Source organism: Tenacibaculum sp. M341 (assembly GCF_004337695.1).
In the GTDB taxonomy this organism is placed as follows: Bacteria; Bacteroidota; Bacteroidia; order Flavobacteriales; family Flavobacteriaceae; genus Polaribacter.
The window spans coordinates 115,344-230,686 of record NZ_SJXJ01000008.1; the positions used below are offsets into that span (position 1 = coordinate 115,344).

A 115,343-nucleotide genomic window follows, 5' to 3' on the forward strand; every position below is an offset into this window, starting at 1 on the left:
TATTTGCTTTAATTGGAGGTTCATTAGGAGGAGGAATTGCTTGGGAAATGGTAACTATCAATCCAATAATAACTCAACATTTAATTCCCATCGCAACCGATTGGAAATCGACAGATTGGTTAATTGCTAATTGTCAAATTCAAGAACAATTTTTAGTAAACTCAAGTAATCCATTGCACGATGCTCGTATGCATGCAATGTTGTGTTATCGTACACCAAAATCTTTCAATAATAGATTTCAAAGAACAAAAAACGAAGAGTTACAAATATTTAATGTAGAAAGCTGGTTGTTGCATCATGGTAAAAAACTGCAAGAACGTTATCAATTGGCGTCTTACAAATTGATGAATCAATTATTAAAAACAATAGATGTTACAAGAGAAAGAGAGCAAATTGATGTTCTTGAAAAAATTGAAGCATTTATACATATTGTAGGTGTAGATTCTGATTTGTTTTTTACTGCGGAAGAAAATAGAGATACTTATAAAAAACTAGCCGCTAATAATCCACAGGTAACCTATAATGAAATAAATTCTATACACGGGCATGATGCTTTTTTGATGGAATACGAACAACTAAAAAAAATATTGAATCCTATATTTAATAAAGAAGAACAAAAAATGAAAGTATTAAAGTTTGGAGGAAAATCTCTTTCAAATAAAGGAATAGAGAGAGTTTTAGATATCATAGAAAATAAAATTAATAATAAAGAAAAGATAGCTGTAGTTGTTTCTGCCAGAGGAAATGCAACAGATGAGTTGGAAGAGATGTTAGAAAAAGCATCAAAGAACGAAGCATATCAAGAACAACTAGAAGCATTCAGATATCAGCAAACAAAAATAACTCCACTAATAGATTATTCAATAGAATTTGAACGTCTACAAAAAATATTAGAAGGAGTTCATTTATTAGGAGATTATAGTCAAAAAATAAAAGACGAGGTATTAGCACAAGGAGAACTATTGTCTGTAAAAACTATAGCAGAGCTTTTACAACAAAGAGGGATTAATGCTAAAGCAACAGATGCAAGAGGTTTATTAAAAACAGATGAAAAGTTTGGAAATGCACAACCTATAGAAGAGGTGTCTAAAGAAAATGTAGTTGCTCATTTTGATAAGCACAATGGAGATACGGTAAATGTAGTGACTGGATTTATTGCCTCTAACCTAAAAAATGAAACAACAACTTTAGGTCGAAATGGAAGTAATTACACAGCTTCATTATTGGCAAATTATTTAAATGCCGAAGAGTTACAAAATTATACCCATGTAAATGGAATATATACAGCAAATCCTGATTTAGTGGAAGATGCAAAAAAGATAGATAAATTATCTTTTTCAGAAGCAAATGAATTAGCAAGTTTTGGAGCCAATATTTTACATGCAAAAACGATAATTCCATTATTAGAGAAAAATATAAACCTTAGAATATTAAATACGTTTAATGTTGAAGATACAGGAACTTTAATAACAGAAAAAGCAACATCAAAAGGTATAAAATCTTTATCTGTGTTAGAAGATGTGGCGCTACTGAATTTTGAAGGAAGAGGTTTGTTAGGAAAAGTAGGAGTAGATGCTAGAATATTCAAAGCTTTAAGTCATCACGATATTAGTATAAGTATTATTTCTCAAGGTTCATCAGAAAGAGGAATCGGATTAATTGTAAAAAAGAATGAAGCAGAAAAAGCGGTAAATGCTTTAGAAAAAGAGTTTGAACAAGATCTTTATAACAAAGATGTAAGTCAAATTTCAATTGTAAGTGATGTTGCAGTAATTTCTATCATCGGACAAGATTTAAGTGAATTTCATCGTCCTTATAATTCGTTAATTAAAAATCAGATTACACCATTGCTTTTTAATAATACCATTACTGGTAAAAATGTAAGTTTAGTGGTTAAAAAGTCAGAGCTTCATAAAGCTTTAAATGTAATTCACGGACAAGTTTTTGGAATTGCTAAAAAAATAAATATAGCTGTTTTCGGTAAAGGATTAGTAGGAGGTACACTAATAAATCAAGTGTTAGATAATTTAAAAAATGTATTGGATAGAAGAAAAATCCATCTAAATATTTTTGCGATATCAAATTCTAAAAAAGTTTTATTAACTAAAAACGGAGTTGATAATAATTGGAATGAAAATCTAACAAATCAAAATGAAGAAGCGTTTTTAGTAGATACTGTTATCGATTTTGCTAAAAAACATCATTTAGAAAATTTAATTGCAGTAGATAACACGGCAAGTACCGATTTTGTAGAAAATTATATTCCATTAATTGAAGCAGGTTTTAACTTGGTTTCTTCAAATAAAATAGCAAATACAGTTTCACATTCTTTTTACAAAGAATTAAGGAAAACGTTAGAAAAACACAACAAAACGTATTTATATGAAACTAATGTTGGTGCAGGTTTACCGTTGATAGATACCATCAAATTATTACACGATTCAGGAGAAAATATCACACGAATAAGAGGTGTTTTTTCAGGGTCATTGAGTTATATTTTTAATAGATTTTCTTCGGAAGAAGTGTCTTTTTCAGAAGTATTAGAAGAAGCAATTAAAAAAGGATTTACAGAACCTGATCCTCGTGAAGATTTATGCGGAAATGATGTAGCCAGAAAACTGCTAATTTTAGCACGAGAGCTAGATTTAGAAAATGAGTTCGAGGATATTCAAATAGAAAATTTAATACCAGCACCTTTAAGAGAAATTTCATCAGATGAATTTTTGTCAAGTTTAGAAGAATTAAATGCGCCATTTTTAAGTGTCAAAGAAAATCAGGAAGAAGGCAATGTGTTGAGGTATATAGGAGATTTATATGGAGATCTTCAGCAAACAAAAGGTGAATTAGATGTAAAATTAGTGTCGGTACCAAAAGATTCTCCATTAGGAAGTTTACAAGGATCAGATGCCATTTTTGAAATTTATACAGAATCATATGGAGAACAACCAATTGTAATTCAGGGAGCAGGAGCGGGAGCAGAAGTGACGGCAAGAGGAGTGTTTGGAGATATATTAAGACTAGCAAAAAATCAATAGTTATGAGCAATTACAAAGAAACACAAGCAATAAGAACACAAACAGAACGCACACAGTTTTTTGAACATTCTACACCAATGTATGTAACGTCAAGTTTTGTTTTTGAAGACGCAGAAGATATGAGAGCTTCTTTTGCAGAAGAGAAAGAACGAAATTTATATAGTAGATTTTCAAACCCTAATACTACTGAGTTTGTTGAGAAAATAGTTCAAATGGAAGGAGCAGAATCTGGATATGCATTTGCAACGGGTATGTCTGCTGTTTTTTCAACATTTGCAGCACTACTAAACTCTGGAGATCATATTGTTTCTTCAAGATCAGTTTTTGGTTCTACTCATAGTTTGTTTACTAAATTTTTACCAAAGTGGAATATAACAACAAGTTATTTTAAAATAAACGAGCCTGAGAAAATAGAAAGCTTAATAACAGAAAAAACAAAAATTCTGTACGCAGAAACACCTACCAATCCGGCAGTAGATATTATTGATTTAGAATTATTAGGGCAAATAGCAAAAAAGCATAATCTACTATTAGTTATAGACAATTGTTTTGCAACACCTTATTTACAAAATCCAATAAAATTTGGGGCTGATTTAGTTATTCATTCAGCAACAAAATTAATTGACGGACAAGGTAGAGTTTTAGGAGGAGTGACAGTTGGTAAGAAAGAGTTGATTAGAGAGATTTATTTATTCTCAAGAAATACCGGTCCGGCAATGTCTCCATTCAATGCATGGGTGTTATCCAAAAGTTTAGAAACTTTGGCAGTAAGAGTTGAAAAACATTGTGAAAATGCGTTAAAGGTAGCGCAGTTTTTAGAAAGTCATGCAAAAGTTAATGTGGTTAAATATCCTTTTTTACCATCACATCCACAATACGAAATTGCAAAAAAGCAAATGTATTTAGGGGGTAATATTGTAGCTTTTGAAGTAAAAGGAGGAATTGAATCTGGACGTAGTTTTTTAAACAATATAAAAATGTGTTCATTATCAGCAAATTTAGGAGATACCAGAACCATTGTTACACATCCAGCATCAACAACACATAGTAAGTTAACTGTAGAAGATAGATTGGAAGTAGGTATAACTGATGGATTAGTAAGATGTTCTATAGGTTTAGAAAATGTAGAAGATATAATTAACGATTTAAAGCAAGCATTAGAAATTTAGGAAATAAATAAAAGCTTATTTTTGCAATATGCTTTCTAAAAAAACTAAATACGGAATCAAAGCTCTTACTTGTATAGCAAAGCAAGAAAAGGGTACTATGCTTCAAATAGCAGCAATAGCTGAAAGAGAAAATATATCTCATAAGTTTTTAGAAAGTATTTTGCTAACACTTCGAAAATCAGGAGTTTTAGGTGCAAAAAAAGGCAAAGGAGGAGGGTATTATTTAGTAAAAGCCGCAGAAGAAGTAAAAATGACAGATGTTATTAGAACTTTAGAAGGACCTATTGCAATGGTTCCGTGTGTAAGTTTAAACTTTTACGAAAAATGCGATGACTGTCCAGATGAAAATGCATGTGCTGTACATAAGCTAATGATTCAAGTAAGAGATAATACTTTAAAAGTTTTGAGAAACACAACACTAGCGGATTTAGTGTAAGTTTTTAGTAGAGTTAAGAACTAAAAATCGGTGGAAAATATCAAGTAAATAAGAACATTTATACTCAATATTTTTTACTGTAAAGACTAAACATAGTATTATAGAATTGTTAATTTTTCTTTTTTTATTTTGATATTAATAATGTGTGCGTATATTTACAAAATCTAAAACCTAGTAATCCGATAGGGTAAATGTGTTTTAAAAGATGATTGTAGAACAAATAACAGAAAATAAGACCACGTATAAATCAGATAAATATTCTGAGAAACCTATGCGTAGTATAGTGAAATCGATAAGTTGGAGGGTTCTAGGAACTATAGATACGGTTCTTATTTCTTGGCTAATAACAGGAGAGTTAACAACTGCTTTTTCGATAGGATCAATAGAACTAGTAACAAAAATGATGTTATATTTTTTTCACGAAAGAATATGGAACAATATAAAATGGGGTAAAAGATGAGTGTAGATACATTAGATTTAAAAGTAATAAACGAAGAATTAAAAGATAAGACACCACAAGAGATTGTTGCGTGGGCATTATCAGTAGCAAAAGCACCAGTAATTACCACCAATTTTAGACCTTATGAAGGAGCTATTTTAAATTTAGTAGTTTCTCAGCAAGAACAAATTAAAGTGATATGGTGTGATACGGGTTACAATACTCCACAAACTTACAAGCATGCTGAAGAGCTAATACATAAGTTACAATTAAACGTGCAATTATATGTGCCTAAACAAACAGTTGCACACAGAAATATCACATTAGGTTTACCTACTATCGACGATCCTAATCATACAATTTTTACTGAACAAGTAAAATTAGAACCATTTAAAAGAGCGATGAAAGAACATGCGCCTGATGTATGGTTTACAAATTTAAGAAAAGGACAAACTGCATTTAGAGATAGTATAGATGTAGTTTCAAAGAGTAAAGATGGAATTTTAAAAGTAAGTCCTTTTTATAATTGGTCAGATGAAGCTTTAGATGCTTATTTAGAAGAGCATAATTTGCCAAATGAATTTAAATACTTTGATCCAACCAAAGTAGAGAGTAACAGAGAGTGTGGTTTACATATTTAAATTAAGGAAATGAGTACAAATATATTACAAGTAGGAGCCTTAGAAAGTGAAGCAATATATATTATCAGAGAAGTAGTTGCCCAGTTTGAAAAGCCTGTGTTATTATTCTCGGGTGGTAAAGACAGTATTACATTGGTAAGATTAGCACAAAAAGCATTTTATCCAGCAAAAATTCCTTTTCCATTAATGCACATTGATACTGGACACAATTTTCCTGAAACTATTGAATTTAGAGATCGATTAGTAAAAGAATTAGGTGTTGAGCTAATTGTTAGAAATGTTCAAGACAATATTGATGCAGGTAAAGTAAAAGAAGAAACAGGAAAGTATGCTAGTAGAAATATGTTGCAAACTGAAACTTTACTAGATGCTATTGAAGAATTTGGTTTTGATGCTTGTATAGGTGGTGCAAGAAGAGATGAAGAGAAGGCGAGAGCTAAAGAGCGTATTTTTTCTGTGAGGGATGATTTTGGTCAGTGGGATGAGAAAAATCAACGACCAGAATTATTTGATATGCTAAACGGACGCATTGATTTAGGACAAAATGTACGTGTGTTTCCTATATCCAACTGGACAGAGTTAGATGTGTGGTCATATATTCAGAAAGAAGAAATTGAAATACCATCAATTTATTTTGCACATAAGCGGGAAACATTCATAAGAGATGGACTTATTTGGTCTGCAAATGACGAAGTAGTTTACAGAGAAGAAGATGAAGAAGTAGCAGAAAGAATGGTGCGTTTTAGAACTGTGGGAGATATGAGTTGTACAGCAGCCGTACTGTCAACAGCAACAGAGATTAATACAATAGTAGCCGAAATTAGAACTTCTACAATTTCAGAAAGAGGAGCAAGAATAGATGATAAGAGATCTGAAGCTGCTATGGAAAAACGTAAACAACAAGGATATTTTTAAAGAAAAGAAATAAGTATTAAGTACAAAGTAATAGGTAGATATGTGTCTCAATACTAGTACTCAATACTCAATATTGTAAAAACATGAACGTACTAAAAATAGCAACAGCAGGGAGTGTAGATGACGGAAAGAGTACTTTAATAGGACGAATTTTATACGATACTAAATCATTAACAGACGATAAGTTAGAGGCTATTGAGGAAAAGAGTAAGCAAAAAGGATTTGATTACTTAGATTTTTCTTTAGCTACCGACGGATTAGTAGCAGAAAGAGAGCAAGGGATTACCATAGATGTTGCTCACATATATTTTTCTACACCAACTACTAGTTTTATCATAGCAGATACTCCAGGACATATAGAGTATACAAGAAACATGGTAACGGGGGCTTCTAACTCACAAGCATCTATTGTGTTAGTTGATGCTAGAAACGGAGTCGTAGAGCAAACATATCGTCACTTTTTTATCAATAATTTATTACGTGTAAAAGATGTAGTGATTGCAGTAAATAAGATGGATTTGGTTGATTATTCAGAAGAAAAATTCAATCAAATAAAAGGAGAGATCACTTATTTAGCTGAAAAAAGTGGATATCAAAATCAAAATATAACATTTATTCCAGTGTCAGCTTTACATGGTGATAATGTAGTAAATGTATCAGATAAAATGGATTGGTATAAAGGTCAATCTTTATTAGATCATTTAGAAGCTATAGAAACGAATAAAGCTGAAGAAGCTTCAAGAACTCGTTTTCCTGTTCAAAGTGTAATACGCCCAAAAACTGAAAATTATCACGATTACAGAGGGTATGCAGGAAAAGTATATGGAGGTTCATTAGCTGTGGGAGATGAGGTAACAATTTTACCTTCTGATACGAAATCAAAAATAAAAAGTATTCAATTTTTTGATAAAGAATACGAAGTTGCACAACAAGGAAGTTCAGTAAATATCACTCTTGAAGACGATGTAAATGTTAGTAGAGGTGATATGTTAGTAAAAGCTGGAGAAGAACCTAAAGTTGTAAAACAATTAGAAGCTACCGTTTGTTGGATGGATAAAACTCCTCTGCAAGCATCGGAGAAATATTACTTGAAACATGGTGTTAACGATGCACAGGTTAAGATCATGAGTTTAGATTCATTGATACATACCGATTTTTCAGGTAAAGAACAAAACCCTTCAAAATTATCTTTAAATGAAATCGGCGACGTTTCATTAAAAATAAGTAAGCCTTTATTTGTAGATAGTTATCAAGAAAATAAGGCAAACGGGGCTTTTATTTTAATCAATCCAAAAACCAACAATACTGCAGGAGTTGGTTTTATAAAATAGCAAAGTAAAATGGCAATTATCATAACAGACGAATGTATTAATTGTGGTGCATGTGAGCCAGAATGCCCTAATACAGCAATATATGAAGGTGCAGAAGATTGGAATTATAGTGAAGGAACTTCATTAAATGGAAATGTAACGTTGCCTAATGGTAATACGTTGGAAGCAGATTCAGAGCAAGAGCCAATATCTGATGAGTATTATTTTATTGTTCCAGATAAATGTACTGAGTGTAAAGGGTTTCATGAAGAACCACAATGTGCAGCTGTTTGTCCTGTCGATTGTTGTGTGCCAGATGAGGATCATGTAGAAACTGAAGAAGAATTATTAAGTAAGCAAAAGTTCTTACATAACGAGTAAAAATTAACATCATGCAAAGTTTTAGAAGCGAAATAGAAAATCCAGTTGTAGAAAAAGATATTCTAGAATTAGAGCGTAAGATTCAATTATTTAAAGAGGGTAGGATAGATGAAGAGCGTTTTAGAAGTTTACGTTTAGCAAGAGGAGTATACGGTCAGCGTCAATTAGGGGTACAAATGATTCGTATAAAAATACCTTATGGAAAAATAACTAGTGAGCAATTGCATAGAATTAGTGACGTGTCTGATGAGTATTCTAGAGGAAGGTTGCATATAACAACTCGTCAAGATATTCAAATTCATTATGTAAGTTTAGATAGAACACCAGAATTATGGTCGCAGTTAGAAAAGGATGATATTACATTAAGAGAAGCTTGTGGTAATGCAGTACGTAATGTAACAGCATCAGAAACAGCAGGAATTGATGTGAATGAGCCTTTTGATGTTACTCCTTATGCACATGCTACCTTTGAATTTTTCTTAAGAAACCCTATTTGTCAAGAAATGGGAAGAAAATTCAAAATGTCATTTTCATCAACAGAAGAAGATACAGCAATAAGTTTTATACACGATTTAGGATTTATTGCTAAAGTAAAAAAAGTAGGCGATAAAGAAATTAGAGGTTTCAAAGTTATGTTAGGTGGAGGTTTAGGTTCGCAACCTAGGCAAGCTGATGTAATGTATGAGTTTTTAGAAGAAGATTTGATAATACCTACTATTGAAGGAGTATTGAGAGTATTTGATCGTCATGGAGAAAGAACCAAAAGAGCAAAAGCTAGAATGAAGTTTTTGTTAAAAAGTGTTGGTTTAGATGGTTTTTTAGCATTAGTAGAGGCAGAAAGAAAAGCATTGGCATATCAGTCTTATCCAATAGATACTTCCAAATTTGAAGAGGAAGTTGTATTTGAAACATTGGAAGCTCCAGTTGTTACTTTAGAAGACCAAGATACATATGAAAAGTGGAAAATTTCTAATGTGATAAAGCAAAAACAAGATGGTTTGTTTGCTGTAGGTATAAAAGTACATTTAGGAGATTTTTATACAGATAAAGCTCGTTTGTTAGCTGATTTGATAAAGAAATATGGAGCTAATGAATTACGATTTACCTTACGTCAGAATATTTTAATTCGTCATGTGCGAGAAGCTTTTTTACCTGTTTTTTATACAGAACTTAAAAAGTTAGGATTTACATCTTTAGGATACAATAGTACGGCAGATATTACTGCTTGTCCAGGTACAGATACATGTAATTTAGGAATAGCAAGTAGTACAGGAATAGCTGCTGAATTAGAGCGAGTATTTGAAAATGAATATCCACAGTACATCAATAATAAAGACATCACAATTAAAATAAGTGGATGTATGAATGCTTGCGGCCAGCATAACATGGCTCATATTGGATATCAAGGAATGTCTGTAAAATCAGGAGGATTGGTAGCTCCTGCATTACAAATTTTAATAGGAGGAGGTATTGAAGGTGATGGGAAAGGACGTTTTTCTGATAAATTAGTAAAAATACCTAGTAAAAGAGGTCCAGAATCATTAAGGATTCTTTTAAACGATTTTGAAGCTCACAAAAATGGAAACGAAGACTTTTTAGCATATTATGATAGACAAGGTAAAACATATTTTTATGATTTACTAAAGCATTTATCAGATGTAACAAATTTACAAGAGGACGATTTTATTGATTGGGGACATGATAAAAATTATGTAAAAGCTATTGGAGTAGGAGAATGTGCAGGAGTTGTAATAGATTTAGTAGCTACCTTATTATTTGAAAGTGAAGAAAAATTAGAAAATGCAGCAGAAGCATTAAAAGAAGGGCAGTGGTCAGATAGTATTTATCACTCTTATGCAGGAATGGTAAATGTGGCTAAGGCTTTATTAACTTCTGAAGGATTAAAAACTAACACTCAAGTTGGGATTATTGAAAATTTTGATAGTACCTTTATAGAGAATAATAAGTTAGAATTGTCAAGTTCTTTTTCAGATTTAGTATATCAAATTAATAAAAACAAACCATCAAAAGAATTTGCAAGTACATACTTAGAAGAAGCAAAATCATTATATAAAAAAGTAGACGCTTATAGAAAGGCAGTAGTGGTAGAAAGTTAAAAGTTACGAATTATGAGAGTACAACCTAAATTAACAATAATAGGTGCAGGACCAGGAGATGCAGAGTTAATAACGTTAAAAGCTATAAACACATTAAAAGTAGCAGATGTAATATTGTATGATGCTTTGGTAAATCCAGATTTATTGAAGTATGCAAGACCAAATGCTGAACTAATTTTTGTAGGTAAACGTAGAGGTTGTTATCATTATCAACAAGAACAGATAAATGAATTAATTGTAGCTAGAGGAAAATCACACGGTCATGTAGTAAGATTGAAGGGAGGAGATCCTTTTGTATTTGGTAGAGGAGCGGAAGAAATGGAGTATGCTGCGGAAAATGGTTTAGAAGTAGCCATGATTCCAGGAATATCATCTTCAATGGCAGTTCCAGCATCTCAAAATGTACCTTTAACCAAAAGAGGAAGTTCAGAGAGTTTTTGGGTAATAACAGGAACAACAAAGCAACATAAATTATCAGAGGATGTTGCATTAGCAGCAAAGTCAAGTGCTACAGTTGTTATTTTAATGGGAATGGGTAAATTATCAGAAATAGTTTCTCTTTTTCAAAAAGAAGGTAAAAACAGTTTGCCAGTGGCTATTATTCAAGATGGAACAACTAAAAGAGAAAAAATAGGTGTTGGAACTGTGGATACAATTGAAGGAGTTGTTGCCAAAGAACAATTGAGTAATCCTGCTATTATAGTTTTAGGAGAAGTTGTAAAGCACCGAGCAAAAATACAAGAGATACAAGAAGAAGTATTAGCAAAATCTGATAAAGTAGTATCTGAAAAGGTTGTAAAGAGCAATAAAATTGATGAGGGAAGAAATAATTTATACCCTGTTTTTTTAAAGGTAAAACAGCTAGAGGTTTTAATTGTAGGAGGAGGTTTTGTAGCAGAAGAAAAGTTAACTTTTTTATTAAAATCTAGTCCAGATGCAAAAGTAACAATGGTATCTCCTATGTTTAGAGAGGGTACTAGAATTATTGCAAACAGAGGTAATGTAACCTTAATAGAAGATACTTATGATGTTTCATATTTAGAAGGAAAGCATATGGTGATTGCTACCACTGATAAACCAGAAATTAACGTTGAGGTTTATAAAGACTGTAGAGCACAAAACATTTTAGTTAACGTAGCAGATAATCCACCATACTGTGATTTTTACATGGGAGGTATTGTAACCAAAGGAAACGTAAAGATTGCAATTTCTACTAATGGAAAATCACCCACAACAGCAAAAAGATTACGACAGTTTTTTGAGGAAGTAATTCCTGATAAAATTGACGATTTAGTCAAAAATTTAAATGACTACAGAAAAACGATAAAAGGAAATTTCGAACAAAAAGTAGAACAACTAAACGAGTTCACTAAGAGCTTAGTAGAAAAGTAAGAGTAATGATAGAAACTGATATATTAATTATAGGGGCAGGACCAACAGGATTATTTACTGTTTTTGAAGCAGGTTTATTAAAATTACGTTGTCATTTAATTGATGCATTGCCACAACCAGGAGGGCAATGTTCAGAGATATATCCTAAAAAACCAATTTATGATATTCCTGCGTATCCAGAGATTTTAGCAGGAGATTTAACTAAAAACTTAATGGAACAAATTAAACAATTTGAACCAGGATTTACTTTAGGAGAAAGAGCAGATACTATAGAGAAGCAAGATGATGGATCATTTATAGTTACCACAAATAAAGGAACAAAACATAAGGCTCCAGTAGTTGCAATTGCTGGTGGATTAGGAAGTTTTGAGCCTCGTAAACCACCTATTGCAAATATTGCAGATTATGAAGATAAAGGAGTTGAGTATATAATAAAAGAACCAGAATTATACAGAGATAAAGATGTCGTGATTGCTGGAGGAGGAGATTCTGCTTTAGATTGGTCTATCTTTTTAACAGATGTGGCAAAATCGGTAACTTTAATTCATAGAAGAAATGAATTTAGAGGTGCTTTAGATTCTGTAGAAAAAGTACAAGAATTAAAGAATTTAGGAAAAATAAATTTGATTACGCCGGCAGAAGTAAAAGGTATCTTAGGAGGAGATCATGTAACTGGTGTTGTTGTTGAGCAAAAAGGAGAAGAACCTTATACTTTAGATACAGATCACTTTATACCATTGTTTGGTTTAGCTCCTAAATTAGGTCCTATAGCAAACTGGGGACTAGAAATAGAGAAAAACGCAATTAAGGTGAATAACGCTTTAGATTATCAAACAAACGTAGAAGGAATTTATGCTATTGGAGATGTAAATACCTATCCTGGTAAGTTAAAGTTGATATTATGTGGTTTCCATGAGGCAACATTAATGTGTCAAAGTGCTTACAAGAGAATTCATCCAGATAAAAAATATGTGATGAAATATACAACTGTAGGAGGAGTACAAGGTTTTGATGGTACTAAAAAAGAAGCACCAAAAGCAGTAGTGAAAGCGATTAATTAATAGTAAGTTTAAAGTAATTAGTGGTTAATGTTAACGCAGAAATAAAAAAATGAAGTGTTGATAATTAATAACTAATCACAAAAACTAATCATTATGGATGTTACCATAAAAATAACAGATAGAGAAGGTGTAATGCATGAAGTATTAGCACCGACAGATATGAATATGAACATGATGGAGGTAGTTCGTTCTTACGAGTTAGCTCCTGAAGGGACTATTGGAGTTTGCGGAGGAATGGCAATGTGTGCGTCTTGTCAATGTTATGTAAACTCAAGTCATGAGTTGCCAGAAAAAACAGATGATGAAGATGCAATGCTAGCAGAAGCATTTTATGTAGAAGATAACAGTCGTTTAGGATGTCAGCTTCATATTACTCCAGAATTTGAAGGGTTAGAAATAACCTTAGCTCCTGAAAGTTAGTTATATTTATAAAAAAGAACGATGCAATTTAAAAATTACGATTTATCATTAAAAGATGAGGTGGCAACTTTTACCAAACAACTTTTTTATGCGTTGTTTGATGATGCTTGTCAAGAAAAATCAGGTTATTTAAAAGAGAAATTTACCAACATTTTAAAAGGTTTACAAATAACTGAAGCCGAAAAAAAATGGTATTTATATCAAGAGTCGTTTTGTAGTATAAGAGATACATTAGATTTAGATGCAAAGGCATTTGAAGAAACAGATCCAGCTTGTAAAAGTTTAGGAGAAGTATATTTAGCTTATCCTGGTTTTCATGCCATAGCAATTTACAGATTAAGTCATAGACTGTATGAACTAGGAGTGCCTATTTTACCAAGAATGATGAGTGAATATGCGCATAGTATAACAGGGGTAGACATACATCCAGGAGCAACTATTGGAGCATCGTTTTTTATTGATCATGCTACAGGAGTAGTTATTGGAGAAACGACAATTATAAAGAATAATGTGAAAATTTATCAAGGAGTCACATTAGGAGGAATACAAGTAAAAAAAGAATTAGCATCTGTTAAAAGGCATCCAACAATTGAAGATAACGTAACTATTTACGCCAATGCAACTATTTTAGGAGGAGAAGTTGTAATAGGTAAAGATACAATTATAGGAGCCAATGTATGCATTACAGAAACAGTTCCAGAAGGATCTATTGTAACATACGAATCAGAAAATAAAATTATTACCAGAAAATCTTATGCAAAGTAATTTTCTGAAAAAAGATCAAATAATGAAAGCAAAAAGTATTACTGATTTTGTAGGAAATACTCCTTTAGTAGAAGCTACAAATATTATAAATAAAGAAAATGTCCGTTTGTTTTTAAAGTTAGAAGGACATAATCCTGGAGGAAGCGTAAAAGACAGAGCTGCCTATTTTATGATTTCTGAAGCATTAAAAAAGAATAACATAAAAAAAGGCGATACATTAGTTGAAGCTACCAGTGGAAATACAGGAATAGCTTTAGCTTTAATGGCTAAAGTTTTAGGTTTAAATATGGTGTTAGTTATGCCAGAGCATGCTACTGTAGAAAGGGTAAAAACGATGAGAGCTTATGGAGCGGAAGTTATTTTAACACCTTCAGAAGTAGGAATGGAAGGAGCTATTGATCATGCATTAGAACTTAAGTATAAAAAAGGATATTTTAGATTGAATCAATTTGATAATCTAGATAATCCGAAGGCTCATTATAGTACAACAGGTCCTGAAATATGGAGAGATACAGAAGGAAAAGTAACTCATTTTGTCTCTGCCATGGGAACAACAGGTACAATTACAGGTGTATCAGATTATTTAAAAGAACAAAATAAAGATATTACCATTGTAGGTGTACAACCAAAAGAAGGTGCAAGAATTCCTGGAATAAGAAAATGGCCAGAAGAATATTTACCAGCTATTTTTAAAAGAGAAAAAATAGATAAGGTTTTAGAGGTAAATCAAGAAGAAGCAAAAGCGATGACTATAAGGTTAGCTAGGGAAGAAGGGATTTTCTCTGGAATGAGTAGTGGAGGTGCAGTTGCTTCTGCATTAAAATTAGCAGAAACTTTAGATGAAGGTATTATTGTTGCAATTATTTGCGACAGAGGAGATCGTTATTTGTCTTCAGATATTTTCGTTTAAATAAAAAGTTTATATAAAATAGGTGTACTTATAAAGATTTAAAAAAAGAAGTTTAAAAAGTACTGGAGTAAAACTTTGTTTTTAACTTTATTTTTTAAAATTGATTAGTTACATTTGTCAAAATTAGTTCATTAATTTATTGATGTTATCAAGAAAGGTGGAGGGAATAGACCCTTAGAAGCCTTGGCAACCCTTTACGAATGCTATAATATTTGTAGTATAAGTAAAGAAGGTGCTAAATTCTACTGAAATTCTAAATTATTTTAGGGTTACAGACAGATAACGAAAAGAATATTTTCTTCCTCTTTTCCTGATAACGTGTTATAAAATATCAGGAATGTCAAACATACTTAGTGAAATACAAAAAAGAATTCTAGTACTAGACGGTGCTATGGGTACTATGCTTCAGGAATACAAATTTACTGAAGAAGATTTTAGAGGAGAACGCTTCAAAGATTATGAATCGCCTTTAAAAGGAAATAATGATTTGTTATCTATAACACAACCAGAAGCAGTTAAAGAAGTTCATCGAAAATATTTTGCAGCAGGAGCAGATATTGTTGAAACCAATACATTCTCTGGAACTACAATTGCAATGGAAGATTACCAAATGCAAGATCTTGTATATGAGTTGAACTACGAATCAGCTAAAATAGCAAGAGAAGTAGCAGATGAATTCACAGAAAAAGAACCAGAAAAGCCACGTTTTGTTGCTGGATCAATAGGACCTACTAATAGAACAGCTAGTATGTCACCAGATGTAAATGACCCTGGGTATAGAGCTGTCACATTTGATGAATTACGAATAGCTTATAAGCAACAAATAGAAGCTTTGTTAGATGGTGGAGCAGATATATTATTGGTAGAAACTATCTTCGATACCCTTAATGCCAAGGCAGCTTTATTTGCTATTGAAGAAGTAAAAGCAGAAAGAGCTATAGAAATTCCTGTGATGGTTTCTGGAACAATTACAGATGCTTCAGGAAGAACATTATCGGGACAAACTGCAGAAGCCTTTTTAATCTCAATATCTCACATTCCTTTATTATCAGTTGGATTTAATTGTGCGCTTGGAGCTAATTTATTACAGCCGCATTTAGAAGCAATTGCATCAAAAACGCCGTTTGCTATTTCTGCACATCCTAATGCAGGATTACCGAATGCTTTTGGTGAGTATGATGAAACACCAGAAGAAATGGCTGCTCAAATAGAGGAATATCTAAAAAAGGATTTAATAAACATAATTGGAGGTTGCTGTGGAACAACACCAAAACATATTAAAGCTATTGCGGAAGTAGCTAGTAGGTATGCTCCAAGAAAAACTAAAGAGGAGGTTTTATAAAATGGGAGCAATTAACTTTTTAAGTGTTGAATATACCAATTAAATAAAAGATGACTGAAGAAAAAAGATATATGAGATTAAGTGGTTTAGAACCTTTAATTATAACTCCTGAAAGTAATTTTATAAATGTAGGAGAAAGAACTAATGTAGCGGGATCTAGAAAATTCCTTCGATTGATAAAAGAAGAAGAATTTGATGAAGCACTGTCTATAGCAAGACATCAAGTAGAAGGAGGTGCTCAAATTATCGATATTAATATGGATGATGGTTTGATAGATGGAAAACAAGCCATGGTTCGTTTTTTAAATTTGATAGCTTCTGAACCAGATATTTGTCGCGTTCCCATTATGATAGACAGTTCTAAATGGGATATTATAGAAGCTGGATTGCAAGTGGTACAAGGAAAATGCGTTGTAAATTCAATTAGTTTAAAAGAAGGAGAAGAGAAGTTTATTTGGGAAGCAACTCAAATTAAGCGATACGGAGCAGCTGTAATTGTTATGGCTTTTGATGAGGTTGGACAAGCTGATAACTACGAAAGGAGAATTGAAATAGCAGAAAGATCATATGATGTTTTAGTTAATAAAGTAGGTTTTCCACCGGAAGATATCATTTTTGATTTGAATATATTTCCTGTAGCTACAGGAATGGAAGAGCACAGAAGAAATGCCATTGATTTTATAGATGCTACCAAATGGGTTAGAGAAAATTTACCCCATGTAAGTGTTAGTGGTGGTGTAAGTAACGTGTCTTTTTCGTTTAGAGGAAATAATATTGTTCGTGAAGCAATGCATTCTGTTTTCTTATATCATGCAATTCAAGCAGGAATGAATATAGGAATAGTGAATCCAACAATGCTAGAAGTGTACGATGATATACCAAAAGATTTATTGGAGTATGTTGAAGATGTAATTTTAGATAGAAGAGAAGATGCTACAGAACGCTTATTAGAATTTGCTGAAACTGTAAAGGGAGTTAAAAAACAAGACAATGCAAAAGCATTAGAGTGGAGAAAACTTTCTTTACAAGAACGAATTACGCATTCTTTAGTAAAAGGGATAGATACTTTTATCATTGAAGACGCAGAGGAAGCAAGGTTAAGTGTGGCAAAACCCTTACATGTTATTGAAGGTCATTTAATGACAGGAATGAATGTAGTAGGAGATTTATTTGGTGTAGGTAAAATGTTTTTACCTCAGGTAGTAAAATCAGCCAGAGTAATGAAAAAAGCTGTGGCATATTTAAATCCTTTTATAGAAGAAGAAAAAGGAGAAGAGCAACAAGTATTAGGTAAAATTTTAATGGCAACCGTAAAAGGAGATGTGCATGATATTGGTAAAAATATAGTGTCAGTAGTTTTAGGTTGTAATAATTACCAAATAGTTGATTTAGGTGTAATGGTTCCTCCGGAAAAAATTATAGAAACAGCTAAAAAAGAAAATGTAGATGCTATAGGTTTAAGTGGTTTAATAACACCTTCTTTAGATGAAATGGTGTATTTAGCCAAAGAAATGGAACGTCAAAACTTTGATGTACCACTTTTAATTGGTGGTGCTACTACTTCCAAAGCACATACAGCTGTTAAAATTGATACACAATATAAAAATGCAGTAGTGCATGTAAATGATGCATCAAGAGCAGTAACTATAGTTGGTGATTTGTTGAATGAAGATACCAGAACTGAATATATATCAAATCTGAAGAAAGATTATGGAATATTCAGAGAAAAGTTTTTAAAGAGAGGTAAAACAAAGTCTTATATATCTATTGATGAAGCACGCAAACGAAAATATAAAATCGATTGGGAATCTGCAGAGATAACTAAACCGAATCAATTAGGAATTCATGTTATTGAAAATACTGATTTAAAACAATTGTTAGATTATATAGATTGGAGTCCTTTTTTTAGATCTTGGGATTTACATGGTAAGTTTCCGGATATTTTAACTGATGATATTGTGGGTGAGCAAGCATCTGAATTATACAAAGATGCTCAAGAGTTATTGACTAAAATAGTAAATGAAAAACTATTGAAATCAAAGGCGGTTTATGGTTTGTTTAAAGCAAATACTGTTAATGAAGATGATATTGAAGTATATGATGATGAAGGAAATATAACTGCAACTTTTGTAACACTAAGGCAACAGTTAAAGAAAAAAGAAGGAGTGTCTAATTTGGCATTATCAGATTTTATTGCACCTAAAGAAACGAGTAAAGAAGATTATATAGGTTGTTTTTGTGTGTCTACAGGTTTTGGAACAGAAGCATTGGCTTTACAGTATGAACAGGAAAATGACGATTATAATTCAATTATGATTAAAGCATTAGCCGATCGTTTAGCTGAAGCTTATGCAGAATATCTTCATAAAGAAGTAAGAACTACACATTGGGGATATGCTTCAGAGGAAAACTTAAGTAATGAAGAGTTGATTAAAGAAAATTATAAAGGAATTCGACCTGCTCCAGGGTACCCTGCCTGTCCAGATCATTTAGAGAAAAATACAATTTGGGACTTATTAGGTGTTGAAGAAAAAATAGGAGTAAGGCTTACAGAAAGTTTAGCTATGTGGCCTGCAGCTAGTGTTTCTGGATATTATTTTGGAAATCCAGAAGCGAAATATTTTGGTTTAGGTAAAATAACAGAAGACCAATTAGTAGATTATTCCAAAAGGAGGAACATAACAAAGGAAGAGGCTGAAAAATGGCTAAATCCAAATTTAGCAGACTAAAATGAAAACAAAATTTATAGAATTAAAATTGGGAAGTCATCAAATAGTTCATGGTTTTGATGCAGATAATCAAGAGATAATAGAAGAAATAAAAGTAGAAGGTTTTACTAAAAAGCTAGTAAATATAGATCGAGTAAAATCTATTAGTGAGCAATTTATATTAACGGATTATGCGCATGGAAGATGGATTTATTGGGAATATGAAGGAGACTTTGAAGAATTAAAAAAAATATTGATTTAGAACTTAACTTACACAATGAAAGTAACAGAACATATTAAGCAATCAAGTGGAAAAACTCGTTTTTCGTTTGAAATATTGCCGCCCTTAAAAGGTCAGCATATAGATTCTATTTTTAATAATATAGATCCTTTAATGGAGTTTAATCCGCCGTTTATAGATGTAACGTATCATAGAGAAGAGTATATTTATAAAGAGTTAGATAATGGTTTCTTAGAGAAAAAAATAGTTAAGAAAAGACCTGGTACAGTAGGTATTTGTGCGGCTATTCAAAATAAGTATAATGTAGATGCAATACCACATATTTTGTGTGGTGGTTTTAGTAAAGAAGATACTGAAAACTTCTTAATTGATTTAGATTTTTTAGGTATTGATAATGTAATGGCGTTAAGAGGTGATGCTGTAAAGAGTGAAATTTATTTCAGACCAGAAAAAGAAGGACATCGTTATGCTAGTGATTTGGTTAAACAAGTAAAAGGATTGAATTCGGGAGTTTATTTAGATGAAGATTTACAAAATACATCAGCTACTAATTTTTGTATCGGTGTGGCGGGGTATCCAGAGAAACATATGGAAGCTCCAAGTTTAGATTCTGATATCCATTTTTTAAAGAAAAAAATAAAAAAGGGAGCAGAATATATAGTAACACAAATGTTTTTTGATAATCAAAAGTATTTTGATTTTGTTGCGAAATGTAGAAAAGAAGGAATCACAGTTCCAATTATTCCTGGCTTAAAGCCTGTAGCAACAAAAAAACAGTTGAATTTAATTCCACACCGTTTTAAAGTAGATTTGCCAGATGATTTAATTATGAGTGTTATTAAATGTAAAGACAACAAAGAAGTCAGGCAGGTAGGAATAGAGTGGTGTATTGAACAGAGTAAAGAACTTATAAAGAATGGTGTTCCTTTTGTGCATTATTACTCAATGGGAAAATCAGATAATATTCATGCGATAGCAAGCGAAGTTTTTTAGAGTAAAGTCTAGAATCCCTTATTGTTCTTAAAACAATAAGGGATTTTTTTTGTATCGAATTAGTACGATTTTTTTTATTTTTAAATAAAATTAGTAAACTTGTACTAATGAGTGTTAAAGATAAAATACAAGCAAGTGCAATTTCTCTATTTAATGAGAAAGGTTTTTCTAGTGTAACCATGAGGCAATTAGCGGAAGCTTTACAAATGAGTCCAGGTAATTTAACCTATCATTATAAAACAAAGAAAAGCTTGATTGAGCTGATCTATAAAAAAATGCATGAAGAAGCAAGTAACTATATTGTTACAGAGGGGTATATAACTCTTCATGATTTTGAATTAATGATGGAACGATTTCATGGGTTGATGAAGCGTTATCGTTTTTTCTTTAATGAAGTAGTGCATATAATTAGGCAATTTCCTGAGGTAAAAAAAATGTATGAAGCATCTAACTTAATTCGTTTTGAGCAAGGCAGAAAGTTAATAAATTATTATGTTGAAAGTGGTAGAATGAAACCAGAGTCCTTGTTTGTAGATTATAATAAATTGGTTCATAATATTTGGATGATTAGTGCTTTTTGGTCTTCACAAGATCAAGTTATTACAACACCTACTTATCAAGTAAATCAAACAACACCAGTTGCAATGGTTATGCAGTTAATTATTCCTCATTTAACAGAAAAAGGATTAGAGGAATATCAGCAGATTAAAAAATTTGTAAAATAGTAAATTAAATATTTGAGTATGAGAACAGCAGATCAGTGGTTTTCTGAATATGGAGAAAGTCATCAAACTAAATTTAATAAAGTAATCCATTATATTTTTGTACCGCTAATTTTTTTTAGCATCATAGGATTACTCGCTTCTATTTCTTTTGAAAGTTTAAAAGCTTTTTTACCAGTATATATGAGTCCGTTTGCTCATGCAGGAAGTATTCTTATAATTGTAGGACTTGTATTTTATTTTCGTATTTCAAAACCTATTTTTTTAGGCATGATATTGGTTTCTTTATTGGCTTTATGGGGTAATTATCAAATAGAACTTTATTTTAAAACTCCACTTTGGATTGTTTCTTTAGTGATTTTTGCCGTTTCATGGATATTTCAGTTTGTTGGTCATAACCATGAAGGAAAAAAGCCTTCTTTTATCAAAGATCTTCAATTTTTATTAATAGGTCCAGCATGGATTCTGGGACATTTATACAAAAAAATAGGAATAAATTATTAAGTATGAATATTCAAGAATGGAAAGATAAAGGGAGTTTTATAGATTATAATGGACAAGCTATTTTTTACGTTGATGAAGGTGAAGGAGATGTTTTGTTGTTAATACATGGGTTTCCAACTTCTTCTTGGGATTGGTGTAAGGTATGGACTGATTTAGTAAGTAATTATAGAGTTATAGCATTGGATATGATTGGTTTTGGTTTTTCTGATAAACCCAAAGCGTATAAGTATTCAATTTTAAATCAAGCAGATATTCATGAGTTTGTATTAAAACAGTTGTCTGTAGATAATTGTGCTATTTTATCGCATGATTATGGTGATACAGTCGCACAAGAGTTATTAGCAAGATTCAATAGTGGAAAGCTTAGTTTTTCTGTAAACTCTTTATGTTTACTAAATGGAGGTTTATTTCCAGAAGTACATAAACCAAGATTCATTCAAAAACTATTGATAAGCCCTATAGGTTTTTTAATTAGTTTGTTTACATCAAAAAAGAAATTTACAGTTAGTTTTAAAGCGATTTTTGGATCAGAAACTCAACCAACATCAGAAGAGATTGATCAGTTTTGGGAATTGATGAATTACAATAAAGGAAAAAAGATTATGCATCGTTTGATTAGATACATGGAAGAGAGAAAGAAATATCGTCAACGATGGGTTGGAGCTTTAGAATCAACAAATATTCCTTTAAGACTAATTAATGGAGTAGTTGATCCTATTTCGGGAAAGCATATGGCTGATCGTTATAAAGAGTTGATTTCAAATTCAGACGTGATTTTGTTAGATGAAATAGGACATTATCCTCAAACTGAAGCTCCAGAACAGGTGTTAAAGTATTATATAGAATTTGTTAATAAAACTGAAATAGTAACTGTTTAAAATTGGATTATTTCACAGCTGTAATTTATTGAGTTTAAAAGTAAGCAGTATAAAAAAATAAAGCCTTAAAACGAAAATGTTTTAAGGCTTTTATGGTGGTGCCTCCAGGAATCGAACCAGGGACACAAGGATTTTCAGTCCTTTGCTCTACCAACTGAGCTAAGGCACCATCGCATTAGCGGATGCAAATATATAACCTTTTTTAAAATAACAATAAAAAAAAATGATTTTTTGATGAAAAGTTTTGCGTTTATGAGTCAAGTGTTTGTTTTTCTGTTTGTTAAAGTTGACTTAAATTTTTTTTAGCTTGTTATTCTGTAAGAGTTTTTTGTGTTTTTAGTAAACTAACTGAAAATCAGTTAGTATTATCAACCATATAAATTTATTATTATGACAGAAAAATTTAAAAGTCTAGGAAAACCAATCAGTAAGCAAGATCAAAAAACTATTAATGGAAGTTTTAACAATGGAAATCCTTTTGTAGAAATAGATAGAGATGGACGCGAATGTCGTTTTCCATATTATGTAAACAGTTTTGGAAGATGTGCTTACAACTACAATTTCTAAAAGATCTGCTAAATTTTAAGTAGAAATTAGGACAAACTTAAATTTGAAAAAGAATATTTTGTTTGTGCTATAAAAGAATAAAGCCTTAAAACGAGATGTTTTAAGGCTTTTATGGTGGTGCCTCCAGGAATCGAACCAGGGACACAAGGATTTTCAGTCCTTTGCTCTACCAACTGAGCTAAGGCACCATCGCGTTAGCGGATGCAAATATACAATCTTTTTTTTGATCAAAGCAAATATAAATGTGAAAAATCTATTTTAAATTTGCGCAAAATTCAAAATAAACCAATGGATTTAATAATTGATGTAGGTAATACCAGAGCTAAATGTGCTGTTTTTGAAAAGGATACTATAAAAGATGTTTTTGTTTTTAAGAAAGAAGAAATTTTTTTAGAAGTCAAAAAAATTTCAAAAAAATATCAAATTGAACAAGCCATTATATCTGCAGTAGCTACTTTAGAAGAAAGTGAAATAGCTAAATTAAAAGAGAATCTGCATTTAATAGAGTTGAATCATGAAACTAAAATTCCATTCATAAACTTGTATGAAACTCCAAAAACTCTTGGTGTGGATAGAATAGCATTAGCATCTTACGCAGCATGTACTAAAAAAGAAACAAATTTTTTATTAATTGATGCTGGTACTTGTGTTACTTACGATTTTGTAAATAAAGAAAATGAATATTTAGGAGGCGCAATTTCTCCTGGATTAAAAATGAGGTACCAATCATTAAATAATTATACTTCAAAATTACCGTTATTAAATTCTGAAGAACCAAGCCATTTTATTGGCAAAAACACAAAAGATTGCATTCATTCTGGAATTGTAAATGGTTTATGCAACGAAATTGATGGAGTTATTAATCAATACAAAAGAAAATATGAAGATTTAACAGTTGTTTTAACAGGAGGAGACACAATTTTTTTGGCTAAACAATTAAAAAATGACATATTTGCCAATCCAAATTTGGTTTTGGAAGGATTACATAAAATATTGACTTATAATAGAACGAATGATTAAGAAATTTCTTGCTGTTGTTTTTACAACGATATCAGTAGTGATATATGCGCAGAGGAACAGTTCATCACCTTATTCTTTTTTTGGGATTGGAGAAGATGTAAGTAGAACAACAGTTGAACAAGCATCAATGGGAGGAATTGGGGTTGCTTTAAAAGATTACAGTCACTTAAACTTTACAAATCCAGCAGCAAATGCAGATTTAAGAGTAGCAACTTATGCACTTGGAGGTAATCTTTTTTTGTTAAAAATAGCTACAAACGATGCTAGCGATAGTGGAAGTACAACAAGTTTACGATACATAGCTTTAGGTTTTCCTGTAGGAGATAAAGCAGGTTTTTCAGCAGGTCTTCAACCGCTTTCAAATGTTGGATATGCTTTATCAAATAGTGTTTTAGATACCGAAGGAAACATAACAGAGGTTTCTCGTTTTACAGGTACTGGTGGAACAACAAGACTTTACGGTGGTTTTGGAATCAATGTAATTGAAGGATTAGCATTAGGTTTTGAAGCAGCTTTTGTTTTTGGTACTATAGAGAACGATTTAGCTAACCAATTAGCTGATGTTTCTTTATTAACTAAGTATGAAAGAAATACTAAAGTAAGAGGTGGGCAATTTAAATTAGGAGCACAATACAAGAGAGAGTTAAAGAATGACTTACAATTAAATGTTGGGGCAACTTTACAATTACAAAACAATCTTAGTGTAACAGGTAACGAATCGTTATATACTTTTTCATTTGATGCAAATGGAAATGAGTTACCAAGAGATGTTCTTTATGATAGAGAAGTAGATGGATCGTTAACAAATCCATTAAAATCAATCATTGGTGTTGGTATTGGAAAAGATAACAAGTGGTATGTTGGTGTCGATTCTGAATTCCAAAATGCTTTTAATAATACAGGAAATGTAGTTCAAGGTTCTACTTATAAATTTGAATCATCAAGAAGAACTTCTATTGGAGGGTATTACATTCCTAAAATTAATTCAATTTCTAGTTACTGGCAAACAGTTACTTATAGGGCTGGGGTTCGTTTTGAAAAGGTTGGATTATTAGTTGATGGAACAAATACAGGAAATAATTTTGAGTCAATTAACGATTTTGGCATAAATATTGGTTTTGGTTTACCATTACCAAGACAGTTATCAAGTCTTAATTTTGGATTTGAGTATGGACAGAAGGGAACAATAGACAATAATTTAATTAAAGAAGAATATTTTAATATCAGATTAAGTTTATCATTAAATAGCTTAAACTGGTTTAAAAAGAGAGAAATAGATTAACAAAAGCAAAAACACGATAAAACGATAATTATGAAAAAAATTACGTATGTATTAACTAGCTTGTTTTTATTCGCGTTCGTTGTAACTAACGCACAAGCTAATCAAGAGTGTACTTTGAAGTACAACTTGTTTAAAGGTAATGTAACTACAAAGAAGTATGAAGAGGCTAAACCAGATTTAAATTGGTTAATGGATAATTGTTCAAAATTATCTGTAAACATTTATAAATATGGTTCTAAAGTAGCTGACAAAACTAAAGATGCTGTATTGGCAAAAAAAGTTTATGAAACAAGGTTAGCTAATTTTCCAAATAAAGAAACTGCAAAGGCACATAGTGATTATGCAACTTTTTTATCTAAGAATAAGTTAGCTTCTGATGATGAGATTTTTAAAATTTTAGAATTAGCTTATGGTATTTCTCCAAAAGATATGAGTGTAAAGAATATTTACAAGTATTTCGAAGGAGTTTTAAATAAGTATAAAGACAGTGATCCTCAAAAAGTATTTGATACGTATGATGATGTAGTAGAATCAGTAGGAGAGAAGTTAGATGATTATAACAAAAAGATTTCTCCATTATTAGTGAAAGATTCTTTAGGAACTATTGATGCAAAAGAAAAGAGAAGATTAAAAGCTTACACAATTAACTCTAAAGCTTTAGGTCAAGTTGAAGGTGGATTAGATGCTAAGTTATCTGAAATAGCTACATGTGAGAGATTAATTCCAATCTACACTAAAGATTTTGACGCTAACAAAGATAACGGAACTTGGTTAAGAAGAGCAGTATCAAGATTATATAACAAAGGATGTCAAACTGATCCTTTATTTGAAAAATTAGCGGTAAGATATTCTGAGGTTTCTCCATCTGCTGATGCTTGTTCTTTCGTAGCAGGTATTTTAGAGAAGAATGGTAAGAAAGCTGAAGCTGCTAAAAAGAGAAAAGAATGTTTCGATTTAGAAACAGATCCTTTAAAGAAAGCAAGATTAAAGTTAAGAGAAGCTCAAGGTACATCTAGTAAGTCTAGAGCAAGAGCATTAGCTTATGAAGCTTTAAAGTTCAACCCTAATATGGGTAAAGCTTATTTATTCATTGCTAGTTTATATGCTAAGAGTGCAAACTCTTGTGGTAGTGATGAGTTTGAAAAGAGAATGGTATACGTTGCAGCTTTAAACAAAGCACAAAAAGCACAAAGAGTAGATCCAGGATGTGGAGCTGGTAGATATATTAAAAGTTATAAAGGAAATGTTCCTTCTAAAAAATTAATATTCCAAAAAGGTGTTACATCTGGAAGTTCTCATAAGATTAACTGTTGGGTAGGAGAAACTGTTCGCGTACCTTAGTAGTCGAATGAAAAGTATTATAAAATATAACATAAAAAGCATTGCTGTCATTAGTTTGATAGCAATGCTTTTTTCATGTGAAAATGACACCAAAAAGGTAAGAGATTTTTTAATGGATAAAAATCTTCCTATTGGAGTTGCAAAAGATGTAGATCATATTCACAAAGATTCTGGAAAAGTCACTTCTAAATTGGTAACGCCTTTGTTGCTAGATTTTTCTAACAGAAAAGAACATCCTTACAATGAGTTTCCTAAAGGAATTAGAATTGTTTCTTACGATAAGAATAAAAAAGATTCTACTTTAATTATAGGAGATTATGCTTTAACTTATGCTAGAACTAGAGTTTCAGAAATTAAAGGAAATGTAGTTGTATATAATTACACTAATGGAAGAAGGTTAGAAACAAATCAATTGTTTTGGGATCAAAGAGAAAAGTATTTTTTTACTGAAGATGGATTTAGAGTAACAAGTACAAAAGATACGATTAGTGGGTATGGTTTTGAATCTAAACAAGATTTATCTGCTTGGATAATGAAAGATATTACTGGAGAAATAGAAGTTAATAAAGAGAGTTTATAATGAATGCATTATGGAAGTATATCCAATACGGATATTTAGTTGTAGGAATTATTTTTATAGTAGAAGGAGTATTAAAATGGAATACAAATAAAGAACAGTCGTTTTTTATGTTTGGTTTTGCTATTTTTATCATTCTAATATTTTTGTTTAAAAGAAATTTTAGAAGAAAAATTCAAGATAGGAATCAATAACAACAAATGAATTACGATATTATAATTATTGTATTTTCCATAGTATTTTCTGCTTTTTTTTCAGGTATGGAGATTGCTTTTGTATCAGCAAATAAACTTCATATAGAGCTAGAAAAAAAAGGAGAAGGTTTTTTATCAAAAATTTTCAGTAAAATAACTCAAAATTCATCAAGGTTTATTACTACAATGTTAGTTGGTAATAATATTGCATTGGTAATTTACAGTTATTTTATGGGGGAGTTATTAATGACTTGGTTTCAGTCATTTTTACCTTCTAATTTTACAATCATCAATACTTTTTTAGATGATTTACAGTTATTAACTCAAACATTAATATCAACAGTAATTATATTAATTACAGCTGAGTTTTTACCGAAGGCTATTTTTAGAGTTTATGCCAATGAGGCGCTTAAAATATTTGCAATACCTGCTTACTTCTTCTATCTTTTATTCTATGTTTTATCAAGTGTTATTTCTAGAATTTCTGATTTTTTCTTGAGAGTGTTCTTTAAAACAAAAGAAGATGAAGTTCAAACAGAATTCAGTAAAGAAGAATTAGGGAATTATATTTCTGAGCAATTAGAAACTAAACATGAAGATGATGAAGTTGATTCTGAAATACAAATTTTTCAAAATGCTTTAGAGTTTCATAAGGTGAAAGCTAGAGAAATTATGGTACCTAGAACAGAAATCATAGCGGTAGATTTACATCAGTCTGTTACTAATTTAAAGGAAGCATTTGTAGAAACTGGGTTTTCAAAAATATTGGTATATAAAAATTCATTAGATGATATTATCGGGTATGTAAATGCCTTTGAGTTGTTTAAAAAACCAAGAACAATCAAATCAATTTTGTTACCTGTAGAAATTGTTCCTGAATCAATGATAATAAATGATGTTTTGAATGTTTTAATGAAAAAGAGGAAAAGCATTGCTGTTGTTGTTGATGAATATGGCGGTACTTCTGGAATTATAACTGTAGAGGATGTAGTGGAGGAGTTGTTCGGAGAAATTGAAGATGAGCATGATAATCAAGAGCTATTAGAAGAAAAAATAAATGATAATCAATTTAATTTTTCAGCAAGATTAGAGGTTGATTATTTAAACGAAGAGTACAATTTAGATATTCCTAAGGAAGAAGCTTACGAAACTTTAGGTGGTTTCATTATTTATCACACCGAAAGCATTCCCGAAGCAGATGACGAAATTATTGTAGGTCATCTTAAGATTAAAATCAATAAAGTAAGCTCAACAAAAATAGACGATGTGTTGCTTGAGGTTTTGACAAAAGAAAACTAATTTTTTAAACAAAAAAAAAGTTACAAAACACGTATGGAATAAACATTGTTTTAATTTTATGTGTTTATTATCGATAGTGTAAATCTTCTAGGCAATTCTACAAAAACAAAATTTAGCTTTTTAATCTCTGTTATTAAACCTTTTTAAACTCTCATATTAAAGCTTTAAAACGTTGCATTATTAAATGTGAAATTGTATTTTCGCACACTGTTAATTAAATAAACGTAGAAATGGCAATTTTATCAAAAATTAGAGACCGATCTTGGCTTTTAATTCTTATAGTTGGTTTAGCATTATTTGCTTTCGTATTAGATCCTTCAACTTTATCAGATTTTTTCAACTCAACCAAAGTCAATGAGGTAGGAGAAGTAAATGGTGAAACTATTTCACGTCAGGAATTTGCAGAAGCTTTAGATAATTATAAAGCACAAACAGGAAATCGTGTATCTGAAATGCAAGCTGCAAAAACAGTTTGGAACAACCTTATCAGAGAAAAAATATATGCTAATCAATTAAGTGAGGCAGGAATTACAGTTGGTGAAGCTGATATTATGAATGCTTTATACGATACTGAATTTATTAAAAACGATCCAAGATTCCAAACAACTGGTATTTTTGATAAAGATAAATTCAAAGAATTTTTAGCAACTATGAAAGCTGAGAATTCTAATGATTGGGCAAACTGGAAGCGTTATATGGCTTCTGTAAAAACTAATTTACAAAGAACTACTTATGACAATTTAGTAGGTGCAGGTTTAGGAGCTTCGTTAGACGAAGGGAAATCTGAATACTTAATTGAAAACACTAAGTTAAGTGGAGAGTTAGTTTACTTACCTTATACTTCTATCCCAGATAGTACTGTTACAATTAAGAAAAGTGAAATTGCAAGTTACATCCAAAATCATGCAAATGAGTTTGAGGTAGAAGCTTCAAGAGATATTAGTTATGTAAAGTTTGATATTACTGCATCTGCTGAAGATGAAGCTGAAACTAAAGCTAAAGTTGCTGCTTTAATAGAAGATGCTAGTGGTATTCCAGGTTTAAAAAATACAACTGATTACAGACAGTTTTTAGAAGATGCTAAGTCTGACACTCCATTAAATGAAAATATTCAATTTAAAAATCAAGTACCACAAGTAATTGCTGATACTTTATTTAAAGGTAACAAAGGAGACGTGTTCGGACCATACAAAGACAAAGGTTATTTTAAAATTTCTAAAATTACTGATGTAATTGAAATGCCAGATTCAGTTCAAGCAAGACATATTTTAATTCCTTACGTAGGAACTGCAACTGCTGATGCAACAGTTACTAAAACTGAAGGAGAAGCAAAACAATTAGCAGATAGCTTATTAAACGTATTAAAAACTAACAAATCTAAATTTGAAGGTTTTGTAAAAGAATATTCTTCAGATAAAGGTTCTGTAGAAAAAGGAGGTTTTTACGATTGGTTCCCATACAACAGAATGGTTCCAGAATTTAGAGATTTCGTTTTTGAAGGAGCAAAAGGAGATTTAGGTGTTATAAAATCTAACTTTGGTTTCCATATTATTGAAATTATGGGACAAAAGAATTTTAATAACGCTTTAAAATTAGCTACTGTTAGTCGTTTAATTGAAGCTTCAGAAGCTACTGAAAATGCAGTTTATCAAGATGCTGAGTCTTTTGCTTTAGAAATAGCAAATGGTAAAAAGTTAGCAGATATTGCTGAAGAGAAAAAATTAAAGTCTTCTCCAGCTGAAGGTTTAAAAGCTTTAGATGAAAATGTTCCTGGTTTAGGAAATGAAAGACAAATTATTTCTTGGGCATTTGGTAAAGATGTAAATGTAGGTGATTATAAGCGTTTTGATGTTGATGGTGGTTATGTAATTGCAACTTTAACAGGTAAAACAGAAGAAGGTTTAATGCCAGTTGATAAAGCAATTGCTAGAGTTCGTCCGATTCTTCAAAATGAAAAGAAAGCAGCTTTATTAAAAGATAAGTTAACTGGAAGTACTTTAGATGAAATGGCTAAAGCTAATAGTCAAACTAAAAGAACAGTAACTGATGTTAATTTAAAGTCTCCAACAATTACTGGTATCGGTTTTGAACCTAAAGTAGTAGGGGCAATGTTAAATGCTAAAGAAAACGAGATCGTAAAAGACATCGTTGGTGATAGAGGTGTGTATGCTTTTAAAGTAACTAAGAAAGACTTACCTGCTGATTTACCAAACTATGATACTTACAGAAAGAGAATAGCGAACCAGAGAAAAAATCAAACATACAATATGTTTGAAGCTGTTAAAAAAGTTTCTGATATAGATGATTATTTAGGTAGTTCTTTCTACGGAGTAGGACAATAAATAATATTTTGAATATATAAGAAAAGCCGAGTTTTTAACTCGGTTTTTTTATTTCACTTAATACACGATTAAAACTTCTTATAGTAATACCAAGATAATTAGCAATATCTTGTTTCGGTATTTGATTTAAAATATCAGGAAAATCTACCAATAATTTTTTAATATTATCTTTCACCGTTTTTTGTTGTTGTAATGCAAATCGAGGTCCTTTGTTACTAATTTTTGTAACTAAACTAAGTAAAACTAAATGGTTGAAGTCTGCATCTTCATTTAAAAGTACATGAAAGTTTTTATGAGAAATTTTATAAACTATCACTTTAGTTATTGAACTCATAGAGCAATAAATAGCTTTATTATTAATAGCTTCTAATTCACCAAACTTCATTCCTTTACCAAAAAACTCCTGAATAAATTCCTTACCATCTTCGTTTGTTAAAGAACATTTGGTTATACCTTCTTTAATAATATATATCCATTTTATTCGAGTATCTTCTTTAGCAATAACCGTTTTTTTATCAAAATGCTCTTCAATAAAGAAAGATTGATATTCAGTTTTTAAGTTGTTTATATAGCTTAATAAATTATTGTTTGTACGTATCATTTTTATGCTAAAGACAAATGTCCTTTTTTATAATTATTAATCACAATTTCTTTGCAACCTTTAATAACTATAAAAGTAAAGAAATGAAGACAGAGAGATTATTAAAACAACTAGATTTTATTAAAGAAATAGATAAGATTAAGTATATAGAAAGAAAAAGTAAGTTGTTTAATAGTGATAGAAGAGAAAATGATGCAGAGCATTCATGGCATTTAGCAATGATGGTTTTAGTGTTATCTGAACATAGTAATGAACCAATTGATGTTTTAAAAGTTATTTCGATGGTTTTAATACATGATATTGTAGAAATAGATGCTGGTGATGTTTTCTTATATGACACCAATAAAAGTCATAATAACACTGTTAATGAATTAAAAGCAGCTAAACGTATTTTTGGGATCTTACCTACAGAACAATCTGACAAATTAATAAATATTTGGCTAGAATTTGAACAGGGAGAAACAAAAGAAGCTAAATTTGCAAAAGCAATTGATAGACTTGAACCTATTATGCAAAATTTAGAAAATGGAGGAGGAACATGGAAAGAGTTTGAGGTACCTTTTAATAAGGTAAAAGAGAAATCTCAACCAATAGAAAAAGGATCAAGTTTTATTTGGAATTACATAAAAGATTCAATTAAAAAGTATTACAAAAATTAAATGATAAAGAAAACCTCAATTTATACCCCAAAGTTTATTTTAATCTGTATTTGTTCCTTGCTTTTTTCAAGTAGTTTTAATATGCTTTTACCTGAACTTCCAGAATATTTAAGTAGTTTGGGAGGCGATGAGTACAAAGGTTTAATAATTGCTTTATTTACCCTTACTGCTGGTATTTCAAGACCATTTAGTGGTAAGCTAACTGATACTATTGGAAGAAAACCGGTAATGATATTCGGTTCATTGGTTTGTGTTATTTGTGGATTATTGTATCCGTTACTCTCTACAGTAATAGGCTTTTTGTTTTTACGTTTTTTTCACGGATTTTCAACAGGTTTTACACCAACTGCAATATCAGCTTATGTAGCAGATATTATTCCACAAAAAAGATGGGGAGAAGCTATTGGTGTACAAGGATTGTTTTTTAGTACAGGTTTTGCTTTAGGACCTGTTATAGGAAGTTTTATAAAATTGCATTATTCTTTTGATGTATTGTTTTATAGTTCTTTTGTAATGTCTTTATTATCTGTAGTTGCTTTTTTAACTATCAAAGAAAGTTTACAAAACAAGCAAACATTTTCATTTCAAATATTGAAGATTTCTAAAAATGAAATTATAGCCAAAGAGGTGCTGCCGGCTGCCATTTTAACTTTTGTGTATTATATTCCTTTTGGAGCGTTATTGACGATAATTCCTGATTGGAGTTCACATTTAGGAATCGTGAACAAAGGTTCTTTCTTTATTTATTTTACGGTTTCATCTTTAGTTATTCGTTTTATTTCTGGAAAAGCTTCTGATGTTTATGGAAGACCCATTGTAATGAAAATAGGAATGTTTTTATTAATAGTTTCGCTATTATACCTAGGGTATTTTGTTTCGGAAGATCAATTGTATATAGGAGCTTGTTTTTATGGATCAGCAATGGGAATTTTATCTCCTACAATAAATGCTTGGAATATAGATTTAAGTATTAAAGAGTTTAGAGGTAAAGCTATTGCTACTCGCTTTATAGCCTTGGAAGCTGGAATTGGTTTAGGAGCCTTATCATCCGGATGGTATTTTAAAGAGTCAATAACCAAAGTACCGAGTATCTTTTATTTTTCATCCTTTATTATTTTCTTAGGTATGATTTATTTATTAGTGTATTTTAGAAAGACTAAAAAGCTTTTGGCTAAAAAATAAAATACCATTTTATTAAAGAAATTAATTAAAAATAGAAGTTGGTTATCAATTTCAAGTTTAAAATGGTATTTTTATTTATATAATTAAAATGTTATTTTTTCCAGTTCATAATAGCGTAATCTATTTTATTTTCCCATTCAGGATTTGAAAAACCTTTAAATAAATTCTTTTTAGCTTCTTTAGCAGCTTTTACAGCTTCTTTAAAATTTCCCATTGTATATAAAATTTCTCCTTTTAAGTAATGAGTATAAAAAGCATTATTTCCTGTGTCTATAGCTTTTTGTATGTATTCTAGTGCTTTTTTTGAATCTTTATTGTTTATAAATAAATATTCACTTGCTAGGTAGTATTTGTATCCAATACTTTTTTCATTTAAACCTAAAGCTGCTGTAATGTTAAAATCTATTTCTTTTTTATGATTTTCACTAGCACTTATAAGTAGCTTAGTTTTAGTGTTTTCCCATTGAAATATAATTTCACCTTTATTCATAGAAGTATTTATGAAATTTATGGTAAAAGTTTCTGTAAACTCAGAAGCCTTTTCAACAGGTACTTTAAATTCAAAAATATTATTTTCTTTTCTGTAGGTATATTGCCCCCAACCTTTTACATCTTTGTTGAAATAAATTGTCCAATGTTTTTCATTAGGAATAGCATATAAAGCATATTTTCCTTTGACAATTTTGTCTTGTATTTTGTATTCATTTTGAAAATCAATAATAGTTTGATAATCGGCACCCAACCTCCATATTTTATTATATTGAAGTAAACCTCCAAAAATTTTTCTACCTTTTACATTTGGTCTACCATAATTGACTTTAATAAAGTTAATTCCAATTTTTTGAGATACCTCAGCTCTTGGACTTGTAGTTGGTCTATTGAATCTAACTAAATCTTTAAGTACAGGATCTTCTTGTGCCCATATTGAAGACAAACTTAAAAGTATCATTATTAATGATATATTTTTTCTCATTATTATATGTTTAAAGTTTTAAGCAAATATGAGATATGAATTAGTTATTATGTATGGTAATTAATTTTATGCAAGTTTATTTTTAAAAAATTAACAAAAAATTAAATGTTTTTATCTCTAAAACTAGATGGAGTCATTCCTTTTAATTCTTTAAAAGTTCTATAAAAATTAGAAATATCTTTAAAGCCAGAATCAAATGCAATGTCTATAATTTTTCGCTCTTTTAAATGATCTGCTATTAGTAAATTAATACTTTCTTTAATTCTATATTCCTTTATTATTTTAGAAAAAGAAGATTTTAAATTTTGACTTATAGCCTGAGATAAATAATGTTTAGGTATGTTTAGATGAGTTGCTGCAGTTTTAAGATCAAAAGAATCATTTAAATAAGGTTTATTTACCTCTAGGTATTGAATAAAATTTGTTGAAATTTTAGAAGCATCAGACGGAGTAATTGGAGAGTTTCGATATTTGATTAAATTCGTTTTTAAATCAAAGAAAAACTCTGGATTAATAATAATTGAATAGATAAAAAAGTGAATAAATAAAGCTAAAAATAAAGTAAAAATCAGAGCGTTAGTTTTTTCAAAAAATAGGATAACATTTAATTCAATTATCAGTAAAATAATAAAACTAAGTACAAAAATTTTAAACCATTTATAATTTTTAGGAGGAATTTTTTTATCTGTTTTTTTTGAATCTAAAAGTATATTTCTACCTTCTATTAAAGTGAAAAACAAAAAAATAAATGTGTAAACAATAAAAAAAGTTTTTTGTAGAAAAAATTTAATATGACTTAAATAATTTGTGTTACTAGAATACCAGGACCAGTTTATTTTTGTTTCTCCATCAAGTAAATAATAAGGTATAAAAGAAAGATATATAATTATAGGGATACTAATAATAATGATCTTTTTATGATTTGATATTTTTAACTCCAAAAGTTTTTTACTATACAATAAAATTAACGGACCTATAGCAAATATAGTAGGATAGGTTATAAGCATTAGAGATGGTACTCTCTTTATAAAACCAACATTAACTAAAAAAAGTTCTATTAAATATAAAGAAAAAGTAAAAAGTAATAAGACCAATAACATGTTTTTTGAACTCCTCTTTTTAAAAAGTAAAACAAAGGTTAACAAAATACCATGAAAGGCACTGAACAATAAAAAATGGATATACAGTTTTTCCATATTATTAATTATATAAAAAATCTATCAATTTTAATTGATAGATTTTTTTATTTTATTGTTTAACTTTAATTTGAGTTTTATTTAATAAAACAGGCTCACCAAAACCTAAATCTTTCATTCTTTTTAATTGAGTTTCTGCATCACCAACTACTAACCAAATCATTTTATTTGGATCTACATATTTATTAGCTAACTCTTGAATTCTAGGAATTGTCATTTCAGAAACAATCTTTTCTCTGTCCTTTACATAATCAGCATTTAAATTATAGCTACTTATGTTTTCTAGCATGTTTAATTTAGCTCTCATTGTTTCAAAAGCACGAGCATTACTTTTAATTAAGAATCCTTTAGTTGTTGCTAAGTCTTTTTCATTATAATTTTTGGCATAATTCTCTAGTATTTGTTTTACAAGAGTTGATGCTTCTAAAGTGATATTACTTCTTACTCCACTAGATATAGTAAAAGTTCCATCTGTTTTATTTCCGCTAAATCTAGATCTAATTCCGTAAGTATATCCTTTACCTTCTCTTAACTGTTGAGTTAATTGAGAAGCAAAACCACCACCACCTAAAATATAATTCATCACGTTAGCAGGATAAAAATCAGGGCTATTAAATGACATTGCAGGAGTACCAAAACGAAGTTGCGATTGTTTAGCATTTGGAATATCATAAAAATATACCGTAGACTTTTCTGGTTGTTTAATAGCTTTAAAATTAGGAATTGTTACTTCTTTTGCATTCCATTCTTTATTCAAGCTTGTTAAAGAAGCAGTAACCTTGTCCTTAGAAATATCTCCAACAACATGCATTTTAGAAATTGATGGAGAAATATAATTTTGATAATATGTTTTTAAATCATCAATGGTAATGTTAGTTACCGAAGAAACACTACCCAAAATGTTTTTAGCTCTTACATCATCACCATAAATTAATTGATTATAAGCATTACTAGCAATTGCTCTAGGACTGGCTTCTTGTTGTCTTAATCTTGTAATAGCGCTCTTTTTGATTAACTCAAACTCTTTTTCATCCCATCTAGGTTGTAAAAGCATTTCAGTAACCAAATCAATAGTTTTGTTGTAATTTTTGCTTAAAGTTGTAGCAGATACTACAATGTTTCTTTTAGTAGCATACACGTATATTGAAGCACCTAATTGAGCAATAGCATCTTCTAATTCACTAACTGTTTTATTAGCAGTACCTTTTTCTAACATATTGGCAGTTAGGTTTGCTACTCCTAGTTTGTCCATTTTTTCTAACAGTTGTCCACCTTCAATAACAATATTAAATTCAACTAGAGGGACTTCACTATTTGTGGTACCGTAAAGTTGTAATCCATTGTCAAGACTAGTTTTCCAAATTTCAGGAATTTTAATCTCTGGTTTTTTACCATAAGGAGGCTCAACAGAACGATCAAAACTAGAAGGAGTCTTTTCGTAAGTAGCAGCTATTGAAGCGTCAAAATCTTCCTCAGATCCTGCGATAATTTGTTCTTCTTTAATAATAGCTTCAACAGAATTTGTTAATGCTAAATTTTGCTGATTTTTTGGAACAAAACTAGTAGCGATAAAGTTTTTAGCCTTGATATACTTATTATAAACTGCCATTACATCTTCAGCGGTAACAGCTAATGCTTGATTCAATTCTTTAGTTGCGTAACCCGGATCACCAGTATATGTATTATAAGAAGCTAAACGAGATCCTTTACCTAACACACTAGATAGACTTCTGTAAAAATCAGTTTCAAGACCTGCTTTAATTCTATTTAAATCCTTCTGCGGAATACCATTAGTCTCAAAATCCGTAAAAGCTTGATCAATTCCTTTTTTTACATCATCTAATTTAACTTCATTAAAAGCTCTCACTACTAATTGAACTTGCCCTGCCAATTCTGAAGTATAATTATACATAGAAGTTGAGGCAGTTAATTTTAAATCATCAACTAATATTTTATTTAAATGAGCATTTTTTCCTGTAGATAAATATTCAGTTAAAATATCTAATGCATAGGCATCTTTATGATATTGCTCAACTACAGGCCAAGTAAGTGTTAGTTCAGGTAAGCGAGCAAAGTTGTCTTCATAAACTAGTAATTTATTTTCTGTAATAACACCAGGTCTTTTTTGAATAGGAGCTATGTCTTCTCCTCTTGGAATTTCATCAAAGTACTTATGTACCCATTTTTTAGCTTCAGCAACATTAATATCACCAGTTAAAACTAAAGTAGCATTGTTAGGAACATACCATTTTTTAAAAAACGTTTTTACATCATTTACCGTAGCATTTTGAAGGTCTTCCAAAGAACCAATTACTTGCCAGTTATATGGATGATCTTTTGGATATAAATTTTTATCTATAACGTATTGTTTATGTCCATAAGGTCTATTGTCAATACTTTGTCTTTTTTCATTTTTTACGACTTGTTTTTCTTTAGCAAGTACAGGTTCAGTTACAGTATTAATAAACCATCCTAATTTATCAGCTTCAGCCCAAATCATTTTTTCTAGAGCATCACTTGGTACAGTTTGTAAATAGTTAGTTCTATCTCTAGAGGTAGATCCGTTTGCACCAGAACCACCAATACGAGCACTCATTTTATCAAGTCCACCTTTCCCTAAGTTTTCAGATTCTAAAAATAATAGATGCTCAAATAAATGTGCAAAACCAGTTCTATTTTCAATTTCTCTTGCCGAACCAACATGTACCATAAGTTCTACAGCAACAACAGGATCTGATTTATCAACATGAAAAACAACATCTAAACCATTATCTAAAGTTATTTTTTCATAATCAATTTTTAAGTTTTTAGTATCTTTTTTAGATGATTTAGTTTCCGTATCACAACTAAAAAGAGCCATTATGACTAGTGTGAAAAATATTTTTTTCATTTTATATGTTTGATTTTAGGTTATGAAATTAATAAAATTAAAATTGTTATTTATTAAGATTGATATATTCACTAATTAAAATAGAAACCCCTCAAAAATTTAATAATTTCTGAGGGGTTAACTTATTTACAGTTTATTGATAATTATACTGTTGTTTTACTCCAAGCAAATTTAGCGAAAGGAGCATCAACAGGAGTTTTTCCAAGGTGATTTGTATAGTTACTTAATATCTTTTGAGAATAACCCAATAAAATTTCTAATAAGTGTTGATTGTCATATCCTGCATTTTTAAAAGTAGCAACATCATCTTCAGATATGAAACCTCTTTCTTGTACTATTTTTAAAGTAGTTTCACGAAGTACTTGTAATTTTTCATTAGCTAATTTAGTTTCATTTCTTAAAGCCTCACTAATAGCAGGATCTACTTTCATCATATTTGCCACGGCTGTGTGTGCAGGAACACAATAATGACATTCGTTTTCTACATTAATTGTTTGCCATATAACAGTAAGTTCTTCAGCATTGAAGGCAGTTTTTTCAGAAAATAAATGATGTAAATTTTGATATGCTTCTAAAGTAGCTGGAGATTCAGCCATTACAGCATGTAAATTTGGTACCATACCAAAAGCTTTTACTGAATTTTCTAATAATGGTTTACTTGCCTCTGGTGCAGTTTCGATAGTGTGAATTTTAAAATTGCTCATAATATTTATTTAGAATTTTAATAACTAAACAATCGTTTAGTTATTGGTTAAAAAAAATCAAAAATTGTTAAATATGTTTTTTATATATATGTCTAATTGAACTTTATTGAATACTCTAGATGCAGATGCTAATCCGTACATAGATACAATTAAATAATCACTAAGTTCTTCTAATTTAGTATCAGATAATCGATTTTCTTGTGCAAGATTTTTATGGAACAAACTTTTAATATAATTAGTGAAAATAAAAAGCTGTTCTCTTATATCTTTATCAGAGTCTTCATTCAACTCATTGGCTGTGTTAGTAACTAAACATCCTTTTCTTAAGTCATTTTCTTTTGAAAAATCTAAAAAGTCGTAAAAGTATTCTTGAATACCAGTTATACCACTATTTGAATTTTTTAATTTTTCTGTAATAACTTTTAGTTTTTCTTTGTAGCACTTTAAGCTGGCTAAAAAAACACCATTTTTACTTCCAAAACTAGCATAAATAGAGAATTTATTAATGCCCATTTCTTTTTCAAGCATTTGCATTGAGGTTGTTTCATAACCATTCTTCCAAAACAAATTCATTGCTTTTTGAATAACCTCTTCCTCTATGTATTGTTTTTTTCTTGCCATTTACATTACAAAACTAACCAATTGTTTAGAAAAACAAAAATACCCATAATAATATTAATCTATCAGGGTATTTTTATAATTTATAAAATGATATTTATAATTGTTTTTTTTGCCATTCCCATGAAGAGTTAAGAGCCTCTTCTAAGGTTTTTTCTGTTTTCCAGTTAAGTTCTTTATTGGCAATTGTAGTATCAGCGTATGCTGCGGTAATATCACCTTCTCTTCTTCCTACGATTTTATAATTTAATTTTTGATCAGTTGCATTTTCAAAAGCCTTTATAACTTCTAAAACAGAACTACCTTTACCTGTACCTACATTAAAAAATTCAAAACTGGTTTTATTATTTTTCTCAAGTAAGCGCTGTAGTGCAGCAATGTGAGCTTTTGCTAAATCAACAACATGAATATAATCTCTAATAGCAGTTCCATCAGCAGTATCATAATCATCACCAAAAACAGATAGTTGTTCTCTAATTCCTGCAGCTGTTTGTGTAACATACGGAATTAAATTTTGAGGAACACCTAGAGGCAATTCACCAATATGAACACTGTCGTGAGCTCCAATAGGATTAAAATAACGTAATGCAATTGCATTAAGGCTGTTTGCTTTGCAAGTATCTCTGATAATTTCTTCACCAATTTGTTTTGTATTCCCGTATGGAGATTCTGCTGGTTTTGTAGGGGCGTTTTCTGTAATAGGCAACTCATCTGCTTGACCATATACAGTACATGAAGAACTAAAAATGAAGTTATCTAAGTTACGATCTCTCATTTCTTGCAACAGATATACTAAACTCCCAATATTGTTTTCGTAATAATCTAACGGATTTTGAACACTTTCTCCTACAGCTTTAAAAGCTGCAAAATGAATAATTCCATCTATTTTATTTGTGTCGAAAAAGTTTTTTACATCTTTTTTGATGCGTAAATCAATATTATGAAATGCTGGTTGTGTACCAGTTATTTTGGTAATGTTCTCTAAAACATCTATCGAAGAATTTGATAAGTCATCAATAATTATAACCTCAAATCCAGTGTTTTGTAATTCAACAACCGTGTGCGAACCAATAAAACCAAGTCCACCAGTAACTAAAATTTTTTTCATTATTTGTTAATGTATTTCTGTTTCTTTTATATTTAGTTGATCTAAAGTAGTTTTTTTAGTAGGTCTGATTAGAAACATATATATTACAATTACCAAACCAAGTAAAGCAAAGTCTGGTTTAATAAATAATATTATAAAACAACCTACTTCTAAGATAGCCCAACGAGCAATAGAAGCAGATTGATAAAAAGTTATTTTTTCTTCATTTGAGTTTTCCCTTTTAATGTTACCTAAAATCGATTTAAAAACGATGTTACTTAAATAATAAGAACCAATAGGGATAAACGCATAAGGCAATGAGTCAGTATCTATTTGTAAATTAAAAATGTTTTTTATATCAGCAAGAACAGCATAAGCTATACAAATACCTAAAATTAGAGTAAAATGAATAACTTGTAATAAACTAATTTTTTGACTCATTGTTGCTAGTTAAGGAATTAACTTAAAAAATCATTAACTGTTTTAGTAATAAAAGCTAATTGTTCTTCATCTAGTTCGGTATGCATTGGAAGAGAAATTACAGTATCAATTAACGTATTTGTTACTTTAAAATCTTCTTCGTTATAACGATCATCAACATAAGCTTTTTGTTTATGTAAAGGCACAGGATAATATATTGCATTTGCAATACCATTATCTAATAAATGCTGATGTAACTCATCTCTTTTACCATTGGTAATTTGTAATGTGTACTGATGAAAAACATGACAGTCACATGTTGGGCAAATTTCACCACAAGATGAAGTTGTAGGTGTTATAATATGCTCGTTACTTTTAAAAGCATTATTGTAATATACTGCAGCTTTTCTTCTGGCATTACAATAAGAATCTAATAATGGTAGCTTAGCTTTTAAAACTGCCGCTTGAATACTATCTAGTCTAGAATTTACTCCAACAACATCATGATAGTAACGTTTGTACATACCATGATTAACAATACCTCTAATAGTATGTGCTAAATCATCATCATTCGTAAAAATTGCACCACCATCACCATAACATCCAAGATTTTTGGAAGGGAAGAAAGAAGTAGTTCCTACATTTCCAATAGTACCTGCTTTCTTTTTACTTCCATCTTTAAAAGTATAATTAGCACCAATTGCTTGGGCATTATCTTCAATAACAAAAAGATTATGAGCGTTTGCTATTTCCATAATGGCATCCATATTGGCAACCTGACCAAATAAATGAACAGGAACAATGGCTTTTGTTTTAGGAGTGATTGCTTTTTTTAACGCTTCAATATCAATATTAAAAGTATCAGGTTCTACATCTACTAAAACAGGAGTTAGTTTTAATAAACCAATAACTTCTACTGTAGCAGCAAATGTAAAGTCAGCTGTAATAACTTCGTCTCCAGGTTTTAAATCTAATCCCATCATAGCTATTTGTAACGCATCTGTACCATTAGCACAAGGAATCACATGTTTTACATCTAAATAATCTTCTAAATCCTTTTGAAATTCTTTCACATAAGGACCATTAATATATGATGAAGAATTTAAAACTTCTTGAATAGATGCATCTACTGTTTCCTTTATTTTTTGATACTGACTTTGTAAGTCAACCATATGGATTTTTCTCATTTAAAAACCTAATTTATTTCTCTTCAAAAGTACAAAATTTAAAACTGTTATATTTGATAAATTATCCTACATAGCATGAAAGTATTCAAAAAGATTTTTCGATTTCTAATCATTGTTTTATTATTAATTGGTGTTACTGTTTTTTTTATTGGAAAAAGCTTGGAACCAAAGTATAGTGGTGAATTAAAAAACTTAGACCTGAAAGATGCAGTTACCGTTTTTTACGATGAAAATGGGGTACCTCATATTAATGCGCAAAATGAAGAAGATGCTTTTAAAGTTTTTGGCTATGTACATGCGCAAGATAGACTTTGGCAAATGGAGTTATTTAGAAGACTTGCCGCTGGAAGGTTAAGCGAAATGTTTGGAAAAGATTTGATTAGAACAGATAAGTTTTTTTCTGGTTTAGGAATAGAGGAAGCTTCTAAAAAAACAATAGAAAATTTAGATAAAACTTCTAAAGCTTATAAGTTAACTGAAGCATACTTAGAAGGCGTGAATAGTTTTATGGAGCATGGTAAGACTCCTTTAGAATTTTATTTATTAGGTATTGAAAAAGAAAAATATACATTAAAAGACATGTACAATGTTTTTGGTTATATGGCTTTTAGTTTTGCTGCTGCACATAAAACAGATCCTTTGTTAAATGAAATTAACGAAAAATATGGTGAAGCTTATGTAAAGGAATTAGGTATTACTCCTAAGGGAAGCACGTTTATAAAAAATGCAAAAAATCCAATTATAAAAGCGCAATTATCTGCTGAAATAAACAAGATAATGAATCATCTTCCTGTACCTACGTTAATGGGAAGTAATGCTTGGGTAGTAGGTCCTAAAAAAACAAAAGATGGCAAAGTAATCTTTTCAAACGATCCACATATAAGATTTTTTCAACCAGCAATTTGGTATCAAAATCATATTAAAACACCTACTTACGAAATGTATGGCTTTAATTTAGCGTTAACACCATTTCCTCTTCTAGGGCATAATAGAAACTATGCTTATGGAATGACAATGTTTGAAAATGACGATGTAGATTTTTATGTTGAAAAAAATAATCCTAATAATGAATTAGAATACAAAACACCAGAAGGTTATAATGCTTATGAAGTTTTAGAAAAGAGAATTAAGGTTAAAGATGAAAAAGATTCTATTTATAAAATTAAGGTAAGTAAGCACGGACCTATAATGAACGATATTTTAGAGCAAATTGAAGACGATAGACCAATTGCAATGAAGTGGATTTATACACATTTGCCAAATAAGTTATTAGATATATGTTATGAAATGTCGCATGCAAATTCATTAGAAGAATTTAAAAAAGGAGTTGCTAAAATTCATGCTCCAGGACTAAATATTATGTATGGCGATGCAAAAGATAACATTGCTTGGTTTGCTGCAGCAAAATTATATGAATATAGAGATAGTGTAAATACCAAATTGTATTTAGAAGGAAGTACAGGAAAAGATGAAATTACATGTTTTTATGATTTTGATGATAATCCACAAGCTATAAACCCTGATTGGGGTTATGTGTATTCAGCAAATAACCAACCAGATTCTATTCGAGGTAAGTTATATCCGGGGTATTATTTACCTGAAGATAGAGCCAAAAGAATTACTTCATTGTTAGAGGTAAAAGATGATTTTACAACTGAAGACATGGCAGAAATGTTGTACGATGTAAAATCATTGGTAGCTACAGGTTTGATAAAAGAAAACAGTAGTTTAATAGATGTTGCAAAATTAAATGAATCAGAAAAAAAGGCATATGAGTTTTTAGTAAATTGGGATGGCGATTACAAGAAAGAGTCTATTGGTGCAACTGTTTATACTCGATTTGTATATGAGTTTTTAAAGAACACTTTTGAAGATGAAATGGGAAAAAAAGGTTTCTTACAAATGATAGACGGTACTCCGTTTTACAGAAAAATGATTGCATTACAAATGAATAAATCAGAGTCTGTTTGGTGGGATAATGTAGTTACTAAAGAAGTAAAAGAAGATAAAAAGAATATAATTAATACATCTTTTAAAAATGCAGTATCGTTTTTAAATAATCAATTAGGAAGTAAAGTTGATAATTGGGAATGGAAACGAGTAATGACTGTAACACATCAACACGCAATAGGGCAAGCCGGAGGTATATTAGGTAAGATTTTTAATGTAGGTCCATTTGAAACTCATGGAGGTGGAGAAGTAATTAATAATCATATTTTTAATATTGATAGTACAGGAGTTTATAAGACTACTGCTGGTCCTTCTTCAAGAAGAGTGATTGATTTTGCTGATGTAGAAAATAGTATTGCTATTATACCAACTGGACAAAGTGGAAATAGATTTAGCGAATTTTATAAAGATCAAGCTGAAAAATATTTAAATGGAGGTTATGTAAAGATGAAGTTAAATCAAGAAGAAATAGAAAAATCAGAATATAAATTGATGTTTTTGCCTAAAGAATAGGTAGATTATATGAAATTGTCAAAAAGATTTGAAGGGTGTATTATCTGTGGAGCAATAGGTGATGCATATGGTAGTGCGTTTGAAAATGTGAACAAAAAAGAAGAAGAGAAGACAACGTTTTATTTATTTGGAAAACCAAAAGAAGAAACACTTCATTGGAAAATTACAGATGATACTCAGTTGACACTAGCAACTAGTGAAGTTATCATAGAAGACACAAGTATAAATATGAATGCTTTTGCTCAAAAGTATGCTGAATACTTTAGAAAAGGTAAAATTACAGGCATTGGTGCTAGTACTCTGAAAGCATTTACAGAACTAAATGCAGGAATACATTGGAGATTTACAGGTCGTAAAGGCGAGTATGCTGCTGGTAATGGTGTAGCAATGAGAGTTGCTCCTTTGGCTTTTTTCGAAAATATTTCTAGAGAACAGATAAGAGATTTTAGTATAATTACTCATAATAACGATGAGGTTTATGTTGGAGCTTTATGTGTATGGTTTGCTATAAAATCAGCTTTAAATAATGAATGGACAGGAGAAGAAAATTTAATAGAGTTACTTATTCCTAAATTACCAGATACTCGATTAAGAGATCGATTGATAGCAATAAAAGATATTGATGATCTATTAGAAATAGGTAAAAAAGGGAATAGCGGCTATGTGGTAGATTCAATTCCGTTAGCAATTGCTGCGGCAAATATGGTAAAACAATTAGGAGTGGACCAAATGTTTAAAAAACTGATTGAAATAGGAGGTGATACCGACACGAATTGTTCCATAGCAGGACAGATTTCAGGAGCTTTATTAGGAATCGAGGAATTGTCTTTAGATTTGATTGACAAATTAAAAGAATTACCTGAATATTCTTGGATAGAAGAAACAATAATTAATTTTAACGCTAGGTTGTTTTAAAAGTAGAAGAATTGAATAGTTATGGAATTGGTGGAGAAAAAAGATGTAGAAATATTAGAGACCTTTTTTAAAGAGAAAGAAGATGGTTCTAAAGAACTACAATTAGCATTTCCTGAGTGGATGCAAATGAAAAATTTACCTCAGAGAAGTTTTTCTCATGCTGTATATGATTTACGTGGAGACAAATTGAAGTTTGTGAAATTTCCATATGAAAATATGGAAAGTAAATGGAAAAAGGTTAAAGACTATTTATTTCAATATGGATATTATTCGGACTATTTAGAAGATACTTTTGAATTGTTATCAGAAGAAGATAAAGAAGAATTAAGAATAGAGTTTATTTCAGATTTTATAGAATTAGCTGGGGATGATAGAAGGTTTAGTGAAATAAAAAAAGTTAATAAAGAAGATATTGTTCAGAAAATTAGAGCTTTATTTAATTATTCTGATAATGAATTAAGGCTCTATTATTTGTATTTACAAAAATATTTAGAAATTAGTTTTTTTAAAGGAGAGTGTTTTTATTTGATTGAATAGGAGTCGTATAAGAAAGATGATAAAAATGAGTTTTATATAGGTTTTATTGTAGTTGATAGTGGATTACCTTCATTAGGAGATACTTTATATTATGAGTTGAAAGTTAGTAATGAATCTTGTTTTAATCAAAATTTAGATGCTTATAAAGAAGAATATACATTTTTAAATTATTCGAATGTAGGAGGAGGGAAAGATAATTTTTATCGTTATGTAAAAAACTTCAACGATTGGCTTCAGAATCACATGTATTTAGAAGATAGATATCATGATTTCATGATTTGGTACACGAATGAAAAAGTTTATTTTAATCTAGAAAAAGGAGTTTCAAGTAAAAAGTTATCTTCTGAATTTGCCAAGTTGAATATGTTTTATCCAGTAGATAATTTAAAAGATGTTATAGATGTTTTTGTAGATTATGTATCAGATGTAATAGGAAAGTGTGAATGGAATAAAGGTAAGCTTAATGAAGTGTATAAAATAACAATAGAAGAAGGTTATAAAGAGTTAAAAATATTAGCAAAAGAATATAGAAATGAAAAAAAAGATTGGGAAGACTATTGTGAAAATTTGCAGGTTTTCTTTGATAACCTTCCTCAAAAAAAAGATTACGAATATTATTTAATTCGTAATTCTTTTCTTTATTGGAAAGATCTTTTAGTCATTGGTATTAAGAGAAACAAACCAACAGACTATGATATTTTTGCCTATCTACTAGGAGATAGTAATTAATTATATTTCTTTATAAACTTCCTCAAAAGGTACTCTAAAACGTTCGCCATATACACCTTCAGGTTTTCTAATACCGCATGAAATAATCATGTTTATTTCAGCAGTAAAAGGCAAGCCTAAAACACGCTTTACTCTCCAAGTGTCGGAACCTTCCATAGGGCAAGTGTCATAACCTTCAGCAGCCATACTAAGCATAAAAGTTTGAGCAGCTAAAGCAGCACTTTTATGAGCAACTACTCTCATGTCTTTACTTCTTACTTCTCGATACATTGGTTTAAATAATCCAGTAATTAGAATCATAATGTATTTTAAAAGTCCAAAAATGCCTAGAAAGTCGCTATAAGTAAACGGAATTAATTTCTTATAGTAGTTTTTAGCAAATTTTTCTCTACTACTTTGTTCTGCTTTTGGTTTTGGAGGAAAAACTTTATTAAGATACTCTAAATTAGATTGAGCTCGTTTTTTCCATAAATCTTTTCTAGCAGCAATCACAACTAGTTGTTGTGCCGTTTTTGCTGCATTTTGATTAAAGCAAAGCGGTGCAATTTTTTGTACAATATCTTCAGAAGTAACATGGTAAAATTCCCAAAGTTGCATGTTACTACTATTAGGAGCCAAAACGGCTTGTTCAATACATTTTTTTACAATAGAAGAATCAATTTTTTGTTCAGCATCATATACTCTTACAGATCTTCTATAAGCGATTGCTTCACTAACTGTTTTTTGTGTCATCTTTTAGGCGAATTTCATTAAAGTTTTTAATTGCTTAAGTTTTCCTTTATAAGGAGCATATCTAGTAGGGATATCTAACCAATTTCCTCTAGTAACTACACCTTTTTGGTGAGAAAAAACATCAAAACTTTTTTTGCCATGATAACTACCAATACCACTTTCACCAACACCTCCAAAAGGAAGTCTATGATTAGCAAAGTGAACCGTAGTATCATTTACAGTTCCACCTCCAAAAGAATATTTTCTAATTAAATCCTTAGCAAAAGACATACGTTTGGTAAATACATAAAAGGCTAAAGGTTTGTCATATTTAGAAAGAACTTTATCTATATATGTTTCAGAATCGTAAGAAATTAAAGGAAAAATAGGTCCGAAAATTTCACCTTTCATAACCTCACTATCTAAACTAGGTTCATAAACTAAAGTTGGAGCAATATAACATTCTTCTCTGTTAGTTTCACCTCCAATTAAAATAGATTCGTTGTCCAACATAGCGGCTAGTCTATCAAAATTTTTAGTGTTTACAATTCTCGAGAAATCTCCAGATTTTTCAGGATTTTCACCATAAGCTTTTGTGATTTCTTCTTTAAAGTGTTTTACAAATGAATCTTTTACTTTTTTGTGAATTAATAGGTAATCAGGAGCAATACATGTTTGTCCACCATTTAGAAACTTACCCCAAACCAGTCGTCTAGCAGCTAGTTTTATATTGGCTGTTTCATCAATAATACAAGGACTTTTACCGCCTAATTCTAAAGTAACAGGGGTAATATATTCTGCGGCAGCTTTGGCTATTATTCTTCCAACAGGAACACTTCCTGTAAAAAAGATATAATCCCAACGTTGTGCTAATAATTCTTGAGTTTCAGGAATTCCACCTTCTACTACAGCTACATGTTCTTTATCAAATACAGCTTCTATTATTTCTTTACAAATAGTACTTACATGTGGCGTTAATTCTGATGGTTTTAAAACAACAGTATTTCCTGCAGCAATAGCACCAACTAAAGGAGAAAAAGCTAATTGATATGGATAATTCCATGGAGCAATAATTAGTGTAGTACCATAAGGATCTTTGTGAATTTTAGCAGATGAAGGAAAATTCAATAATGATGGTAATACTCTCTTAGGTTTAGCCCAAGAACTAACATTTTTAATCATCATTTTTAATTCAGAAATAACAATAGAAATTTCTGTCATTACACCTTCATACTCGGGCTTTTTAAAATCATTATATAAAGCTTTTAAAATATCCTCTTCTCTTCGTGTAATTTCCTTTAAGAGTTTTTGTAAACTCTTTTTTCTAAAAGAAACATCTTTAGTTTGTTGAGTTTTAAAAAAGTTTTTTTGTGCTAAAATAAGTTCAGGAATAGCATTCTGAATCGTAGAATTTTCCATTTTTATATTTCTTGTAGTTTTTTGTTCATTATTTTAAACCATAATGGAGGTATCAGTGAAATTAACATCATACCAGGATACCCTGTAGGCATTTGAGGACTTTCAGGTAAAGATTTTAAAATTTGATAATGTTTACTTCCATTATAATGATGGTCTGAATGTCTTGATAAATTAAATAACACTAATTTTCCTATTACATGGTTTGAATTCCAAGAATGAATGTGTTTAACACGTTCATATCTTCCAAATTTATTTTTCTTTCTAAGTAGTCCGTAATGTTCTATATAGTTTACAGTTTCAAGTAATAAAATTCCTATAATGGCAGATGCAATAAAATAAAGCACGGTTATAATTCCGAAGAAAAAGAAAATTGTACCAATTAAAAGTAAATGACAAACTAGGTATATAACCATTCTATTTTTATAATGAAACCAAGACTTGTTTAGGTTAGAAAGTCTTTTGTGTTCTAATTTCCAGGCTTCAATATAACTCATAATTTGAGACCTAAACCAGAAAATGTATATAGGTTCATTTTTTTTGGCAGTAGCAGCATCATCAGGAGTTGCTACATTTAAATGATGTCCACCATTATGATATGGTAAAAAATGAGTTTCTAAAGAGGTTAGTAACAATATTTCACCTAAAAGCTCTTCAAGTCTGTTGTTTCTGTGTCCTAATTCATGTCCAACATTAATACCAATTACCCCAGACATGATTCCCATTGCAGAAATTTTACCAATTAAGTCAATATTAAAAGGATGATTGTCAATAATGATTAAAAAATAAATTAAGAAACCTACTTGAACAGGTAGCGTTAAATATAAAATATAAGAGTATAGCTTATTGTTTTTCTCGATCTCTTCTTGTTCCTTGTCAAAATTACTAGCATCCATAGTCACAAACAAGTCAGCTAAAGGTACTATGCCAAAAACATAAATTAAAGGTATAAAAGTTAACCACCCCGAACCTTCAAAAGAAATGTAGACAGTTAAAGGAATGGTAAAAACTAATAAATATTTTAATGCTTTCATTTACGGGAATTAGAAACTAAATATACAAATTAGTTACAAGCATCCCAAATAGGGTCTTTAGGTGTTGGAGCGGTTATAGATATTGATTCTTTGTTTACAGGATGAATAAAATGAATCTTTCTAGCGTGAAGATGAATACTACCGTTTTTATTACTTCTAGGAGCTCCGTATTTTAAATCTCCTTTTATAGATGATCCAATCGAAGAAAGTTGACATCTTATCTGATGGTGTCTCCCAGTTTCTAAGTCAATTTCAAGTAATGAGTAGTGATCTAATTTTTTAATTGTATTGTAATGTAAAATTGATTTTTTACTACCGTTTACTTCTGATTTATGAGCGGTCGATTTATTGTTTTTTGGATTTTTCTTTAACCAATGAGTCAATGTGTTTTTTTTCGGAGAAGGTTCTTTTTTTACAACAGCCCAATAAGTTTTATTAACTTCTTTGTCACGCAACATTTTATTTAAACGCTCTAAAGCTTTAGAAGTACGTGCAAAAATAACAATACCAGAAGTAGGTCTGTCAAGACGATGAACAGTTCCTAAAAAAACATTACCAGGTTTTTCGTATTTATCTTTAATATATTCTTTTACAACATCACTTAAAGGTTTGTCGCCAGTTTTATCTCCTTGAACAATATCGCCAGCCCTTTTGTTAATAATTATAATATGATTGTCTTCGTGTAAAACTTGAAGATTTTCTTTTGTAGAATGCATTAATAAAGACTATTTAAATTTATCAGCTACGTCTTTGTTAATTTCATCAATAAAGTTTAAAAACTCATCACGTCCCAAACCACTTGAAGAAGAAGTAATAAAAGAAGTTGGTAAACTCTCCCAATACTGTAATAATTTTCTTTTGTAGGTTGTAATTTGTTTGTTTAGCTTGGAACTAGGTAGTTTATCTGCCTTTGTGAAAACTATACAGAAAGGAATTTGATTTTTACCTAAAAAAGCCATGAAATCTAAATCAATCTTTTGAGGATCATGTCTAGAATCTACTAAAACGAAAGTACAAACTAACTGTTCACGCTCATTAAAATAGTTTTCAATAAAATACTGAAAAATAGTTCTCTTCTTTTTTGAAACTTTGGCGTACCCATATCCAGGTAAGTCAACTAAAAACCATTCATCATTAATTTTAAAATGATTAATTAACTGAGTTTTACCAGGTGTTCCAGAAGTTTTTGCAAGCTTTTTACGTTGCATTAACATGTTGATTAATGAAGATTTACCAACATTAGAGCGACCAATAAAAGCATATTCAGGAATTCGATCTTTTGGAGCATTAATTACATTACTATTGCTCATTACGAATTCCGCCGATTTAATTTTCACGTTGCTAGATTCTAAAATTATAAATTACGCTGATTGAACCATTTTTCCAGAATTTGATTAAATTCTTCAGGATGTTCCATCATGGCTGCATGTCCACATTTGTCAATCCAAAATAAATCACTATCAGGTAAAAGTCTATGAAAGTCATTTGCAACTTCAGGTGGAGTTACAGTATCATTTTTACCCCAAATAATACAAGAAGGTTGTTGCATATTAGGTAAATCATTTGCCATATTATGCCTAACAGCACTTTTAGCAATAGCCAATGTTTTTACAAGTGTATTTCTGTCGTTAATAACGTCATACACTTGGTCTACAAGTTCTTCGGTAGCAATGCTTTGATCGTAAAAAACCTCTTGAGTTTTTCTTCTAACAAAATCTTTATCTCCTCTTCTAGGATAATTATTTCCCATAGAGTTTTCATACAAACCAGAGCTACCCGTTAATACAAGTGCAGCAATGTCTTGAGAGTAATGTTTTGTATAATACAACGCAATATGCCCTCCTAAAGAATTACCTAAAAGAATAACATCTTTAAGTTGTTTGTATTCAATAAAATCATGTAAAAAACTTGCTAAGTTTTTTACATTCGTTTTCAGAATAGGCAGCGTATATAAAGGTAATTCAGGGATTAATACTTTATAGCCTCTTTTCGAAAAGAAATTAAAAGTTTCATTAAAATTACTCAAAGCTCCCATCAAACCATGTAACACGATTATAGGTCTTCCTTCACCTGCTTCTGCGTACGTAAACTTGTCTTCTTTCTTTAAAAAATCAGTCATTAGCGGTCTTTTGGCTAATCGCAAAAGTAGTTCTTTTTTTATTACTGGTCAATTTCTTTTCAAAATCCCCCTTTTTTGTTTTTTAATGTTTTTGAAACCAGTTTTTTACCTGTTTTTGAGTAAACTTATTAACAATGTGGTAAAAAGTGGTAGAAAGTGGTAGAAATTTTATACTTTTGAATAATACTATATAGTTTTTAATTGATAAATCTTATTGGAACATACGAGTGTAAAGCCGATGCCAAAGGTAGGCTTATGGTTGCTTCTAGTCTTAAGAAGCAGTTGGCTCCTGTGTTACAAGAGGGTTTTGTGTTGAAACGTTCTGTGTTTCAGTCTTGTTTAGAGTTGTATCCGATGCAGGAATGGAATCAGATGATGGCTAAGATTAACAAATTGAATCGATTTGTTAAAAAGAATAATGATTTTATAAGAAGGTTTACGGCAGGAGTGAAAGTTGTGGAGGTGGATTCAACTGGTAGAATTTTAATTCCGAAAGATTTATGTGTTTTTGCGGGGATTAAAAAAGAAGTTGTTTTGTCGAGTGCAGTAAATATTATTGAAATCTGGGATAAAGAAAAGTACGAGAGTGTAATAGAAGATTCTGCGGCGGATTTTGCTGGTCTTGCTGAAGAAGTAATGGGAAATTTTGATTTAGATGAGTAGTTATCATGAGTCTGTATTGTTAAAAGAGAGTGTAGATGCTCTTGATATTAAAAAAGATGGAATTTATGTAGATGTCACCTTCGGGGGAGGGGGGCATTCTAAAGAGATATTAAAAAGGCTTGGGGAGAATGGTCGTTTGTTTGCGTTTGATCAGGATGCAGATGCACAACAGAATAAAATTGAAGATGATCGATTTGTGTTGATTGCGGAGAATTTTAGGTTTATTTCCAGGTTTTTGAGGTTTTATGGAGTTAAAAAGGTGGATGGTGTTTTAGCAGACTTAGGTGTTTCTTCGCATCAGTTTGATGAAGCGGAAAGAGGTTTTTCAATTCGTTTTGATGGTGATTTGGATATGAGAATGAATCAAAATGCGAAAGTGTCTGCTAAAGAAGTGGTGAATGAGTATGAGGAGGCTAAGTTGGCGGATGTGTTGTATTGGTATGGGGAGTTGAGAAATGCAAGAGCGATTGCAAAAGTGATTGTTGGGGCTAGGCAAAATGAGTCTATTGATACAAGTTTTCAGTTGAGAAAAGTTTTAGAAAGGTTTTTGCCGAAAAGCAAAGAACATAAAATATTAGCTCAGATTTATCAGGCAATTCGAATTGAAGTGAATGAAGAGTTGGAGGTGTTGAAGGAGTTTTTAAATCAGATACCAGATTTGTTGAGTGAAACGGGTAGGTTAAGTGTTATTTCGTATCATTCTTTGGAGGATAGATTGGTAAAACGATTTATAAGGACAGGATTGTTTGAGGGAGAGTCAGAGAAAGATTTTTTTGGTAATACAAATGAGCCTTTGAAAAAAGTAGGTAAGTTGATAGTGCCAAGTAAAGAAGAAATAGCTGTAAATAATAGAGCTAGAAGTGCAAAGTTGAGAATAGCAACATTAAAATAAATATGAAGGAGAGTTCTGGTGGTGTTTATGATCTTTTAAGAGGTAGTTTTTTAACAGATGAGTCAGCTGTTAAAAAATGGAGAGTGATCTTTTTTGTAGTGAGTTTATTGTTGGTGATGATATGGAGTTCGCATTCAATTGATGAAAAGGTGGTTCGGATCTCAGAATTGAATAAATTGAAAAGAGAGTTGAGGGCTGAGTTTGTAGATACAAGCACTATTTTGATGAGGATGAAGTTGGAAAGTGCGATTCGAAAGAAAGTTAAAGATACAGGGTTGGAGCCGGCTAAAGAGCCTCCACAGAAAATAAAAGTATTAATAAAGTAAAATTTGTCAAAAATTAAAAAGAGTATACTAAATAGGTTGTATGTAGTTGTGGTTTTAATGTCACTCTTTTTGTTGGTTATATCAGCTAAGATTTTTGATCTTCAATATGTAGAAGGAGATAAGTACAAGAAATTGGCTTTAGAGACTACAATTAAAAACGATACAATTTTTGGGAATAGAGGAAATGTGTATGCGGCAGATGGAAATTTGTTAGCGACATCTATTTCTAATTACACGATAAGAATGGATGTAATGTCTGTTGATAAAAGAGTGTTTGGGAAAAGGGTTGGGGAGTTGGCTGTGAGTTTGTCTGAAATGTTAGGGAAAACTCCGAGTTATTATGAAAATAAATTAAGTCAGGCTAGAGAAAGAGGGAATCGTTATTTGTTAATCGCTAGAAATATCGGTTATAACGATTACATGAAAATGAAAACTTTTCCAATTTTTAATCTAGGTGTATATCGAGGAGGTTTTATAGCAGAGCAAAAAGCGGTTAGAGAGCATCCGATTGGTAAAATAGCGGAGCGAACTGTAGGTTATAATGATCATAGAGGTGGTGCTGGAATTGAAGGAGCTTTTTCAGATTATATGAAGGGAGAAAACGGTTGGAGGTTGAAGCAGAAGATAGCTAAAGGGCAATGGAAACCGATTAATGATGAAAATGAAAAGGAGCCTCAAGATGGTAAAGATGTGATTACTACAATTGATGTGAATATTCAAGATATAACTCATTATGCTTTGTTAAGGCAAATGGAATATTTTGAGGCAGATCATGGTTGTGCTGTTGTTATGGAAACTCTAACGGGAGAAGTAAAGGCGATATCTAATTTAGGTAGAACGTCTACTGGTAAATATTATGAGAAAAGGAATTATGCAGTTTGGGAGAGTCATGAACCTGGTTCTACTTTTAAGTTAGCGAGTTTGATGGCCTTGTTGGAAGATAGGGCTTTGGATACGTCTTCGGTGATTGATACTGAAAAAGGTAGAATATTTATAAATAATCGTAAGGTAGAAGATAGTAGCTGGGAGGGGTATGGTAAGATATCTTTAGCGAGGGTTTTTGAAGTGTCTTCTAATGTTGGTATTGTAAAAGCGGTAAGAAAAGAGTACGATAAAACGCCTGAGAGATTTATAAAGAAAATAAAGAAGTTTGGCTTAGATCAGCAAACGGGTGTTAAGATAGTTGGTGAAGGGAAGCCTTTTATTTTAGATCCTAAAGGAGCGCAATGGAGTCCGATTGCTTTAGAGTGGATGGCTTGGGGGTATGGAATTTCGTTAACTCCACTTCAGATGTTGATGTTTTATAATGCAGTTGCAAATGATGGTCAAATGGTGAAACCAAGATTTGTAAAAGAATTAAGAAGAGATGGGAAGGTTTTAGAGAAGTTTGATAAAGAGATTTTGAATGAAAAGATAGCTTCTCAAGAGACAATTGATAAAGTGACTCGAATTATGGAAAACGTGGTGAAAAAAGGAACAGCAGAGAAAATTTATTCACCTAATTTTTCAATGGCTGGTAAAACAGGTACGGCTAAAAAATGGATTCCTAGAAAAAAGAATAAAGAAGGGAAATATGAAGGAGGATATTATTCAAATAAAAAATATGTGGCTTCTTTTGCAGGTTTTTTTCCAGTAGAGAATCCTAAGTATTCGTGTATTGTAGTAGTTCATGAGCCAAATACATTAAAAGGGTATTATGGTGCTGAGGTTGCTGCTCCAGTTTTTAAAGAAATAGCGCATAAGATTTATACATCTACACCTTCGAGTGTGCAGAGTGTTACAGATTCAGTGGTGATTGCATCTGTCGATAAGAATTACGATAAGTATTATCAAATAACAGATAAGTATAAAACCATAATGCCTAAAGTTGTTGGTTTAGGTGGTATGGATGCGGTTTCTATATTAGAAAATTTAGGTTTAAAAGTGAAGTTTACTGGTTTAGGAAAGGTAAAAGAGCAATCAATACCTAAAGGTGAGAAAATAAAAAAAGGTTCAACAGTATATTTAAAATTGTCGTAGTTGAAAGTTTTAAAAGACATATTATATAAAGTAGCTGTTAATTCAGTTTTTGGTTCAACAGATGTTGAGGTGCAAAGTATTCAGTTTGATAGTCGAAAGATTGTGAAAGGTGATGTTTTTGTTGCTCAAAACGGGGTGACGGTTGATGGGCATAATTATATAGAGAAGGCTGTTTCGTTAGGGGCTAAAGCTGTTATTTGTGAAAATGTACCTGAGGATAAGGTAGAAGGAGTTACATATGTTGCTGTAAAAGATTCGGATGTAGCGTTGGCAATTTTGGCTTCTAATTATTATGGAAATCCTTCAGAAGATTTGAGGTTGATTGGTGTAACTGGAACTAATGGTAAAACAACGATTACTACATTGTTGTATGATTTGTTTATGAAGTTGGGGTATGGCGTTGGTTTGCTGTCTACTGTTAAGATAATGATCAATGAAAATGAGTATAAGGCTACGCATACTACTCCAGATTCATTAAGTATTAATAGGTACTTGGCAGAAATGGTTGATGAAGGTGTTGAGTATTGTTTTATGGAGGTTAGTTCTCATGGAATTGATCAGAAAAGAATAGAAGGATTGTTTTTTGAAGGAGGGGTTTTTACAAATTTATCGCACGATCATTTAGATTATCACAACTCTTTTGCAGAGTACAGAGATGTGAAGAAGTCGTTCTTTGATAATTTACCAAAATCTTCTTTTGCTTTGGTGAATATTGATGACAAGAATGGATCGATAATGGTTCAAAATACTAAGGCTTCTAAAAAAACATATGCATTAAAAACAATTGCAGATTATAAAGCTAAAATATTAGAAAAAAGTTTTTCAGGTTCGTTGTTAAATATGAATGGAGTTGAGCTTTGGACGAAATTAATAGGAGACTTTAATGCGTATAATGTGTTGGCGATTTACGGTGTAGCAGATGCGCTTGGTATAGAGAGTTTCGATATTTTAAGAACTATTAGTGAGTTGGATAGTGTAAGCGGACGATTTGAATATGTGGTTTCGCAAAACAAGGTGATTGGAATTGTGGATTATGCGCATACCCCAGATGCTTTGAAAAATGTACTAGAAACAATTAATGGGATTAGAACTGGAAATGAAAGTGTGATTACTGTTGTTGGATGTGGAGGTGATAGAGATGCTTTAAAAAGACCAAAAATGGGGATGATTGCAACGCAATTGAGTGATCAGGCGATTTTTACTTCTGATAATCCAAGAACAGAAGATCCACAATCAATTTTAAACGATATAGAAGAAGGAGTGTCTTCTGAGAATTTTAGAAAAACACTCTCAATTTTAGATAGAAAACAAGCTATAAAAACAGCATGTAAGTTGGCGAAAGAAGGAGATATTATACTGATAGCGGGAAAAGGACATGAAAATTATCAAGAAATCAATGGTGAGAGATTTCATTTTGATGATTTGGAAGAGGTAACATTGTGTTTTAATCAATTAAAAAATATATAGAGAATGCTGTATTATTTGTTTGAATATTTAGAAAGCGAGTTTAATTTAACAGGGGCGAGTGTATTTCAGTTTATTACATTTCGTTCGGCTGCAGCATTTATTTTTTCTTTACTTATCTCTACTATTTTTGGAAAGCGAATTATTGAGTTTTTAAGAAGACAGCAAGTAGGGGAGAGTATTCGTGATTTAGGGCTGGAAGGACAGATGCAAAAGAAAGGGACTCCAACTATGGGTGGGGTTATCATTATTTTGTCTACGTTAATTCCAGTGTTGTTGTTAGCTAAGTTAGAAAATATTTATGTGATTATTTTGGTGATTACTACCCTTTGGATGGGGGTGATTGGTTTTGCTGATGATTATATAAAGGTTTTCAAAAAAGATAAAGCAGGTTTAAAAGGAATTTTTAAAGTAATTGGTCAGGTAGGATTAGGTGTTATCGTGGGGGCGATGTTGTATTTTAATTCTTCAGTGACAATTAAAGAAAAATTACCAGTGGAACAACAAGTTGTTCAGGAAGATGGAAGGAGACAGGTTTTTGGTGAGGCGCATAAGTCTACAAAAACTACAGTTCCTTTTATGAAAAACAATGAGTTAGAGTATGCAAAGGTGTTAAGTTTTTTAGGTGATGGTTATGAGAAGTATGCTTGGATTATTTTCATTCCATTGGTGATTTTTATTGTAACAGCTGTTTCTAATGGTGCTAATTTAACAGATGGGATTGATGGTTTGGCAGCAGGGACTTCCTCAATAATGGTTTTAACGTTGGCGATTTTTGCTTGGGTATCTGGTAATATTGTTTTTGCAGAGTACTTGGATGTAATGTATATACCTAATTCAGGAGAAATGACGGTGTTTATCTTGGCTTTTGCAGGGGCTTTAATTGGTTTTTTGTGGTATAATACTTACCCAGCACAGGTTTTTATGGGAGATACAGGTAGTTTAACAATAGGGGGAATAATAGCGGTAATAGCTATAGCGATTAGAAAAGAGTTGTTGCTTCCGTTGTTAGCAGGTGTGTTTTTTATAGAGGTTTTATCTGTAATGTTACAGGTTTCATATTTCAAATACACAAAAAAGAAATTTGGTGAAGGAAGACGAATTTTTAAAATGTCTCCTTTACATCATCATTATCAAAAATTAAATTATCACGAAAGTAAAATAGTGACGCGTTTTTGGATAATAGGTATTCTATTGGCTGTATTTACAATTGTGACTTTAAAGCTTAGATAAAATGAAAAGATTGGTTGTTTTAGGAGGTGGAGAAAGTGGTGTTGGAGCAGCTATTTTAGGAAAAAATAAAGGTTTTGATGTTTTTGTTTCTGATAAAGGAGCTATTACAGAAAAATATAAGAAAGTTCTTTTACAAAGTGAAATAGAGTTTGAAGAGAATCAGCATACTGAAGAAAAGATTTTAAACGCTGATTTAGTGATGAAAAGTCCTGGTATACCTGATAAGGTGACTTTAGTAAAAAAGTTAAAAGAGGTTGGGGTAAAAGTAATCTCAGAAATAGAGTTTGCTTCATATTTTACTGATGCGCAAATAGTAGGTATAACGGGGTCAAATGGTAAAACTACTACTACATTGTTAACTCACCATATTTTAGATAAAAGTGGGATGAATGTGGGGATTGCAGGTAATATTGGAGATAGTTTTGCAAAGCAAATTGCGGTTGAAAATTACGATAGTTATGTTTTAGAGCTAAGTAGTTTTCAATTGGATGGAATTGATCAGTTTAGGTGTCATGTGGGAATGATTACAAATATAACGCCTGATCATTTAGATAGATATGAATACGATTTAAATAAATATATCGCATCAAAATTCAGAATTACAAAAAATCAAACAGAAGAAGATTTTTTGATTTATGATTTAGATGATGAAAATATTTCAAATTGGTTGAATGAAAATACAGTTCAATCAAAATTAGTTCCTTTTTCACTAGAAAAAGAGTTGAATTATGGAGCTTTTTTAAAAGAAGATAATATAATAATAAGATTAAACGACGACGAGTATATAATGAATACAGCTTATTTAAAAATAAAAGGAAAGCACAATACTAAAAACGCAATGGCATCAATGTTAGCTTCTAAACTATTACAGGTTAGAAACAATACAGTTACAGAAAGTATGTCTTCGTTTGAAGGTGTGGAGCATCGTTTAGAAAGAGTGGTTAAGGTAGATGGAGTTACGTATGTGAATGATAGTAAGGCTACGAATGTGAATGCTGCTTTTTATGCTTTAGAATGTATGGATAAGCCGACAGTTTGGATTGTTGGTGGAGTTGATAAAGGGAACGATTATACAGATTTATTACCATTGGTGAGAGAAAAAGTAAAAGGAATTGTTTGTTTAGGGTTAGATAATCAAAAAATTATAGAGACTTTTCAGAATGTGGTAGATGTTGTTGTTGAAACAGCAGGAGCAGATGAGGCTGTAAAGGTGGCTCAAAAGATAGCACAAAAGGAAGGTACTGTGTTATTGTCTCCTGCATGTGCAAGTTTTGATTTGTTTGAAAGTTACGAAGATAGAGGTCGAAAATTTAAAGAGGCTGTTCGAAATTTATAGAGATTGAAAGATATTTTAAAACATATAAAAGGTGATAGGGCTATTTGGGCAATAGTGGCTATACTGGCAATACTTTCTTTTATGCCGGTGTATAGTGCTAGTACTAATTTGGTGTATGTTGTGGGGAATGGATCTACAACTGGACATTTAATTAAACATATTGCTTTATTGATAATGGGGTTTGGAATTTTATATGGGGTTCACAAAATACCGTACAGGTATTTTAGTGGAGGTTCTGTATTGATGTTGCCTATTATAGTTTTGCTATTGATTGTAACACTTTCTCAAGGAACGACTATTGGTGGTGCTAATGCTAGTAGATGGATTCGAATTCCTTTTGTTGGGGTTGGTTTTCAAACATCTACTCTGGCAAGCTTAGTCTTGTTAGTGTACGTGGCTAGGTATTTAGCTAAAAATAAGGAGAAAGAAATTGTTTTTAAGGAGAGTTTGTTTCAATTGTGGCTGCCAGTAGGTTTTGTTTTAATGCTAATATTGCCAGCTAACTTTTCAACTACAGCAATTGTTTTTTCAATGATTGTGTTGTTGGTGTTTATTGGTGGGTATCCTTTGAAGTATATAGCCAATGTTTTAGGAATGGGAATTGTTGCTTTGGGGCTTTTTGTTTTAGTGGTCAAGGCGTTTCCTGGTTTAATGAAGAATAGGGTAGATACATGGGAGAAAAGGATCGAGAGTTTTTATTCTGGAGATAAAAAAGAAAATTATCAAGTAGAAAAAGCAAAGATTGCTATTGCAACTGGTGGTTTAATAGGTAAAGGTGCAGGTAAAAGTGTACAGAAGAATTTTTTGCCGCAATCATCATCAGATTTTATCTACGCAATTATTGTTGAAGAGTTTGGTTTGATAGGTGCGTTGTTTGTGATTTTTATTTATTTCCTTTTGTTGTTTAGGATTTTGGTGGTAGCTAAAAATGCAACAACAATTTTTGCGACATTACTCGTAGTTGGCGTAGGTTTACCAATTATTTTTCAAGCCATGATTAATATGGCTGTTGCAACGAGTTTGTTTCCTGTAACAGGACAAACTTTACCATTGATTAGTAGTGGAGGTACTTCAATTTGGATGACGTGTTTTGCGTTGGGAATGATATTGAGTGTGAGTGCGTCTAAAAATGAAACAGAGGAATCTATTTTAGATGATAATCCTTTAGATATTTTGCATGAAACTATATAAGTATGAAAGAGTCAGTAAACATAATTATTAGTGGAGGAGGTACAGGAGGACATATTTATCCTGCTATTGCTATTGCTAACGAAATAAAGAGTCGTTATCCAAAAGCAAATATCTTATTTGTAGGAGCAAAAGGGAAGATGGAGATGGAGAAAGTGCCTAAAGCAGGTTATGAAATAAAAGGTTTGTGGATTTCAGGTATTCAACGAAAGTTAACATTAAGTAATCTTGTTTTTCCATTAAAGCTATTGAGTAGTCTTTGGAAAGCTCGCAGAATTATAAATAAGTTTAAGCCAGATGTGGCTGTTGGTACTGGTGGTTTTGCTAGCGGACCAACATTAATGGTGGCTAATAGAAAGAGAATTCCAACGGTTGTACAAGAGCAAAATTCTTATCCAGGAATTACGAATAAATTATTAAGTAAAAGAGCGGAAAAAATATGTGTAGCCTATGATAATTTAGAGCGTTTTTTTCCGTTTGAGAAGATTATAAAAACTGGAAATCCTGTTCGACAAGATTTGTTATCGGTAGATTCCAAAAGAGAAGAAGCTTTAAAGTTTTTTGATTTAAAAAAAGAAAAGAAAACAGTTTTAGTAATTGGAGGGAGTTTAGGAGCTAGAAGAGTCAATCAGTTAGTTGCGACAGAATTAGATTTTTTTAAAGATCAAGAGGTGCAATTGATTTGGCAATGTGGTAAATTGTATTACGAAGAGTATAAAGAGTTTGATGGTAGAGAAGATGTTCAGGTACATCAATTTTTAAATAAGATGGATTTAGCATATGCTGCTGCCGATTATATAATTTCAAGAGCGGGAGCTAGTTCAGTGTCTGAGTTATGTATTGTAGGAAAACCAACACTTTTTATTCCATCGCCTAATGTAGCCGAAGATCATCAAACAAAAAATGCAAAGGCTATAGTTGATCAGCATGGAGCAATTATGTTGAAAGAATCGGAATTACATACATTTCCGGTGGTTTTTGAAACACTTTTGAAAGATAAAGGAAAGCAAGAAAGTTTGAGTGTTAATATGAAAAGGTTGGCGTTACCAAATGCTACGGTTCATATAGTAAACGAAATAGAAAATAGTATTAAATAGTAGTGAATTTAAAAGAAATACATAACATCTATTTTATAGGTATTGGAGGTATTGGTATGAGTGCAATAGCTAGGTATTTTTCTGAAAACAAGAGAAACGTAGCTGGTTATGATAAAACACCTTCGCTTATCACTGGTAATTTGAGTACTATTGGTATTGATGTTAATTATAATGATGCAATTGAAAGTGTTCCTGTAGCGTTTTTAAATAAAGAAACCACTTTAATTGTATATACACCTGCTATACCGAAAGAGAATCTACAATTAAATTATTTTATAGATAATGACTTTGTGGTTTTAAAAAGAGCAGAAATATTAGGAAGAATTACTGAAAATACTTTTTGTTTAGGAGTTGCAGGTACACATGGTAAAACAACTACATCTTCAATTTTAGGTCATATTATGCAGTCTGTTGAAGCTACCGCTTTTTTAGGTGGTATAGCTGAAAATTATGATTCGAATTTGATTTTAGGAAAAGATGAAGTTTCGGTAGTAGAAGCTGATGAGTTTGATCGATCTTTTTTACAGTTATCGCCAAACATTGCATGTGTAACTTCTATGGATGCTGATCATTTAGATATTTATGGGAATCACGATGAGTTGAAAGATTCTTTTAAAGCTTTTTCTGATAAGGTATCTCAGCAATTAGTGGTGGCTAAAGGTTTGCCTTTAGATGGTTTAACGTATGCGATTGAAGAAGAGGCTGATTACAAAGCTGAAAATATTAGAGTTGAAAATGGAGCTTATATTTTTGATGTGAAAACTCCAAGTGATGCTATTAAAGAAGTTGAGTTGAGTCTTTCAGGTAGGCATAATGTTATGAATGCTCTGGCTGCAATAGCGTTATCTGATATTTATGGGCTTTCATTGGAAGTGATTAAAGATAGGTTACGTTCTTTTAAGGGAGTAAGGCGTAGGTTTTCATATAAAATAAAAACATCAAATCGGGTGTTAATTGATGATTATGCACACCATCCGACAGAAATTAGTGCGGTTGAAGATTCAGTAAGGGAAATGTATCCAGGTAAAAAAGTATTGGTTGTTTTTCAACCACATTTGTTTACTAGGACAAGAGATTTTGTAGATGGATTTGCTGAGTCATTATCAAGGTTTGATGAGGTAGTTTTATTGGATATATATCCTGCTAGAGAATTACCTATAGAAGGAGTAAATTCAAGTTGGTTGTTAAGTAAAATTAAAAACGAAAAAAAGAAATTAACAAATAAAAAAGATCTTATAAAAGAGATTAAAAATATAGATGCTGAAGTGGTAGTGATGTTAGGGGCAGGTGATATTGGTTTATTAGTGGATGATGTAAAAGATGAATTGTTAAAAGAATTGAAGCTAAATGATTAAAAAGGCAGGTACATATTTGTTGTTCTTAGGCTTAGTAATAATGCTTTCTGTTTTATATGGTTTTACAAAAGCTAGAAATGGAAAGAAAAAAGTAGAAGAAATTTCAGTTGAGTTTGAAGAAGGAAGTGTTCCTTTTTTAACTCATGAGATGGTTAATAAATTGTTAATACAAAATCAAAGAACAGTTAAGAACCAATCAAAAAGAGTGTTAGATTTACATCGTCTAGAAAATAGGGTTTTAGCAAATCCCTATGTGAAAGAAGCTACAGTTTTTATAACGCTAGGGGGATTATTAAAAACTCAAATTTCACATAAACAACCAATAGCTAGAGTTAGTGCAGGTAAGGAAGTGTATTATATTGACAAACATGGAGCTAAAATTCCTTTGTCAAGTAATTTTTCTGCAAGAGTACCATTAGTTAGTGGTGAAAAACTAGAAAATAATATACAAGAAATAACGCAATTAGTACAGCTTATTTCAGCGGATAATTTTCTTAAAAAAGAGATCATAGCAATCCAGAAATCTGATGCGAATGAATTTATTTTTCATGTTCGTAGTGGAAATTATGTGATTGAATTTGGAGATTATAGTGATGTTAGTTTAAAGTTTAAAAAAATTAAAGCTTTTTACAACAAAGCACTAAAAGATAAAACAATAAATAAGTATAAAACAATAAACGTTAAATATCACAACCAAGTGGTGTGTACAAAACAAAATCAAGATGGAGAACAATAAAATTGCAGTAGGTTTAGATATTGGAACTACCAAAATTGTTGCCATGATTGGTCGCAAAAATGAATACGGGAAAATAGAGGTTCTTGGTATTGGTAAAGCAAAAAGCTTGGGAGTAAAAAGAGGCGTAGTTAATAACATAACACAAACAATACAATCTATACAACAAGCGGTTGATGAAGCGGAAAGTGTTTCTGGACAAAGAATTAATGATGTTGTAGTTGGTATTGCAGGTCAGCATATTAGAAGTTTACATCACAGCGATTACATTACAAGAACTAATCCTGATGAAGTAATTGAAGACGATGATATTGATAACTTAGTGAATCAAGTACATAAGTTAGTAATGTTACCTGGTGAAGAAATTATTCATGTATTACCACAGGAATTTAAAGTTGACAGTCAACCAGAGATTAAAGAGCCAATTGGAATGTATGGTGGGAGACTTGAGGCTAATTTTCACGTAGTAGTAGGTCAGGTATCTTCTATCAGAAATATAGGACGATGTGTGAAGAGTGCGGGCTTGAATTTAGAAGATATTACACTAGAACCTTTAGCATCTGCATCAGCAGTGTTAAGTCAAGAAGAAAAAGAAGCTGGTGTAGCTTTGATTGACATAGGAGGTGGAACAACAGATTTAGCAATCTTCAAAGATGGAATTATTCGTCATACAGCTGTAATTCCTTTCGGAGGAAATGTAATTACAGAAGATATTAAAGAAGGTTGTTCTATCATTGAAAAGCAAGCTGAACTGTTAAAAGTGAAGTTTGGTTCTGCTTGGCCAGGAGAAAATAAAGAAACAGAGATTGTTTCTATTCCTGGTTTAAGAGGAAGGGAACCAAAAGAGATAACGTTAAAAAATCTTTCTAAGATAATTCATGCAAGAGTTCAAGAAATTATTGAGCATGTATATTTAGAGATTAAAAACTATGGTCACGAAACACAAAAAGGTAAATTAATAGCAGGTATTGTACTTACAGGAGGCGGTTCGCAATTAAAGCATTTACGTCAATTGGTTGAGTACATTACTGGTATGGATACAAGAATAGGATATCCAAATGAACATTTAGCTGGAGACAGCGATGAGGTTTTATCAAGTCCGTCATATGCAACAGCTGTAGGGTTGTTAATGGAAGGTTTAGTAAAATCTGAAAAAGAAGAATATGTACCTGTAGTTGAAGAAGAAGTATTAACTGCAAGTTTAGAAGAAGAAAAAATAATAGAAGAGCCCGTAAACGAAATTCAACAAGAGCAGCCAAAGCAAAAGGTAAAAGGAAAATCGTTTTTAGAGAAGTTTACTGAAAGATTCAAAGAATTTTTAGATAACGCAGAGTAAAATAAAAGTAAGAGAGATAAAAGAGATTATTAAAAAAAACAAGGAGAGTTATTACTATGAGCGCAGAATTTGATAACATTTCATTTGACATGCCAAAAACACAATCAAATACAATTAAAGTAATTGGTGTTGGAGGTGGAGGTAGCAATGCCGTAAATCACATGTATAGTAAGCAAATACATGGGGTAGACTTTGTAATCTGTAATACAGATGCACAAGCGTTGGAAAACAGTCCTATTCCTAACAAAATACAATTAGGAGCACATTTAACATCAGGACTAGGAGCAGGAGCAAATCCTGAGATCGGAGCTCAAGCAGCAGCTGAAAGTATTCAAGAGATTCAGCAAATGCTTAATACACATACTAAAATGGTATTTATCACTGCTGGTATGGGAGGTGGTACAGGTACAGGTGCTGCACCAATTATTGCTAGAATAGCAAAAGACATGGATATTTTAACGGTAGGAATTGTAACAATGCCGTTTCAATTTGAAGGTAGAATGCGCTCAAAACAAGCTCAAAAAGGAATTGATGAGCTTAGAAAAAATGTAGACTCTTTAATTGTTATCAATAATAATAAACTTCGTGAGGTTTATGGGAACTTAGGGTTTAAATCTGGTTTCTCAAAAGCAGATGAGGTTTTAGCAACTGCAGCTAAAGGAATAGCAGAGGTAATAACACATCACTATAAGCAAAATATAGATTTACATGATGCTAAAACTGTTTTAGCAAATAGTGGAACAGCTATCATGGGATCCGCTAAAGAATCTGGAGAAAGTAGAGCAAAAAATGCTATTGTAAAAGCATTAGATTCTCCGTTGTTAAATGATAATAAAATTACTGGAGCTAAGAATGTTTTATTATTAATTGTATCTGGATCTAATGAAGTTACTTTAGATGAAATAGGAGAGATTAATGATTACATTCAAACGGAAGCAGGATACGATGCCAATATTATCATGGGTATTGGAGAAGATGAGGCTTTAGAAGAAGGTATATCTGTGACAATAGTAGCTACTGGTTTTGCCTTAGATCAGCAAAATAGTATTAACAATACAGAAACAAAGAAAATTGTTCATACACTTGAAGACAATCAAAAAGCAACATATGAATTTGGAAATAAATCAATAGCTAAAGCTCCATCTATCAATGAGCCTATTCAAAAAACAAATGAAAAAATTGTTCATGTTTTAGAAGATGAGAAGATAGAAGAACCAAAAGAGATTTTAGTTAAAACTACAGAAGCAATTAAGAATATAGATGTTGTTTTTGAAGAAGTAAGTTATAATTCTGTTTCTGAAGAAGAATTTGTTATCACAAACATTACTGAAAAGAAAGAGGAGGAAATTAAAAGAGAGGCTCCAATACAACAGAACTTACTTTTTGATTTACCTTTGAATTCATATGAGGAAGTAAACTCCAATAGTGATGAAGAGTTGATTAACGATTCTGAAAACATAAACAATATTGAAGTAGTTTATGACGAGGTAAAGCCAGTAGTTGAAAAACGTTATGTTTTAGAGGATTTTGATATTCAACCAACTATTGGAAAGAGTTCGTCACCTGCAGTAGAAGAAGTTGAAGATGAGTTAAAGTTAGAGGTAAGAACAAAGGAAACTTCTGGTGCTGATGCAGATGATGATAGTGATGCTTCTCCATTGAGTTTAACTATTGCTGAATTGCAAAAAAGAGCACAGGAGAGAAGAGATAAAATGAAGGGTTTTAACTATAAGTTCTCTGATAAAGTAAATAAAAACATTGATGAGATAGAAAAGCAACCGGCATACAAGCGTTTGGGAGTGGATTTAGATGTTAATACTAAAATCAGTGAAAAAGAAACACCTTTAGAAAATAAATCAGGAGATTTACCTTTAAGATCTAACAATACTTTTTTACATGATAATGTAGATTAAAGTATAGATTAATATAAAAGTATTCAAATAAAAAATCCTGATACATCAGGATTTTTTATTTTTACGGTAATTTGTAAATAAATCATAAAGAATCAAAAAATATGAGCATACAAAAAGAAGTAATGGCTAAGATGAAAGAAGCCATGAAATCTAAAGATACAGTAGCATTAACGGCTTTAAGAGCTTTAAAATCGGTTTTTATGTTAGCTAATACTGAAACAAGTGAAGAGTTAACTGCTGAGCAAGAATTAAAAATAGTTCAAAAACAAGTAAAGCAAAGAAAAGATAGTGCTGATGTGTTTTTAAAGCAGGACAGAGAAGATTTAGCAGCTCCGGAATTAGCTGAAGCTAAAGTGTTAGAGCAATTTTTACCAGAAGCATTAAGTGAAGAAGAAATAACTAAAGTTGTTACTGAAGTAATAGGTGAGGTAAATGCAGAAGGAATGAAAGATATGGGGAAAGTAATGGGAATTGTTTCTAAAAAATTGGCAGGTCAAGCTGATGGAAAAACAATATCTACAATTGTAAAACAGCAATTGGCTTAGTGATGTTTATTGACCCAGTAGTTCAACTGGATAGAATATCAGATTTCGGCTCTGAGGGTTGGGGGTTCGAATCCTCTCTGGGTCACTAAAGCGGATTTTTTATCAGATATGATAGAATTTCCGCTTTTTTTATTTCCCGTATTACTTGTCATCTCTGGGATTAGCGAGAAAAACGAATTTATTCTAGTGGTTCGAACTTGGTCTAATTCTCGATTATAGTAGATTCCTTCAGGAAATAGCATTTTCTGAAAAAGCTTTTTATTCTCTAGTGTAGAGGATTCCCACAACGGCAGTACATTGGTGGCTGTTTTGGTAACAAAATGGATTACTTTTTTGAGGTTCGAACTGTATCCGCTTGTTTTTTCAATTTCTTGTTCAATTTCAAAATATTCATTTTTGTATTTGGAGCTGTATTTATCATAAAGAGGTCGATCTATTTCACCAATAACAAATCGTTCTTCGATATTTTCTAGTTTCTTTTTTAAAACATTTAAGTTGGCTTTTAAAGCTGTTTCGTTCTCTATTTTCGATCTAAAGAATCCACTCATTTGTTCCTCCAATTGTACTTTGATAATGTCTAATTCTTCTTTTTCAATTTTAAAATTAGTAAGTACGTTACTGAATAACTCATGCATTGCTTTGGCACTACGATTTACCTTACAGCCTTTTGTACGGCATTTATAGTAATACAAGTTTTTCTTCTTCACTAAATAGCCCGTCATTGCTTTTTCACATTTAGAACACTTTGTAAAGACTTTTAACGGCAAGTTGTCATTGTCTTTATTATGCACAAAGCCATGTACACGTTTTTCTTTTCTAATATTATGCACTTGTAAAAAAAGTTCTTTTGAAATCATGGCTTCATGATTCCCTTCAACTACTTGGTCTGGAATCATTTTACTTGTAATCAGCCCACAATAAAAAGGATTGGAAAACAAATCATTCAAACGTCTTTCAGATAAGTTAACTCCCATTTTCTTTAAACGTCTTACAATTTCTACGTTTGGTAATTGATTGTAAGCTTTCCATTCAAACGCTTTTTTCAGTAGTTTTCCTTCTTCATTGATCACTAACTTACGTTCTGTAGCTTTTCCTTTATTTAAGTCTTTGTATCCTCTAGGAGCAGCCCAAACCCAATACCCTTTTAAAAGGAGTTCTTTCATCCCTGTAACGGTTTTATCTCTCCTAAGTTCATTATCCATTTGCCCAAAAAGGAAAAAGATTTTTTGCTGAAAAGAACCTGAAGGAGTAGTTGGGTCAAGTTCTTGTGTAATAGCTAATGTAATGACACCATATTTTTTGAGTAATTCCTCTGCAATAGATGCTCCATTGATGCCTGAGCGAGAAAAACGTTCATAGGAATATACAATAATATAGCTTATGTTTTTTGAACGTTTTACAAAGGTGAGCATTCGATTAAACTCTTTTCTATCATCTGTTTTGGCAGATTCATATGTGCCTCCAAAATACCCCACCACATTTAAATTTCGTCTTTGAGCATATAAATCACAATGTTTTTTTTGAGAAGCTAAACTAGTATTGTCTTCTTGGTCGCTAGAGGAAACACGGGTATAAATCACCGCATTGTTACCATCTTGAAATTTTTTTGGAGCTTCTGGAGCGAATTGTTTGAAAAGAGCTAAGTTATCCATGATTTTAGGTATTGAAGATCAATAACAAAGATATAGGTCTATATAAGTTTTGTGTAAGAATATCTGTTAAAAAATATTTTGATCTTGTACAGTAAAGGTTTGCAATACGAGTAAAGAAAAGGTTTCCGCATTTTTAATAAGCTGATGATATGCTTCAACAGATATGTTTTTATACTTAGGGATTTGGCGTATTTTTTCAATAGGTAATCGTTGTTTTACCCTCTCTGTTGCTTGTGCTATATTTTCCTCATTGATGTGTTGCATAGATTGATAAACAGAAGCATGTTTTTTACTTCTTTTTATAAACTTATGGCTTTGAAGGTCTTGTAATCTATAAGTAATTAGAATCGGCTCTATTTGTCTTTACTTGTCTGATTTAAGTATGATCGTTTACTATTGGATTCGATTTTTACCATTAGTTTTTTTAAATTTTAAGGGGTTTGTAATAGATGAAGCTTTTACCATTTTTCGGGACAACGAAAAACGAGTAGGATATAAGGAGTTCTAATTTGAAAGCGGTTGCTTTTTTCGCTTAACTGCCTGTACGCTCAAACACAACCACTTTCAAAAGAACTGCTATATATCCTTATGAAATTTGTAAAGACTGTACAAGTTTTAGAAAATATTAAGGTATCTACTTCCTTGAAAATGCAAGCATTTTACTACGTCGCAAACACACCTAATTATTTCCTAAAAGTCTTGACAAATTCCACTTCATCTATTTTGCTATTAATGGAACATCAAACCTATACCCCTTAAAATTCATTGAAAAATAAATGGTTTCTTTTTTATTGATGATATTTCCGACTAACTAACTAGCTGGCTGTGGTACTAGCTAATCGTACTTACTTCTGCATTTACAATTAATTAGCTGAATAAATAGCTATCTAGTTAATTAGCTAATGGTACAATCAACTATAGATATTTCTACACAACCAGTCATACAAATGTTTGGATGGATGACTAGCTAGCTCTACAATGGTAAAGTCAGCCGACGAAACAGCGATACGGTCATACAGCGATACGGCGATACACCAAAGAAACAGCACTTTTACTTTGTTTTTGTTTTAAAATTTCACCCTTTGGAGTCTAATGGCTTTTGGTGTCTTGTTTTGTCCGTAACTACCATAGTGTTATTACTATTTATCCATTTTTAATTTGTAATAATCAGTTCTAGAAGTAGTAATATTCCATTACTACACTAAAAACTGTTCAACGGAACAGAGCAAGTTGTGTAATGAGTGCCTCAAAAATACTTTTGTGCCTCTCAATACAAACTTGTCCTACGGAGTTTAAAATCCCTCCGAAGTCGAGGATTTTGAAAATAAATGAATAGGAAGTTGTATTACTAACGAATTAAAATGATGAAAAAGCATCTGTTTTAATTCCAAAATTTGAAAATAATGATAGCAAAAATAGGACGCGGAAATCACTTAAAAGGAGTGTTATTATACAATTATGAGAAGATTGAAAAGGAACAAGGAAGCATTATTCATTGTAATAGAATGATGCTTCCATTGACAGGAGAATTTACCATTCCGTTATTGGAACGTTCTTTTGAACCTTATCTGATTGCAAATAACCGTACCGAAAAACCTATACTTCATATTTCGTTAAATCCAAACCCGAAAGATGCAGTTTCAGATGAACTTTTTAGCACATTAGCCGAAAATTATATGCAGGAAATGGGATATGGAGAACAGCCTTATGTGGTGTTTAAACACACTGATACCGAAAGAGCTCATATTCATATTGTTTCAACTTGTGTTGATGAATATGGCAAACGTATTGCTGATAGTTTTGAAAAAGTACGTTCTATGAAGGTTTGCCGAAAATTGGAAAAACAGTTTCAGCTTACTTCGGCAATTGACAAGATTGAAAAAAAGGATATTCCAATACAAAAAGTAGATGCGACTAAGAATAATTTAAAGCAACAGATTACCTCAGTACTCACATTTGTAAATGAAAATTATCATTACCAAACATTTGGGGAATACAATGCTTTTTTATCTTTTTTCAATATAACATCACAAGAAGTTCGTGGAATTATTCATGGAAAAGAAAAACGAGGGTTGGTATATTTCGCTACGAATGATGCAGGAGAAAAAGTAAGTAACCCGTTTAAATCTTCTCGTTTTTCACAACCTGTTGGTTTAATAGATTTACACCGAAAGTTTAAAAAATCAAAAGCTTTTATTAACACCTATAAACCCCAAAAGCGAGTTCGTGAATTGGTGCGTGATGCAATGCAAAAATATCAGAGTCAAGAAGGTTTTAAAAAGTATTTACAGGATAATAAAATATCAACTTTTGTTCGAGAAAACAAGCAAGGCAGAATTTATGGAATCAGTTTTATAGACCACATTTCTAAAACGGTATTTAATGGTTCTCGTTTAGGTAAAGATGTATCTGCAAATGTATTTCACCGCCTGTGGAACGAAGCAGAACCACCAATCTCAACTTTCGTCAAAGAAAACTCAGAGGAACATTTTATAGAAGGTATAGAAAATGAACCAATAGAAAAAGAGCAAAGCTTTTCTAATGCAAATATTATGGAGGCTTTGGGAAACTTGGTATTAATGGATATTCCTAAAGAAATAGACGATAATACCGTAAAGAAAAAACGTAGAAAGAAAAGAGGTATAAAACGAAGATGATGTTAAAGTTTTTTAACTCTCAGTTTCTCAATTTCTTGGACAGGTAACCCAGTAGAAAAAGCAATCGTTTCATTATCAACTCCTTTTCTTTTAAGTTGCTTGGCTACTTCAATTGCTTTTTTTTGTTCAGCTATTTTAGCAGCATCTTTTTTTATTCTTTCTTCTAGTACATATTGAGGAACATATTTTGTGCTTTTTTCAAGTTCTTCTAATAAACCTATATTTTTAAAACTTAAATAACTTTTAGGAGTAATAATTAGATGGTCAGATACAGGTGTGTCAACAATAATACCTACTTGTATTAATCGGTCTGTAATATTTTTATCTCCTTCGGATGGTTTCAGTTCTCCGCTAGGATGATTATGGCATAAAATGATTTTAACCGCGCGTTTTTGCAATGCCAAACTAAATACTTCCATTGGTTCGGCAAGTGTTTTGTTTATTGTTCCTAAGCTTATTAATTCAATAAAAAGAATACGGTTATTATTCTCTAAACCAATAACCCAAAAGTGTTCTCTGTTTTGGTCTATTTTATCTTCACGGAGCAAGATTTTTTGCATGATTCCGTAAATGTCATCTGAGTTTAGAATTTTTATTTTTTCGGCTTCGGTTAATTTAATATCCATAAAAACAAAAATAAGGTTTTATGTTTAGAAGTATAAATTCCTTTTTTGATTGGTTAATCAGAAAATTTACCATGATATAAGTATCTAAATATATATATGCAAAATGTGCTTCTATATTTCTGTAAACCTAACTACTCATAAAAGTAAAAAAGAGTCTAAAATAAAGACTCTTTTTTATAGACTATATATAGTATTTAGCAGCTTTTTTCTTTTTGTTCTAATTTAAACCCATTTTCATCTGGTGGTCATACTTACAACACGCAGGTAAATTCTCATAAGCAGATTCATTGCCCATTACTTTATCTGTATCATAGCCTGAAGCTGAAATTGCATTGTGAATAGCTTCTACATTTGTTTTAGATGCATCGAAAGAAACGTCTATTTTCTTTTTGTCAACATCCCAAATTGCTTTAGATACGCCTTGAATACTATTTGCTGCTTTTTCAATGGTGCTTTTACACATACCACAATTACCACGCACCCCAAATGTTGTTTCAGTAGAAGCTAATTTGTTTGCTGTGGTTTGCTCTGTTTTAGTGGTTTCTTTTTTAGTTTCATTTTTACAGCTTACTAAACCAATTGTAGCTATGATGGCTACGCTTAACATCACTTTTTTCATTATTTAAAATTTTAATTGTTATTTATTACTTGTTTTACTTCACCACATTTCAACATCATCTCGCCGAAATACGGATTTAATACTTGTTTTTCTTTACTTAACCAATATGCTCCTTTGTCGCTATCTGCCATTGGGCAATATTGTTTGTAACTAATTTCATTGATACCAAAGGATTGTACAGCCAAAATAAAATGCTCTGATAATATCTTAAATTGTTTACGTTGTATTTTAATATTTTCGGAATTAGCAATAGCATTACTACTCGATATTAAAGTTTTATTTAGCATCATCCATTGTATGTGAGCCTCATTATTAGCTAATAGTTTCATATCAATTTTTTGTAGTGCTTTGTATAAATTTAAAGCACTATTTTTTGATAATTCCGCATCTGATTTTATCAAATTGTCTTTTAATTTGATGTATTCATCGTAGGCTGTCTGTAATTGCGACTTGAATTTTTTACTCACTTCAAACTGTTCGCTCATTTCTTTTTTATGGTTCATCATCGACTTTTTGCCTTGTAATTGTGCCGATGCATCAATAGTAAATACTCCATTGGTTACCACTTCATCGCCTTGTTGCAAACCGCTTTTTACTTCGTAATTGTCGCCTAATTTGCTACCTAATACTATTTCTTTCATTTCAAAAATAGGATTGTCGGCATCTGGTTTTACATATACTATTGAGCGTTTTCCTGTCCATAGTACAGCCGATGCAGGTATCAATAATTGCGCTTTGGCATCTTTTACTTTGGCATCTACTTTTCCTGTTACAAACATTTCGGGTTTAAATAGCTCTTTGCGATTGTTTAAAACCGCTCGAATAGTTACAGTACGAGTTTGCGGATTTAAAACTGGATTGATAAACGAAATTTTCGCATTAAAAACTTCGTTAGGATAGGCATTGGTAGTAATGGCAATAGCTTGTCCAACTTTAAAATTACTGATTTGATTTTCGTACACATCAAAATTTGCCCAAACCGTATTCAAATTGGTAATTTTTAATAAGGGTTGCCCTTGTTTTATATAATCGCCTTGTTCTACTAATTTTTCTGAAACTGTTCCAGATACAGTAGCGTACACAGGAAAGTTTTCTTTTACTTTTTTTGAACTTTCAATTTGATTGATTTGGTTATCTGACAGCTTCCATAATTTTAACTTATTACGCACCGCTTTATACAATGCAGGCTGTGTTTCTTTTAAGGTAGATGCAGTTAATAGTTCTTGTTGTGCCTTAACCAATTCGGGCGAATAAATAGTGGCTAAAAGTTGTCCTTTTCTAACACTTTCGCTTGTAAAACTAATATTTAAACGTTCTATTCGTCCTGCAAAATAACTTACTTGTACTGCGTTGGCTTGTTCGTTTTCGGCAATTTTTCCTGATAAGGTTATTCCATTATCCGCATTTGCAGTAGCGTTACCAATAATGGTGGTTTGCACATTTGACAATGCCATTGCATTTTTTGTAAGTTTAAATTGATTAGGTGATAAACCGTCTGCACCAGCTTCGGCAGGAATTAAATCCATACCACAAATTGGGCAGTCGCCCGCTTCGGGTTGCATAATTTGTGGGTGCATTGAACACGTCCATTTTTGTGATATGGCACTATCGGTTTTATGATTGTGACTTGTTTCTTTATCTGATGAATTACCAAAGAATAGCTTTCCTAAAAGTAATCCTGCCACTAAAATTATAACGTATATGATGTATTTTTTCATTTTTAAAAGATTAACATTAATACAGCCATTACTAACATAATAGCATTTTCTATAAAAGTTGCTTCGGTCATTGGTAGTTTTAAAGCCGTACCTAAACACGCACAACGAATTGCCTTTTTATCAAGTAATGTTTTGGTTACTCCTACGGTTGTTATTCCCAATACGATAATGGTTATAATTAGTGCTATGTTAATTTCAAATCGCATTAAAAGCATCAATCCTAAAGCGGTTTCTATAAATGGATAAATTTTAGCATATACAGGCACTCGTTTTGCTAACGGGTCGTACATTCTAAAACTATCTGGAAAACCTTTTAAATCTAACATTTTAAAAAAGCTGAACACGATATAAAACAAGCCCATAAAATCCAGCATAAACTCTCGCCAACTCCAATCTTTGTAGTGTAACAATATACTTGCTACGGTTATGTATAATAAGATTAAAAACAAGGGTTTTAATTGCTCGATTTTGCTTTTTTCTTGTACCATTTCAAAGTCTGAAAAGGCTTTTGCAGCTACCTTTTTAACAGGTGGTTTTTCAAAAATGGTGTATTTTTCTTGCAACACATTTTGCAAATCTGATAAACCAATATGTTTACTCATAGTAATTTCAGCTTCTTTATTTTCAAGATTTACCTTTACATCGGTAACGTTACCCAAACTACTTAAACTTTTTTCTACGCTTGCTTTACAGCTTCCGCAAGTCATTCCGTCAATTTTATATATGTGTTTCATTGTTTACTTTTTTAAATTAAAATCTTGCTAAAAGGCCACCACCCCAGCCATATCGGTTGTTATAGTTGCCTTGTATTGAAAAATTTCTTGAAAGAATATAAGATACCCCAACCAACCATTGGGTTTCTCCCTCATAAGATTTACTTTCAATGTCATTGACCCAACCAAAGTCTGCTCTATATTCATATTCGCCTTCAAGAAAAATTCGAGGAAAAATTAATAGCTCTCTATCCAAACGTATTCTTGGGCGTAACTGATTATCCATGCTCACATCTACATTAAATCTATAGGGTGTGAAATATTTAATACCAACTAATCCTACCGTATTAAACGTGTCATAAGAATCTGGTGTTGACGTTTCGGTATTTACACCTGCATACAGGCGCACCCAATCATTTAAGTATCGGTTGTAATTTACTTCTACTTCAGCATTTTTATTATAGTCAAATTCGGCACGCAAGCCAAATTCATTTCTAATATTACTGGACATAAGGTTTAATTCTGAAAAATTGGAACCTGCACGAGCTCTTCCCCAAGAATAATAATGGTCGGTTTCTTCTATTAGATTTGTTACTGGATAATCCTTCATTCGTTCATCCCTTGGTGTATTATAGCTAAATACTCGTGCCATACCTCCCATCATATGATATAATACGTGACAATGAAAAAACCAATCACCATATTCTTCGTTATAAAATTCAATAACCACTTTTTGCATTGGTGGCACGTTAACCGTATGCTTTAATGGTGAACGTTCTCCATTTTCGTTAATCACTCTAAAATAATGACCGTGAAGATGCATTGGGTGATGCATCATTGTTAAGTTATTTAATGTTATTCTGGTAACCTCTCCTCCTTTAATTTTAATCTTATCTGTTTCAGATAATGGCACACCATTTATACTCCACACGTAGCGTTGCATATTACCTGTTAGGTTAAGTAAAAGGTCATTTACTGGTAAATCTTCCTTATAAGTGGTATTTTCTTTTGCCTTCAAAAAATCGTAGTTGAAATAGGTTTTACGTGTATTGTAATCAAAAGACCTAGAGTCTTTCTCAATCATAGACATATTATGGCTCATTGGGATAGAATCCTTTTTCATATCCTTCTTTTTGTCCATTTCCATTTGCATATGATTATCATTCATAGGTTTTTGATCGTCCATTTTCATACTCATTTGGTTATCCATCTTACCATCTTTCATATCCATTTGCATCCCATACTTTTTCATTAAAGCTTCAGGCGTATTTTTCTTTTGATTACCTGCCATTGCAGGTGCACCCATTTTCATATCCATTTTAGCCATTTGCTTCATCATCGCAACTTTGTTTGGTCTGTCTATTATAGTTGCTGGAAAAAGTTTACCATTCCCCAAACGAATGGAAGTATTGCCTGACCCATCCTGAGCTGTAGCAGTAATTTCTAGAGTTCCATTTGGAATCGTTACAATTATATCATAAGTTTCAGCTATACCGAATAGGAATCTATTCTTACTAACGGGTGTAACATCAACTCCATCACTTGAAACGATTTTAGGATTACCAGCTCCAAAATCCATCCAATAGTAAGTCGATGCAGATGCGTTGATAAAGCGAAGTCTTACCTTTTCTCCAGACTTAAACTCTGGATATTCCGCCAGTTTTTTACCATTAGATAAAAATGCAGGGTAATAAATGTCCGCAATATCTGCGCCTTCCATTCTATCGCGCCAAAACTTAAATTGCGCGCCTAATGCACCTTCTTTTATAACTCTACTTAACGGTACAGCTGTTCCTTTTTTAACTTGATACCATTCGTTACCTCGTTTAAGGTTACGAAGCACATTCATTGGTTTTTCATTTGTCCAATCGGAAAGCAATACGACTAAATCTTTATCATATTCCAATGTTTTTTCTTTTGGATGAATGACAATAGACCCATAAACACCTTTTTGCTCTTGTAACATTGTATGGGAATGATACCAATACGTACCAGATTGGTTGATTGGGATTCTATATTGAAATGTTGTACCAGATTTTATTGGTGGCGTTGTTAAATAGGGCACACCATCATAAAAATTAGGAAGAATTAATCCGTGCCAATGCACAGACGTTTCCACATCCATTTTGTTGGTAACATTAATAATAGCAAGGTCACCTTCATTAAATTCCAAAACTGGTCCGGGAATACCACCATTGATAGTCATACCTTTAGCAGTTATACCAGCAAGTGTCATTTCATTTTCCTCAATAGTGAGATTATATTCTTTTATTTTCCTTCCTTCTTCTTTTCTGTTATCACCATTAGTTCCTACTTGGGCAAATGCAATTGACGTTAGGAATAATAGAAGTATTGTGTTTAATATTTTCATTGTTTACTGAATTAAATAGTTAATAATGGCACGTTGTACATAATAATTTTGCACCGCCTTAATTTGGTTTAACTGAAACTTTAACTGCAATTCTTGAATATCGAGAACATCGTTAAAATCAATCGTGCCTGTTTCGTAGCTTTTAACAAGAATAGTTTCGGCATTTTTAGCTTGTTTCAAGTTCTTGCTTTGTGTGTTGTATCGTATTCTTGCCGATGCTCGCTCGTTAATTGCTTTATCTAACAAGGTTTCTAACTTGTTAAATCGCTCTTGTTTTTGGCTGTTAAATTCTTCTCGCTGAATTTCGTTTTGCTTGGTTTTCGACTTATATTTTTTATTGAAAATTGGAATAGACAACGATACCATTGGCATTATAATATCTTTTCCGTTATCGCTAAAATTCATATTTGGACGTTCCGCAACGTTAACATAATCTAACCCAAAGCCTATCATTGGGCTACTTTCCTTTTGGTTTAATAGTTCAGATTTTTCAACTGATTGATACAACTTGTCGTATTTTATTAATTCAGGATGAAATTGTAAACTATCTGTATTTATCGTGCTGTCGTCCAACGGAATTTCTAATTCTGAAACCACATTTACCGCAGTGTTTTTATCTCTGTTTAATAGCTTATTAAAGGCTGTTTGTTCGGCTAAAAACTGTTGTTGCAAAACGGCTTTAGATTGGTTTAAATCGTTTTGTCGCATTTGCAAACGCAACACATCTACGGCAGATGCTTTGCCAACTTCAACCGACGTTAACGCCATAGTTTCGTAGGTTTTTAGCAAGTTGATATTTTCGGTTAAAACCTGCTGTTTAGCCTTAATTGCGTACAAATTGTAATACGAAGTTGATACCGATGCGATTAATTGTCGTTTGGCAATGGTAATATCTTCATACTTGGCATCGGCTAACGAACTCACATAATCTTCTCTCGAACTAATTGTACCAAACCAAGGCAACATTTGATTTACAGATACTTTAAAACGTTGTGCGCCTGTTCGTGTTTCGGGTTCGCTTACAAAATATCCTACGCCAATGTTGGTATTGGGTAAGGTATTTACTTCGTTTACCTTTTCTGAAACACGTTTGTATTGCAGTTCAAACTGTTTAATTTTTGGATTGTTTGCCAAGGCTTCATCAATAAGCGATTGCAGTTCTTGTGCATTAGAAAATCCGCTAAAAACAAGAATGAATAGTATGGATAATATGTTTTTAGTTTTCATTTTTTGTCTTTCTTTTTAATAAAAATTCTTCTCGTAAACTGTACAACACAGGCAGTAAAAAATAAGATGTAACGTCGATAATCATACCACCAAAGGCAGGAATTGCCATTGGTATCATAATATCGCTTCCTCGTCCTGTGGATGTGAGTACAGGCAGTAATGCTAAAACGGTTGTTGCTGTTGTCATTAAACACGGTCTTATGCGCTTTTCGCCTGCTTCTACAACCGATTTTCGTATATCGGCTTTTGTTGTTGGTTCGTTTTTGGCAAAGGTTTGTTTTAAATAGGTTGCCATTACTACACCGTCGTCGGTGGCAATACCGAACAAGGCAATAAAACCTACCCAAACCGCCACACTCAAATTAATTGTATGCATTTGGAACAGCTCTCGAATGTTTTGCCCAAAAAAGCTAAAGTTTAAAAACCACGATTGTCCGTAAAGCCACATCATTATAAATCCGCCTGCAAAGGCGACAATAATTGCCGTAAACACCATTAAAGAAGTAGTTGTTGAACGGAACTGAAAATATAAAATGATGAAAATGATAAGCAATGCTAATGGTACAACTACCGACAAGGTTTTTTCGGCTCGTATCTGATTTTCGTATGTTCCTGTAAATTGAAAATTAATACCTTTTGGTACAATTAATTCGCCACTTTCTATTTTTTGCTGAATGACTTTTTGCGCATTTTCAACTACGGTTACTTCGGCAAAATCATTGAGTTTATCAAACAACACGTAGCCAATTAAAAAGGTATCTTCACTTTTAATTACTTGTGCGCCTTGTTCGTAACGAATGGTTGCCAATTCACTTAATGGTACAGAATTACCTTTACTTATTGGTACATAAATTTGTTCTAAATCGGTTGGTGTGGTACGCAGTTCTCTTGGATAACGAACACGCACACCGTAACGCTCTCTTCCTTCAACGGTTTGGGTTAAAGGCATACCACCAACAGCTACTTTTAAAACATCTTGCACCTCTTGAATTGAAACGCCGTAACGTGCTATTTTTTCTCTGTCGATGTCGATTAACAGATATGGTTTTCCTACGATTCTATCTGCAAAAACGGCTTCTTTTTTAACACCTGTAACTGTTTTTAAAATGCTTTCTAATTGCACACCAAAGGCTTCAATTTCTTTTAAATTTTGTCCTTTTACTTTGATACCCATTGGCGCACGCATTCCTGTTTGTAGCATTACCAATCGGGTTTCGATAGGTTGTAGTTTTGGTGCAGATGTAACGCCTGGTATTTTGGTTGCCTTTACAATTTCATTCCAAATATCATTGGTAGATTTTATGTTCGGTCGCCAATTTCGGTAAAACTCGCCGTCGTTGTCTTCAATTAATTCATCGGTAGAAACATCCGAAAAAATAATTTTAGAAGTTGCATCGGTCGAATTTGGATTGGCTACTGTTTTGCCGTTTTTCAACACAAATAATCCGTCGTTATTTACTTGATAACGCTGACGTTCGCCGTGGTTATTAAGTGCATATTCGGGTTTGTAAATAATTACGTTTTCATACATTGAAAGTGGTGCAGGGTCTAAAGCCGATTCGGTTCGTCCTGCTTTACCAACTACCGTTTTTATTTCAGGAATGTTGGCAACACCCATATCCAACTGCTGTAAAACACGTTTGTTTTCTTCAACGCCCGAATGTGGCATTGAGGTTGGCATTAGTAAAAACGAGCCTTCGTTTAAAGACGGCATAAACTCTTTGCCTGTGTTTTTGAAAATTAAAAATCCGAGAATGGTAATCGTCGTTGGAATTGCCAAAAAGAGTATTTTGTTTGCTAATGCCCATTGTAAAATTTGAGCATAATATTTTCGTAATAACGAGAATGCACCTAACAATCCGAAACAAATAATAGCCACAAACAACAGGTTTAACAATACACTTTTGCCTACACCCAATGGTCGCCAACATTCAGCCAATAAAAATACAATAGCTAATGAAGCAATAACTATATTAATTAGATTTACTTGTTTGTCGGAAACTTTTTGTTGCAGTTTTAAAATGCCTGTACAACCGAAAGCGATTAAGAGTATTCCTAACCAATTTCCGAAGACAATAGAAACAACACCCAAACCAATTAATACAGCATTGATGATGTACGATAGATTTTTGGTAATACTTCTTCGTTTAAAAATGATAGTTGCAAATGGCGGAATTAAAAACAACGCCACCACTAATGCCATAATAAGTGCAAAGGTTTTGGTAAACGCCAAAGGACTAAATAATTTCCCCTCTGCGCCAACCATTGTAAATACTGGCAAAAAGCTAATTATTGTAGTCATTACAGCGGTAACAATTGCGCCCGAAACTTCGGCAGTAGCATTGTAAACTACAGTATTGATTGGTAAATTATTTTCGTTCTTTTCTAAATGATTTAAAATGTTTTCTGATAGAATTACACCCACATCTACCATTGTTCCGATAGCGATTGCAATTCCAGATAAGGCTACGATATTGGCATCAATTCCAAAGGCTTTCATTGCAATAAATACCATTAAAACCGCCACAGGTAATAAGCTCGAAATTAATATGGATGCTCGTAAATTATACACCATTACAATAATTACTAAAATGGTAATGAGTATTTCTAATGTGAGCGCTTCGTTAAGTGTTCCTAATGTTTCTTGTATCAATTCTGAACGGTCGTAAAACGGTACAATGGTTAATTGAGATGTTGTACCGTCTGCCAATACTTTTGAGGGCAAACCTGCGCTTAATTCTTTAATTTTTTCTTTGGTATTATTGATAACCTCTAACGGATTTGCACCATAACGTGCCACCACAACTCCGCCCACGACTTCTGCGCCCTCTTTATCTAAAATCCCTCTACGAGTTTTTGCGCCGAGCGATACTTTGGCAATGTCTTGTATTTTTATTGGCGTGTAATTGGCTGATGAAACTACCGCATTTTCAATATCTTTTATAGATGTGATATAACCCAAACCACGCACCAAATATTCTACTTGGTTAATTTCTATGGTTTGCGCTCCGATGTCTTGGTTACTTTGCTTTACAGCTTTTACAACTTGCTGCAGATTGATGTTGTATTGACGCATTAATTCAGGGTTTACGTCAATTTGATATTCTTGAACATATCCGCCAATTGATGCTACTTCAGACACACCACCTGCTGATGACAAAGCATATTTTACATAGTAATCTTGTATACTTCTCAGTTCGTGTAAATCCCAACTGCCTGTAACGTTTCCGTCTTTATCTCTACCCTCTAATGTGTACCAATAAACTTGTCCTAAGCCTGTGGCATCAGGCCCTAAAGTTGGATTAACACCCTCTGGCAATAAACCACTTTGTAACGAGTTGAGTTTTTCTAAGATGCGTGAACGGCTCCAGTAAAATTCGATGTCTTCTTCAAAAATTACATAAATGCTCGAAAATCCAAACATTGAGGAACTACGAATGGTTTTTACGCCTGGTATGCCTAACAACGAGGTGGTTAACGGATAGGTTATTTGGTCTTCTATGTTTTGTGGCGAACGTCCGTCCCATTTTGTAAATACAATTTGTTGGTTTTCGCCGATATCTGGAATGGCATCTACCGCTACGGGTGCGCTTGGTAAAAAGCCTGTATTCCAATTAAAAGGTGCGTTTACAACTCCCCAACCTATAAATAAGGTAAGTAATAAAACCGCAATGAGTTTGTTTTTTATTAAAAATTTGATGCTTTTATTGAGCATAAAAAAATGATTTTAAATGATTAGACATTGGTATAAATAAATACCGTGAACAGCAATATATCCTTTGAAATAACAATGGATATAAATTGGTCTAATACTTTAAAATCAGATTAAATATACTTCGTCGAGAACGTGAATATCCTTGATGACGAGTGGAGGAGAATAATTTTTAAAAGGAATTACCTTATTATGTAATCCTTCAAATATGTTAATATAACTATAACAAAAGCTTGCTAAGAAAACTTGTTGCTCGAAAGATAAATTATCAAACGAAGACTTTTTTAAATTATCTTGCCCTTCGATAAGTTGTGTAACGTCTTTACAACAATTCTTTTTAGCTACGGAACATTTTTTGTTATTAGTATCTTGCTTCATTTTCATTCCACAAGTTATTGCTTCACTAAAATAGCTTGTACTCACCAATGTATCACCACAAAAATGGTTATTGATAGTAAACGACATCGTAGAAAATACAACTACTAATGCCATGACAATAGACGCTATTTTATAAAACAAATGTTTCATTATTGTGATACAAATATACGGAAAATAAAAATGACTGCAATGGAACAATATTTTTACAAAATAAGGGTATTATGTGTAGAGGAAGGTCTGTAGAATAATGTATTTGCACAACTATTGCATTAAAATATTACTACTTTTGTGTTGATGAAAAATATTGCAATCATATTGTCATTATTACTTTTAGTTTTATCAGCAAAACCTTGTTCTGATGGAACAAATAGTGAAGATTTGCATCAAAGTGAAATAGGGTCTAATCATAATCATCAAGAAGACTCTGATGATTCTTGTCCTGTCACTTGTGCTTGTGATTGTTGTGGTATGTCAATAACTTATGAACCTTTAAGGGTATATAGCTTAATTAACTATAATAGCATATCAACTAACTTAATTTCTACTTACCAACCTATTTATAGATTTAATTTTCTTTCCAATATCTGGCAACCGCCTCAAGTAATAAGCTAATAACAGAATACATAAATCAAATTATTAGTCAATTACATTTATATTTCCAATGAATAAATATATATTGAGCGTAAAGCTCATTTTAATACTTTGCCTATCATTAAAGGCACAAACATCAGATATACAAGTTAAAGTTATTACAGAGATTGAAAACGAACCTTTAATGGGGGCTACGGTTTACTTTGAAGCATTAAAAAAAGGTGCAGTTACTAACTTTGATGGAATTGCAGAATTTTCAGAAATTCCAAATGGCAAACATCAAATAGTTATTTCTTTTTTAGGGTTTCAAACTTTAGAAACTATAATCCAAGTACCTAATGATTCTAATTTAATCTTCAAGCTTAAAGAAGATAGTAACCAATTGGAAGCTGTTGTGCTTCAATCAACTCGTAGTACAAGAACAGTTCGTAAGATTCCTACTCGAATTGAATTTATAGGGACAGAGGAATTAACTGAAAAAGCAATTATGAACCCTACAAATATATCTATGGTACTTCGTGAAAGTACAGGGATACAAATGCAACAAACCTCATTAAGTAGTGGTAACACCAATATAAGAATACAAGGATTGGATGGTAGATACACACAGCTTTTAAGAGATGGTTTTCCTTTGTATAGTGGCTTTTCAAGTGGTTTGAGTATTTTACAGATTCCACCATTAGATCTAAAACAGTTTGAAATCATTAAAGGAAGTTCTTCTACTTTATATGGTGGTGGGGCAATAGCTGGATTGGTGAATATGGTTTCTAAAACACCAGATGAAGAACCTTCATTAGATATTATGCTTACACAAACCCAAGCATTGGGTAGTACGGCAAATGTATTTTATAGTCAACGTAATGAGAAGTTTGGATTTTCACTTTATGGCTCTGGTCACTATCAAAAAGCATTCGACCCTGAAGACGATGATTTTAGTAATTTGCCTAAAACCAAATCAATTTCTTTTAACCCAAAAGTATTTTATTATCCATCAGAAAAGACTACAGTTTGGTTTGGATTAAACGGAACGTATGACGATAGAATTGGTGGTGACATCACTAAAATTGAAAATAACCAAAATGGGATTCATCAATATACTGAAGAAAATAATTCAAAACGTTTGAGTAGTCAGTTTGTCTACGAAACACAATTGGATTCGGTTAGTTCGTTACAGTTTAAAAATAGTGTGTCATTTTTTGATAGAAGTTTAGTTGTTCCAACACTAAACTTTGAAGGTAAGCAGACAAATACATTTACCGAGTTCAGTTATAGTAAACGGAACGAAAGAACAGATTGGATATTGGGAGCTAATCTTTATACATCGAATTTTGATGAAAATGATAATGCTCCGTTACAACGTGACCAAAAAGATATCACCTTTGGAGCATTTGCAAACAATATTTATGACCTATCTAAAAACTGGATTTTAGAAACAGGTTTGCGAGTAGATTATAATACAGACTTTGGTTTTTTTCCATTGCCACGAGTTTCGTTGCTTTACAAAAGTGACAATGGATTTTCAAGTCGAGTAGGTGGTGGATTAGGCTATAAAATACCTGATATTTTTACGGAGGAAGCTGAGTATATCAATTTTGAGAATGTACTAGCCATAGATAAATCAACACTAGATGCGGAACGTTCTTATGGAATTAACTTTGACGTAAACTATCAAACTCGCTTATCTGATGAGATTGGTTTTTCTGTGAATCAATTATTCTATGTTACAGCAATAAATAATGGACTACTTTTAAATTCTACAGCTAATGGATTATTTCAATTTGAAAATGCATCAGATGAAATTTTAAGCAAAGGAGCGGAAACCAATATCAAATTTACTTACAAAGACTTTAGGTGGTTCTTAAATTATGCGTTTATAGATACAAGACTAAATTATTTACCTGATACCCCTCAAAAACCACTAACAGCTAAGCACAATGCAGGTAGTGTTTTAATGTACGAATCTGAAAAATGGCGAGTAGGTTATGAGACCTATTATACAGGAAAGCAATTCTTATCTAACGGAACAGAAACTACCGATTTTTTTACAATGGGGTTATTGGTTATGCGTAATTTTAAATTAGGAAGTGTATTTGTAAATTTTGAGAACTTTACAGATAGAAGACAAAGCAGATTTTCACCTTTGGTTTTGCCACCGCACGAAAATCCTGTTTTTCCTGAAATTTATGCACCTACTGACGGTTTTATTTTTAGCATAGGACTTATTATTAAACCATTTGGAAACGAAGACCACCATTAATTATGGAAACAATAGAACAATTATTAGAATCAAAAAATATTCGTGTAACTGCAATGCGTTTGTTAATCTATAAGTTTCTTACAGAAAAAGAAGTGGCAATTACATTAGGCGATATTGAAAACGCCTTTGATAAAGCAGATAGAACAACTTTATACAGAACTATTAAGACCTTTGAGAAAAATGATATAGTACATCAAATAGATGATGGAACAGGAATAACTAAATATGCATTATGTGAACAAGGTTGTAATTGTGAAATTGAAACAGATTTACATTTGCATTTTCATTGCACTAATTGCGAAGAAACTATTTGTTTAACAGAACATAAGATTCCTCAAATTAAAGTGCCAGAAGGTTTTGTTTCTGAAAATGTTAACTTGGTGGTAAAAGGCATTTGCGATAAATGTAGTGGACAATAAATGCACTTCCATTGCACCATCTTTTAAATTAGTTTTATCCTAAAATCAATGGATATGAAGTTTAACACAAAAATACCTAAACATTTAAATCAAGCTTATAAAAAGGAATTGAAGCAATACCGTTATTATCTAAAAAACAACCAATATAATAGTGCTTGGTTTCATTTGGAAAGAAGCCATATCATAGGTCAATCTTATCCATTAGAGCACACATATTCTCATTGGTTGATGCTAAAGTTTGGGTTAATGCGAAAAGACGTTAAAGAAGTAATTGGTCAAATATTACGTTTGCTATTTGGTGGTTGGAAATCATTTATTAATCACGTTCCTCTCGGAAATACTGGAGGTGTAAATGTCCCACCATTAAAACGTATGGCCTTTCCGAATGATATTGAAAAATTAATGAAAGATTAGTTTTAGGTGATTTAATTTAAGATAGTTATAATTGTAATATTTTTTAAGAATAAGGCATAATACAAAATGCGACTATAGTTTTATATATATATGCACTTTCATAAAATGAAATTTTAAAAAAAATTACAATTATAATTAAGCAAGAAATTAGTGAATACTATTTTTGATACAACCTAGTATGTAGCTAAAATCTTCAATAATAATATTCGACACCTCCCCGCTTGGGGTCACATTAAAATTATTGCTATATGAAATCATATTATTTTGCAAAACTGACCATGTACTTGGTTGGTTTTTTTACTTTAATAATAAATTTTTTTGAGCTAGTTTATGTGTTTGTATTTAATAAACCTGTTTTTGTTCATGCATATATTATTAAGAAACGATTGCCGAAAAAGAAAAAGGATTTTTTAGTAACAAGTGTTACATTTTATCAGAATATTGATGATAAATACCAGTCTTTTTTTTGAGCATAGAGTGGCAAAATTTATAAGAACTTATGATTTTATACCTCGTAATAATATTGAAATTACTCCTGAAATGAAAGTTTTAATAGCTTCATCATATGTAAAGTTAACTTTTGGAATGAGGTGGTATTTGACAAAAACATTCAATAAAATTATTATTTATCCTGAAGCTTATTATTCATTAATAACCCAGCAATACCATAAAGGCGAATTTAATCCAGCTTTAAAAGCGATAATTTTTTCTTGGGAAGATTTTTTAATAGGAGATATTATTCAAAATGATAATATTAATTTAGGGATCCATGAATTTACTCATGCAATGACATTTCATGGGAGCAAATTGCTAGGATTTTTTATAAAAAGTATAAAGACATTTTAAATTATTTATCACAAAAGCAAAATAAAAAAAAGGTAGTAACGTCAAATTATTTTAGAGAATATGCTAATACTAATAATTTAGAGTTTATAGCAGTAGTTTTAGAGTGTTTCTTTGAAACTCCTTTAGAGTTGAAGGAAAACTTTCCAGAATTATATAAAAAAGTAATTACAATGTTAAACTATAGAGATATTATAAAACAACTGTTTTAATGAGTTTTTTATTTTGTATCTTTTACTTTATTAACCTTTTAAATTTTTATTATGCTAGAAAACATTTCTAAATTGGGAATTGAACTATCTAAAACAAAACAACATCTTATTTCAGGAGGCGGTAGTAATAGGTGCTATTATTGTCGTTGTTTAACAGGTGAAACTGTTATCGGATGTGGTCCAGATCGAGTAGAAGCGTGTGGAGAAGCATGCTAATTACTAGTGGCTCTCGGGTCGCTTTTTATAAAAAATAAGACCTCACAGATTCCTAAAATCTGTGAGGTCTTTTCAAATAAAATTATTGACTAAGTTTTGTTAGTTAGAAACTTTACTTTTTATCGTTTATCAATTGATTAACTAAAGATTTTAGTTTTTCGATTTCACTCTCTTGTTTTTTTATTCTTTCTTCTTGATTTTTTAAATCTTTTTCTTGTTGAATAGTATATAAAGTTAATTCCTCTACCTTTTCAAGAAGTTTTTTATTCATTTCACCAATTTTCACTCCATTTTCTTATACTTCTTTAGCAGATGGAATATTAGCTAAATGACCTTTTTCCTTAATATGTTGTTCAACTTCATGTAAAGTAGGTAGTTTGTAGTCGTTTGTAAAAACATAGTCAGGCCAGTTTGATTGTAATTTTACAGTAACTTCTTCAGCAATCATTTTTCCTGCTATTGCAAGTTTAAATTGAGAAGGGATGTTAGTTGTACCTATTCCAACTCTATGATTATTAATTCTTAAAACAGACTTGCCTTGATAATCTGTAAAATCGAAACCACCATCAGGATTTGATTGATTAGCTCCCATTGAGTTTTTAAAACGAATCATTTTACTAACACCTCCTGAAGAATATTCTTCTATAGTTCGATCTTTCCAGCTCCAATATATTTTTCCTTCTCTTTTTAATCTGAAATTTCCATCTATTTCCAATTTTTCAGAAGGAGTAGTAGTTCCAATACCAACGTTACCGTTTTCTTTAACAAAGAATCTCGATTTTACAGTTAATACTTCATTAACAGTAGCTTGGGTTGGGGTATCTGTACTTAAAAATTCCAACGTTCCTTTACCAAATCTTAAAGCACCTCTATTAGAAGAAAAATTATCTAAAGTTGAAACAAGTTTATTGTTTCCTTGTCCTTTCATACCAGCAGCTCCATAACCAATAATTAAACCACCACTCGAATAATTAGAGCTAAAAGTACCAATGTAATCATTTCCAGCATAATGTTGAGCTAAGAATATACCTCCTTGTGTTGCTTGTGTTTCTCCCATTTGGGTTATACCTCTAATATCAAGTTTTTGGGAGGGGGTGAATGCTCCTATTCCGATATTACCAGTTGATCTAGCAACAGTTAAATATGTACTACTATATGGGGATGCTCCATTTTTTTTGAGATCTTAAATAAAAATTTTCACCACCATTATGAGCATTAAACGTCCAATCGTTTTCGCTTTCGCCTTTAATAGTAATAGCTCCCCAATGTCCAGTTCCAACTCTTACATTACCTTTTACATCTAATTTTACGGTTGGAGTAACAGTTCCTATACCAACATTACCATTATTTGCTAAAATTAAAGAAGCAGAAGGATTATTATGCCAAGTTCCTCCAGTTTGGAATCTAATATCAGCAGCAGCTCCGTAGGCTGAGAAAAACATCCCTTTACTTAAGCTATTGGTATAAAAGAAACTTTTATCTACTAAATGAGGGTGACTAGACCAGCTAGAAGTAGCATTTCCAAAAGATATTACTAGGTTATCGGATAATAAGCTTTTGGCCTTTACTGATCCAGTAGTGGTATTATCACCAGTACTATTCCATTCTTGTGCTTTAATGTTGTAAGATGATACAATCATAGCAATCGCTAAAATGATCTTTTTCATGTAATAAGTGTTAAAAATTAGCTGTCAAAAGTATAAAATTCAAATATTTAAAAAAATAAATCGGAACAAACTTTTCAGTCTATCCCGATTTATGAATTTAATGTGATAAACTTTATTTTTTAGAATCAATTAATTGATTAACTAATTTTTTTAGTTTTTCAATTTCTTTATTTTGTTTCTTTAATGCCTTAATTTCACTTTCCTGTTTCTTTAATCTTTCTTCTTGATTTTTTAAATCTTTTTCTTGCTGAATAGTATATAAAGTTAATTCCTCTACCTTTTCAAGTAACTTTTTGTTCATCTCACCAATTTTCACTCCATTTTCTTCTACTTCTTTAGCAGATGGAATGTTAGCTAAATGACCTTTCTCTTTAATATGTTGTTCAACTTCTTGCAAAGTAGGTAGTTTGTGGTCATTTGTAAAAACATAATCAGGCCAACTTGATCTTAGTTTTACAGTAACTTCTTCTGAAATCATTTTTCCAGCAATGGCTAATTTATAATTATTATTACTTTTTACACCGATACCAACATTTCCATTTTCACCTAACATCATAACGTCAATATATTTATGTGTTAAATTATCATTGTGAACACGGAAAAACATTCCACCTCCATAATGTTTTTGATCATGATTGTCTGCAAAAATTCTATCATTTGCCTGATGACCGATTTGTATATTAGTGTAAGGAGAAGCAACTGCATCTAATTTTGCATGACCATTTATATCTAATTGAGTTGAAGGATTAGATACTCCAATACCTAAACGACCTCTTTTGGTTAAACGAATGTGAGCACTGTTAGCAGCTGCCCCTGGTACTTTTATATCTGTCCAGTCACCGTTAGTATTGTCATAACCAGTCTTAATAATATCTTTACTTTGCCAATTAGAAAGATTAACCATTAATTTAGTTCCATGATTATTATACTGTAAAGAATTGGTCAAAAATAAACTACCATCCGCTCTAAACTGCAAAGCTTTTCCCCATTGACCAGCACCATTAACTAATGGAGCGACATACATTGTTGTTCTGTTATCGTCAGGTGTATGAAACATCCAGCTATTAGAACCTCCGCTAATAAAATCTTTAGCAAGAATATTACCATTGATATCAAGTTTTTGAGATGGAGTTAAAGTTCCAATACCAACATTACCTTGAGTTCCATAAGCATTAGGGTCTAAAATGATGTGTCCTTGAGAGGAAAGTTTTAAATTAGTTTCTTTACTTGTAGTAGTTGATCTAGTAGCTTGAATTTCGAAGAAACCATCTTCTTCCGTTTTAAATCTGGCTAATGAATTACTTCCTTCTATTCTTAATTTCGAGTCAGGATTAGTAGTCCCTATTCCCACATTACCTTGAGTATTCATACTAAGCTCTCCATTAGCGGTTTTTAAAAGTAAACCATAATATCCAGCTAATTGAACAGATTCATATTGAGAACCTAATAAAACATCACTTCTTCCTAAACCATACCATGGACTATTGTTAACTTTTATAGTTGGTTGAATTATAGGGTATTCAGTTTGTGCATTTAAATGTGCGCCAAGAGAAATCATAGCAATCGCTAAAATGATCTTTTTCATATAATAAGTGTTAAAAATTTGGTTGCAAAAGTATAAAATTCAAATATTTAAAAAAATAAATCGGAACAAACTTTTCAGTCTATCCCGATTTATTTTTGAGAATCAATTTCTTGATTTTTATTGTTAGATAATTTATTCCTTTTCGCTCATTTTCTTTACATAATCTGTGATTATAACAATTTGTGTAGCGCCTACTTTACCTTCAATGTATTTAGCGTTCTCACGGTCTAACGAAATTCTTCGAACGGCTGTTCCTTGTTTAGCAACCATGCTAGAACCTTTTACTTTTAAGTCTTTAATTAAAACAACTGTATCACCAGCTTGTAAAATAGCTCCGTTAGCATCTCTATGAATGATTTTTTCGCTTTCATCTAAGTGATCTCCACTTTCTTTGGCAAAACGTAATTCCTCATCATCTAAATACATCATGTCTAGTAGATCCTGAGGCCAACCTTCTTTTTTAAGTCTGTTAAGCATGCGCCAAGCAACTACATTTACAGCACTAAATTCACTCCACATACTATCATTTAAGCAACGCCAGTGATTTGCATCCATAGTTTCAGGATTTTCAATTTGAGATTTACAAGTATCACACACTAATAAGCTACCGTCAACACCCCCTGTAGAAATAGGTGGAACTTCATAAACACTTAAGTTATGGTCTGCACCACATAATTCGCATACATTTCCGCTTCGTTTTTGTAAATCTTGTATTAAGCTCATACTTTAATTTTAAAGTTGTAAAAGTACATTTTTAAAAAGTGGATTAACAAGAAGTGTCAGCAATAATTTTCCATTTATTATTTATTTTTTTGAAAATAATCATGAAAACACCGTTGGTATTTCCTTTTTCTCTAGACAAGTGATATTCGCCCATTACATAATAGCTTTTATTTTCAATTTTAGAGATATCATTCACTTTAAAAGTAAGTTTTCCAGTATCAGCTTTTGTAGGATAATTCTTAATATAATTATCTAACGTTTTTTGCCATCCGTAGGTAATTCCGCTTTGACCATAAAACTTTAAAGAATCAGATTTCCAATATCCAGCCATAAACCCTTCTAAATCATTATTAGACCAAGCTTGCTCTTGTTGTTTCATAAGGGCAATAATTTCTTTTTTATCATTTTCTTCGGATGAATTATTAGTGCATGAATAACTTAAAATGATTAAGAGTACTAGTAGTTTTTTCATTTGTGATGTTTATAGGTGAAAGATATGGTATATTTTTACAATGATCAATTAACAATTATCAGTATATTCAATTCTAAATAGGATGAGGGGATCAGGTCATTGATCATTGATCACCGAAAACCGATAATTGTAAAATATGTTTTTAGAAAGTGAAAGATTAATTATTAGAGAAGTTAGGGTAGCAGATGCTCCTTTTTATTTTGAAATGTATAATGATCCTGATTGGATTAAATATATAAAAGACAAAGGGTTGAGAACTCTAGAGCAAACAAAAGAATATTTAGAGAAAGTTTTACTGGAAAACTCAAAACTAGGCGGACTTGGTTTTTTCTCTGTAGTATTAAAAGAAACGAATGAAATTATAGGAACAACTTCTGCTTTACAACGAGAGAAGTTAGAATACATTGATATAGGTTATGCATTTTTACCTAAAGGAAGAGGTAAAGGATATGCAAAAGAGGCTGCTCAATTAACAATGAGGTTTATTAAGGATAAGTTTCAGCAAGAAAAAGTATATGCATTTACCTTACCAGAGAATGAAAGTTCAAAAAGATTATTAGAAAGTTTAGGGTTTGTTTTTATTGGAATGAAAACTGTTTTTGAAGGAGAAGAAGATTGTGTATTTGAATATGTGTTTTAATACAATGAAAATTGAAAAATTACATCATATAGCTATCATTTGTGCTGATTATCAAAAATCAAAAGAGTTTTATACAGAAGTATTAGGGTTTAAAATTGAGCAAGAGGTTTTTAGAGAAGAACGTAATTCTTATAAATTGGATTTATCATTAAATGAAACATATCTGATAGAATTATTCTCTTTTCCAAATCCACCAAAAAGATTGTCTTTTCCTGAAGCAACAGGTTTAAGGCATATTGCTTTTGGAGTTAAAGATTTAGATGCCTGGATTCATTATTTAAAATCTAAGAACATAGAAGTTGAGGTAGCAAGAATAGATGAGTTTACAGGAAAAAGATTTACTTTTTTTAATGATCCTGATAACTTACCTATTGAGCTTTATGAATTATAGGCGGTGTAAGAAAAAAAAATGTAAAAATGTGTTTTAAAAAACGGGTAAATGAAGTTAACAGCTAATGATATTTTAGGTTTTATATTGTCATTAATATTGATACCTGTTCTTTTTTGGGTAATATCCATCCAGGTAAGGGAGAAGTTTCCTAAAGCTAATGATTCTTTTAAAATGAAAAAAGTTGTAATAATAAGAAAGAAGAACGAATCGTATGAAAGAGGAAAAGACATTTTTATTAATGAAGGTTGTGTGAGTTGTCATAAAATTCAAGCTAAAGATGGTTTTCGAAGAGGAGTAAAAGATAGATATGAAATAGAATGGCTATTTCAATACATAAGAGATGAACAATCACTTATTGATAAAAAAGATAAACTTGTTTTAAATTTAAATTCTGAGTTTAAATGGACAAATAGTGATCATAACAAAAATCATTTAACAGATGAACAGTTAAATGATTTGTTAATTTATTTGGATGGTAAATAAAATTATATACCTAAATATAAGTCAATTAAACCTTCAGGAGTTGTAACTTCAATGGTCTTATTCTCACGATCTACTTTTTGAATAAAATCATCAATCATTGGAATAAAAACTTCCGTTCCATCTCTATCAATTTCAAATAAAGGCTGTGCAGCACTATCATTAATATTTATGATAGAGCCAACTTCACCAAAAGTTGAGTCTTTAACAGTAAAACCAATTACTTCATGATAGTAAAACTTATTACCCGTAAGTTTAGGAAGTAAAGAAATAGGTAAATAAATACCCGATTTTAATATAGCTTCAGCATCTTGTTCTGTGTCAATATCTTCAAATTTTACGCGAAGCATTACTCCTTTACTTAAAGAAGATTTTGTAATGAAAAAAGGAATCAAGTTATTGCCGAGATCGACAAAAACTGATTCCAAATTTCTGTACAGTTCAGGTTCATCAGTATCTAATTTAATAACTACCTCGCCTTTGAAACTGTGTTTCTTCACGATTTTGCCAAGGTAAAAACAATCCTTTTTTTGCATTATCGTTGTGTTTTTTTACTCTTCGCTATCACCACCTTCTTCAGTAGCAGCATCTTCGCTATCTACAACAGGAGCTTTTGCAGCAATACGAGCTTCATTAACAGCTTTCTCAGCTTCTAAAGCTTTTGCTTTAGCCTCTTCTTGAGCTTTAGCTAAACCGTCAACTTTACCAGCTACTTTACCAGCTTTTTCATCTAACCAAGCAGTAAATTTAGCTTCTGCTTGCTCTTCAGTTAAAGCACCTTTTCTTACACCACCAGCTAAGTGATTTTTTAATAAAGCACCTTTGTATGATAAAATTGCTCTTGCAGTATCAGAAGGTTGAGCACCATCTTGTAACCACTTTACAGCAGCATCAACATCTAAGTTAATTGTAGCTGGGTTAGTGTTAGGGTTGTAAGTTCCAATCTTTTCTAAAAAACGACCGTCTCTTTTTGCTCTTGAGTCAGCAGCAACTACCCAATAAAATGGTTTTCCTTTTTTACCGTGTCTTTGTAATCTAATTCTTACAGGCATACTTGTTAAATTTTAAGGTACGCGACCTTGTTTATTAATCTATTAATTATTTTCAAAAATATTTAAAAACAAATTTCAATATTTTGAGAGCGCAAATTTATGAAAATCTTTTCTAAAAAAAGAGTCTAAATTTATTTATTTAAAAATAAAAAGCATCTGTTAATCAGATGCTTTGAAAAAATTAAATGGTGTGATTTATTAAATTACTCTAACACTAACAGCGTTTAATCCTTTTTTTCCTTCTTTTAGTTCAAACTCAACTTCGTCTCCTTGTCTAATATCGTCTACTAAACCTGAGATGTGTACGAAGTATTCTGTTCCTGAGTTTGACTCTGTAATAAATCCGAAACCTTTAGATTCATTAAAGAACTTTACCGTTCCTTGTTTCATTATAAAATGTATTAAATTAAAACGCAAATATAACTTTTAATTGGTTGTTTTAAAGATCTTTTTAGTTTATTTTCAAATATTTACAAAAAGCAGCTTAGTTTCTTTGTTAGAATGTTAACAAATAGCTTATTAGATTATCTGTTGTTTAGGTATATAATTGTTTGTTTGCTCTATTATAGCGTCTTTGGCAGCTTTCTTCTTGTGTTTAATCAGTTCTTCGTCATTTTCTAAATCATCAAAAGCTTTCGTATTAATATTAATTTCAGCTTGAATGATTTTTTCACGTTGATCTATTTGTTGGTGTGACCATAATTTTACTTCAGATTCTTGATTTTCTAATTTATAATCATATTCACTTTTGCTACTAATTAATTTAGTGAAAATAGGAGAGGTTTCAATAGCTAAAAACAATAGAAATATAAAAAAAGAAGGAAGCCAAGGAAGTTTATTCAAAGCATTTACCCTAGCCATTAAACCATCAAAATTTGAAATTATAGGTTGTGTATTTGTTTCGTTATCTTTTTGTTGTTGAGTTAGAGTAGCAATTTCATTTTCTTTTTGGGTAATTTTTTCATTGTTATTTTTTTTAAGTTCTGCTAATTCAGATAAAGAAGTATCATGTTTTTCTCTTTTTTCTTTATAAACAGGACCTTTACCTTTTAATTTAGTTCCTTTCCTTCCCTCAGCTTCTGCAATATATGTTTCGTAAAGTCCATTAGTTTCTTTTTCTTTTTGATCTATTTCAGCTTTTAAGTTTGCAATTTCAGATTGTATTTTAGTAATTTCAGGCGTATATCTTTCTGCAATTTGATTTTTATTATCAAGAGTCATTTGATTTTTCTCAGTAAGTAATACCTGATTGATTTCTTTTTCGAAAATTTTTAACTCTAAAGGTTTTGATATAACTACGGCAATGATAATTGCTAAAATTAGTCTTGGTGTAGCTTGGATTAATTCAGAACTAAACTTATCCTTTTTTCTGAGTGTCGCAACAATATATCTATCTAAGTTAAAAATTAAGAGTCCCCAAATAAAACCAAAGAATACAGAGGTGTATATATTGTCAAATACTGTAAAAAGAGCGTAGCTAGAAGCTATAAAAGCCATAATTGCTGTAAAGAATACGGTAGCTCCAATTCCAGCAAATTTATTTTGTTCTCCGTTAGAACAATTTTCGATTAAATTTAAGTCAGCACCAGAACATAATATAAAAAAACGTTTAATCATTGGAAGTCTTTAATAGTATAAACGATTTTTAACGAGTTATGTTACAAGTAAAAGCCCCTTTTTAAGAGGCTTTTAACATTCAATTATTTACTAGTAATATAAATTCGGTTTTTCCCTTTTTTATTTTTTCGAATATCTATTTTGGCAATTTTATCAACATCTATTTTTTTAGCTTCTTCTCGAGTAATAATTTTTCCATCCAAGTAGATGTCTGCATCTATATGTTTAGGAATTAGATTCTCTACTTTTTTTGGCGTATGCTTCTTTTTGTTTTGTGCATATTCTCTGGTAGAAAATTTAATGATTTTTTTATCACCTTTTTCTTTAGATAAAAGATGTAAACCTTTTTGATTCTTAATTAAGGATTGTATTTTTCTATAAGATACTTTCTTGTCATTAAAATAGAATGTAGCATCTTTATTATCATGAATCAATTCAAGAGGTTTAGGAGGTGGTGGAATATTACTAATTTCTCCTTTTCTAACTACTGGTGGTATAGGTTTTGGAGGCGGAGGAATATTAGTAATGTCCATTTCTTTAACCGTTGGTGATTTTGGTTTAGGTGGTGGCGGTATGTTGGTAATATCACCCTTTTTAACCACCATAGGATTTGGACTCCCTTTTCTTTTAAATTCGCTAATAACTTTTCCGTTTTTATATACTTTTTCAATAATATGATCAGGTATAACTTCATCAGAAGGAGTTGTTTCACTATTTAATATATTACCATTTTTGTCAACTAATTGACCAAAACGATTAAAATACCTAGTGCCTTCTTCATTTTTAATGTAATATAATGTTTGCTGATTTTTATCATAAAATCCAGTTTCAAACCTATTTGGAATACTATCTGTAGAGGTTTTAAAATTGTCAATTACAGGTTTGTTATTCTCTTTGGCACTAACTTTTTTAGAAAAAAGTAGTACAAAAGTTAGTAATAAAGGCACTATTGCCAGTTTTTTTAAAATGATTTTTCGATGTGAACTTTGTTTATTCATCATAAGTAATCTTTTTTTAGTTAATACATAATTCAAATTACTGGCCAAGTAATATTCGTTTTTCCAACTACTTTTGTCTAATAATAAGTATTGGTATTTAGGTATATTTTTATAGGTTTTAATTACTGAATTGTCAGCAATAAATTCATGATTTAATTTGATTGCTTTTTTTAGAAGTATTATCAAAGGATTTATCCAGAAGATTATTTGAAATAATTCAATTAGAATAATATCTAAAGTGTGTTTTTGAGTAGCATGAGTTAACTCATGATCGTAAAGTTCTTTCTCTATCTCAGCGTTAACGTGTTCTTTTTTATTTACAAAAATATAATTCCAAAATGTATGAGGTGAAATTTTATCCTCTACTAAAACAAGAGTTGCTCTGTTTATTTTGTGTTTTGAATTTTTGTTGATTAATGAAATTATTGAAAGTAAGTTTTTAAGAAATCTAACTAAAAAAAGTGCTGAGATGATTAAATATATGCCTATTAAAACATTCGTATAATCAAAATGATTTTGTTCTATTATTTCCGATTGACTAATATTTATTTGAGAAACAATTAAGGTATCGTTTTCAATAGCTTTAGTATACATTGTGTAAAACGGAACTAAAAAAGAAAATGGAATACAACCCAATAAATAAAATCGATTGAATTGATGCATTTTTTCTCGCTCTAAAACCAAATGATAAAAGGCAATAAATAATCCCAAACAAGCGCTTACTTTCAATACATATAAAATCATTTTTTCTGCTTTTTAATTTGTTTGTCAATTATTTCACGTAATTCTTCTAGTTCGGTAACAGATAAATCTGTAGCTGAGGTAAAGAAAGAAGCAAATTGAGAAGCTGAATCGTTAAAAAAGTTTTTAATTAAACCATTCACATGCTTAGAAAAGTAATCGGATTTTTTTACTAGTGGATAATATTGTCTCGACTTACCAAATAATTCAAAGCTTATAAACTCTTTATCTTTCATTCTTTTTAATAAAGTAGCTACAGTTGTAGAAGCAGGTTTAGGTTCAGGAAACTCATTTAATAGGTCTTTCATAAATGCTTTTTCTAATTTCCATAAATACTGCATTATTTGCTCTTCTGCTTTTGATAATTTCATCTGATCTCAATAATATTATTATTCTTGCTCTACAAATGTAGAAATAAAATTTTAATTCTACAAATGTAGAAGTTAAGCGATTTAAAAAAACTCATACTAATTAAACAGTATGAGTTTTTACCAATAAAGAATTATTGAAAGGTTTATTCTTGTTTGGTGTAATGTATAAAAGCTTCTTCAGCTTTAATTATTTTATTAAAATACTCTTTTAAATATTCGTATTCTAGGCTATGATATGCTTCTTTATTTAGTGAGTATTTAAAATATATAGTTAATCCATCAGCTGTTTTCTTGCTATTTAATAGTAAGCGTCCTCCTTTGTTAGGTAATGAAACGGCTGTGTTTTCAGGGTATTTGGTTAAAGTATATCCTTGAGGAGTTTTTATATCTATAAAGTAAGACTTAGACCATTTATACCCGAAATTTACAGGATAGTTACGCTCTTTTAGCTTGAAAGGATTCTTGGTAATTCTATCAATAACAAAAGGATTTATTTTAAATTTAGTTGAGCTTTTTTCAATTTCAGAGTCTGGAACATTGAAGTTGTAATTAATTTTAAAATCTTTAGGATCTTTAGTGTTAAATTTAAGACTGTCAATTTCTAAATCAGGATAAGTTTCTTCAATTTCTTCCCATAATTTTTCGTCACCTATTTTGCTAAGTTTGGTTCTTTTGTTTAGTGCAAAATAACCTTTATACGATTCTTGAATACTTCCAAAAGGATTTAATTCTTCATCGAATTTAAATATCACTTTTTTAGATGTGGACGAATAATATTTAGGTGAAACAGTTTGCCATTCTCCTCCTTTTTTAAAATCCAATAATCTTCCTTCACCATTTAAAGTTTTAAAAGGAAGTTCTCCGAACAGAAGGTTTTTGTTTGAAATATCTAACAAATAATCTTCACCGTTAACTGTAGTTTTAACAATAAAATAATTAAAGTCGTCAGTAGTAGGGTGTAGTTTTGTAACCATTCCGTTTTTTCTAGTTGAAAGCGCTATGATGTGGGCATCAATATCTACAGCTTTTAAAGTATTAAAAAGGATTAGGTTTAAAGCATCTACACTACCAGTTTTGCTCTCATAAGATTCTTTAACTCTAAGTTTAGTACTTCTATGTTTTTCATTCCAAGTTAATGTATTTTGAAGATGTTTGAAAATCGCTTTTACTTTTACTAGTTTATCTTCTATAGAAAAAATTTCTTGAGGAAGTTTTTTTCTGAAATAATTCTTTTTGGAGGTTTGATTATCTAGGAAGTACTTTTTTAAAGTTCTATCTGCATCTTCCCATGTTGTTACATAATCATTAACTCTACCATCAATATGAGTATACGATTCGAGTTCAAAAATTAGTCTAGACATGTAGTTTTTAGAAGCAAGCATGTAATCTTCTTTTTTAAAAGCAGGCACAGAGTCCATACCAAATTTTAAGTCTAAACAATCGCCCGTTTTTATACCAGGTATTTCAAGACATAGTCTTTTGATATTACTTTCTTCTCTGTCAAGTTTTTGAAAACCATTTATTCGAATGTTATATTTCCAATTCCCCGGAATCAAAGCGGTAAAATCACTTTTTATTTTTGGAATTGATGATTGAAAATACCAATCATCAATTGAGTGTCTGTATGGAGAAAAGACACTATATGAATATTCTATAACACTTCCGTCTTTTACGTTAGGTAATGTAAAACTCATCTCAGTCCATAGATCAGTATTCTTTTTTTTATATATTTTATCTTTAGTTAGATAAATCTTTTTTACGTTGCCTTCTTCGTTGGTATAAGAAATCGCTTTAATGTATTTAACATATTCATTTTTATATAAATCGATAGTAATTGTAGCTCTATCTATTTCTGATTTGTCAAAAAATTTAATACGTTTATATATGTCTCTTCTGAAGTTGTAATTATTTTCTTTATCAACAGAAAAGTGTCCTTTTTCTTCTAAAACAACAGCTTTAGTAGTAGAATCTTTTTCGTAACTAATCATTTCAATTTCATCACGAGTGGTTTTGTTTAATTCATAACCTTTTCTGGTTTGAGCGTTGACTCTAAATAATAAAATTAAAGTAAAAGAAAGAATACAAATTTTTAAATTCATAATTAATAAAAGCTAAAAACATGTATCGATTTTAAGATACATGCTTTTATTATTGCTTAAGTTATTTTTTGATTAATACAATTTTTTCATTTTGCTTAGCTATCATCTCCGAATAAAATTGTTTTATTTGTTGGTAAACGATAGGTGATATTTTGGCGGAGTTGAATTGTAAAATTGAATTTACTTGGACTCCTTTTTTACCTTTTATAGCTTGAAATTTGAAAAAGCCTAAATTTTCAGGAAGCCCAATAGCCATTTGTTCTGGCAAAGATTCAATTTCGTAACCTTCTGGTATGTCAATAGAAATTTTATAGCTTTCTTTCCATGGAGAAACAAAATCTATAGGGAACGATCTTTTCTCAGATTTAAAAGGATTTTTTTCTCGAGTTAAAAAAAGTAAAGGGTTTATATACAATTTACCATTAATTTCTTCTACCAAGTTGTCAGATGAAAACTTGAACATTTGACTTACAGGTTTGCCTAATGTGTTTTTGTTAGATAATTTATAATTGTCAATTTCAATTTCATGTTTTTCTTCTAGGTCAGAAATGATTTTATCATCATCTAAATTGTTCAATCTCTTTCTTGTTAATAATGCATTTAATTTTTGTTCTTTTTTTCTAACAAATCCTTCCATAACACCTTCTTCATCTAAAGAAACTTTTATAATATGTTCTTCAGAAGAATGTTGTTTAGAAGTAAGTTTAACCCAAGAAGAATAACCTTCTTTAGTAATTTTTCTTCCATTCCAATTTAAGGCTCTTGCAGGTAAATTGTTAGGAGAACTGTAAGGTTCTGTAGCATCTAGTAATATATAAGATCCACTTTCTAGTTCTACCATGGCAATCACATAATTAAAACCATCAAGTGTTGGAAATAAAGGGATACTATTGGTAATTGAACTAACCAAAACAGGATTTGCTTTTAAACCTGCACTTTGTAACATAGAAGTAAGTACTAAGTTAACTTCAGCTACATTACCAACGCCATCTTTATAAGCTTTTTTAACGCCTTCGCTTACATATTTTCCATAATTACCATTCCATTTTATTTTTGATTTTACAAATTCAAAAATTGTTACAGCTTTTTGAATATCGCTTTTAGCATCAGTTAATATGGTAGTTAAATCGTCTTTGTAATAACTTGTTTTTTCTATTTCTTTACCAAAGTTGGTAGACTTGTATATCTGTTTACTTACATCTTCCCATGTAGTAGCATAATATTTTGGAGTGCTATTAGGGAATTTAGTGTAAGATAATTCGTATTTAATTCCACCTTTATAGGTACGTGGACTCACTAAATAAGGCTCGCTATCAGGAAAAGCAGGAATGTTTTTAGCAAGGTATTTGTCTATGTTTTTTGTGTAATCTATTGATGATTTATGAAACGTAGTATTAGTTACATATTTTCCACTTCTTGTTTTAGAGCTAAATGTTATTTGTCCTCTTTTCTTAGAACTCACAGGAGGAATGCTAAAATATCCTTTAGAAGCTTTTTTAAAGTAAAAATATTCTGGAGCCTCAATAGTTATATCAAGGTTTTTAATAGGAATTGTATGTTGAAATTGTACTTCATCAATATTGCTTACAAAAGGAGAGCTAATCGTATATTTTAAGTCAATAACGCTACCTTCTTTTACATTAGGAAAAGCTATTTTTACAATATTTGTGTTTTTTGAAGTTTCTTCTCTAAAGTAGTGCTCTTTTTTTAGCTTCGTTTTTTCAACTTTACCATCTAAATTATTAAAAGTATATCCTTTAATGTTGGTAGCTTTTTCTTTATTGCTATTATTTCTGTATAAACCTATTTCAAAGTTAGCACGATCTAAACCGTCTTTGTTGTATATTTTTATTCTTTGATGTATTTCAGTGATTAAATTAAAACCTTGTCCTTGGGTATAACTGTAAAAGGTTTTTCTGTATTTGTAAATGTAAGCTGCATTCGCACTAGAGTCTGTAGGATGCATTTTTTCTTCTAATTCTTCTTTAGATACTTTTCCAAATTTAAATTCTTGAGCATTTACATAGCAAGTAAATAGAATCATTAGTGATGTAATGATTTTTTTCATAATTTTTTATTTAAAATGTTTCGGGTTATTTTTTTAGTAAAGCAATTCTTGAATTTTCTAGTTTAGCAATACTTTTTCTGAATTTTCTGTAAAGTTTATAATCCTCTTTTGGGTATATACCGTCTTTAATTATTATTTCCTTTTTGTATGTAATAGTTCTGTCATCAATTTTTTCAATTTCAAGAGTATAATTTCCAAATTTAGTTTCTAAAACTTTTTTCTCTGGAAGTTGTTGAAATGTATAATTCTCAGGGATAGTAAAAGTATATATGTCAACATCTTTGTAACCTCTATTTATTTTAAGAGGTAAATTTCTTGTTCTGTATCTTTTAGGAATGAATGAATTCTTATTGAAAACATTTAATCTGAATAATAATTCATTTTCGTTGATACTAGCGTATTCTCTAATGTCTAAGTCAATTTTTTCATCAAAAACAATATTCTCTTTATTGTTGTTTAGTTTAATAGAGTTTATTGTTAGGTTATTATTGTAATCCCATACAGTAGACTTGTAATATTTTTTTAAATCTTCTTGTGATTTAGAATCTATAGTAAACTTTTGATCGTATTGAATACCTTCAGAAATAATATGAACATTAGCTTTTAGATTACCATTATCTAATAACTCGATATTAGCTTTTGTTGTTTGAAGATTGTCTTCATTTTTATAAGCAGGAGTTCTTTTAATAACACCGCCTTCAGGTGTAACAACTAAAACATTTCTGTCATCAGTAAAATCACCTAAAAAACCAAAAGGCATTTTTTGACTTGTACATTCTAACCAAACATCTTTTCCATTATTAGGAATATTTAAAATAGCATGGTTTCCTTGAATAGAAGTGAAGTCTTTATTAATATCTCTTCTATTATTTGCGTATACAATAGTATAATTTGCTTCGACACCTACAGCATTTAATAATGCTTTAGTGTAATTAGTTAATCCTTTACAATCACCATAACCTAATTTGTCTACTTCATTTGCAGGAATAGGTTCCCACCCACCAATACCAACTTGTACACTAATATATCTGGTTTTATCTTGCATGTATTTGTAAATTATTTTCGCCTTTTCAATATCGTTATTAGCATCTTTAGTTAGTTCTTGAACTTTATTAATAGTTGCTGGCGACAAAGTAGTTTTTTCTTTTAGTAGTTTTGAGTACGTCCATTTTCCGAATTCTTTCCAATTAGTAGCAGTACCAGGAACTTTTTTTAAGGTAAAGTTATTCAGGGCAACTAATAATTCTGGCATTAAATCCACAAAGCTTAAAGAGTTTCTTTCGTTTTCAATAGCTGATAACTTTTCAGCTGTATAATGAATATTAGTATCAGAAACTTTTTTAATTGGATATTTTTTAAAGTTATTTTCCTTTGTTTTAATTTCAAAGTTGTTAGGATTTATAACTTTATATTCACTTTTTTCTACAGAAACATTAAATGACTGAACAGGATACCAAGTTGGTATGAAACCAGTAGAAGAGGTTTTATATTTAGATTCAAATACAACAGTGTATGGGTATTTAGTAGGAGTATAGTCAATGTACTTTACTCTATTATCCGAATAAAGAGTTCCTCCGCTTACAGCGCTAACATCTTGGAATTTACTTTTTGAGAACTTTTTTATTTCTTCACCAAATGAATCGTAAATCTTTGCAGATAATTGAGTTATTTTAGTGTCATTATCATAGTATGCATATGTGTCAACTTCATTGTTGCCTAATTTATTTAGTACAGTAATAATTCGTTTTGTTTTTACATACATTACATCTATACTTTCTATAGTAACTTCTGTGTAATGTTCACGAACTACTGCATTTGCATCTTTTTTTAGTTCTTCAGAAATAACAAAAGCAGAAAGCGATATTTCTTGTGCTTGACAAATAATACTAAAAAGCAGCAGGAAGAATAGGGGTATTCTTTTCATAAGTTATTTTTTTTGCCGCAAACTTATGAAAAAAAATGAATAAGAACTTTAAATTAAGTAAAGTTTTTATTCATTTTTATAATATTAAGTGTTTTTAATGTGTTTAAAAACAGTGTTTTATTTTTAAGTTAAGATAATTCAGCAAAGTATTTGTAAAAATAAGGAATGGTTTCTATACCTTTCAAATAATTCCAAACGCCAAAATGTTCGTTAGGAGAGTGAATTGCATCTGAATTAAGTCCGAATCCCATTAAAATTGTTTTACTTTTTAACTCTTTTTCAAATAAAGACACAATTGGAATACTTCCACCGCTTCTTTGTGGAATTGGAGTAACACCAAAAGTTTCTTCGTAAGCTTTACTTGCAGCTTGGTAGCCAATATTATCAATAGGAGTTACGTAACCTTGTCCTCCATGATGAGGTGTAACTTTTACTTTTACACTTTTCGGAGCTATTTTTTCAAAATGATTTTTGAATAATTCGGTAATTTCCTCCCAATCTTGATTAGGAACTAAACGCATAGATATTTTTGCATACGCTTTAGAAGCAATAACCGTTTTTGCTCCTTCACCAGTGTAACCACCCCAAATACCATTTACATCTAAAGTAGGTCTAATAGAATTTCGTTCGTTAGTGGTATAACCTTTTTCTCCATGAACATCATCAATATCTAAAGCATTTTTATACGCTTCTAATGAGAAAGGAGCTTTACCCATTTCATTTCTCTCTTCAGTACTTAATTCTTCAACTTTATCATAAAAACCAGGAATGGTAATATGATTGTTTTCATCATGCAAAGAAGCAATCATTTTAGAAAGAATATTAATAGGGTTTGCTACAGCGCCACCGTATAAACCAGAATGTAAATCTCTGTTAGGACCAGTAACTTCTACTTCAACATAACTCAAACCTCTTAAACCAGTAGTTATAGAAGGTATGTCGTTAGCAATCATTCCTGTATCAGAAATTAAAATTACATCGTTCGCTAATTTTTCAATATTTCTAGGAACAAACCACGCTAAACTTTCAGAACCAACTTCTTCTTCACCTTCAATCATAAACTTAACATTACAAGGTAAGTTGTCAGTTGCAGTCATGTATTCTAGGGCTTTAACATGCATGTACATTTGCCCTTTGTCATCACAGGCACCTCTAGCGAAAATAGCACCTTCAGGGTGTATGTCTGTTTTTTTAATGATAGGATCAAAAGGAGGAGCATCCCATAAATCTAAAGGATCAGCTGGTTGAACATCATAGTGACCATATACTAAAACAGTAGGTAAATTTGGATCAATTATTTTTTCACCATAAACAATAGGATAACCAGGAGTTTCACATAGTTCAACGTTGGTACATCCAGCTTTTTTTAGTGCATTTAAAATAGAATCAGCAGTATTTAAAACGTCTTGAGAATAAGCAGTATCAGCACTAATAGAAGGAATTTTTAACAATTCAATAAGCTCATCAATAAAGCGTTGTTTATGTTCGGTAATATATTGTTGTATAGTTTGCATAAAAGCTCTTTAAAAATTATGCTAAGTTAATTTTTTTTAATGAAAAAATAATTAGCTGTTTTTCATTAGGTTAAAAAAAAATTGGGAAAAATATGCAATAAAAAGAATATTTGAGTTTGAAATATAAATACTTTGCTTATATTTGCAACCGATTTTAATAATTGCGGGCGTGGTGGAATTGGTAGACACGCTAGACTTAGGATCTAGTGCCGCGAGGTGTGAGAGTTCGAGTCTCTCCGCCCGTACTGAAAAACCGAGATATTTTTATCTCGGTTTTTTCATTTTTAAGATTTTCTTCAACTTTATAAAGCATCAAAAGAGTCTTTTCTAAAAAAAACAAGAAAAAGTTAGGGTAGATTTTATTTCGGATGTATTACTAGCAATAATAATCTTTAAAAATAATTTTATGAAGTTTTTCAAAAATCTACTTACTCTTAACTTAATGCTATTTATGTTTATTTCTTGTAATGATGATACAGATGTTGTAGATCCAAATAATACAGCAGCTTGTAGTCCTGTTGATTTTATAATCAAGGAAAATAAAGGATTGGATATTAGATTTGAAGCAGAAAAAAAAGATGGGTATACGTATACTTATGAGATAACTCAGAAGAATCCAGCAGGAGAAACCAATACTAGTAAAGAGGTGAGCCAAGGTGATAACTTTTTTGTTTGGGGAGTTGGAGAAAGTGAATATGAAGTTTGTTTAAGTGTTAAGAAAGGGGCTAATGATACATGTAGTGAAGAGAAAACATGTAAAACTCTTATTGTAACAGCCAAAAATATAGTTGATGCAAATAAATCTGAAACAGAAAAAACAGAAGTCATTAAAGGAAATGACGGGAAGTATAGGTTGAGATTTTTAGATAAAGATGGAAATGTTGTTGAGTAAGAAGTCTAAGAATCTTTTAATTTAACCTATTTTCTTATATTGAATAAATATGCTAAGGTCTTGATAAGTTGTTTAAGTGATAATTTATCAAGACTTTGTTTTTAAAATACTCTAATTTATAGAGAATAAAAAAATGCCTTTCAGAAATTAGTAGATTAATTTCAAAAAAGACATTCTTATCAATGGGGAAATGTATGTAGTTTTTATTTTTTTACAAAGCGTTTTACGCCTGTTTGTCCTTCCTTAGTAGTTATTTTTAAAATGTAAACGCCAAAAGTTAGTTTTTCAACATTACAAGATTTAGTATTCTTAGCGTTTAAAATTTCAGATCCTTGTATGTTGTAAATTTTCAATGATTCAACTTCTTTATCTGATTTAATATTAAGTGTATTGGTAACTGGATTCGGTGCAATTTCTGTATTTGTTAAAATAAATTTATTGTCTTCGTTAGAAGCAGTAGCATTGCAATCTTCATTAAAATTAGCAGTAGTGTCTTTAATGGCACTCCAGTTGTTATCGCTAATTGTTTTGTTATCTACTTGAATACATGTTAATGAAGGATTAGAAGTGAAGTTTGTTAATGAAGCATCTATTTTAGTGTTATTTCCATTTTTTAAATCGACTGAAGTAAGTTGATTATCGTTTGCATAAATACTGTAAAGTTCAATGTTGGCTGATAAATCAAGTGTTGATAATCGATTATTTGAAACATCTAATATTTCAATAGCTATATTTGATTCTAAATCAATCAGATTTAACTTATTAGAGTTAAGATATAAGTTCTTTAATGCTGTAGCATCTGTTATATTTATTGTTCTTAATTCGTTGTTGTTTAAGTTTAAATGAATTAATTCACTATTATTATCAAGACCTAAATTAGAAATATCATTGTCTTGAAGATATACTTCTTTAGCTTTACTATTCGATAAGTTCAATGTTTGAATTTCGTTGTTTGAAGCATCTAGGTATGTCAAGTTATCATGAACATAAAGGAGGCTGATAGCATTATCTGAAGCGTCTAAGCGTTCCATTTTATCATTATTGTCAATATCTAAAATTCTAATTTTATTGTTCTTTACATTTAAAGTCTCGATGTTGTCGCTCAAGTAGATGTTTGTAATTTCATTGTTAGAAGCATCAAGCGTTTTTAGTTCATCATTATTTAAAACACTAAAGTTTCTTAATTTGTTATCGCTAACATTAATTTCTTCAAGACTATTTGGTAAGGAAATAGAAGTAAGGTCGTTTTTAAAAGCTTCTAGTTTTTTTAAATTACGATTACTGCTTAGTGTTAAGGTTGTTAATTTGTTGTTTTGAACTTTTAATTCTTCTAAAGCAGAAAAACCTTCTATTCCTCTTAAATTTTCAATTTCTTTATTTGATACATCAAGAGATGTTACATTTTCAATATTTCTTACTAAAACTCTTCCGTCAATATCTCCTGCATCTATATTTAAATCTATTAAAACTTGTTCAAATTTAGGGTCTCTAATTACAGTAACACTACCGTTACAGAATGTATCGTAACTTGCAGAATCATCTTTAAAAGCAGTCCAGTTAGTATTACTATAGTCTTCGTCATCAACAAGAATACAAGTTAGTGCAGGGTTGTTTTTAAAGCTAGATCCTGCTGCACCTGTAGTAAAGTTTGAGTTGTTTCCGTTTCTTAAATTTAACTCTGTTAAGTTGTTAGATTCAGCACTCACATAAAATAATTTTCTGTTTCTGTTTAAAGCAAGTGAGGTTAGTAAATTTCCATCGATAGCAAGAATCTCTAAATCTCTATTGCTGTTTAAGTTAATGGTTTTTAGTTTGTTATTAACTAGGCTAATAGTCTTAAGGTTTGATGGCGTGGTGATTTCTTCTATGTTGTTTTCATCGGCATAAAGCGATTCTAAATTGGATAACGTTAAAATAGTTAACTCATCTAATTGGTTGTTACTAACATCAAGATTGGTTAGCATAGGACTACCAAGTAGGTAGATTTCAGTTATACTATTATTTTTTAAGAATAACTTTTCAAGTTGAAAATTGTTTCTTAACTCAATGCTAGTAATATTATTGTCGCTTAATGACACTTCTTCTAATAAACGATTATTAGTTAAATCTACAATTGTTAAATCATTTTCAGAAGCATTTAAAATCTCTAAAAGAGTGTTTCTTTCTAAATCTATTGTACTAATTTGATTCTTATCAATTTCTAATAGTTTTAGTTGTCTATTTGTTTCAAGATTAATTTCTGTAAGCAGATTGTCTGAAACGTATAAACTTTCTAGAAGCACACTTTCAGATACATCTAGTAGGTTTAGTTGGTTGTTTTTTAGGCTAACATCCTTTAGAAGAATATTTGACAAAGTTAAATTTTCTATTGAATTGTTAGATAAATTTAATGTTTCTAAACTCACATTTTCTGATAAATCTATACTTTCAACGGCATTGTCATTTGCTTTGAAATTTTTTAGAGATACAAAACCTTCAATACCAGTGAAATCTGTGATGTTTTTATTGGACAAATCTAAGTCTTCAACTGAATTGATGTTGGTTGTAAGTACAAGATTGTCTAAATCACCGCTGTCTAAACCGAGATCAATTAAAGCCTGTTCAAAATTGTTGTCAGGAATGTTTGTGTGCTGAGAAAAAGCAATATTAATACTGGAAAAAAATAGTAGAAATAATAGTTGTGGTTGTAAATTAGTTTTCATCTTTCTGTTTCTGTTTTCTGTTTTTCGTAAGTCAAAATTAGCGAGGAAATTTTAAGAGAATCTTAAGGAAATCTTAAAAAAAACATAAAGAAATATGGAGTGAAGATTTTAGCTAAAACCCTATAAATCATATGGGGTTTTAGGTTTTTATTCTTTGGTTTTGATTGTCAGTTTTTTGAGAGTTTATTTTAACAAAAATATTTTTTGTTTTTTAAAAAGACCTACTTTCTTACCTTATGTTAAGAAATTGTTACGAGGTTAAAATGGAACCTGAGGAGGTTATGAAACAGATTTTAAACGTTAAAAAAATAATGTTTTATTGTAAACTTTTTAAAAGCTCTTTCGAGTTTTGGTACTGATAATTTTTAGGATTAGAAGTTATCTGAGTTAATATAGAATTTAGAGAGTCTTGTTTTTGTTGTTTTAAATAGACTAAAGCTTTGTACCAATTTGCTTTTTTTGCTTGTAAAGTATTAGAATTTTGTAAAAGTTTAAACTGAATTAAAGCATTGCTGTAATCATTCAGTGCTAAAAAACAAAAACCATTGTAAGAAAAGCTTAATGAGTTAATTTGAGAACTATTGTTGTTTTGGTATTTAGAGAACAAGGAAGATGCTTTTTTAAACTCTTTATTCTTAAATAAGAGTTCTCCTTCTGTTAAAAGAGAATTCTGATTGTCATTTCTGTTAATTAATGATGGTAAGCTTTGTATTTCTTTAGCTAACAGAGTCTCATATTTATTTGTAGTATTGTTTTTATTTAAAAAGAAAAAAATCAATGGGATTGCTATAATTAATGAAGCAGCTGCAGTTAGTTTTACAATAATATTTTTTAGGTTTAATGTTTTTACATTTCTATTTTCAGCAATGACTTCATTTATAGTGTTGGTAATTTCTTTTGCATTATTACTTGTTAGGTAATTCTTTAAGTTTTGAGCCTTTTCTTTTTGTATTGTAGAAGTAGGTAAATTATTCCAGTGATTACTGTAGATAATTCTCATTTCTTTTTGAAGTGTAAAAGCTTCTTTTAAATCAGTGTTTGTTTGTAGTTCCTTTTCAAAAGTATTGATTTCGTCTACATTCATTTCTCCGTCTAGGTATCGGTCTATTTTTTCTAAATAATCACTCATTTTATATTAAATTTTTATACCTAAAATCATTTTGTATTGCTTTTGTTAACTGAGATTTACAATTAAAAATACGCTGACGAACCACGTTGTCAGATTTGTATCCTAACTGATTCGCTATTTTTTTGTAGGGAGTTTTTTGAAAGAAAAACTTTAAAAGAGTTCTACAGTTCTCTGAGATCTCATTGAGTTTTTCTTGAAAAAGTTCCCATTTTTCTTGTTCCAGCGTAGCTAAAACTAAATCATCATGTTCACTAAGTAGTTCAATAACCTTTGAATTTGTTACTCTAATTTTTCTTTTATTTAATTCACGTTTCCATAAATTGGTGCTTGCTACGTAAATAAAACCTTCTAAAGAGCTTTTAATTTCAAAAGGGTTTACATTGTATCTAGAGATAATTTGTATGAGTGCTTTTTGGAAAATATCTTCAGCATCTTCAATTTGCCCATTATTTTTAAGAACATAGCTTTTAATTTTTGGAAATAAGTTAAGATAAATATGATGTATTGTTTTTTTATTTCCTTGTGCTAATTCTTTTAATGTGATTACTTTATTGTCTAACATCGTGGAGAAAAATAACACTTTTATTTATTTTATCTATTTTTGGGAGTAACTTTTTTAGAAGTTGGGGAACTTCACATAAACATAAAATAATTAAAAATGAGAAAAATAATTTTACATGTAGTAATGTTAGGGGGTATATTATTACTATTAAGTTGTGAAGAAGAAATGAATGTGAGTAAAGTAGAAACTATAAGTGAAAAAGTGTTTTTTGAGAGGTCAGAGTTACCAGAAGGAGCAATTAATGCTGTAGAGTTTTTAGGAGATGAAAATCAGTTAAATAAAAAAAATCACAAAGTTCAAGAGCGCTAATACCAGGAAAATTTTATAAAAGACATTTTGTATTGTTTCCTTACGATTGGACATTTGCTGATAGGAATCGTTTTTTACAAGAAAAAATTATAGAGTTAGGACGTGATATATATGTTGTTCCTGACGATTGTATGTATGTTGATACCTGGTTTATTGAGTCTGAAAATCCTAATCTAGGGCAAGATGATAGAGATAAAAATTTAATTGTAGCTTCAGATTCAGATGATGATATTGAAGTTGATGATAATGGACCAAGAGGGATTAATGGTGAAGAAGGAGAAACAGTAATATATACAAGTTGTGAACAAGTACCTTTACCACCAACGACTATTGATGTAATTATTATAGATAATGATGATGACGGCGATAACGATGATGACCCAACTCGACCAATAGAATAATATTAATGAGTTTATCTATATTTTTCACAAATGAACACATAAGAAAAGTGGTTTTAGCCATTTTTCTTGTGTGTTTTATTTTTGCTGGTTTTTCCCAGGAAACATCTTCGGTATTTGATTCTATTCATAAGTTGCCAGAGGAGAATATGGATAAACTCCCTATTTACAGAAATTTGTTTGAAAAGTATAGAAATAATAATGATTTCAAACAGCTGGGTTCAGAGGCACATCAATTAGCTAAGTTTTTGTATAAAGAGAATATAGATAGTGCTATTTTTTATAATCAACTAGCTATTGATGCTAAACTTAAAGTAGACTCTTTAAATTTTTGTTCTTTAAAAAGAAGTTATTTTAATGCAGGTTTTTATCATAGAAAGAAGAAAGAGTATGCAAAAGCAATAGAAGCGTGTATAAATGTTTTAAAATTTCCTGATTGCGAAGGGTTTGATGAAGATTCTAAAAAATTTATAATGTATTCTTATGTGAAAAGAGGAGATGCTTATTTTAAAAATAAAGATTTTTACTTGGCAGCATCTGATTATGAAAAATCACTCGCTTTTATTGATGTGAGAAAGGTAAATCATTTAATAAAAATTTATACAAAAGCAGGAAAGGCAAATAAAAATATCAGAAGCAAAACTTCGGGTAAAAAAGCATTAGCATATTTTTTAAAAGCAGATTCAATTTATAGTAACAAAAAGAAGAGGAAAGAAATTGAGTTGATTCATATTTATCAAAATATTGCAGGTCAATATGTTCAGAATGGAAGTGGTTTAGAAAAATCATTGACTTATTTCAATAAAGCCTTAATGTTAGCTAAGAAAATTCAAGATTCTTCAAGTTTAAAAAGTATTTATTTAAACATGGGAATTGCTTATCAGAAAAAAGATTTAAAAAAATCTCAATCCCTTTACAAGGAATCTTTGAAGTTTCAGCAAAAAAATGATCAATTAAGAAAAAGAACTCTTTTAGTACTCGGTGAAAACGCATCATTAGGGAAAAGTTATTTAAAAGCGCAACAATATTTTTTAGCTTCACTTTCGTTGTTTTTAAATAAAGAAATTAAAGAAGAACCAGAAAAGATTACTACAGATGAGTTAAATGAAGTATTGGATAAAGAATTGTTGCTAGAGTTGTTTAGAAGTCAAATGGAAAACTGGGATAGATTGCTTTTAGAAAATAGTAGTACTGAAGTTGCTAGTAAAATTATCAAAAAAGCTAAGCAAGCGGATCAGTTGATAGATATAATGCTGAAACAAGATTTATCTCATGATTCAAAATTGTTATTAAGAGATTTAGCTTCTGAAATTTACATATTAGGTTTAGAAGCTTGCTATCAATCAAAAAACATAGAAACAGCATTTCATTTCATAGAAAAAAACAAAGCACTTTTATTATTAGGTACCGTAAGAAATGAAAAGAATAGACCGAAAAGTAATCAATCTTATTTTTCAACGCCTAACTTCACAAAAGTTCTAAGTGTCAATGAAGTTGAGGTAAAACAGGATGAAGTAGTTTTGAATTATGTTATGGCTGAACGATTAAGGGGAAAGTTGCCACATGCTTACGGTTTGTGTTTAACCAATAATAATAAGATATTCTTTAAAATAGAGGGGACAAATCTTTTAATAAATAGTGTAAAGCAATTAAGAAATGAATTAAATCAACCTTTTGAAACAGAAGAAGATCAAAAAAACTATTTCAATATAGCTAATGAAGTATACGAATTATTAATTCCTAAAAATATTCAACAAGAAGTTCAAGGAAAAAAGATCGTGGTTTTGGGTGATCATATTATCAGTTTTGTTCCTTTTGAAGCTTTAATTACAGATAAAATTA

The 115,343-nt window shown here is 30.9% G+C and carries 108 protein-coding genes, 4 tRNA genes, 1 pseudogene and 1 riboswitch (2 of these 114 cut by a window edge); of the genes and pseudogenes, 67 read left to right on the forward strand and 46 right to left on the reverse strand.

Going from position 1 to position 115,343, the window contains the following annotated elements; genetic code table 11:
• The 22 genes and pseudogenes from thrA to EYW44_RS10790 all read left to right on the forward strand — a co-directional run.
• Positions 1-3,035 carry the 3' portion of a bifunctional aspartate kinase/homoserine dehydrogenase I gene (thrA, locus tag EYW44_RS10685; protein ID WP_132723663.1) on the forward strand. The gene continues 361 nt to the left of window position 1, outside the view, so only the last 3,035 of its 3,396 coding nucleotides appear in the window; its start codon lies beyond the left edge, outside the window; its stop codon occupies positions 3,033-3,035.
• 2 nt (positions 3,036-3,037) lie between these two features.
• Complete coding sequence (locus tag EYW44_RS10690) at positions 3,038-4,204, forward strand: trans-sulfuration enzyme family protein (RefSeq protein WP_132723664.1); 1,167 nt, start codon at positions 3,038-3,040, stop codon at positions 4,202-4,204.
• Positions 4,205-4,232: 28 nt separating this feature from the next.
• Complete coding sequence (locus tag EYW44_RS10695; protein WP_132723665.1) at positions 4,233-4,640, forward strand: RrF2 family transcriptional regulator; 408 nt, start codon at positions 4,233-4,235, stop codon at positions 4,638-4,640.
• 205 nt (positions 4,641-4,845) lie between these two features.
• On the forward strand, positions 4,846-5,100 hold the full coding sequence (locus EYW44_RS10700; protein ID WP_132723666.1) for a DUF2061 domain-containing protein: 255 nt from the start codon (positions 4,846-4,848) through the stop codon (positions 5,098-5,100).
• A complete protein-coding gene (locus tag EYW44_RS10705; RefSeq protein WP_132723667.1) occupies positions 5,097-5,720 on the forward strand; it encodes a phosphoadenosine phosphosulfate reductase domain-containing protein in 624 nt (207 codons plus the stop codon). Before EYW44_RS10700 ends, EYW44_RS10705 begins: the two co-directional genes overlap by 4 nt.
• Positions 5,721-5,729: 9 nt before the next feature.
• Complete coding sequence (cysD, locus tag EYW44_RS10710; RefSeq protein ID WP_132723668.1) at positions 5,730-6,635, forward strand: sulfate adenylyltransferase subunit CysD; 906 nt, start codon at positions 5,730-5,732, stop codon at positions 6,633-6,635.
• Between the two features lie 83 nt (positions 6,636-6,718).
• Positions 6,719-7,966, forward strand: a complete 1,248-nt coding sequence (locus tag EYW44_RS10715; protein WP_132723669.1) for a sulfate adenylyltransferase subunit 1 — start codon at positions 6,719-6,721, stop codon at positions 7,964-7,966.
• A gap of 9 nt (positions 7,967-7,975) precedes the next feature.
• Positions 7,976-8,326, forward strand: coding sequence for a 4Fe-4S dicluster domain-containing protein (locus EYW44_RS10720; protein WP_132723670.1), 351 nt, complete (start codon positions 7,976-7,978; stop codon positions 8,324-8,326).
• 11 nt (positions 8,327-8,337) lie between these two features.
• Positions 8,338-10,443 (forward strand): HEPN domain-containing protein, encoded by a 2,106-nt coding sequence (locus EYW44_RS10725; RefSeq protein ID WP_132723671.1) that lies wholly within the window; start codon positions 8,338-8,340, stop codon positions 10,441-10,443.
• Between the two features lie 12 nt (positions 10,444-10,455).
• Positions 10,456-11,202 (forward strand): annotated as a pseudogene (cobA, locus tag EYW44_RS10730) (uroporphyrinogen-III C-methyltransferase); the annotation flags it as partial.
• Between the two features lie 51 nt (positions 11,203-11,253).
• Positions 11,254-11,835 (forward strand): precorrin-2 dehydrogenase/sirohydrochlorin ferrochelatase family protein, encoded by a 582-nt coding sequence (locus EYW44_RS10735; RefSeq protein ID WP_132723782.1) that lies wholly within the window; start codon positions 11,254-11,256, stop codon positions 11,833-11,835.
• Between the two features lie 5 nt (positions 11,836-11,840).
• Positions 11,841-12,896, forward strand: a complete 1,056-nt coding sequence (locus tag EYW44_RS10740) for an NAD(P)/FAD-dependent oxidoreductase (RefSeq protein WP_132723672.1) — start codon at positions 11,841-11,843, stop codon at positions 12,894-12,896.
• A gap of 90 nt (positions 12,897-12,986) precedes the next feature.
• Positions 12,987-13,316 carry a 2Fe-2S iron-sulfur cluster-binding protein gene (locus EYW44_RS10745; RefSeq protein ID WP_132723673.1) on the forward strand — a complete coding sequence of 110 codons (330 nt, stop codon included), beginning with the start codon at positions 12,987-12,989 and terminating at the stop codon, positions 13,314-13,316.
• 21 nt (positions 13,317-13,337) lie between these two features.
• Positions 13,338-14,081, forward strand: a complete 744-nt coding sequence (gene epsC / locus EYW44_RS10750; protein ID WP_132723674.1) for a serine O-acetyltransferase EpsC — start codon at positions 13,338-13,340, stop codon at positions 14,079-14,081.
• Between the two features lie 22 nt (positions 14,082-14,103).
• Positions 14,104-14,991, forward strand: coding sequence for a cysteine synthase CysM (gene cysM / locus EYW44_RS10755; protein ID WP_207893772.1), 888 nt, complete (start codon positions 14,104-14,106; stop codon positions 14,989-14,991).
• Between the two features lie 142 nt (positions 14,992-15,133).
• Positions 15,134-15,277, forward strand: a riboswitch (SAM riboswitch).
• A gap of 51 nt (positions 15,278-15,328) precedes the next feature.
• Entirely contained in the window at positions 15,329-16,333 is a 1,005-nt protein-coding gene (locus tag EYW44_RS10760) for a homocysteine S-methyltransferase family protein (RefSeq protein ID WP_132723676.1), read from the forward strand.
• Between the two features lie 50 nt (positions 16,334-16,383).
• On the forward strand, positions 16,384-19,062 hold the full coding sequence (gene metH / locus EYW44_RS10765; protein WP_132723677.1) for a methionine synthase: 2,679 nt from the start codon (positions 16,384-16,386) through the stop codon (positions 19,060-19,062).
• Position 19,063: 1 nt separating this feature from the next.
• Complete coding sequence (locus EYW44_RS10770) at positions 19,064-19,303, forward strand: hypothetical protein (protein ID WP_132723678.1); 240 nt, start codon at positions 19,064-19,066, stop codon at positions 19,301-19,303.
• Between the two features lie 15 nt (positions 19,304-19,318).
• Positions 19,319-20,275, forward strand: coding sequence for a methylenetetrahydrofolate reductase [NAD(P)H] (gene metF / locus EYW44_RS10775; protein WP_132723679.1), 957 nt, complete (start codon positions 19,319-19,321; stop codon positions 20,273-20,275).
• A gap of 107 nt (positions 20,276-20,382) precedes the next feature.
• Positions 20,383-21,000: a TetR/AcrR family transcriptional regulator gene (locus EYW44_RS10780; protein WP_132723680.1), complete on the forward strand. Its 618-nt coding sequence runs from the start codon at positions 20,383-20,385 to the stop codon at positions 20,998-21,000.
• A gap of 18 nt (positions 21,001-21,018) precedes the next feature.
• Entirely contained in the window at positions 21,019-21,501 is a 483-nt protein-coding gene (locus EYW44_RS10785; protein ID WP_132723681.1) for an Mpo1 family 2-hydroxy fatty acid dioxygenase, read from the forward strand.
• Positions 21,502-21,503: 2 nt separating this feature from the next.
• Positions 21,504-22,379 carry an alpha/beta fold hydrolase gene (locus EYW44_RS10790; RefSeq protein ID WP_132723682.1) on the forward strand — a complete coding sequence of 292 codons (876 nt, stop codon included), beginning with the start codon at positions 21,504-21,506 and terminating at the stop codon, positions 22,377-22,379.
• A 93-nt stretch (positions 22,380-22,472) separates the two neighbouring features.
• Here EYW44_RS10790 and EYW44_RS10795 read toward each other — a convergent pair.
• Positions 22,473-22,548 (reverse strand) — tRNA-Phe (locus tag EYW44_RS10795).
• A gap of 221 nt (positions 22,549-22,769) precedes the next feature.
• On the opposite strand from EYW44_RS10795, the gene EYW44_RS22180 reads away from it, so the two are divergent.
• Positions 22,770-22,946, forward strand: a complete 177-nt coding sequence (locus tag EYW44_RS22180; RefSeq protein WP_165872201.1) for a hypothetical protein — start codon at positions 22,770-22,772, stop codon at positions 22,944-22,946.
• Between the two features lie 112 nt (positions 22,947-23,058).
• Here the strand turns inward: EYW44_RS22180 and EYW44_RS10800 are convergent.
• Positions 23,059-23,134: transfer RNA gene (locus EYW44_RS10800), tRNA-Phe, on the reverse strand.
• A gap of 100 nt (positions 23,135-23,234) precedes the next feature.
• Here EYW44_RS10800 and EYW44_RS10805 point away from each other — a divergent pair.
• The 7 genes from EYW44_RS10805 to EYW44_RS10835 all read left to right on the forward strand — a co-directional run bounded on the left by EYW44_RS10805 (position 23,235) and on the right by EYW44_RS10835 (position 31,001).
• Positions 23,235-23,966, forward strand: coding sequence for a type III pantothenate kinase (locus tag EYW44_RS10805; RefSeq protein WP_132723683.1), 732 nt, complete (start codon positions 23,235-23,237; stop codon positions 23,964-23,966).
• The gene (locus tag EYW44_RS10810; protein WP_132723684.1) at positions 23,959-25,248 is read left to right on the forward strand and encodes a hypothetical protein; all 1,290 of its coding nucleotides are present in this window, start codon (positions 23,959-23,961) and stop codon (positions 25,246-25,248) included. The genes EYW44_RS10805 and EYW44_RS10810 overlap by 8 nt, the downstream gene beginning before the upstream one ends.
• 30 nt (positions 25,249-25,278) lie before the next feature.
• Positions 25,279-26,589 carry a hypothetical protein gene (locus EYW44_RS10815; protein WP_132723685.1) on the forward strand — a complete coding sequence of 437 codons (1,311 nt, stop codon included), beginning with the start codon at positions 25,279-25,281 and terminating at the stop codon, positions 26,587-26,589.
• 7 nt (positions 26,590-26,596) lie between these two features.
• Positions 26,597-27,169: an LPS export ABC transporter periplasmic protein LptC gene (gene lptC / locus EYW44_RS10820; RefSeq protein WP_132723686.1), complete on the forward strand. Its 573-nt coding sequence runs from the start codon at positions 26,597-26,599 to the stop codon at positions 27,167-27,169.
• Complete coding sequence (locus tag EYW44_RS10825; protein ID WP_132723687.1) at positions 27,169-27,360, forward strand: hypothetical protein; 192 nt, start codon at positions 27,169-27,171, stop codon at positions 27,358-27,360. Before lptC ends, EYW44_RS10825 begins: the two co-directional genes overlap by 1 nt.
• A 6-nt stretch (positions 27,361-27,366) precedes the next feature.
• The gene (locus EYW44_RS10830) at positions 27,367-28,659 is read left to right on the forward strand and encodes a hemolysin family protein (protein WP_132723688.1); all 1,293 of its coding nucleotides are present in this window, start codon (positions 27,367-27,369) and stop codon (positions 28,657-28,659) included.
• Between the two features lie 230 nt (positions 28,660-28,889).
• Complete coding sequence (locus EYW44_RS10835; protein ID WP_132723689.1) at positions 28,890-31,001, forward strand: peptidylprolyl isomerase; 2,112 nt, start codon at positions 28,890-28,892, stop codon at positions 30,999-31,001.
• 34 nt (positions 31,002-31,035) lie between these two features.
• Here EYW44_RS10835 and EYW44_RS10840 read toward each other — a convergent pair whose 3' ends face one another.
• A complete protein-coding gene (locus EYW44_RS10840; RefSeq protein ID WP_132723690.1) occupies positions 31,036-31,602 on the reverse strand; it encodes a Crp/Fnr family transcriptional regulator in 567 nt (188 codons plus the stop codon).
• 83 nt (positions 31,603-31,685) lie between these two features.
• Here EYW44_RS10840 and EYW44_RS10845 point away from each other — a divergent pair, with 83 nt between their 5' ends.
• Positions 31,686-32,261 (forward strand): HD domain-containing protein, encoded by a 576-nt coding sequence (locus EYW44_RS10845; RefSeq protein WP_132723691.1) that lies wholly within the window; start codon positions 31,686-31,688, stop codon positions 32,259-32,261.
• Entirely contained in the window at positions 32,262-33,443 is a 1,182-nt protein-coding gene (locus EYW44_RS10850; RefSeq protein WP_132723692.1) for an MFS transporter, read from the forward strand.
• Positions 33,444-33,534: 91 nt separating this feature from the next.
• Here the strand turns inward: EYW44_RS10850 and EYW44_RS10855 are convergent, their stop codons facing one another.
• The 8 genes from EYW44_RS10855 to EYW44_RS10890 all read right to left on the reverse strand — a co-directional run bounded on the left by EYW44_RS10855 (position 33,535) and on the right by EYW44_RS10890 (position 42,518).
• Positions 33,535-34,416: a DUF2911 domain-containing protein gene (locus EYW44_RS10855; RefSeq protein WP_132723693.1), complete on the reverse strand. Its 882-nt coding sequence runs from the start codon at positions 34,414-34,416 to the stop codon at positions 33,535-33,537.
• Between the two features lie 101 nt (positions 34,417-34,517).
• Positions 34,518-35,156 carry a helix-turn-helix domain-containing protein gene (locus tag EYW44_RS22185; protein WP_165872202.1) on the reverse strand — a complete coding sequence of 213 codons (639 nt, stop codon included), beginning with the start codon at positions 35,154-35,156 and terminating at the stop codon, positions 34,518-34,520.
• Positions 35,157-35,664: 508 nt separating this feature from the next.
• Entirely contained in the window at positions 35,665-38,502 is a 2,838-nt protein-coding gene (locus EYW44_RS10865; RefSeq protein WP_132723695.1) for a M16 family metallopeptidase, read from the reverse strand.
• A gap of 143 nt (positions 38,503-38,645) precedes the next feature.
• Positions 38,646-39,206: a carboxymuconolactone decarboxylase family protein gene (locus EYW44_RS10870; protein ID WP_132723696.1), complete on the reverse strand. Its 561-nt coding sequence runs from the start codon at positions 39,204-39,206 to the stop codon at positions 38,646-38,648.
• Positions 39,207-39,263: 57 nt separating this feature from the next.
• Positions 39,264-39,827 (reverse strand): TetR/AcrR family transcriptional regulator, encoded by a 564-nt coding sequence (locus EYW44_RS10875; protein ID WP_132723697.1) that lies wholly within the window; start codon positions 39,825-39,827, stop codon positions 39,264-39,266.
• A 94-nt stretch (positions 39,828-39,921) separates the two neighbouring features.
• On the reverse strand, positions 39,922-40,932 hold the full coding sequence (galE, locus tag EYW44_RS10880; RefSeq protein ID WP_132723698.1) for a UDP-glucose 4-epimerase GalE: 1,011 nt from the start codon (positions 40,930-40,932) through the stop codon (positions 39,922-39,924).
• 6 nt (positions 40,933-40,938) lie between these two features.
• Positions 40,939-41,352 (reverse strand): MFS transporter, encoded by a 414-nt coding sequence (locus EYW44_RS10885; RefSeq protein ID WP_132723699.1) that lies wholly within the window; start codon positions 41,350-41,352, stop codon positions 40,939-40,941.
• Positions 41,353-41,369: 17 nt separating this feature from the next.
• Complete coding sequence (locus EYW44_RS10890) at positions 41,370-42,518, reverse strand: DegT/DnrJ/EryC1/StrS family aminotransferase (protein WP_132723700.1); 1,149 nt, start codon at positions 42,516-42,518, stop codon at positions 41,370-41,372.
• Positions 42,519-42,593: 75 nt separating this feature from the next.
• On the opposite strand from EYW44_RS10890, the gene EYW44_RS10895 reads away from it, so the two are divergent.
• From EYW44_RS10895 to EYW44_RS10910, 4 genes are all read left to right on the forward strand, one after another.
• The gene (locus EYW44_RS10895) at positions 42,594-44,981 is read left to right on the forward strand and encodes a penicillin acylase family protein (protein ID WP_132723701.1); all 2,388 of its coding nucleotides are present in this window, start codon (positions 42,594-42,596) and stop codon (positions 44,979-44,981) included.
• 9 nt (positions 44,982-44,990) lie between these two features.
• On the forward strand, positions 44,991-45,896 hold the full coding sequence (locus EYW44_RS10900) for an ADP-ribosylglycohydrolase family protein (RefSeq protein ID WP_132723702.1): 906 nt from the start codon (positions 44,991-44,993) through the stop codon (positions 45,894-45,896).
• Positions 45,897-45,917: 21 nt separating this feature from the next.
• Positions 45,918-46,433 carry a hypothetical protein gene (locus EYW44_RS10905; RefSeq protein WP_132723703.1) on the forward strand — a complete coding sequence of 172 codons (516 nt, stop codon included), beginning with the start codon at positions 45,918-45,920 and terminating at the stop codon, positions 46,431-46,433.
• Between the two features lie 96 nt (positions 46,434-46,529).
• The gene (locus EYW44_RS10910) at positions 46,530-47,162 is read left to right on the forward strand and encodes a hypothetical protein (RefSeq protein WP_132723704.1); all 633 of its coding nucleotides are present in this window, start codon (positions 46,530-46,532) and stop codon (positions 47,160-47,162) included.
• Here the strand turns inward: EYW44_RS10910 and EYW44_RS10915 are convergent, their stop codons facing one another.
• From EYW44_RS10915 to EYW44_RS10940, 6 genes are read right to left on the reverse strand one after another with little or no spacing between them, the layout of a single operon-like run.
• A complete protein-coding gene (locus EYW44_RS10915) occupies positions 47,163-47,894 on the reverse strand; it encodes a nitroreductase family protein (RefSeq protein ID WP_132723705.1) in 732 nt (243 codons plus the stop codon).
• A gap of 3 nt (positions 47,895-47,897) precedes the next feature.
• A complete protein-coding gene (locus tag EYW44_RS10920) occupies positions 47,898-49,292 on the reverse strand; it encodes an aldehyde dehydrogenase (RefSeq protein ID WP_132723706.1) in 1,395 nt (464 codons plus the stop codon).
• A 2-nt stretch (positions 49,293-49,294) separates the two neighbouring features.
• Positions 49,295-50,323: an alkane 1-monooxygenase gene (locus tag EYW44_RS10925; RefSeq protein ID WP_132723707.1), complete on the reverse strand. Its 1,029-nt coding sequence runs from the start codon at positions 50,321-50,323 to the stop codon at positions 49,295-49,297.
• Positions 50,324-50,352: 29 nt separating this feature from the next.
• A complete protein-coding gene (locus EYW44_RS10930) occupies positions 50,353-51,039 on the reverse strand; it encodes an RluA family pseudouridine synthase (protein WP_132723708.1) in 687 nt (228 codons plus the stop codon).
• A gap of 9 nt (positions 51,040-51,048) precedes the next feature.
• Positions 51,049-51,660 (reverse strand): ribosome biogenesis GTP-binding protein YihA/YsxC, encoded by a 612-nt coding sequence (yihA, locus tag EYW44_RS10935; RefSeq protein ID WP_132723709.1) that lies wholly within the window; start codon positions 51,658-51,660, stop codon positions 51,049-51,051.
• Positions 51,661-51,677: 17 nt separating this feature from the next.
• A complete protein-coding gene (locus tag EYW44_RS10940; protein WP_132723710.1) occupies positions 51,678-52,442 on the reverse strand; it encodes an alpha/beta fold hydrolase in 765 nt (254 codons plus the stop codon).
• Positions 52,443-52,643: 201 nt separating this feature from the next.
• Here EYW44_RS10940 and mraZ point away from each other — a divergent pair, with 201 nt between their 5' ends.
• The 15 genes from mraZ to EYW44_RS11015 all read left to right on the forward strand — a co-directional run bounded on the left by mraZ (position 52,644) and on the right by EYW44_RS11015 (position 68,627).
• Entirely contained in the window at positions 52,644-53,105 is a 462-nt protein-coding gene (gene mraZ, locus EYW44_RS10945) for a division/cell wall cluster transcriptional repressor MraZ (protein ID WP_132723711.1), read from the forward strand.
• Positions 53,098-53,997 carry a 16S rRNA (cytosine(1402)-N(4))-methyltransferase RsmH gene (rsmH, locus tag EYW44_RS10950; protein WP_132723712.1) on the forward strand — a complete coding sequence of 300 codons (900 nt, stop codon included), beginning with the start codon at positions 53,098-53,100 and terminating at the stop codon, positions 53,995-53,997. The genes mraZ and rsmH overlap by 8 nt, the downstream gene beginning before the upstream one ends.
• Before the next feature lie 2 nt (positions 53,998-53,999).
• A complete protein-coding gene (locus EYW44_RS10955) occupies positions 54,000-54,323 on the forward strand; it encodes an FtsL-like putative cell division protein (protein ID WP_132723713.1) in 324 nt (107 codons plus the stop codon).
• Positions 54,324-54,380: 57 nt separating this feature from the next.
• Positions 54,381-56,342: a penicillin-binding protein gene (locus tag EYW44_RS10960; protein ID WP_132723783.1), complete on the forward strand. Its 1,962-nt coding sequence runs from the start codon at positions 54,381-54,383 to the stop codon at positions 56,340-56,342.
• Positions 56,343-57,809, forward strand: coding sequence for a UDP-N-acetylmuramoyl-L-alanyl-D-glutamate--2,6-diaminopimelate ligase (locus EYW44_RS10965; protein WP_132723714.1), 1,467 nt, complete (start codon positions 56,343-56,345; stop codon positions 57,807-57,809).
• A 3-nt stretch (positions 57,810-57,812) separates the two neighbouring features.
• A complete protein-coding gene (gene mraY, locus EYW44_RS10970; protein ID WP_132723715.1) occupies positions 57,813-59,039 on the forward strand; it encodes a phospho-N-acetylmuramoyl-pentapeptide-transferase in 1,227 nt (408 codons plus the stop codon).
• 1 nt (position 59,040) lies between these two features.
• Positions 59,041-60,375, forward strand: a complete 1,335-nt coding sequence (gene murD, locus EYW44_RS10975; protein WP_132723716.1) for a UDP-N-acetylmuramoyl-L-alanine--D-glutamate ligase — start codon at positions 59,041-59,043, stop codon at positions 60,373-60,375.
• 3 nt (positions 60,376-60,378) lie between these two features.
• A complete protein-coding gene (locus EYW44_RS10980; protein WP_132723717.1) occupies positions 60,379-61,566 on the forward strand; it encodes an FtsW/RodA/SpoVE family cell cycle protein in 1,188 nt (395 codons plus the stop codon).
• Positions 61,567-61,568: 2 nt separating this feature from the next.
• On the forward strand, positions 61,569-62,660 hold the full coding sequence (gene murG / locus EYW44_RS10985) for an undecaprenyldiphospho-muramoylpentapeptide beta-N-acetylglucosaminyltransferase (RefSeq protein WP_132723718.1): 1,092 nt from the start codon (positions 61,569-61,571) through the stop codon (positions 62,658-62,660).
• Positions 62,661-62,662: 2 nt separating this feature from the next.
• Entirely contained in the window at positions 62,663-64,015 is a 1,353-nt protein-coding gene (murC, locus tag EYW44_RS10990) for a UDP-N-acetylmuramate--L-alanine ligase (RefSeq protein WP_132723719.1), read from the forward strand.
• Positions 64,008-64,751 carry a cell division protein FtsQ/DivIB gene (locus EYW44_RS10995; protein ID WP_132723720.1) on the forward strand — a complete coding sequence of 248 codons (744 nt, stop codon included), beginning with the start codon at positions 64,008-64,010 and terminating at the stop codon, positions 64,749-64,751. The genes murC and EYW44_RS10995 overlap by 8 nt, the downstream gene beginning before the upstream one ends.
• Positions 64,738-66,084 (forward strand): cell division protein FtsA, encoded by a 1,347-nt coding sequence (gene ftsA, locus EYW44_RS11000; protein ID WP_132723721.1) that lies wholly within the window; start codon positions 64,738-64,740, stop codon positions 66,082-66,084. Before EYW44_RS10995 ends, ftsA begins: the two co-directional genes overlap by 14 nt.
• 56 nt (positions 66,085-66,140) lie before the next feature.
• On the forward strand, positions 66,141-67,997 hold the full coding sequence (gene ftsZ, locus EYW44_RS11005; RefSeq protein WP_132723722.1) for a cell division protein FtsZ: 1,857 nt from the start codon (positions 66,141-66,143) through the stop codon (positions 67,995-67,997).
• A 101-nt stretch (positions 67,998-68,098) separates the two neighbouring features.
• Positions 68,099-68,542 carry a GatB/YqeY domain-containing protein gene (locus tag EYW44_RS11010; protein WP_132723723.1) on the forward strand — a complete coding sequence of 148 codons (444 nt, stop codon included), beginning with the start codon at positions 68,099-68,101 and terminating at the stop codon, positions 68,540-68,542.
• 11 nt (positions 68,543-68,553) lie between these two features.
• Positions 68,554-68,627 (forward strand) — tRNA-Arg (locus EYW44_RS11015).
• Here the strand turns inward: EYW44_RS11015 and EYW44_RS11020 are convergent.
• Together EYW44_RS11020 and EYW44_RS11025 are read right to left on the reverse strand one after the other, a co-directional pair.
• A complete protein-coding gene (locus tag EYW44_RS11020; RefSeq protein ID WP_132723784.1) occupies positions 68,581-70,194 on the reverse strand; it encodes a recombinase family protein in 1,614 nt (537 codons plus the stop codon). The two genes, EYW44_RS11015 and EYW44_RS11020, sit on opposite strands and share 47 nt — an antisense overlap.
• Positions 70,195-70,260: 66 nt before the next feature.
• Positions 70,261-70,458 (reverse strand): hypothetical protein, encoded by a 198-nt coding sequence (locus EYW44_RS11025; protein ID WP_132723724.1) that lies wholly within the window; start codon positions 70,456-70,458, stop codon positions 70,261-70,263.
• A 1,139-nt stretch (positions 70,459-71,597) separates the two neighbouring features.
• Between EYW44_RS11025 and mobB the strand changes: the two genes are divergently transcribed.
• Positions 71,598-72,851 (forward strand): conjugal transfer protein MobB, encoded by a 1,254-nt coding sequence (mobB, locus tag EYW44_RS11030; protein ID WP_132723725.1) that lies wholly within the window; start codon positions 71,598-71,600, stop codon positions 72,849-72,851.
• A gap of 2 nt (positions 72,852-72,853) precedes the next feature.
• On the opposite strand, the gene EYW44_RS11035 is transcribed toward mobB, so the two are convergent.
• The 8 genes from EYW44_RS11035 to EYW44_RS11070 form a co-directional block, all read right to left on the reverse strand.
• On the reverse strand, positions 72,854-73,477 hold the full coding sequence (locus EYW44_RS11035; RefSeq protein ID WP_132723726.1) for a JAB domain-containing protein: 624 nt from the start codon (positions 73,475-73,477) through the stop codon (positions 72,854-72,856).
• Positions 73,478-73,694: 217 nt separating this feature from the next.
• Complete coding sequence (locus EYW44_RS11040; protein ID WP_132723727.1) at positions 73,695-74,096, reverse strand: heavy-metal-associated domain-containing protein; 402 nt, start codon at positions 74,094-74,096, stop codon at positions 73,695-73,697.
• Positions 74,097-74,107: 11 nt separating this feature from the next.
• Positions 74,108-75,814, reverse strand: coding sequence for an efflux RND transporter periplasmic adaptor subunit (locus tag EYW44_RS11045; protein ID WP_132723728.1), 1,707 nt, complete (start codon positions 75,812-75,814; stop codon positions 74,108-74,110).
• A gap of 2 nt (positions 75,815-75,816) precedes the next feature.
• Complete coding sequence (locus EYW44_RS11050; RefSeq protein WP_132723729.1) at positions 75,817-76,548, reverse strand: heavy-metal-associated domain-containing protein; 732 nt, start codon at positions 76,546-76,548, stop codon at positions 75,817-75,819.
• Between the two features lie 16 nt (positions 76,549-76,564).
• A complete protein-coding gene (locus tag EYW44_RS11055; RefSeq protein ID WP_132723730.1) occupies positions 76,565-78,898 on the reverse strand; it encodes a multicopper oxidase domain-containing protein in 2,334 nt (777 codons plus the stop codon).
• Positions 78,899-78,901: 3 nt separating this feature from the next.
• Positions 78,902-80,125 carry a TolC family protein gene (locus tag EYW44_RS11060; protein WP_132723731.1) on the reverse strand — a complete coding sequence of 408 codons (1,224 nt, stop codon included), beginning with the start codon at positions 80,123-80,125 and terminating at the stop codon, positions 78,902-78,904.
• A complete protein-coding gene (locus tag EYW44_RS11065) occupies positions 80,115-83,840 on the reverse strand; it encodes an efflux RND transporter permease subunit (RefSeq protein ID WP_132723732.1) in 3,726 nt (1,241 codons plus the stop codon). The genes EYW44_RS11060 and EYW44_RS11065 overlap by 11 nt, the downstream gene beginning before the upstream one ends.
• A gap of 105 nt (positions 83,841-83,945) precedes the next feature.
• Positions 83,946-84,365 carry an HYC_CC_PP family protein gene (locus EYW44_RS11070; protein ID WP_441351382.1) on the reverse strand — a complete coding sequence of 140 codons (420 nt, stop codon included), beginning with the start codon at positions 84,363-84,365 and terminating at the stop codon, positions 83,946-83,948.
• A 144-nt stretch (positions 84,366-84,509) separates the two neighbouring features.
• On the opposite strand from EYW44_RS11070, the gene EYW44_RS11075 reads away from it, so the two are divergent.
• The 7 genes from EYW44_RS11075 (at position 84,510) to EYW44_RS22190 (ending at position 89,167) form a co-directional block, all read left to right on the forward strand.
• Positions 84,510-84,827, forward strand: a complete 318-nt coding sequence (locus EYW44_RS11075) for a DUF6660 family protein (protein WP_132723734.1) — start codon at positions 84,510-84,512, stop codon at positions 84,825-84,827.
• A 49-nt stretch (positions 84,828-84,876) separates the two neighbouring features.
• Positions 84,877-87,063 (forward strand): TonB-dependent receptor, encoded by a 2,187-nt coding sequence (locus EYW44_RS11080; RefSeq protein WP_132723735.1) that lies wholly within the window; start codon positions 84,877-84,879, stop codon positions 87,061-87,063.
• Positions 87,064-87,065: 2 nt separating this feature from the next.
• Entirely contained in the window at positions 87,066-87,482 is a 417-nt protein-coding gene (locus EYW44_RS11085) for a Fur family transcriptional regulator (RefSeq protein ID WP_132723736.1), read from the forward strand.
• 54 nt (positions 87,483-87,536) lie between these two features.
• Entirely contained in the window at positions 87,537-87,896 is a 360-nt protein-coding gene (locus EYW44_RS11090) for a DUF3703 domain-containing protein (protein ID WP_132723737.1), read from the forward strand.
• Positions 87,897-88,316: 420 nt separating this feature from the next.
• Positions 88,317-88,742, forward strand: a complete 426-nt coding sequence (locus tag EYW44_RS11095) for a zinc-dependent peptidase (protein ID WP_373681059.1) — start codon at positions 88,317-88,319, stop codon at positions 88,740-88,742.
• On the forward strand, positions 88,736-88,951 hold the full coding sequence (locus EYW44_RS22880) for a zinc-dependent peptidase (RefSeq protein ID WP_367180313.1): 216 nt from the start codon (positions 88,736-88,738) through the stop codon (positions 88,949-88,951). The genes EYW44_RS11095 and EYW44_RS22880 overlap by 7 nt, the downstream gene beginning before the upstream one ends.
• A 51-nt stretch (positions 88,952-89,002) precedes the next feature.
• Positions 89,003-89,167: a hypothetical protein gene (locus tag EYW44_RS22190; RefSeq protein WP_165872204.1), complete on the forward strand. Its 165-nt coding sequence runs from the start codon at positions 89,003-89,005 to the stop codon at positions 89,165-89,167.
• A gap of 112 nt (positions 89,168-89,279) precedes the next feature.
• On the opposite strand, the gene EYW44_RS22195 is transcribed toward EYW44_RS22190, so the two are convergent.
• From EYW44_RS22195 to EYW44_RS11125, 6 genes are all read right to left on the reverse strand, one after another.
• Positions 89,280-89,438 (reverse strand): hypothetical protein, encoded by a 159-nt coding sequence (locus EYW44_RS22195; RefSeq protein ID WP_165872205.1) that lies wholly within the window; start codon positions 89,436-89,438, stop codon positions 89,280-89,282.
• 24 nt (positions 89,439-89,462) lie between these two features.
• Positions 89,463-90,224, reverse strand: coding sequence for a hypothetical protein (locus EYW44_RS11105; RefSeq protein WP_132723739.1), 762 nt, complete (start codon positions 90,222-90,224; stop codon positions 89,463-89,465).
• Between the two features lie 94 nt (positions 90,225-90,318).
• Positions 90,319-90,834, reverse strand: coding sequence for a hypothetical protein (locus EYW44_RS11110; RefSeq protein ID WP_132723740.1), 516 nt, complete (start codon positions 90,832-90,834; stop codon positions 90,319-90,321).
• A gap of 112 nt (positions 90,835-90,946) precedes the next feature.
• Positions 90,947-92,419 (reverse strand): hypothetical protein, encoded by a 1,473-nt coding sequence (locus tag EYW44_RS11115; protein WP_132723741.1) that lies wholly within the window; start codon positions 92,417-92,419, stop codon positions 90,947-90,949.
• Between the two features lie 132 nt (positions 92,420-92,551).
• A complete protein-coding gene (locus tag EYW44_RS11120; RefSeq protein ID WP_132723742.1) occupies positions 92,552-93,142 on the reverse strand; it encodes a PhnA domain-containing protein in 591 nt (196 codons plus the stop codon).
• Positions 93,143-93,185: 43 nt separating this feature from the next.
• The gene (locus EYW44_RS11125; RefSeq protein WP_132723743.1) at positions 93,186-93,614 is read right to left on the reverse strand and encodes a YybH family protein; all 429 of its coding nucleotides are present in this window, start codon (positions 93,612-93,614) and stop codon (positions 93,186-93,188) included.
• A 136-nt stretch (positions 93,615-93,750) separates the two neighbouring features.
• On the opposite strand from EYW44_RS11125, the gene EYW44_RS11130 reads away from it, so the two are divergent.
• From EYW44_RS11130 to EYW44_RS11140, 3 genes are read left to right on the forward strand one after another with little or no spacing between them, the layout of a single operon-like run.
• Positions 93,751-94,254, forward strand: a complete 504-nt coding sequence (locus EYW44_RS11130; RefSeq protein WP_132723744.1) for a GNAT family N-acetyltransferase — start codon at positions 93,751-93,753, stop codon at positions 94,252-94,254.
• Positions 94,255-94,258: 4 nt separating this feature from the next.
• Positions 94,259-94,645, forward strand: coding sequence for an SMU1112c/YaeR family gloxylase I-like metalloprotein (gene gloA2, locus EYW44_RS11135; RefSeq protein WP_132723745.1), 387 nt, complete (start codon positions 94,259-94,261; stop codon positions 94,643-94,645).
• Positions 94,646-94,693: 48 nt separating this feature from the next.
• Positions 94,694-95,128 carry a c-type cytochrome gene (locus EYW44_RS11140; RefSeq protein WP_132723746.1) on the forward strand — a complete coding sequence of 145 codons (435 nt, stop codon included), beginning with the start codon at positions 94,694-94,696 and terminating at the stop codon, positions 95,126-95,128.
• A 2-nt stretch (positions 95,129-95,130) separates the two neighbouring features.
• Here the strand turns inward: EYW44_RS11140 and rimM are convergent, their stop codons facing one another.
• The 10 genes from rimM to EYW44_RS11190 form a co-directional block, all read right to left on the reverse strand.
• Positions 95,131-95,661: a ribosome maturation factor RimM gene (gene rimM, locus EYW44_RS11145; RefSeq protein ID WP_132723747.1), complete on the reverse strand. Its 531-nt coding sequence runs from the start codon at positions 95,659-95,661 to the stop codon at positions 95,131-95,133.
• A 15-nt stretch (positions 95,662-95,676) separates the two neighbouring features.
• Positions 95,677-96,177, reverse strand: coding sequence for a 30S ribosomal protein S16 (locus tag EYW44_RS11150; protein WP_132723748.1), 501 nt, complete (start codon positions 96,175-96,177; stop codon positions 95,677-95,679).
• A gap of 198 nt (positions 96,178-96,375) precedes the next feature.
• On the reverse strand, positions 96,376-96,567 hold the full coding sequence (locus EYW44_RS11155) for a cold-shock protein (RefSeq protein WP_132723749.1): 192 nt from the start codon (positions 96,565-96,567) through the stop codon (positions 96,376-96,378).
• 129 nt (positions 96,568-96,696) lie between these two features.
• Positions 96,697-97,794, reverse strand: coding sequence for a DUF4407 domain-containing protein (locus tag EYW44_RS11160; protein ID WP_132723750.1), 1,098 nt, complete (start codon positions 97,792-97,794; stop codon positions 96,697-96,699).
• A gap of 83 nt (positions 97,795-97,877) precedes the next feature.
• Positions 97,878-99,536, reverse strand: coding sequence for a M56 family metallopeptidase (locus tag EYW44_RS11165; RefSeq protein ID WP_132723751.1), 1,659 nt, complete (start codon positions 99,534-99,536; stop codon positions 97,878-97,880).
• A complete protein-coding gene (locus tag EYW44_RS11170; protein ID WP_132723752.1) occupies positions 99,533-99,904 on the reverse strand; it encodes a BlaI/MecI/CopY family transcriptional regulator in 372 nt (123 codons plus the stop codon). Before EYW44_RS11170 ends, EYW44_RS11165 begins: the two co-directional genes overlap by 4 nt.
• A 143-nt stretch (positions 99,905-100,047) precedes the next feature.
• Positions 100,048-102,003, reverse strand: coding sequence for a DUF3857 domain-containing protein (locus EYW44_RS11175; protein WP_132723753.1), 1,956 nt, complete (start codon positions 102,001-102,003; stop codon positions 100,048-100,050).
• 61 nt (positions 102,004-102,064) lie between these two features.
• Positions 102,065-104,071, reverse strand: coding sequence for a DUF3857 domain-containing protein (locus tag EYW44_RS11180; protein WP_132723754.1), 2,007 nt, complete (start codon positions 104,069-104,071; stop codon positions 102,065-102,067).
• A 25-nt stretch (positions 104,072-104,096) separates the two neighbouring features.
• Entirely contained in the window at positions 104,097-105,995 is a 1,899-nt protein-coding gene (locus EYW44_RS11185) for a DUF3857 domain-containing protein (protein WP_243643644.1), read from the reverse strand.
• Positions 105,996-106,123: 128 nt separating this feature from the next.
• Positions 106,124-107,509 (reverse strand): dipeptidase, encoded by a 1,386-nt coding sequence (locus EYW44_RS11190; RefSeq protein WP_132723755.1) that lies wholly within the window; start codon positions 107,507-107,509, stop codon positions 106,124-106,126.
• A 163-nt stretch (positions 107,510-107,672) separates the two neighbouring features.
• Between EYW44_RS11190 and EYW44_RS11195 the strand changes: the two genes are divergently transcribed.
• Positions 107,673-107,754: transfer RNA gene (locus tag EYW44_RS11195), tRNA-Leu, on the forward strand.
• A 161-nt stretch (positions 107,755-107,915) separates the two neighbouring features.
• Positions 107,916-108,401 carry a hypothetical protein gene (locus tag EYW44_RS11200; RefSeq protein ID WP_132723756.1) on the forward strand — a complete coding sequence of 162 codons (486 nt, stop codon included), beginning with the start codon at positions 107,916-107,918 and terminating at the stop codon, positions 108,399-108,401.
• 203 nt (positions 108,402-108,604) lie between these two features.
• Here the strand turns inward: EYW44_RS11200 and EYW44_RS11205 are convergent, their stop codons facing one another.
• The 3 genes from EYW44_RS11205 to EYW44_RS11215 all read right to left on the reverse strand — a co-directional run bounded on the left by EYW44_RS11205 (position 108,605) and on the right by EYW44_RS11215 (position 112,794).
• A complete protein-coding gene (locus tag EYW44_RS11205) occupies positions 108,605-111,103 on the reverse strand; it encodes a T9SS type A sorting domain-containing protein (RefSeq protein ID WP_132723757.1) in 2,499 nt (832 codons plus the stop codon).
• Between the two features lie 316 nt (positions 111,104-111,419).
• The gene (locus EYW44_RS11210) at positions 111,420-112,232 is read right to left on the reverse strand and encodes a tetratricopeptide repeat protein (protein WP_132723758.1); all 813 of its coding nucleotides are present in this window, start codon (positions 112,230-112,232) and stop codon (positions 111,420-111,422) included.
• A 1-nt stretch (position 112,233) separates the two neighbouring features.
• Positions 112,234-112,794, reverse strand: a complete 561-nt coding sequence (locus tag EYW44_RS11215; RefSeq protein WP_132723759.1) for an RNA polymerase sigma factor — start codon at positions 112,792-112,794, stop codon at positions 112,234-112,236.
• 96 nt (positions 112,795-112,890) lie between these two features.
• On the opposite strand from EYW44_RS11215, the gene EYW44_RS11220 reads away from it, so the two are divergent.
• The 3 genes in view from EYW44_RS11220 to EYW44_RS11230 are tightly spaced (at most 32 nt apart) and all read left to right on the forward strand, a layout consistent with a single transcriptional unit that may run on beyond the window.
• Positions 112,891-113,103, forward strand: coding sequence for a hypothetical protein (locus EYW44_RS11220; protein ID WP_132723760.1), 213 nt, complete (start codon positions 112,891-112,893; stop codon positions 113,101-113,103).
• Positions 113,104-113,135: 32 nt separating this feature from the next.
• Positions 113,136-113,504, forward strand: coding sequence for a hypothetical protein (locus tag EYW44_RS11225; RefSeq protein WP_132723761.1), 369 nt, complete (start codon positions 113,136-113,138; stop codon positions 113,502-113,504).
• Between the two features lie 5 nt (positions 113,505-113,509).
• A protein-coding gene (locus EYW44_RS11230; RefSeq protein WP_132723762.1) for a CHAT domain-containing protein crosses the window boundary here: on the forward strand, positions 113,510-115,343 show its 5' portion. 767 nt of this gene lie beyond the right edge of the window; only the first 1,834 of its 2,601 coding nucleotides appear in the window; it begins with the start codon at positions 113,510-113,512; its stop codon lies off the right edge, out of view.

Excerpts from the sequence above, each read along its gene's own strand:
- metH (WP_132723677.1), top strand. The coding sequence starts at position 16,384 with ATGACTGAAGAAAAAAGATATATGAGATTAAGTGGTTTAGAACCTTTA.
- EYW44_RS11115 (WP_132723741.1), bottom strand. The coding sequence starts at position 92,419 with ATGAAAAAGATCATTTTAGCGATTGCTATGATTTCTCTTGGCGCACAT.
- EYW44_RS10700 (WP_132723666.1), top strand. The coding sequence starts at position 4,846 with ATGATTGTAGAACAAATAACAGAAAATAAGACCACGTATAAATCAGAT.
- EYW44_RS10690 (WP_132723664.1), top strand. The coding sequence starts at position 3,038 with ATGAGCAATTACAAAGAAACACAAGCAATAAGAACACAAACAGAACGC.
- EYW44_RS10890 (WP_132723700.1), bottom strand. The coding sequence starts at position 42,518 with ATGAGAAAAATCCATATGGTTGACTTACAAAGTCAGTATCAAAAAATA.
- EYW44_RS10725 (WP_132723671.1), top strand. The coding sequence starts at position 8,338 with ATGCAAAGTTTTAGAAGCGAAATAGAAAATCCAGTTGTAGAAAAAGAT.
- EYW44_RS11175 (WP_132723753.1), bottom strand. The coding sequence starts at position 102,003 with ATGAATTTAAAAATTTGTATTCTTTCTTTTACTTTAATTTTATTATTT.
- EYW44_RS10875 (WP_132723697.1), bottom strand. The coding sequence starts at position 39,827 with ATGGCAAGAAAAAAACAATACATAGAGGAAGAGGTTATTCAAAAAGCA.
- EYW44_RS10955 (WP_132723713.1), top strand. The coding sequence starts at position 54,000 with ATGAAGGAGAGTTCTGGTGGTGTTTATGATCTTTTAAGAGGTAGTTTT.
- cysM (WP_207893772.1), top strand. The coding sequence starts at position 14,104 with ATGAAAGCAAAAAGTATTACTGATTTTGTAGGAAATACTCCTTTAGTA.
- EYW44_RS10835 (WP_132723689.1), top strand. The coding sequence starts at position 28,890 with ATGGCAATTTTATCAAAAATTAGAGACCGATCTTGGCTTTTAATTCTT.
- cysD (WP_132723668.1), top strand. The coding sequence starts at position 5,730 with ATGAGTACAAATATATTACAAGTAGGAGCCTTAGAAAGTGAAGCAATA.
- EYW44_RS11065 (WP_132723732.1), bottom strand. The coding sequence starts at position 83,840 with ATGCTCAATAAAAGCATCAAATTTTTAATAAAAAACAAACTCATTGCG.
- EYW44_RS10900 (WP_132723702.1), top strand. The coding sequence starts at position 44,991 with ATGAAATTGTCAAAAAGATTTGAAGGGTGTATTATCTGTGGAGCAATA.
- rsmH (WP_132723712.1), top strand. The coding sequence starts at position 53,098 with ATGAGTAGTTATCATGAGTCTGTATTGTTAAAAGAGAGTGTAGATGCT.
- rimM (WP_132723747.1), bottom strand. The coding sequence starts at position 95,661 with ATGCAAAAAAAGGATTGTTTTTACCTTGGCAAAATCGTGAAGAAACAC.
- EYW44_RS10805 (WP_132723683.1), top strand. The coding sequence starts at position 23,235 with ATGGATTTAATAATTGATGTAGGTAATACCAGAGCTAAATGTGCTGTT.
- EYW44_RS11085 (WP_132723736.1), top strand. The coding sequence starts at position 87,066 with ATGGAAACAATAGAACAATTATTAGAATCAAAAAATATTCGTGTAACT.
- EYW44_RS10870 (WP_132723696.1), bottom strand. The coding sequence starts at position 39,206 with ATGAGCAATTTTAAAATTCACACTATCGAAACTGCACCAGAGGCAAGT.
- EYW44_RS10770 (WP_132723678.1), top strand. The coding sequence starts at position 19,064 with ATGAAAACAAAATTTATAGAATTAAAATTGGGAAGTCATCAAATAGTT.
- EYW44_RS10720 (WP_132723670.1), top strand. The coding sequence starts at position 7,976 with ATGGCAATTATCATAACAGACGAATGTATTAATTGTGGTGCATGTGAG.
- EYW44_RS10740 (WP_132723672.1), top strand. The coding sequence starts at position 11,841 with ATGATAGAAACTGATATATTAATTATAGGGGCAGGACCAACAGGATTA.
- gloA2 (WP_132723745.1), top strand. The coding sequence starts at position 94,259 with ATGAAAATTGAAAAATTACATCATATAGCTATCATTTGTGCTGATTAT.
- EYW44_RS11180 (WP_132723754.1), bottom strand. The coding sequence starts at position 104,071 with ATGAAAAAAATCATTACATCACTAATGATTCTATTTACTTGCTATGTA.
- EYW44_RS10925 (WP_132723707.1), bottom strand. The coding sequence starts at position 50,323 with ATGAAAGCATTAAAATATTTATTAGTTTTTACCATTCCTTTAACTGTC.
- EYW44_RS10865 (WP_132723695.1), bottom strand. The coding sequence starts at position 38,502 with ATGAAAAAAATATTTTTCACACTAGTCATAATGGCTCTTTTTAGTTGT.
- EYW44_RS11090 (WP_132723737.1), top strand. The coding sequence starts at position 87,537 with ATGAAGTTTAACACAAAAATACCTAAACATTTAAATCAAGCTTATAAA.
- EYW44_RS11050 (WP_132723729.1), bottom strand. The coding sequence starts at position 76,548 with ATGAAACACATATATAAAATTGACGGAATGACTTGCGGAAGCTGTAAA.
- EYW44_RS22180 (WP_165872201.1), top strand. The coding sequence starts at position 22,770 with ATGACAGAAAAATTTAAAAGTCTAGGAAAACCAATCAGTAAGCAAGAT.
- EYW44_RS10915 (WP_132723705.1), bottom strand. The coding sequence starts at position 47,894 with ATGACACAAAAAACAGTTAGTGAAGCAATCGCTTATAGAAGATCTGTA.
- EYW44_RS11120 (WP_132723742.1), bottom strand. The coding sequence starts at position 93,142 with ATGAGCTTAATACAAGATTTACAAAAACGAAGCGGAAATGTATGCGAA.
- murD (WP_132723716.1), top strand. The coding sequence starts at position 59,041 with ATGAAAAGATTGGTTGTTTTAGGAGGTGGAGAAAGTGGTGTTGGAGCA.
- EYW44_RS11070 (WP_441351382.1), bottom strand. The coding sequence starts at position 84,365 with ATGAAACATTTGTTTTATAAAATAGCGTCTATTGTCATGGCATTAGTA.
- epsC (WP_132723674.1), top strand. The coding sequence starts at position 13,338 with ATGCAATTTAAAAATTACGATTTATCATTAAAAGATGAGGTGGCAACT.
- EYW44_RS11040 (WP_132723727.1), bottom strand. The coding sequence starts at position 74,096 with ATGAAAAAAGTGATGTTAAGCGTAGCCATCATAGCTACAATTGGTTTA.
- EYW44_RS11025 (WP_132723724.1), bottom strand. The coding sequence starts at position 70,458 with ATGCAACACATCAATGAGGAAAATATAGCACAAGCAACAGAGAGGGTA.
- EYW44_RS10885 (WP_132723699.1), bottom strand. The coding sequence starts at position 41,352 with ATGAGTCAAAAAATTAGTTTATTACAAGTTATTCATTTTACTCTAATT.
- EYW44_RS10905 (WP_132723703.1), top strand. The coding sequence starts at position 45,918 with ATGGAATTGGTGGAGAAAAAAGATGTAGAAATATTAGAGACCTTTTTT.
- ftsA (WP_132723721.1), top strand. The coding sequence starts at position 64,738 with ATGGAGAACAATAAAATTGCAGTAGGTTTAGATATTGGAACTACCAAA.
- EYW44_RS11075 (WP_132723734.1), top strand. The coding sequence starts at position 84,510 with ATGAAAAATATTGCAATCATATTGTCATTATTACTTTTAGTTTTATCA.
- EYW44_RS10825 (WP_132723687.1), top strand. The coding sequence starts at position 27,169 with ATGAATGCATTATGGAAGTATATCCAATACGGATATTTAGTTGTAGGA.
- EYW44_RS10850 (WP_132723692.1), top strand. The coding sequence starts at position 32,262 with ATGATAAAGAAAACCTCAATTTATACCCCAAAGTTTATTTTAATCTGT.
- EYW44_RS11020 (WP_132723784.1), bottom strand. The coding sequence starts at position 70,194 with ATGGATAACTTAGCTCTTTTCAAACAATTCGCTCCAGAAGCTCCAAAA.
- EYW44_RS10940 (WP_132723710.1), bottom strand. The coding sequence starts at position 52,442 with ATGACTGATTTTTTAAAGAAAGAAGACAAGTTTACGTACGCAGAAGCA.
- EYW44_RS10840 (WP_132723690.1), bottom strand. The coding sequence starts at position 31,602 with ATGATACGTACAAACAATAATTTATTAAGCTATATAAACAACTTAAAA.
- mobB (WP_132723725.1), top strand. The coding sequence starts at position 71,598 with ATGATAGCAAAAATAGGACGCGGAAATCACTTAAAAGGAGTGTTATTA.
- EYW44_RS10995 (WP_132723720.1), top strand. The coding sequence starts at position 64,008 with ATGATTAAAAAGGCAGGTACATATTTGTTGTTCTTAGGCTTAGTAATA.
- EYW44_RS11125 (WP_132723743.1), bottom strand. The coding sequence starts at position 93,614 with ATGAAAAAACTACTAGTACTCTTAATCATTTTAAGTTATTCATGCACT.
- EYW44_RS10830 (WP_132723688.1), top strand. The coding sequence starts at position 27,367 with ATGAATTACGATATTATAATTATTGTATTTTCCATAGTATTTTCTGCT.
- EYW44_RS11160 (WP_132723750.1), bottom strand. The coding sequence starts at position 97,794 with ATGATTAAACGTTTTTTTATATTATGTTCTGGTGCTGACTTAAATTTA.
- EYW44_RS10715 (WP_132723669.1), top strand. The coding sequence starts at position 6,719 with ATGAACGTACTAAAAATAGCAACAGCAGGGAGTGTAGATGACGGAAAG.
- EYW44_RS11055 (WP_132723730.1), bottom strand. The coding sequence starts at position 78,898 with ATGAAAATATTAAACACAATACTTCTATTATTCCTAACGTCAATTGCA.
- EYW44_RS10810 (WP_132723684.1), top strand. The coding sequence starts at position 23,959 with ATGATTAAGAAATTTCTTGCTGTTGTTTTTACAACGATATCAGTAGTG.
- EYW44_RS10780 (WP_132723680.1), top strand. The coding sequence starts at position 20,383 with ATGAGTGTTAAAGATAAAATACAAGCAAGTGCAATTTCTCTATTTAAT.
- EYW44_RS11165 (WP_132723751.1), bottom strand. The coding sequence starts at position 99,536 with ATGATTTTATATGTATTGAAAGTAAGCGCTTGTTTGGGATTATTTATT.
- EYW44_RS11170 (WP_132723752.1), bottom strand. The coding sequence starts at position 99,904 with ATGAAATTATCAAAAGCAGAAGAGCAAATAATGCAGTATTTATGGAAA.
- EYW44_RS11190 (WP_132723755.1), bottom strand. The coding sequence starts at position 107,509 with ATGCAAACTATACAACAATATATTACCGAACATAAACAACGCTTTATT.
- EYW44_RS10790 (WP_132723682.1), top strand. The coding sequence starts at position 21,504 with ATGAATATTCAAGAATGGAAAGATAAAGGGAGTTTTATAGATTATAAT.
- EYW44_RS11130 (WP_132723744.1), top strand. The coding sequence starts at position 93,751 with ATGTTTTTAGAAAGTGAAAGATTAATTATTAGAGAAGTTAGGGTAGCA.
- EYW44_RS11155 (WP_132723749.1), bottom strand. The coding sequence starts at position 96,567 with ATGAAACAAGGAACGGTAAAGTTCTTTAATGAATCTAAAGGTTTCGGA.
- EYW44_RS11185 (WP_243643644.1), bottom strand. The coding sequence starts at position 105,995 with ATGAAAAGAATACCCCTATTCTTCCTGCTGCTTTTTAGTATTATTTGT.
- EYW44_RS11215 (WP_132723759.1), bottom strand. The coding sequence starts at position 112,794 with ATGTTAGACAATAAAGTAATCACATTAAAAGAATTAGCACAAGGAAAT.
- EYW44_RS10785 (WP_132723681.1), top strand. The coding sequence starts at position 21,019 with ATGAGAACAGCAGATCAGTGGTTTTCTGAATATGGAGAAAGTCATCAA.
- EYW44_RS11200 (WP_132723756.1), top strand. The coding sequence starts at position 107,916 with ATGAAGTTTTTCAAAAATCTACTTACTCTTAACTTAATGCTATTTATG.
- ftsZ (WP_132723722.1), top strand. The coding sequence starts at position 66,141 with ATGAGCGCAGAATTTGATAACATTTCATTTGACATGCCAAAAACACAA.
- EYW44_RS10760 (WP_132723676.1), top strand. The coding sequence starts at position 15,329 with ATGTCAAACATACTTAGTGAAATACAAAAAAGAATTCTAGTACTAGAC.
- EYW44_RS10930 (WP_132723708.1), bottom strand. The coding sequence starts at position 51,039 with ATGCATTCTACAAAAGAAAATCTTCAAGTTTTACACGAAGACAATCAT.
- EYW44_RS10705 (WP_132723667.1), top strand. The coding sequence starts at position 5,097 with ATGAGTGTAGATACATTAGATTTAAAAGTAATAAACGAAGAATTAAAA.
- EYW44_RS11060 (WP_132723731.1), bottom strand. The coding sequence starts at position 80,125 with ATGAAAACTAAAAACATATTATCCATACTATTCATTCTTGTTTTTAGC.
- EYW44_RS22190 (WP_165872204.1), top strand. The coding sequence starts at position 89,003 with ATGCTAGAAAACATTTCTAAATTGGGAATTGAACTATCTAAAACAAAA.
- metF (WP_132723679.1), top strand. The coding sequence starts at position 19,319 with ATGAAAGTAACAGAACATATTAAGCAATCAAGTGGAAAAACTCGTTTT.
- EYW44_RS10845 (WP_132723691.1), top strand. The coding sequence starts at position 31,686 with ATGAAGACAGAGAGATTATTAAAACAACTAGATTTTATTAAAGAAATA.
- EYW44_RS11105 (WP_132723739.1), bottom strand. The coding sequence starts at position 90,224 with ATGGGAGAAACACAAGCAACACAAGGAGGTATATTCTTAGCTCAACAT.
- murG (WP_132723718.1), top strand. The coding sequence starts at position 61,569 with ATGAAAGAGTCAGTAAACATAATTATTAGTGGAGGAGGTACAGGAGGA.
- EYW44_RS10960 (WP_132723783.1), top strand. The coding sequence starts at position 54,381 with ATGTCACTCTTTTTGTTGGTTATATCAGCTAAGATTTTTGATCTTCAA.
- EYW44_RS11110 (WP_132723740.1), bottom strand. The coding sequence starts at position 90,834 with ATGAAAAAGATCATTTTAGCGATTGCTATGATTGTATCATCTTACAAC.
- EYW44_RS11045 (WP_132723728.1), bottom strand. The coding sequence starts at position 75,814 with ATGAAAAAATACATCATATACGTTATAATTTTAGTGGCAGGATTACTT.
- EYW44_RS11210 (WP_132723758.1), bottom strand. The coding sequence starts at position 112,232 with ATGAGTGATTATTTAGAAAAAATAGACCGATACCTAGACGGAGAAATG.
- EYW44_RS10695 (WP_132723665.1), top strand. The coding sequence starts at position 4,233 with ATGCTTTCTAAAAAAACTAAATACGGAATCAAAGCTCTTACTTGTATA.
- lptC (WP_132723686.1), top strand. The coding sequence starts at position 26,597 with ATGAAAAGTATTATAAAATATAACATAAAAAGCATTGCTGTCATTAGT.
- EYW44_RS10920 (WP_132723706.1), bottom strand. The coding sequence starts at position 49,292 with ATGGAAAATTCTACGATTCAGAATGCTATTCCTGAACTTATTTTAGCA.
- EYW44_RS11010 (WP_132723723.1), top strand. The coding sequence starts at position 68,099 with ATGAGCATACAAAAAGAAGTAATGGCTAAGATGAAAGAAGCCATGAAA.
- EYW44_RS11140 (WP_132723746.1), top strand. The coding sequence starts at position 94,694 with ATGAAGTTAACAGCTAATGATATTTTAGGTTTTATATTGTCATTAATA.
- EYW44_RS11035 (WP_132723726.1), bottom strand. The coding sequence starts at position 73,477 with ATGGATATTAAATTAACCGAAGCCGAAAAAATAAAAATTCTAAACTCA.
- EYW44_RS10855 (WP_132723693.1), bottom strand. The coding sequence starts at position 34,416 with ATGAGAAAAAATATATCATTAATAATGATACTTTTAAGTTTGTCTTCA.
- EYW44_RS11080 (WP_132723735.1), top strand. The coding sequence starts at position 84,877 with ATGAATAAATATATATTGAGCGTAAAGCTCATTTTAATACTTTGCCTA.
- EYW44_RS11205 (WP_132723757.1), bottom strand. The coding sequence starts at position 111,103 with ATGAAAACTAATTTACAACCACAACTATTATTTCTACTATTTTTTTCC.
- mraY (WP_132723715.1), top strand. The coding sequence starts at position 57,813 with ATGCTGTATTATTTGTTTGAATATTTAGAAAGCGAGTTTAATTTAACA.
- EYW44_RS22195 (WP_165872205.1), bottom strand. The coding sequence starts at position 89,438 with ATGAATAAAAAACTTCTTGAAAAGGTAGAGGAATTAACTTTATATACT.
- EYW44_RS10815 (WP_132723685.1), top strand. The coding sequence starts at position 25,279 with ATGAAAAAAATTACGTATGTATTAACTAGCTTGTTTTTATTCGCGTTC.
- galE (WP_132723698.1), bottom strand. The coding sequence starts at position 40,932 with ATGAAAAAAATTTTAGTTACTGGTGGACTTGGTTTTATTGGTTCGCAC.
- EYW44_RS11150 (WP_132723748.1), bottom strand. The coding sequence starts at position 96,177 with ATGCCTGTAAGAATTAGATTACAAAGACACGGTAAAAAAGGAAAACCA.
- EYW44_RS11220 (WP_132723760.1), top strand. The coding sequence starts at position 112,891 with ATGAGAAAAATAATTTTACATGTAGTAATGTTAGGGGGTATATTATTA.
- EYW44_RS10895 (WP_132723701.1), top strand. The coding sequence starts at position 42,594 with ATGAAAGTATTCAAAAAGATTTTTCGATTTCTAATCATTGTTTTATTA.